This window comes from Rossellomorea pakistanensis (genome assembly GCF_016908495.1).
Taxonomy (GTDB): Bacteria; Bacillota; Bacilli; order Bacillales; family Bacillaceae_B; genus Rossellomorea; species Rossellomorea pakistanensis.
Genome location: NZ_JAFBDZ010000003.1, coordinates 461,370 through 576,712 on the forward strand (window position 1 = coordinate 461,370; position 115,343 = coordinate 576,712).

Consider the following 115,343-nt stretch of genomic DNA (forward strand, 5'->3'; position numbering starts at 1 on the left):
TAACACTATCTGAACACACAGGACATCAAATGGTTCTTAGTAAGGTAGTTGGTAGAAACTTTGTTGAAAAGCCAGGATTACATCGCTCCATTCTTGGAGATGGTGTTGCGACAACAATTGCTTCCTTTATTGGAGGGCCACCAAATACGACTTACGGGGAGAACATTGGAGTGCTCGCGATTACAAAAGTGTATAGTGTTTATGTGATCGGAGGAGCGGCGATTCTGGCCATTGCCTTTGGATTCATAGGGAAAATTACAGCACTTATTAGCTCAATTCCACCAGCTGTTATGGGGGGCGTATCACTTCTATTGTTCGGGATCATCGCCTCAAACGGTCTAAGAATGTTAATTGATAATAAGGTGGACCTTGGTAATAAACGTAACCTAATCATTTCATCTGTTATTCTCGTCATTGGTATTGGGGGAGCGTTTGTAGAAATTACTGACACAATATCCTTATCTGGAATGGCATTAGCATCGATTGTCGGGATATTTCTTAACCTTGTCCTTCCAGGAAGAGAAGAAAGTGAAGGTAAGCAAGAATTGTTTGAAGAAAATAAAGTTGCATAGAAACACCTTTTAAATGAAAGTCCAGAGAGGCTTGAAAGGGTGTGATTGAATAGTGAGAAGGCGTAATATGCCTTCCCCTATCCAAAAACACCCTGACAGCTAATAGGCAGGGTGTTTTTTTATAAAATAGTTTATTCCTATAAGAAAAGGATTGGTAAATGTGAAGCATTTATTAACGATGAACGAACTCACAACTGAAGAAATCGAAAGCATTTTAACACAAGCAGAAAAATTTAAGAACTGTGAGACGTGGGATGGAGCAAGAGAAAAGTATATTTCCAATCTTTTTTTTGAAGCTAGTACAAGAACAAGATGCAGCTTTGAAATGGCAGAAAGGAAGCTCGGTATATCTGTCATTCCATTTGAGGCTGCTACTTCATCTGTTCAAAAAGGTGAATCACTTTATGATACCGTCAAATTTATGGAATCGATTGGAGTAGATGCAGTTGTCATTAGACATGAAGAAGATCATTACTTTAGACAGCTTATGGAGGGAATAAACATTCCGATTATCAACGGGGGAGATGGTTGTGGAAACCATCCTACACAATGCCTGCTTGATTTACTTACCATTAAAGAAGAATTCGGGTCCTTTGAAGACTTAAAAATATCGATTATTGGTGATATCAAGCATAGTAGAGTAGCGAGGTCCAATGCAGAGGCATTAACAAAACTTGGAGCGACAGTTTGTTTTTCCGGACCGAAAGAATGGTTTTCCAATGCTCTTCTAGAGAATGGTGAATACTTAGAAATTGACGAAGCGATTGAAACCTCAGACGGAGTGATGCTGCTAAGAATTCAACATGAAAGGCATGCTAGCACATCGCAACTTACTAAGGAAGAGTACCACGATTCATTTGGACTAACGATCGAAAGAGAAAAAAGGATGAAAAGAAATAGTATCATTATGCATCCAGCACCCTTTAATAGAGGGGTAGAAATTGCTGATGAACTTGTGGAAAGTGCAAAATCTAGAATTTTTAAACAAATGGAGAATGGTGTATTCGTTCGAATGGCTGTTTTGAAGAAAGTATTGGAAAAATAAAGGAGGAAATAAGATGAGCTGGATTATTCGTAATGCTGAAACACTAAACAAAAACGGAAAGCTAAGCAAAGTAGATATTAAACTTGAGGGAAATAAAATTACTGATATTGGAACGGGGCTTAAAGGCGACGGCTTTCAAGAATTTGATGCGAAGGGGATGTTTGTCTCACCTGGATTTGTCGATCTTCATGTCCACTTAAGAGAGCCAGGTGGAGAACATAAAGAAACCATCGACACGGGTACAAGAGCAGCTGCAAAAGGTGGATTTACAACAATCGCAGCAATGCCTAACACAAGGCCTGTACCTGACAATGTTGAAAACCTTCAAGCATTGAACCAAAAAATTCAAGATACAGCTCATATCAGAGTTCTTCCTTATGCTGCAATTACTGAAAGACAAGTTGGAAAAGTGTTAAACGATTTTGATGGGTTAAAAGAAAACGGTGCCTTTGCTTTTACAGATGATGGAGTAGGGGTACAGTCTGCTGGAATGATGTACGAAGCGATGAAGAAAGCATCCCGAATTGGTTCCTCTATTGTGGCTCATTGTGAAGATAATACGCTCATTTATGGAGGAGCGGTTCACGACGGAACGTTCGCAAAAGAAAACAATATTGCAGGAATTCCATCGATCTGTGAAGCTGTACACATTTCAAGAGATGTTCTTCTCGCTGAAGCAGCAGGTGCCCATTATCACGTCTGCCATATCTCTACAAAGGAATCTGTCCGAGTAGTGAGAGATGCTAAGAAAGCAGGGATAAATGTAACAGCTGAAGTAACACCGCATCATCTGCTTCTCTGTGAGAATGACATACCTGGACAAGATACCAATTTTAAAATGAACCCGCCATTAAGAAGTAAAGAGGATCAACAGGCACTACTGGAGGGGCTTTTAGATGGAACGATCGATTTTATCGCCACAGATCATGCCCCACATACAGCAGAAGAAAAATCAGAAGGAATGGAGCTTGCTCCTTTCGGAATTGTCGGGCTAGAAACGGCCTTTCCGTTACTATATACAAATTTTGTTGAAAAAGGAGTCTTTACTTTAGAACAATTGGTCGATTGGATGACAAAAAAACCAAGTGAAGTCTTCCATCTTCCATTTGGTTCACTCGAAGTAGGGAAAGTTGCAGATCTCACTCTAATTGATCTTGAGGGAGAGAAAGCCATCAATCCAGAGGACTTTTTATCAAAAGGAAAAAATACCCCTTTTACAAACTGGAAATGCAAAGGTTGGCCTAAAGCAACGTTTTTTGAAGGTTCACTAGTATGGAATGAAGGAGGAAAACAAGCATGAAAAGACAACTCATATTAGACGATGGAACAGTATTTGTAGGTGAAGGATTTGGGGCAGAAGTAGATGCATTAGGAGAGGTTGTATTCAATACAGGGATGACAGGGTACCAAGAAATTCTTTCGGACCCTTCTTATTGTGGACAATTAGTAACCTTAACATATCCTTTAGTGGGTAACTACGGAATTAATCGTGATGATTTTGAAAGTATCAGCCCAGCAATAAAAGCTTTCATCGTAAGAGAAGTAGCCGACTTTGCCTCTAATTGGAGAAATGAAAATACATTAGATGAGCTATTAAAAATTAAAGGAATTCCAGGAATATCAGAAATAGACACTAGAAAACTAACAAGAATCATTCGGAAACATGGAGCAATGAAAGGAATCATTTGCTCTACTGAAGAGAATGTAGAAGAAATTCTTCATAAATTAAAAGCTTCGAAGCTTCCTAGAGATCAAGTGAAACAAGTATCTACTAAGACAGCTTATCCAAGTCCAGGAAGAGGATTTAGAGTGGTTCTCATTGATTTTGGAATGAAGCATGGAATTCTAAGAGAATTGAATAAACGGAATTGTGATGTGATTGTAGTTCCTTATAATACAACATCAGATGAAATTCGCCGGCTTCGTCCAGATGGAATCATGCTTTCTAATGGACCTGGGGATCCAAAGGATGTGCCGGAAGCGATTGAAACAATCAAAGAATTACTTGGAGAAATTCCGCTATTTGGAATTTGTCTTGGACACCAATTATTTGCTTTAGCGTGTGGTGGAGATACATTTAAAATGAAGTTTGGACACAGAGGATCGAATCACCCAGTGAAAGATTTAAAAACAGGTCAAATCGCTCTTACTTCTCAAAATCATGGATATGCAGTAGACGAAAATTCTCTAACAAATACTCGTTTAAAAGTAACCCATGTTGCGATCAATGATGGAACAAACGAAGGTTTAAGACATCTTGATTACCCTGCTTTTACGGTCCAATATCACCCAGAGGCATCCCCTGGACCTGAAGATGCCAATTATTTATTTGATGAATTTCTAGAACTTATGAAAAAGGAAAAGAGAGAGGAGCTTCAACATGCCTAAACGTACAGACATTCACTCAATCCTTGTGATCGGAAGCGGTCCAATTATTATCGGTCAAGCAGCTGAATTCGATTATGCCGGAACACAAGCTTGTATTGCCCTAAAAGAAGAAGGTTATCGTGTCATTCTTGTAAATTCAAATCCAGCTACAATCATGACTGACGCAGAGATGGCGGATAAAGTATATATTGAACCACTTACTTTAGAGTTTGTTAGTCGTATTATTAGAAAAGAAAGACCTGATGCCATTGTTCCAACGCTAGGCGGTCAAACAGGTTTAAACCTTGCTGTCGAACTTGCTCAATCAGGTGTATTAGAAGAATGTGGAGTCGAAATTTTAGGAACCAAGTTATCAGCGATTGAGAAGGCGGAAGATAGGGATCTTTTCCGTAACCTGATGCATGAATTAGGTGAACCAGTTCCAGAAAGTGAAATTATTCGTACTGTTGAAGAAGCCAGTAACTTCGTAAAACAAGTCGGATACCCCGTAATTGTACGTCCTGCTTATACTCTTGGAGGAACGGGTGGAGGGATTTGTCATAATGATGAAGAACTCGTTGAAATCGTAAGCTCCGGCTTAAAATACAGCCCAGTAACACAATGTTTACTCGAGAAAAGTATCGCAGGCTTTAAAGAAATAGAGTATGAAGTTATGAGGGACGCAGCAGATAATGCCATTGTCGTATGTAATATGGAGAATATTGACCCTGTAGGGATTCATACTGGCGACTCAATTGTTGTGGCACCAAGTCAAACCTTAAGTGACAGAGAATATCAAATGCTGCGAAATACGAGTTTGAAGATTATTCGTACTCTTGGGATTGAAGGTGGATGTAATGTCCAGCTTGCACTCGATCCTGACAGCTTTGATTACTATATAATTGAAGTAAACCCACGTGTAAGTCGTTCTTCTGCTCTAGCATCAAAAGCAACAGGTTATCCTATTGCAAAATTAGCGGCGAAGATCGCAGTAGGTTTAACTTTGGATGAGATGATGAACCCTGTTACAGGGAAAACTTACGCATCCTTTGAACCTGCATTGGACTATGTAGTCTCAAAAATTCCACGCTGGCCATTTGATAAATTTGAAGCAGCGAAACGAAATCTTGGAACTCAAATGAAAGCAACAGGAGAAGTAATGGCAATTGGAAGAACGTTAGAAGAATCTCTATTAAAAGCCGTACGTTCTTTAGAAAGCAATGTCTATCATTTAGAGCTACAAGATGCTAAAAATTCATCAGATGAATTGATTGAGAAAAGAATTCGAAAAGCGGGAGATGAACGTCTCTTCTATATTGGGGAAGCACTTAGAAGAGGAGTCACGATTGAAACCATCCATGAATGGAGTAAAATCGATCTGTTTTTCCTTCATAAAATGAGGAATATTGTAGAGTTTGAAAAAGTGTTAGAAAATCAAGCATTTCAACCAGAAAATGCAATGAAAGCTAAGAGAATAGGATTTGCTGATATTACTCTCGCAAAGCTCTGGAACACAACTGAACGAGAAGTTTACCAGTGGAGAAAAGAAAATAATATTACTCCTGTTTATAAAATGGTTGATACATGTGCAGCCGAGTTTGAATCTGAAACACCGTATTTCTATGGGAGCTACGAGGAAGAAAATGAATCAATGGTAACCGAGCGCGAGAGTGTAATGGTACTTGGTTCAGGACCAATTCGAATCGGTCAAGGGGTAGAATTTGACTATGCTACAGTTCACTCTGTTTGGGCAATTAAAGAAGCAGGATATGAAGCAATTATCGTTAACAACAATCCTGAAACGGTATCAACAGACTTCAGTATTTCTGACAAGCTTTACTTTGAACCGTTAACAATAGAAGATGTTATGCACATCATCGATCTTGAAAAACCAAAAGGGGTTGTTGTCCAATTTGGTGGCCAAACTGCTATTAATCTAGCATCTGAATTAGTGAATAGAGGCGTGAAAATCCTCGGGACTTCCTTAGAAGATTTAGACCGAGCAGAAAATCGAGATAAGTTCGAGTCGACTTTAAATGAACTAGATATCCCACAGCCAAAAGGAAAAACGGCCGTATCAGTGAATGGAGCTCTAGAGATTGCTTCTTCAATCGGATATCCGGTCCTTGTAAGACCATCCTATGTATTAGGTGGCCGGGCAATGGAAATTGTCTACAGAGAAGAAGAACTCCTTCATTACATGGAGAATGCTGTAAAAGTAAATCCAGAGCATCCAGTATTAATTGACCGCTACTTGACAGGAAGAGAAATTGAGGTTGATGCCATTTCTGACGGTATAGATGTGGTCATCCCAGGAATAATGGAACATATCGAACGGGCAGGGGTACACTCAGGAGACTCGATTGCCGTATACCCTCCTCAACAGTTAACAAAGGAACAGAAAGAAACGATTGTTGATTATACAACAAGGCTAGCGAAAGGGCTTAATATTAAAGGGCTTCTGAATATTCAATACGTTGTATCCAAAGGTGAAGTATTTGTCATAGAAGTTAATCCTCGTTCAAGTAGAACAGTACCGTTTATTAGTAAAATAACTGGTGTTGCAATGGCTAATATTGCGACAAAAGCGATCCTTGGAGTATCTCTCAAGGACCAAGGCTATCAATCTGGGCTAATTGAAGAAAAACAAGGAGTATATGTAAAAGTTCCAGTATTCTCCTTTGCAAAATTAAGAAGAGTTGACATTACCTTAGGACCTGAAATGAAATCTACTGGAGAAGTAATGGGGAAAGACGCAACACTTGAAAAAGCCTTATACAAAGGTATAGTGGCTGCAGGGATGCAAATGAAGGAATTCGGTAGTGTATTAATGACTGTGGCTAATAAGGATAAAGAAGAGACCGTTCAATTAGCGAAACGATTCATCAACATTGGTTATCAGATTTTAGCTACTAAAGGGACAGCAGAACACTTAATGAACAAAGGGATCCCGGTTAAAGAGGTAGATAAAATTGGTTCAGAGGGACCGACACTTTTAGACATTATTCAAAGTGGAGAAACACAACTGGTTATCAATACATTAACAAAAGGAAAACAGCCTGAACGGGATGGATTCAGAATCCGAAGAGAATCTGTAGAAAATGGAATTCCATGCCTAACCTCATTAGATACAGCAGAAGCGATCTTAAGAGTAATGGAATCTATGACTTTCTCTGCAGAAGCACTCCCATTAAGTTCGAATAAGGGTGAGGCGGTGCTGCTATGATAAAGAATGAAAGAATGGAAGTACTTTCTCATCAACACATTGCCAAAAATATTTATGAATTAACGGTAAAAGGACAGCTAGTTGATGAAATTCAAATGCCTGGCCAGTTTGTTCATATTAAGGTGGGAAAAGGGTTTGATCCTCTATTAAGAAGACCAATTTCAATTTCGTCCTATTCTAAAGAGGATCAAATAATGACACTCATCTATCGTGCAGAAGGGAAAGGGACAAGAATTCTTTCAGAAGTTTCAGTTGGACAAGATATTGATGTTTTAGGTCCATTAGGAAATGGATTTCCGATTCATGATCAAGATGAAAAAACAGCATTATTAGTAGGTGGAGGAATTGGGGTTCCTCCTCTCTACGAACTATCGAAGCAGTTAAAAAGCAGAGGCTGGAAAGTCATCCATGTTCTTGGATTTCAAAATAAAGATGTTGTTTTTTATGAAGATGAGTTTGGGGAGCTTGGAGAAACATTCGTAGCAACGGTAGATGGTTCACGTGGAACAAAAGGTTTTGTTACAGATGTTATCAATAAGTTGGATCATGATTTTGCCCTTTATTATACTTGTGGACCAACTCCGATGTTAAAGGCTTTGGAAAAAAACCTTACACATAAAAAAGGCTATATTTCATTAGAACAAAGAATGGGCTGTGGAATTGGGGCTTGTTTTGCCTGTGTATGTCATAAGTCTGAAGATCCAACAGGAAATCATTATGTAAAAGTTTGTAGTGATGGACCAGTATTTCCAGCTGGGGAGGTGGCATTATGAATAGATTAAATATAGAGCTGCCAGGTCTTTCTTTGAAAAATCCAATCATGCCTGCTTCAGGATGCTTTGGATTTGGAAAGGAATACAGTCAATTTTACGATTTAAGCAAGCTTGGGGCAATTATGATTAAAGCCACGACTGAGGAACCTAGATTTGGAAATCCTACTCCGCGTGTAGCGGAAACGAATGCAGGAATGCTTAATGCTATTGGTTTACAGAACCCAGGATTAAAAGGTGTTATGAGTAATGAATTACCTTGGTTGACTAAATATGATGTTCCAATCATAGCGAATGTAGCTGGGTCCCAGACAGAGGATTATGTACAGGTTGCAAAACAAATTTCAACAGCGGAAAATGTTAAAGCATTAGAGTTAAATATCTCCTGTCCTAATGTGAAAACGGGGGGAATTGCTTTTGGAACGATACCAGAAGTCGCAAAGGAACTTACGATGCGAGTGAAGGAAGTCTCATCAGTCCCTGTATATGTAAAGCTATCACCTAATGTATCTAGTATTGTAGATATGGCCAAAGCGGTTGAAGAAGGTGGGGCAGATGGGTTAACGATGATCAATACCTTACTTGGAATGAGATTAGATATGAGATCAGCTCAACCAATCTTAGCCAACAAGACGGGTGGTCTCTCTGGACCTGCTATTAAGCCAGTTGCAATCAGAATGATTTATGAAGTGAGTCAAGCTGTATCCATTCCAATCATCGGGATGGGGGGGATTGAATCCGCAGAGGATGTCATTGAATATTTATATGCTGGTGCTAGTGCAGTGGCTGTAGGGACAGCGAATTTTGTAGATCCTATGATCTGTCCAACTATTATCGATGACCTTCCACCATTACTTGATGAGTTAGGCTATGACCATATATCTGAATGTATCGGAAGGAGCTGGGGAAAACATGAATCAAAAGCCATTCATAGCTCTTGATTTTCCAACGTGGGAGCAAACAAAGAAATTCCTGGAGCCATTCAATGAACCTATAAATATTAAAGTTGGAATGGAACTTTATCTACAAAATGGTCCAAAGATATTGGAACAATTAATTGAAAAGGATTATCGTATCTTTCTAGATTTAAAGCTTCATGATATTCCGAATACTGTGTATGGTGCAATGAAGGGTCTTGCTCAATTTGATATCGAATTAATCAATGTACATGCAGCTGGCGGGAAAGAAATGATGGAAAAGGCGCTAGAGGGTTTATCTGCAGGAACCCCTTCTTCTAGAAATCGACCTAAACTTATCGGGGTTACACAACTGACTTCAACTTCTGAAGAGCAAATGCAAAGTGAACAGCTAATTGAGCGTTCTTTAAACGAATCTGTCATTCACTATGCAAAGCTTACCAAAGAAGCAGGACTTGATGGTGTTGTGTGTTCTCCGTTAGAGGCGGAAGCCATTCGTGAGGTGTGTGGTGACGAGTTTTTAAAAGTAACTCCGGGAATTCGTTTGGCTGAGAATCAATTACAGGATCAGAAGCGTATTGCTACACCAGCAAAAGCGCGCGAAATAGGCTCAACACATATTGTTGTTGGTAGAAGTATCACAAAAGCAGAAAATCCAGTAAAAGCCTACCAGACGGTTTTAAATGAGTGGGAGGGACTCAAGTGAAAAAAGAATTAGCAAAAAAATTATTAGAAATCAAAGCAGTATTTTTAAGTCCATCTGAACCTTTCACATGGTCTTCAGGTATTCAATCACCTATTTATTGTGATAATCGCTTAACAATGTCCTACCCTGAAGTAAGACGTGAAATTAGCAAAGGGCTTATGGAAATCATTCAACTTCAGTACCCAGATGTTGAAGTAATTGCCGGTACAGCAACTGCAGGGATTCCACACGCTGCATGGGTAAGTGAACGTCTAGATTTACCAATGTGCTATGTCCGCTCAAAGCCTAAAGGTCATGGAAAAGGGAAACAGATTGAAGGCTATGTTGAAAAAGGACAAAAAGTAGTAGTGGTTGAAGATTTAATTTCAACGGGTGGAAGCTGTATTACGGCAGTAAACGCATTAAGAGAAGCTGGATGTGAAGTATTAGGGGTTGCAGCTATTTTTACCTATGAACTAGATAAAGGTGCAGAACTCTTAAAGAAAGCAGAAGTTGAAGCGCATGCGATTTCAGATTATTCGAGCATGCTGGAAACGGCATTAGAAATAAATGTTATTAAAGAAGAAGAATTAGAATCGTTAAATGAGTGGAAAATGAACCCTGAGGTGTGGGGGAAATAAAACTATTGAGGGAAGTCCCGACATTCTTGCTTTCTGAAGAGCATTGGGACTTCCCTTTTTTTATTTTTTTAAAAATCGAACAAGATCGAGGCTAGGTGTTACATAAATGGTTTGCTGACCTTCATATATAACAAATCCAGGCTTCGCTCCTTTAGGTTTTTTCACTTGTTTAACGATTGTGTAATCTACAGGAACTGAGCTTGACTCCTTCGCTTTTGAAAAATAGGCTGCAATATTTGCCGCTTCTTTTATCGTTGTTTCAGACGGATTTTCACTTCTTATAACAACATGAGAACCAGGGATATCCTTTGTATGGAGCCAAATATCATGTCTATTTGCGATTCGGTTCGTTAGATAATCATTTTGCTTATTATTTTTTCCAACTAAAATCGTAGTTCCATCGGATGATACATATTTCTCTACTTCTGGTTTATGATTTGTTTTTTTCTTTTTATTTGTTTTCTTTACTCTAAGATATCCTTCTTCCTCTAGCTCCTCACGAATTTCCTCTATATCCTTTGGTGAAGCAGATTCTAATTGTTGTAATAACTGTTCAAAATATTCGATTTCTTTTTTAGCTTTTTCGATTTGCTCATGAACGATCACCGTAGCGTTCTTTGCTTTTTGATATTTTGAGAAGTAATTCTGAGCATTTTCAGATGGTGTTTTTTGAGGGTTTAGAGGAATTTTTATCATCGAGCCTTCCTCGTCATAATAATTGATCACCTCAATTTCTTCCATTCCTTTTTTTACAGCGTAAATATTGGAGGTTAATAGCTCCCCTAAAAGCTGGTATCTCTCTGCTTGCTTTGCATCATCCAAGGTTTGCTCTAACTTTACAATTTTATTCTGATTTTTATCCCGCTCATTTTTTATAAAGCGCTCAAGATCATTTCCTTGCTGTTTAACACGATCCCTTGAGGCTTTTTGATAGAAATAACGATCAAGCAATTGACTAAGGCTTGGGTAGGTTTGAACACTTCCTTCAAGATGTTCAAGATTCATTAAATAGAAGGTTTCTTTTGTTCCACTTTTAAATGTTGGTTCATATTGCTTGTTTTTCACTTTATCAACAAGGGATAGGAATGCACTAGGTAATGATCGTTGATTTGCTAAACCAGCTTTGAAAACGACTTCTTTTGCAAAAAGGGGAGATATGCCCGCAAAAGAATCAACAATCTGTTTGTCGATTTTTCCTGAATTAAAGTCGATGCTCCGCAGAATATCGTCATGGGTACTTTCAAAAGGGTTCTTTTTGTTCTGGTAAGGCGGCATTACGTATTCATGTCCTGGAAGAACGGTTCTGTGTGAATTTACGCTCGGTGAAATATGTTTAATGCTATCTAAAATCATGTTTCGCTCGGTATCTACTAAAATGATATTGCTATGTCTGCCCATGATCTCAACAATCAACTTTTTATATGAAGTATCACCGATTTCATTCCGGCCTTTAATATCAAATATGATGATACGGTCAAGTCCGACTTGTGAAATCGATTCAATAATGTACCCTTCTAAATGTTTTCGTAATAACATACAAAACATTGGTGGTACGGTTGGATTTTCATATGTTTCTTCAGTTAGCTGCACCCTTGAATAGCTAGGGTGTGCAGATAAAAGTAATTTATGATTTTTTCCATTTGCTCTTACGATGAAAATGATTTCATTTTTATATGGTTGATGAATTTTATTTATTCGTCCACTTTCTATTGAATCGGACAATTCCTGAGACATTGCCCTTGTAAATAAGCCATCAAAAGACATTATAAACATCCTCTACATAATAAATTCTTGATAAGTTTTCTCCTAACTATTAAATCATATCATTTTTTGGGACGAGTCTGAATAAGAATGCTATGAGAAGGACAACTTTTCGTGAATGTAGGGGGAGAGTGAAGTGATTGCATGAATTATCATGAGATGCGGGAGAGGGATATAGAAAATACATTGAACACAAGTTTTGAAAATGGCTTATCCAATGATGAAGTAAGGCAGAGAATTAACAAGTTTGGTTATAACCAGCTTGAGGAAGCTGAAAAACAATCGGCTCTCTTATTATTTGTCAGTCAGTTCAAAGATTTTATGGTGCTTGTACTATTAGCAGCTACCCTCATTTCTGGTTTGATGGGCGAATACATTGATGCCATTGCCATTATCGCCATCGTGTTAATTAATGGATTTCTTGGCTTTTTTCAAGAAAGGAAAGCAGAAAAATCTTTACATGCACTAAAGGAATTAGCTGCACCGCAAGTCTCTGTCCTTAGAGATAGTGAATGGGTAAAGATTCCTTCAAGAAAAATTGTCGTTGGAGATATCATTAAATTTGTCAGCGGTGATCGTGTAGGTGCTGATGTACGTATTCTCCAAAGTAATAATTTAGAAGTAGAAGAATCAGCATTAACAGGTGAATCCCTTCCAGTTCCGAAATCTACTTCTCCATTATCGGGAGAAAATATGAACCTCGGTGATTTAGAAAATATGGCGTTTATGGGTACATTAGTAACAAGAGGGAATGGAATCGGAGTAGTAACGGCAATCGGAATGAAAACGGCTATGGGGCAAATCGCGGATATGATTCAAACAGCAGAGACGATGATTACTCCTTTGCAAAGACGGTTAGAACAATTAGGAAAAATCCTCATTTCTGTTGCATTAGTTCTGACTGCACTCGTAGTATTTATTGGAGTAATCCAAGGGCATGATCTCTATACGATGTTTCTTGCAGGTGTTTCGTTAGCTGTTGCAGCGATTCCAGAAGGCCTTCCTGCAATTGTAACAGTTGCCTTATCACTTGGTGTCCAAAGGATGATTAGGAAAAAGGCGATTGTCCGAAAACTTCCAGCAGTTGAGACTCTTGGTTGTGCCTCAGTTATATGCTCAGATAAAACAGGAACATTAACACAAAACAAAATGACTGTAACACATTTATGGAGTGGGGGAACAACTTGGAATGTAACAGGCACTGGATATGACCCGAATGGACAATTTTATCATCGTGATCATAGGGTATATCCTAATCAAGAGAAAGCCTTACAGCAGCTTCTTACCTTTGGAATGCTTTGTAATCATGCTGAGCTAAAGTCGAAGGAAGGAGAATTCATAGTAGATGGAGATCCGACAGAAGGAGCATTACTAGTGGCTGGAATGAAAGCCGGTATGGAAAGGTCATCACTTCTTCAACAATTTACAATTGAAAAAGAATTTCCATTTGATTCTAGTCGGAAAATGATGACGATCATTGTAAGAGACAAAAACAGTCAATTATTTGCGATTACAAAAGGTGCTCCTGATGTTGTAGTACAAAGAAGTGAAGCGATCCTATGGGATGGGAAACGACAAATGAGATCGAGAGAATTATTTGATAAAGTGGATGAAACCATTAATGAACTTGCAACAAATGCACTTAGAAATATTGCCATTGCCTTTAAACCTATCCATTCTCTGGCAAACCTTACTGAGGAAGTAGTTGAAAAGAACCTTACATTTATTGGTCTTCAAGGTATGATTGATCCTCCACGTAATGAGGTTAAGCAAGCTGTAAAAGAATGCTTAGAAGCTGGCATTAAGACGGTAATGATAACTGGTGACCATGTAACTACAGCTAAAGCAATAGCAGTCCAGTTAGGTATTTTAAAATCAAATGATCGTGTTATGGATGGGAAGGCTCTTAACCAGATGGAGATTGCTGATCTTGAAGAAGTAGTAGAAGAGGTTTCCGTATTTGCTCGTGTTTCTCCACAGCATAAATTGAAAATAGTAAAAGCATTACAAAATAAAGGTCATATTGTGGCGATGACGGGAGATGGAGTAAATGATGCACCTGCCATAAAGACGGCAGATATTGGAGTAGCGATGGGAATAACCGGTACAGATGTTGCGAAGGAATCATCTTCTCTAGTATTATTAGATGATAATTTTGCCACAATTAAATCGGCCATTAATGAAGGTAGAAACATCTATGAAAATATTCGAAAGTTTGTAAGGTATTTATTAGCCTCGAATGTTGGAGAAATTCTCGTTATGCTATTTGCAATGATTCTTGCACTTCCACTTCCATTAGTACCCATTCAAATTTTATGGGTGAATCTTGTAACGGATGGATTACCTGCAATGGCATTAGGTTTAGATAAGCCGGAAGACGATGTCATGAAGAGAAATCCTAGGCATCCAAAGGAAGGGATTTTTGCAAGAGGATTAGGCTGGAAGGTCGTTTCAAGAGGGTTTTTAATCGGAATTGTAACTCTCTTTGCGTTTATGATTTCATACAAACAGCATCCTGATTATCTAGCTTACTCACAAACGGTTGCATTTGCAACGCTTGTTATGGCACAGCTCATACATGTGTTTGATTGTAGGAGTGAAAAATCAGTATTTTCTAGGAACCCTTTTGGCAATATGTATTTAGTTTGGGCCGTGCTTTCATCTTTGGTTTTAATGCTGCTGGTCATCTATTTACCAAGTCTTCAGCCGATTTTCCATACTGTACCTATTGATATGAATGAGTGGCTATTAATTATCGGATTAAGTGCATTACCAACGTTTTTACTAGGTGGTTCATTTTTAGCAGGAAAAAAACGTTAAGATATGATATAATCCAAAAGGTAGTAGAGTTCCATTCTATTACCTTTTTTCTTTTATTAGAAAACCTTTAAATAAATGCCTCGTGGTAAAGACAGATTGGATGTGATCGTAATGGTTGTTAGTATGACTGGCTTCGGAAGAGGGAAGATAGAGTCCAAGCAACATATAGTAACGGTCGAGATGAAATCGGTAAATCACCGATTTAGTGAATACTTTATCAGAATGCCTAAGCAATTAATGAAAATTGAGGATAAGCTTAAAAAAAAGCTTACTGAATACATAAAACGTGGGAAAGTGGATGTTTTTGTTACGATTTCTGGTGAGGGGCTTATTCATCGAAATTTACATATTGACTGGAATTTAGTAGAAGATTATTATCAATTAGTAACACAGTTAAAAAGCAAATATTCTTTTGAAGAGGAGATTAGCCTCCAAGAATTTCTTACCCGCCCTGAATTGATCACTTTAGAAGAAATGGAAGATGAGAATAATGAAATAGAAATTCTCGTCCTTGAAGCAGTAGTGATCGCTGCAAAGCAATTAAAGCATATGCGTGAAAGTGAAGGGACTGAACTTCTTAAAGACTTTCAATTCCAATTAGAACAATTTGAAGCTGCATTGACAAAATTGACATCACATGCACCAACGGTGGTCGAGCAGTATCGTGATCGATTAGTGAAGAGAATGAAAGAATTAGTGGATGTTACAGCGGACGAATCAAGAATTTTGACTGAAGTAGCCATATTTGCGGATAAATCTGATATAACGGAGGAGTTGACAAGGCTTAATAGTCATCTCGTTCAATTTCACCATACATTACAATCAGCAGAACCGATAGGGCGTAAACTTGATTTTATGATACAAGAGATGAATAGAGAAGTGAACACGATTGGATCAAAGGCTAATGACTCATCCATTTCCACATTGGTTGTAGAATTAAAAACGATCCTTGAAAAACTTCGTGAACAAATACAAAATGTAGAATGATTGGTTTATTTTTACTATCACAGGGTCAGAATAAAGACTATTGATTGGAGGAGCATTATGTCTATTAAGCTCATAAATATTGGATTTGGGAATATTGTTTCAGCGAATCGTATTATCTCGATTGTAAGTCCTGAATCTGCACCTATAAAAAGACTGATTCAAGATGCAAGAGATCGAGGAACTTTAATCGATGCTACATATGGAAGAAGAACTAGAGCAGTGATTATTACTGACAGTGACCACGTTATTTTATCCGCTGTCCAGCCAGAAACGGTTGCACATCGATTAACAGATAAAGATGATATAGGTGAAGAAGGGCAGGGTAAATAATGAAAGAAAAAGGATTGCTCATTGTTCTTTCCGGTCCTTCAGGTGTTGGAAAGGGTACAGTAAGAAAAGCAATTTTTTCGCAAGAAGATACAAGGTTTGAGTATTCTATATCGATGACGACACGGAACCCTCGTGAAGGGGAAGTAGATGGAGTGGACTATTTCTTCAAAACACGTGAAGAATTTGAGAACCTTATTGAGCAAGGTAAGCTGCTTGAATATGCAGAATTTGTTGGGAATTATTATGGTACTCCCGTAGATTACGTTAGAGAAACTCTTGATTCTGGGAAAGATGTTTTCTTAGAAATTGAAGTGAAAGGTGCCCGTCAGGTCCGTGAGAAGTTTCCAGAAGGACTTTTCATATTCTTGGCCCCACCTAGTCTATCAGAACTTCAAAATCGTCTTGTTACAAGAGGCACAGAATCTGATGAATTAATCAGAGGCCGAATGGAGACTGCCCGTAAAGAAATTGAAATGATGGACCTTTATGATTATATTGTCGAAAACGATCATGTTGACCATGCGTGTGAAAAAATTAATTCAATCGTTCAAGCTGAGCATTGCCGCAGAGAACGTGTGCAACTGCGTTATAAAAAAATGCTGGAGGTAGATTAAATGCTTTATCCGTCTATAGACTCATTAATGAAACAAATTGATTCTAAATATTCACTTGTAAGTATTGCTGCTAAAAGAGCTAGGAATCTTCAAGGTGAACAAAATTATCGACTTGATAAATATATTTCTGAGAAGTATGTAGGAAAAGCTCTTGAAGAAATTCATGCTGGCCAATTGATGATGAAAGAAAGAGAAAAAGATGCTGTATACTCAGATGAGTAATCAACTTTTTTAAGCGTTAGAAAATGAATAGTGGGACTGGTCCTTTCACTGGGAATTATCCCAAGGACCAGTCCTATTTTTAGTTAAATAGATAATAAAAAAATTTGTCATTATCCAGTTCCAGCGCTAAAGTTTTTTGTGTTGTAAGCCAATCGGCGAAGGAGGGAAAGCGCCTTTCTTTCATCATGGCTTAATCTACGCATGTCAGGGCTAACGGAGGTACTAACGCTTGATGATCATCAATCATCAAGATAGATTTTAACAAGAGAATCATTCATAATGGTATAAAAGATTACGTGTAAATGGGGGAAAGACAATGATTCAAGGTAAAAAGATTCTACTCTGTGTTTCGGGAGGAATTGCCGTTTATAAAGCAGCAGCCCTCACCAGTAAATTGACTCAAGCGGGTGCTGCTGTAAAGGTAATCATGAGTGAATCAGCGGCAAAGTTTGTTACACCATTAACATTTCAGGCTTTATCAAGAAATGATGTCTATACAGATACTTTTGATGAAAAGGATTCAAAAGTAATTGCTCATATTGATTTAGCTGATTGGGCGGACCTCGTATTAATTGCTCCAGCAACAGCCAATATGATCGGAAAACTTGCCAATGGAATTGCGGATGACATGATTTCAACAACGATGTTAGCTACAATTGCTCCTGTATGGATTGCACCAGCTATGAATGTTCATATGTATGATCACCCTGCAGTAAGAAAGAACATAGATACCTTATATTCGTATGGCTACCGCTATGTTGAGCCTAGTGAAGGTTACTTAGCGTGTGGATATGTCGGAAAAGGAAGACTTGAAGAACCTGAGAAAATTGTAGCTCTTTTAGAAAATTATTTTTACCAGCCCAAGCCTGTTTTAACTGGTAAAAAAATCTTAATTACGGCTGGTCCAACAAGGGAAATGATTGATCCTGTTAGATTTTTCAGCAATCGTTCATCTGGTAAAATGGGCTATGCTTTAGCTGAAATGGCATCTAAGCTTGGGGCTGATGTGACGCTTGTTACTGGTCCTGTGGATATAATACCTCCTCAAGGAGTTGATCTTGTCGAGGTAACAAGTGCTGAAGAAATGTTTGAGCAAGTCATAAACCGATTTGAGAAATATGATGTCATAATCAAAAGTGCAGCAGTCGCTGATTATCGACCAAGTCAAACATTTACTAAAAAAATGAAAAAGCATGAAGGTACCCTAATGCTGGAATTGGAAAGAACTCAGGATATTTTGAGAACTTTAGGAAAAAGAAAAAGTAATCAATATTTGGTAGGTTTTGCAGCAGAAACCAACAATATTGAGGAGTATGCAAGAGTTAAATTAGAAAGTAAAAATGCAGATATGATTGTAGCGAATAATGTAACGTCCGAAGGGGCTGGATTTGGTACAGATACGAATATCGTGACCTTATTCAAAAGAGGTGGATATAAACGTGAGCTTCCTTTGAATAGCAAAAAAGAAATAGCGAAGGAGATCCTTATTGAAGTTGCGAACAGTTTAAAAGAGGAAGGATATAAATGAGCATTGCCAGTGTAATTGTTGACGTACCAACGATGCAGACTGACAGAGAGTATGATTACAAGATTCCAGCTGAATGGGAAGGAATCATCGCAGTGGGAATGAGAGTGGTTGTCCCATTCGGTCCAAGAAAAATCCAAGGCTTTGTTGTCGGAACAAAGGAACACTCAAATGTCAAACGATTAAAATCGATTGTAGAACCAATGGATTTAGTTCCTGTTTTAAATCAAGAGTTATTAGAGATGGCAGAATGGCTGACGGAAAAAACATTATGCTTTAAAATCTCCGCACTCCAAGTTATGTTACCTGCAGCAATGAAAGCTAAATATGAAAAGAAAATCGTTTTAAGCAATGATAAAGATTCGGCTTTCTTGTCTGAAAATATCAATAAAATTTTCCAATCAAAAACAGAGATCTCTTGGAAAGAAGCCGACAAACAAAGAATCCTTCCAGAGCTTCAAAAGGAAGTAACAGGAGGAAGACTTGAGATTGTATATGAAGTGAAAGCAAAGGCGAAAAGCAAAACAAGACGTAAAATAACTTTAGCACAGCCTGAGGATAAAATAGAATCCTTATTGGGTGACCTGCCTGCGAATGCTAAAAAACAAAAAGAAATACTGCATTATCTTCTTAAGAATGCAAGAAAGCAAGGAGTTCCTACAAATGAGATATTAAATGCAACGGGCAGTTCTGATAGTACGATTAAAACGCTTGTAGAGAAGAAACTGATTATTGAAACGAGAGAAGAGGTTTACCGAGATCCATTTCAAGAACGGGACTTTCCACGTACAAAACCGTTTTCTTTAACTAAAGAACAAGAAAAGTCAATCCTTCCAATTTTAGATTCGATAGAAAACAAAATACATAAGACATTCCTTCTTTATGGTGTAACAGGTAGTGGGAAAACAGAGGTATATCTTCAATCTATCCAAAAAGTATTAGAGGATGGAAAAGAAGCAATTGTTCTTGTTCCTGAAATTGCCCTTACTCCGCAAATGGTCCAACGATTTAAAGGAAGATTTGGTGATGAGGTTGCCGTCCTTCATAGTGGATTGTCCGTTGGAGAAAAATACGACGAGTGGAGAAAGATTCAGAGAAAAGAAGTGAAGGTTGTAGTGGGGGCACGTTCAGCGATTTTCGCCCCGTTTGAAAATCTCGGAATAATTATTATCGATGAAGAGCATGAAACCAGCTACAAACAGGAGGAGAATCCAAGATATCATGCTAGAGATGTTGCTGTGTATAGAGGGAATCGTTATCATTGCCCAGTGGTTTTAGGAAGCGCGACTCCTTCACTTGAAAGTTTTGCCCGTGCCAAAAAAGATGTCTATCAATTGTTAACACTTCAAAAAAGAATGAATGAAGGGGAACTCCCTCAAGTATCCGTTGTAGACATGAGAGAAGAATTAAGAAGTGGTAATCGTTCCATGTTCTCTACAGAACTGTTTAATAAGTTAAAAGACCGTTTGGAAAAGAAACAACAAACGGTGTTATTTCTTAATCGAAGAGGCCACTCTTCATTTATAATGTGTCGAGATTGTGGGTTTGTGCAGCAATGTCCACAATGCGATATTTCACTTACCTATCATCGAGCTTCAAATCAAATGAAATGCCACTATTGTGGATATGAAACCATTGTCCCTACAAAATGTCCGGAATGTAATAGCGAGCATATTCGCTATTTTGGAACAGGCACACAGAAAGTAGAGGAAGAACTTACAAAGCTATTACCTGAAGCAAGAGTGATTCGTATGGATGTTGACACCACGAGTCGTAAAGGTTCTCATGAAAGGCTATTAAATCAATTTGGAGAAGGAAAAGCGGACATCTTACTTGGAACTCAAATGATTGCTAAAGGATTAGACTTTCCAAACATTACACTTGTTGGGGTTCTTAGTGCAGATACAATGCTTCATTTACCTGATTTTCGTTCGGCTGAAAAAACCTTCCAGCTCTTAACCCAGGTCAGTGGAAGAGCTGGTAGACATGATCTACCTGGTGAAGTCGTTATTCAAACGTATACCCCAGAGCATTATAGCATTGAGCATGCTTCACTGCAGGACTACGATTCATTCTATAAAAAAGAAATGATGATGCGTAAAATTGGAAGTTATCCTCCGTTCTATTATATTGCGCTTCTTACTATCACACATGAAGATTTATTAAAAGTAGTGTCTGTTTCAGAGAAAATCTCAAACTTTCTACGATCAAGATTATCAAAATCAAGTATCATATTAGGTCCTGTAGCATCTCCTATTCCGCGGATCAACAATAGATATCGCTATCAATGTTTGATAAAATACAAACGAGAACCAATGCTAACAGATACATTACAAAAAATTCTTACGCATTCACAACAACAATATGCATCTGAAGGATTAACAGTATCGATAGATGTCAATCCTTATATGATGATGTAATGACATTAGAGGAGGACAACAATTGGCAATATTACCAATCGTCATGCACCCGAACGCTATTTTAGAAAAAGAGTGTGATAGGGTTCTTGATTTTGATAAAAAGCTAAAAAAATTATTAGACAATATGTACGAAACGATGATTGCGGCAGATGGTGTCGGCTTAGCGGCACCACAAATAGGAGTTGATCTCCAAGTGGCAATTGTAGACATTGGAGATGACAACGGAACAATTGAATTAATTAATCCGGAGATTGTTGAAACAAAGGGTGAAGATACGGATGTTGAAGGGTGCTTAAGCTTCCCAGGTTTATACGGTGAAGTATCTAGACCAGACTATGTTAAGGTGAAAACCCAAGACCGTAAAGGTCGGATGCTAATGATTGAAGCAGAAGGCTTTATGGCTAGGGCGATTCAACATGAAATTGATCATCTCCATGGTGTCCTATTCACTACTAAGGTCCTCAGATATATAGAGGAAGACGAAATAGAAGGGGATGTATCCGAATGACAAAGATTATATTTATGGGAACACCAGATTTTTCTGTCCCAGTATTAAGAAATTTAGTAGATGCGGAATACGATATCATCGCGGTTGTTACCCAACCAGATCGTCCAGTTGGAAGAAAAAGAATCTTGACTCCTCCACCAGTTAAAGAGGAAGCAGTCAAACATGGGATTCCAGTTCTTCAGCCAGAAAAAGTCAGGCAAAAGGACGAATTGGCGAAAATCTTAGCTTTAAACCCTGATCTTATTATTACAGCTGCATATGGACAGATCCTTCCAAATGAATTGTTAGAATCGCCAAAGCATGGGTGTATAAATGTCCATGCATCACTGCTACCAGAACTAAGAGGAGGCGCGCCTATTCATTATTCGATTCTTCAAGGCAAGGATGAAACGGGCGTTACTATTATGTATATGGTGGAAAAACTTGATGCGGGCGACATCATATCCCAAGTGGCAGTCCCTATAGAAGAAAGCGATCATGTTGGAACTCTACATAATAAGCTAAGTAAAGCCGGGGCAAAACTTCTTCTTGATACACTGCCAGCATTACTGAGTGGAGAAATAAAGGCCGTAAAGCAAAATGGAGAAGAAGCTACTTTCGCATCCAATATTAAACGCGAACAAGAAAAAATAGATTGGACTCAAAGCGGCGAAACCATTTATAACCATATTCGTGGGTTACATCCATGGCCAGTTGCGTACACCTTACTTGATAGTTCTGTTATGAAAGTTTGGTGGGGGGAAAAAGTCGTAACTTTAAAAAAAGGTGTCCCCGGTGAAATCATTAAAATTGAAGAAGATGGCTTTGTCGTCGCTACTGGAAACGAAACGTGCATAAAAATTACAGACCTTCAGCCTTCTGGGAAAAAACGCATGTCTGCGACAGATTATTTGCGCGGTGCAGGAGCTCATTTAACAGAAGGAATGAAGCTGGGAGTAAAATCTAATGGGTAAAAAGAAATCAGTACGCGAGGCAGCCTTAGAAGTCATTGAGGCAGTCGAAAAAAATCAGTCCTATAGCAACCTTTTAGTAAATAATGTAATCGAAAAAAACAACCTTTCTGGTCCAGATGTCGGCCTTTTAACGGAATTAACATACGGCACAATTCAGAGAAAGATGACTCTCGATTTCTATCTGTCTCCATTTACTAAGGGGAAGCTTGAGTCATGGGTAAGAAACCTGTTAAGAATTTCATTATATCAAATGGTTTATCTCGATAAAATCCCTGATCGGGCTGTTTTCTATGAAGCAGTAGAATTGGCTAAGAAACGAGGACATAAAGGGATATCCGGACTAGTAAATGGGGTATTACGATCCGTCCAACGTAAAGGAATTCCATCATTAGAATCTATTGAAGATCCTCACGAGAGAATTTCAATTGAAACAAGTCACCCCCTGTGGCTTGTAAAAAGATGGTCTGAACAATTCGGAATCGAAAAAACAAAAGAAATGTGTGAGACTAATTTATTGGCTCCTCTACAAACTGCACGTGTAAACCAAACCATAACGAATCGGGAATCCCTTGTCACTCAATTACAAGAGGAAGGGTATTTAATAGAGGAAAGTCCAATTCTAAATGAAGCGATACGGTCTAAAAAAGGTAATTTGGGAAAAAGTGAATACTTTGAAAAGGGATCGATGACGATTCAGGATGAAAGCTCTATGCTTGTAGCCCATTCTTTGAAGGTAGAAGGGGATTCTAAGATCCTTGATGCTTGTGCTGCACCTGGAGGAAAAACAACCCATATTGCAGAACTAATGAATGGAAAAGGACTGGTTCACGCATTAGATTTACATCCGCATAAAGTAAAGCTCATAAAGCAAAATGCAGAAAGACTTAAATTATCTAACATCGTTACACAAGCAACTGACAGCAGAAAAGCGGGAGAACTTTTTGAAGAAAATTATTTCGACCGTATCTTAGTAGATGCTCCATGTTCCGGATTAGGAGTATTAAGAAGAAAGCCAGATATTAAATACAGCAAAAAAGAAGAGGATTTGAATCAGCTTCAAAGAATTCAACTTGAAATTCTAGATTCTGTTGCCCCATTGTTAAAGAAAGATGGTCTACTCGTTTATAGTACGTGTACAGTGGACAAAAATGAAAATGAGGGAACTAAAAACAAATTTTTAGAAGATCATCCAGAATTCGAACCATATTCATTAATGCATCTTCCAGAAACGGTCCACCCTTTCATTTCTGAATACAGTCTGCAGATCTTTCCCCAAGATTTTGGAGGGGATGGATTCTATATATCCTGTTTTAGAAAGAAGCTTTAATACGGACAACAAAATTACTTATAGTGAGCATTGAAATTCTTAATGTACACAAAGATGGCTATACTAGTGATGCAGATCTAATGTATTGAGTTTTTAATTTGTTTAATCAGTTTGATAGGCAATTCGTTTAGGTCTTTTTCTAATTAATTGACCTCGGAGGATAAAAGATAGTTTAAAAGCAGGAAAAATCGTTACTTTAGTCGTAAAAGTAAACATGCACTAGATGAAATCGGTATTATGTTTGTAATGATAGGGTTATGATTGATCATTTAGGTGCACTATTATTATTCCTTATTCAATTCGTGCTAAGGAGCGTAAAGAAGAAACGAGGTGACCAGTATGAAATCTATTTTTAATACGGACAAAGGGAAAATTCGTCAGCATAATGAAGATAACGGGGGAATCTTCTTAAATCAACATGGTGACTACCTTGCTGTCGTGGCTGATGGTATGGGTGGTCATAGAGCTGGCGATGTTGCGAGCGAAATGACAGTCAACTTTTTCAAAAGTGAGTGGGAGCTTTCAGACAAAATCGCTTCACCAGATGGAGCACAGCAATGGTTAAATACAAAAATAAATGAAATAAATCAAAAGGTTTTTGACCATTCCAAAGAGCATGAAGAATGTGAAGGAATGGGGACAACCCTAGTCGCTGCCGTATGTACTAATATCTTTGTTACCATTGCCAATATCGGTGATAGTAGAGGGTATATATTAAATGAATCTGGACTAGGGCAGCTTACAGAGGATCACTCACTAGTGAATGAACTCGTACGAAGTGGCCAAATTTCACGTGAAGATGCTGAGCATCATCCACGTAAAAATGTTCTCATAAGGGCATTAGGTACAGAAGAAAAAATTATTATGGATTTAAAAACCATTACGTTTGAAGAAGGAGATTATTTATTTCTTTGTTCAGATGGATTATCAAACAAAGTTTCAGAGAATGAAATGTTAACGATCCTTAGGGAGAATGAGTCATTAGAAACTAAAGGTGAGAAGCTAATCGCCTTAGCTAATGATCATGGCGGTGAGGATAATATTACTCTTGTCATAGTGGAATATGCCGCTGAAGGAGAAAGCGGGTGAAATGAATGCTAAAAGGTAAAAGATTGAGTGGGAGATATAAGATACTTGATATGGTTGGCGGCGGTGGTATGGCAAACGTATATCTTGCTCAAGATATGATCCTAGACCGTGAAGTAGCGATAAAAATGCTACGTTTAGATTTTGCTAATGAAGAAGAGTTCATTAAACGGTTTCAAAGGGAAGCACAATCCGCTACTAGTTTGGCTCATCCAAACATTGTCAGTATATTCGATGTAGGGGAAGAGGACGATCTTTATTATATCGTCATGGAATATGTGGATGGAATGACGTTAAAACAATACATACAACAGCATTCACCTGTATCTGTAGAAAAAGTTTTAGACATAATGACACAAATTACATCAGCCATCTCTCATGCACATCAAAATCATATTATCCATCGGGATATTAAACCCCAAAATATTTTAATTGATAATCATGGGAATGTGAAAATTACGGACTTCGGGATTGCAATGGCACTAAGTGCTACTTCAATTACACAAACAAATTCTGTTCTTGGTTCCGTTCACTATTTATCTCCGGAACAGGCTAGAGGTGGAATGGCAACGAAGAAATCTGATATTTATTCACTAGGGATTGTCATGTTTGAGCTACTTACTGGCAGGCTACCCTTTTCTGGAGAATCGGCTGTTTCTATTGCTTTAAAACATTTACAATCGGAAACCCCCTCTTTAAGGAGATGGAATCCAAACATTCCACAAAGTGTAGAAAACATTGTTTTAAAAGCAACGGCAAAGGATCCGTTCAGAAGGTATGATGCTGTAGAAGAGGTAGAGGAAGAACTCTTTACTGCACTAAACCCTGATAGAATCGATGAGCCTAAATTTTCAGTCCCAGAAGACGATGATGCCACAAAAGCAATTCCGGTCATTACAAATGACCGTCCCTATTCAAATATGGACAATACCATTGTTCATGACAAAAATACAAATGAAAAACAAACAGTTCCAAATCCAGATGCAAAAGAAGAAAAGAAGAAAAAGAAAAAAAGAAAATGGCCGGCTATCATCATTTCGGCTTTCTTCCTAATTGCCATTTTAGGTGTGTTAGCTGTAACAGTTCTACCAGAACTAATGGGTCCTAAAGAGGTAAATGTACCGGATGTTTCAGGAGAAGAATTAGAAGAAGCGGTTAGAGAACTTAAAGATGTAGGTTTTAAAATTGATAAAGAAATTGAACAACATAGTGACGAAGTCCCAGAAGGATACGTCATTAAAACAAATCCTAAAGCCGGATCAAAAATAAAAGAAGGAAAGTCCATTAATCTTTATATAAGTAGTGGAAAAGAACCTTTTAAGCTCGGAAACTATGAAGGGCGTCCAGTTGACGATGTTCAATCATTATTAGAAGAGAAAGGATTTAAAGAAATAAAGATTGAAAAGGTCTATAGCGATGCCACGCAAGACGAAGTCGTAAAACAAAATCCTGAAGCAGGGGAAGAAGTCATTCCAGAAGATACGGTATTAACGTTATCGGTAAGTCAAGGTCAGGAAACCTTCGAATTACGAGATTTAAAAGGGTATAATGAGAAAAACCTTGATGTTTATGGAGAGAGCACAGGCCTTGAAATCGTAAAAGTTGAGGAATTCTCTAACGAGGTTCCAGAAGGGGTTGTCATATCCCAATTGACAGACCCGGGAACACCAATGCTAGTTGGAGATAGTGTTACAGTGATAGTATCTAAAGGCAAGGAACCATCGCCACCGCAAACGGTAACAGAAGAAATTTCTGTACCTTATGAACCGAAAGAAGAGGGGAAACCTCAAACAGTAGAGATTTATGTAGAAGACAATGATAGTACCTATTCAGAGCCTGTTATCAGTGAGTCGATTACAGCAACAAAGAATTATAGTATTGATTTACTCATTGAACAAGGAAAAACAGGTAAATATAAAGTAGTAAGAGATGGAACGGTCTTTTTTGAAAACGAAGTTCCGTATCCAGGGGAAGAATGATGAAGTTGGAGGTACTTTATGCAAGAAGGAAAGATTATTAAGGCCCTCAGCGGTTTTTACTACGTTCTAAGCGCTGAGACTATCACTCAATGTAGAGGTCGAGGTAACTTTCGAAAAAACAAGATTACCCCCCTTGTAGGAGATCATGTTGAGTTTCAAGCTGACAACACACAAGAAGGGTATATTTTGAAGGTGTTAGATCGGAAAAATGAGTTAATAAGGCCCCCGATTGCTAATGTTGATCAAGCGATATTAGTTTTTTCTGCAGTAGAGCCTGATTTTAGTACAGCATTACTAGATCGTTTTCTAGTTTTGGTAGAGAGTAAAGAAATCATGCCTATCATTTGTATCACTAAAAAAGATTTAATAAGTGATACAAATCTTGAAAGCATTCATGCATATTTGGAAGAGTACCGTTCCTTAGGATATGAGGTATTAATGACTTCATCAAAGACAGAAGAGGGTTTAAAAGATCTGCTTCCGTATTTGAATGGTAAAATTTCAGTTTTTGCAGGTCAATCAGGAGTCGGTAAATCTTCGTTATTAAATGCAATTAGGCCAGAGCTGGATCTGAAAACAGATGATATCTCAACACATTTAGGTCGTGGAAAACATACGACGCGTCATGTGGAATTAATAGAAGTAGAAGAGGGGCTTGTTGCAGATACTCCGGGATTTAGTTCTTTAGAATTTAATGATTTAGAGCTATCCGAACTTCCATTCTGCTTTCCGGAAATGGTGAAAATTGGACAAGATTGCAAATTTAGAGGTTGCTTACACATTAATGAACCGAAGTGCGCTGTGAAAAATGCAGTGGATGAGGGGGTCATCCCTTCCTATCGGTATAACCATTATCAAACGTTTTATGAAGAAATTAAAGATAGAAAGCCGAGGTATTAACACTATGGTGAAAATTGCTCCCTCCATTTTATCAGCAGACTTTGCTCATTTAGCAAGAGATATACAAGAAGTAGTAGACGGTGGAGCAGACTACATTCATGTAGATATCATGGACGGTCATTTTGTTCCGAATATTACAATGGGTCCAATGATTGTCGAAGCTATTCGTCCAGTGACAGAATTACCTTTAGACGTTCATTTAATGATTAAAAATCCTGAGCAATATGTTGAAGTATTTGCAAAATCAGGTGCGGATATCATTACCGTGCACGTAGAAACATGCCCGCACTTACATCGTACAATTCAGCAAATTAAAGCTCTTGGAGTAAAAGCAGGCGTCGTTCTTAACCCTGCTACACCAGCTGAAATGGTAAGACCAATATTAGAAGAGCTTGATATGGTGTTGCTTATGACAGTTAACCCAGGCTTTGGCGGTCAATCCTTCATAGAAAATGTCCTGCCAAAGATTGAAACAATTAGGGAATGGGCGAATACGGTTAATCCCTCCTTGGAAATCGAAGTAGATGGAGGCATTAATCCAGAGAACGCTCAAAAATGTGCAAAATCAGGTGCAGATGTCTTTGTTGCAGGTTCGGCTATTTATAATCATAAAGATCGAAAACAAGCCATTCTAGAGATTAGAAATGCAGCACTAAATTCATAGCCCTATAGAGAGTTGATGAAAAGCAAGGATGTAATTTATATTCTTGATTTTGCATCAACTCTCTTCTGTTTTTCTCAGATGATGTACTTATAATGTTTAACTTTGATACACTTAAAGAAACTAACGAAAATTAAGGTGATAGCATGATTATACATATACTAGCAGGTGGACCTGAAAAAAATATCCCTTCATTAAGGCCTTACGATCAAAAAGATGTATCTTGGGTAGGGGTAGATCACGGAGTTTACAGACTTGTCAATCAGGGAATTATTCCAATTGCTGCCTTTGGCGATTTTGATTCAGTTACGAAAAAAGAATGGGAGGATATTCGAGGTCATGTTTTAGAAATTAATCAATTTAAACCTGAAAAAGATGAAACAGACATGGAGTTGGCCTTTAATTGGGCAGTTGCCCAAAATCCATCCACGATTCGGCTTTTCGGTGCAACAGGAGGAAGGCTTGATCATTTTATGGCAAATGTTCAATTACTTTTGCGAAAGGAAAGTTTGCACCCCTCTCTAAAAATTGAGATTATCGATACAAATAACATTATTCATATCGCTTCATATGGTGAATATACAGTGGAAAAATTAAATGATAAAAAGTTTATTTCATTTATTCCCCTCACAGCAGATGTTGAAAACTTAACATTAAAGGGATTTAAATATCCATTAACGAATAGGAATATTCCTCTCGGTTCTACACTATGTATTAGTAATGAACTTATTCAATCTCAAGGTACTTTTTCGTTCACGAATGGCATATTAATGGTGATAAGAAGTCAAGATTAGAATCTAAATTGAATTGAAAAGTAACGTACTTATTATATTCGTTTGAATAGACTGTTTATTATTCAGACGAAGGTTTCAGATCCATTGGGGAGGGACAATAAATGAGATTTTATACGATTAAGCTACCGAAATTCCTTGGAGGACTTGTAAGAGCAATGTTAGGAACGTTTAAAAAAGAATAGGGATTTACTGTTAGCACCCTTTAAGAAGAGGGTGCTTTTGTTTAGAGTTGAAAAAATAAAAAAGGAGCTGACCATTAAGGCCAGCTCTTTTTTATGGTAAATTAAACTCGTTCAACTTTACCAGATTTTAGTGCTCTTGCAGATACCCAAACACGTTTAGGTTTTCCATCTACTAGAATGCGAACTTTTTGTAGGTTAGCGCCCCAAGTACGCTTGTTAGCGTTCATTGCGTGGGAGCGAGAGTTACCTGAACGTGCTTTACGGCCAGTTACTACGCATTTCTTTGGCATATGGTATTCCCTCCTCACTAAAGAGACTGAAATTATTTTCAGTTTCACATTTCACATAGTCATAAAAGATACTTTAATAATTTATCACACAACCCTATATAATGCAATACTACAATTAAAACCTTTCAAGAAAAATTACTTGACATTCAAAAGAAACCATCTAGTCCTATGGAGAATTTTCATTGATGCTCTTTGAGATTTGGGAAATAGGGCAACTTCATTTATTCCGTACAATTAAATGAATTGGCTATAGAATTGTCTTTATGATCGAGAAATTGCGAAGATTCACTACTAGAGTATGAACCTAGTGCAAGTTTTATAAAGCTAGTTGGCAGATTTATGTATCGCTATCAAACCTCCCTAAGGAGATATGCACTAGAGCAAGTTATTTTAAATAATAAAATTCTAATAATAGTCACATATTATCCCAACCTCAGTCTCGACGTCTTTTTATACAAATTATGGCTATAATGTTAATGAGAATGCCCTAAAATTTCCGCTTATTATCAGTTCTATAAGCTTGTAAAACTCTGTTTAGCTTTTAATAGTAAACACTTTATAGTAAAATGTTTTTAGCCAAGCATGTATATGAAGGGGGAACAATCCATGTCCATTGAACTAAAAACGAAGTACGGGCAAATTGATATAACAAATGATGTTATTGCAACAATTGCAGGAGGAGCAGCTATAGACTGCTATGGAATTGTTGGGATGGCTTCAAAAAGTCAAATTAAAGACGGTTTAACCGATATTTTACGTAAAGAAAATTTTACTCGTGGTGTAATCGTACGCCAAGAGGAAGATTCCGTTCATATTGATATGTTCATTATTGTGAGTTATGGTACGAAGATCTCCGAGATTGCTCATAATGTTCAATCCAAAGTGAAATATACCCTTAATAAAACCGTCGGCTTGGCGGTCGATTCAGTAAATATTTTTGTGCAAGGAGTTCGTGTAACGAACCCGTAGTGAGGAGGAAGATTTGTGTCGATTACATCTTTGGAAGGAAAACGTTTTGCAGAAATGGTCATACAAGGTGCCAACAATTTATCAGCAAATGCGAAAATGGTTGACGCTTTAAACGTTTTTCCTGTTCCTGATGGTGATACTGGAACAAACATGAACCTATCGATGACTTCTGGTGCTAAGGAAGTTCAAAATAATGTCCAGGAACATATAGGAAAAGTGGCGAGTGCGTTATCTAAGGGATTATTAATGGGTGCCCGGGGCAACTCAGGTGTTATTTTGTCTCAGTTGTTTCGAGGTTTTGGTAAATATGTTGAGCATAAATCATCGTTATCATGTGAAGATTTCGCTTTGGGGTTAGAGCACGGTGTTGAAACTGCCTATAAAGCTGTAATGAAACCTGTTGAAGGTACAATATTGACAGTTGCAAAAGATTCAGCTCAAAAAGCTGTTACTGTCGCTAAGACAGAAAAAGACTTCATCCGTTTAATGGAGGAAGTCGTAAAAGAAGCAAGGGATTCTCTAAATCGCACTCCAGATCTACTTCCAGTTTTAAAAGAAGTAGGTGTTGTCGATAGTGGTGGTCAAGGTCTACTTCATGTATATGAAGGGTTCTTGGCAGAATTGAAGGGCGAGCAACTTACAGATCCTTCCACACTGCCTTCAATGAATGAACTAGTAAGTGCAGAGCATCATAAAAATGCTCAAAGCTTTATGAACACTGCTGATATCGTTTTTGGTTATTGTACTGAATTTATGGTGAAATTTGAAGAACAAAAACTATCAGAACATCCATTTTCAGAAGAACAGTTCCGTAACGACTTAAGCGAGTATGGTGACTCACTTCTTGTCATAAGTGACGATGAATTAGTAAAAGTACATATCCATTCAGAACAACCAGGCACTGTGCTTTCTTATGGTCAAAAGTATGGAAGCCTGATTAATATGAAAATAGAAAATATGCGTGAACAACATAGCAGTATTTTAGAAGGAACCCAGCATCAATTAACAGCAGATACACGTAAAACAAACCGTAAGGAAAAGCAAGAATTTGGTATTGTTACAGTGTCAATGGGGGAAGGGATTGCTGAACTCTTTAAGAGTATCGGTGCAACGGTCGTTATTGAAGGTGGACAAACCATGAACCCAAGTACAGAAGACATTGTAAAAGCTGTGGAAGAAGTGAATGCTGATAAAGTATTAATTCTTCCTAATAATAAAAATATTATAATGGCTGCAGAACAAGCAGCAGAAGTGATGGCAGGGGATGTGCAGGTTGTTCCAACGAAATCAGTCCCTCAAGGAATGGCGGCTCTACTAGCCTTTAATCCTACAGCATCTATTACAGAGAATAAACAAGGGATGTCAGAGGCATTAGGCTACGTGAAGACAGGTCAAATCACATATGCCGTTCGAGATACCATTATTGATGGTGTAACAATCGCAAAAGATGACTTTATGGGTATAGCTGATGGGAAAATTATCACTTCTCATCAACATCAAGTTGAAGCATCCAAGCAATTACTTGATGCAATGGTAGATAATGACACAGAAATTTTAACCATTCTATATGGAGAAGATGCAACAACTGAAGAGGTTGAGGCAATCACCTCATATGTTAACGATCAATTTGAGGACGTAGAAGTTGAGGTCCATAATGGGAAACAACCATTATATTCTTTTATTTTTTCAATAGAATAATTTACAATGAAATAGAAGGGGAATCCCTTCTATTTCGTCTGTAAAAGCAAATTGCTATCTAAGATAGAGGAAGAAAAGGGGAATCAGTAATGAAGTATAAAAGTGTATTTGACATTATAGGACCTGTCATGATCGGTCCCTCAAGTTCACATACAGCTGGTGCAGCTAGAATAGGAAGAGTTGCAAGAGATTTATTTCGTCGGGAACCAAAATGGGCGACGATATCCTTTTATGGTTCATTTGCGAAGACTTATAAAGGCCATGGAACAGATGTAGCGATTGTAGGCGGATTACTTGATTTTGATACGTATGATGAGAGAATTAAAGAGTCGCTCACTTTAGCCAAGAAAAATGGGATGAAAGTTCGCTTTATTGAAGAGGATGCGATTACTGATCACCCAAATACGGCAAAGGTAAAGATTGGTGATGATGAAGGAGAGCTTGAATTAGTTGGAATTTCTATTGGTGGGGGGAAAATTGAAATCATTGAACTAAATGGATTTCAATTAAAATTATCTGGTCATCATCCTGCATTATTAGTTGTTCATGACGATAAATTTGGAGCCATTGCGTCGGTATCAAATATATTGGCCAAGCATGCAATCAATATCGGACATATGGATGTTTCCAGAAAAGATGTTGGAAAAATGGCATTAATGACAATTGAAGTAGATCAAACTATTGATGAAAATGTAATTCAGGAACTAACTGCACTTCCAAATATTACTCAGGTTACGAGGATAGCAGAATAGAACTTATGTTATAAATGGTAACGTTTTCATTTTCATTGGAGGGATATAGATGTTTCGAAATGTAGCAGAACTTATTGAATTGGCTGAAAGTCAAAATAAAAAGATTTCAGATATTATGATTGAACAAGAAATGGAATTTACGAAAAAAACAAGAGAACAAGTCGTTTCACAAATGGAGAAAAACTTAGAAGTAATGGAAGAGGCAATCGAAAAAGGGATCCGAGGGGTGAAATCCCATTCAGGATTAACGGGTGGTGATGCCGTTCTATTGCAGAAGTACATTGAAAAAGGAAATTTCCTTTCTGGGCAAACGCTGTTAGATGCTGTAAGCAAAGCTGTTGCTACTAATGAGGTCAACGCTGCTATGGGAACGATTTGTGCAACTCCAACAGCTGGGTCTGCCGGAGTTGTGCCAGGTACATTATTTGCTGTAAAAGATAAGCTGAATCCAACAAGGGAAGAAATGGTTCGATACCTTTTCACTTCAGGAGCATTTGGGTTTGTCGTTGCAAATAATGCCTCGATTTCAGGTGCGGCAGGTGGCTGTCAAGCTGAAGTCGGTTCTGCAAGTGGAATGGCAGCTGCAGCGATTGTTGAAATGGCAGGCGGTACACCAAGTCAATGTGCAGAGGCAATGGCGATAACGCTTAAAAACATGCTAGGTCTTGTCTGTGATCCAGTAGCTGGCTTAGTGGAAGTACCATGTGTAAAACGTAACGCAATGGGTGCGGCAAATGCAATGGTAGCAGCAGATATGGCTCTTGCTGGGATTACGAGTAGAATTCCGTGTGATGAAGTAATTGATGCTATGTTCAAAATTGGTCAAACAATGCCGGTTGCATTAAGGGAAACGGCTCAAGGTGGATTAGCAGCAACTCCAACAGGAAGAGAACTAGAAGCAAAAATATTTGGAGTTTCTTTAGATAAACGTGACTAGCCTATTAAGAAATAATGTACAAGAATTGAAGGGGATTGGGGAAGAAACAGCGATTCAGTTAGGAGAAATGGGGATTTATACAATAAACGACTTAATGGAATATATCCCCTACCGTTATGATGATAACCGATTAAGAGATTTGGCAGAAGTTGAACACGATGAAAGAGTTACTGTTGAAGGGAAAGTCCATTCAGAACCCGCTCTCATGTATTATGGAAGAAAAAAATCACGTGTTACCTTTCGATTATTAGTAGGGAGGTACCTTGTTCAGGTCATTTTTTTTAATCAACCATATATAAAAAAGCAGATGAACTTACAAGATATCGTGACCATTACAGGGAAATGGGATAAAAATAGACAAACTATTACAGCACAAAAATTTTTAAAAGGTCCGCAGCAAATGAGCAGTGATTTTGATCCTGTTTATTCATTAAAAGGGTCGATCACCAATCATACGCTTAGGAAATTCATTCGTAATGCCTTTCAACTACACCAATCAAAAATTGTTGAGATTCTACCAAGTAACCTAAGGGAACAATACAAGCTGATAGATCGTGGACAAGCTCTATATCACTTGCATTTCCCTGACACAGTAGATGATATGAAGCAGGCTAGAAGAAGGTTTGTATACGAAGAGTTTTTATTATTTCAATTGAAAATGCAAGCTCTACGTAAATTTGAAAGAGAGCACTCAAAGGGAATATCACAGAAGTATGATTTAGAAAAAGTAAAGGCATTCATTTCAAAGCTTCCCTTTCCACTAACAGCTGCTCAAAAAAGAGTTGTTAATGAAATTTCAGCAGATATGCTATCACCTTATCGAATGAACAGGCTTCTTCAAGGTGATGTTGGTTCAGGAAAAACGGTTGTTGCTGCCATCAGTTTATTTTCATCTGTTACCGCTGGATATCAAGGTGCGCTGATGGTCCCTACTGAGATTCTTGCAGAGCAACATGCAGAATCCTTGAGTGAATTATTAGAACCAACTGGATTAAGGACAGCATTATTAACTAGTTCGGTAAAAGGAAAGAAAAGAAAAGCGATTCTTGAAAGGTTAGAAACAGGAGAAATCGATATTTTAATTGGCACTCATGCATTAATTCAAGAAGAAGTGAACTTTCTCAATCTAGGACTTGTCATTACAGATGAGCAGCATCGGTTCGGAGTTCAGCAGCGTAGGGTGTTGAGGGAAAAAGGGGAAAGCCCAGATGTTCTCTTCATGACAGCAACACCAATTCCTCGAACGCTTGCCATAACAGTCTTTGGTGAAATGGATGTCTCTATAATTGATGAGATGCCTGCTGGAAGAAAGTCGATTGAGACTTATTGGGCTAAGCAAGACATGCTTGAGCGTGTTCTTTCATTCATGGAAAAGGAATTAGCAAAAGGAAGACAAGCGTATATTATCTGCCCTCTGATCGAGGAATCTGATAAATTGGACGTACAAAATGCTATTGATGTTCATAGTCAATTCACCCACTTTTTTCAAGATCGGTATTCTGTCGGCTTGATGCATGGAAGGCTCCATCCTGATGAAAAAGAAACCGTGATGAAAGCATTTAGTCAAAATGAATTGCAGGTTTTGGTGTCCACGACTGTTGTCGAGGTTGGGGTAAATGTTCCAAATGCAACCTTAATGATTATTTATGATGCAGAAAGGTTTGGATTATCACAACTTCATCAATTGAGAGGGCGAGTCGGAAGAGGGAGTGAGCAATCTTATTGCATTTTACTAGCTGATCCTAAAACAGATGTGGGAAAAGAACGAATGAGTATTATGACAGAAACGAATGATGGATTTGTATTAAGTGAGAAAGATTTAGAATTACGTGGACCAGGTGATTTCTTTGGTAAGAAACAAAGTGGACTCCCAGACTTTAAGGTAGCAGATATGATTCATGATTACCGGGCACTTGAGGTTGCGAGAGACGATGCTGCACAGTTGATCAATAGTAAGGATTTTTGGAAAGATGCAGAATACCAAACCTTAAGAAACTATTTAGAATCAACTGGTGTAATGCAAGGTGAAAAACTAGATTAAAGCAGATTGTGAGAATCATCTTGCAATCTGCTTTTTTAAATTATATACTACTATTAGTACCTAGTACTAGTAGTGGAGGGTGTATAATTATATGAGACCTTCAAAGAAAGATAGGCAATTAAAACTATCAGATACAATAAAGGATAATCCATTTATTACTGATGAAGAACTAGCAGATCAATTCTCTGTTAGTGTTCAAACAATCCGCTTAGATCGAATGGAGCTTTCCATTCCAGAATTAAGAGAAAGAATTAAACATGTTGCCGAAAAAACTTTCGGAGATGAAGTAAAGTCCCTCCCAATAGAAGAAGTTATTGGTGAGATTATTGATATGGAATTAGATCAAAGTGCGATTTCCATTTTCGATGTGAAGCACGAGCATGTTTTTAAAAGAAACCGTATTGCAAGAGGACATCACCTGTTTGCACAAGCTAATTCGCTTGCTGTAGCAGTAATTAACGACGAATTGGCTCTAACCGCTAAATCTCAAATAGTCTTTACAAGACCTGTAAGAGAAGGGGAAAGAGTAATCGCAAAAGCAAAAGTGGTTGAAATACATAATGATCGAACAATTGTAGAAGTAAATAGTTTCGCCCTTGGAGAAATAGTTTTTACGGGTGAATTTGAAATGTATCGCAGCAAAAAATCCGCAAAGGATGAGACGAAATGAAAATTGCAATAGATGCGATGGGTGGCGATCATGCTCCTAAGGAAATCATCCTTGGCACTATGAAGGCAGTAGAGCTATATAAAGATATTGAAATTGTTTTATATGGTGATGAAAAGCGAATCCGTGAGTATTTAGTCGAACATGAACGTATTAGTATCGTTCATACGGAAGAGGTCATACTAGGAACAGATGAACCAGTTCGTGCTGTTAGAAGAAAAAAACAGGCTTCAATGGTCTTAATGGCACAAGCTGTAGCAAATGGTGAAGCTGACGGCTGTATTTCCGCAGGTAATACTGGTGCATTAATGACGGCAGGTTTATTTATTGTTGGCCGAATTGATGGAATCGATCGACCGGCGCTTGCACCAACCTTACCAACACTTGATGGAAAAGGGTTTTTAATGTTAGACCTCGGTGCGAATGTAGACGCAAAGCCTGAACATTTAGCACAATATGCAATTATGGGAAGTGTATACGCTGAAAAGGTGCGCGGGATTCAAAATCCTAAAGTCGGGCTATTGAATATTGGAACAGAAGATAAAAAAGGAAATGAGTTAACAAAGCACGCATTTCAACACATGGAAAAAATGAACCTGAACTTTGTTGGAAACGTAGAATCTAGAAGCATATTAGAAGGTCCTGCGGATGTAATCGTAACCGACGGCTTCACAGGAAATATGGTTCTGAAAACGATCGAGGGTACGGCTTCAAGTATTTTTTCGTTGTTAAAGACAACCTTTACATCATCCTTAAAATCAAAGCTTGCAGCAGGGTTGGTTAAAAATGACCTGAAAGATCTAAAAAATATGATGGATTATACAGAATATGGTGGTGCCGCTCTCTTTGGGTTAAAAGCACCTGTTGTGAAAGCTCATGGGTCATCAAATAGTAATGCACTTTTTAACGCTGTAAGACAAACTAGAGAAATGATAAAACATGATGTTGCACAAACGATTAAGGAAGCTGTTAATCAAAATAAATAATTAATGGACTACATATTGAAAGAGGGGATAAGTGTGGGGAAAATTGCTTTTATTTTTCCAGGTCAAGGATCGCAGAGTGTAGGAATGGGGAAAGATTTGCATGATCGTTATAATGAAGTAAAGAACTACTTCCAATTAGCGGATCAACGTTTAGGCTTTAGTCTTTCTAGCCTTATTTTCGAAGGGCCACAAGAAGAACTAACGCTAACAGAAAATACTCAACCCGCGCTTTTAACGACAAGTATTGCTCTTTTACAAAAACTTAAAGACGAAGGAATCTCACCTGATTATACTGCTGGACACAGCCTTGGAGAATATTCCGCTCTAGTGGCTTCAGAAGCAATCTCCTTTGAGGACGGAGTTTATGCCGTTCGAAAACGAGGGGAGTATATGGAAGAGGCAGTTCCTGCAGGAGAAGGAACAATGGCAGCGGTTCTTGGGTTAGAGCGTGAAAGCTTACAACAAATTACAGAAACTATTACTAAGAAGGGTAATAGTGTTCAACTCGCAAACATTAACTGTCCTGGGCAAATTGTTATTTCTGGTACAGTAAACGGGGTGGAAGAAGCCTCCTCTGCTGCGAAGGAAGCTGGGGCGAAGCGTGTCATTCCACTTCAAGTAAGTGGTCCGTTCCATTCTCAATTAATGAAGCCGGCAGCTGAAAAATTCTCTGGAGTTTTAAATGAAATCTCTATAGGTGAAGCCCGTGTACCTGTAATTGCAAATGTCTCAGGAGAACCAATGACAGATGCCGAAGAGATTAAAAGAAATTTAATTGAGCAGCTATACTCTCCTGTGCTTTGGGAAGATACCGTTAATAAACTTCTTGATTTAGAAGTTGACACATTTGTGGAGATTGGACCAGGAAAAGTATTGTCTGGACTTGTGAAAAAAGTAAACAGAAGAGTGAAAACTTACTCCGTTCAAGATGAGGAAACATTACAAGACACGATTACTAGACTAAGAGGAGGAGAATAGCACATGTCATTAGGTGGAAAGACTGCGCTGGTTACTGGTGGTTCCAGAGGGATAGGGAAAGAAATTGCCTTAGAGCTGGCACGATTAGGTGCAAATATAGCGGTTAATTTTGCGGGAAGTGAAGCAAAGGCAAACGAAGTTGTAGATGAAATCAAAGCTTTAGGAAGAGAGGCCATTGCCATTCAATGTAATGTCGCAGATGCTGACTCTGTTCAAACGATGGTTAAAGAAACAATTTCTCACTTTGGCTCCCTAGATATCCTCGTTAATAATGCTGGAATTACTAGGGATAATTTGTTGATGCGTATGAAAGAGACGGAATGGGATGACGTTATAAACATAAATCTTAAAGGTGTGTTCCTTTGTACAAAGGCAGCTACTCGTCAAATGATGAAACAGCGTAGCGGACGTATCATTAACATTTCTTCTATCGTTGGTGTAAGCGGGAATCCTGGACAAGCAAACTATGTCGCTGCCAAATCCGGAGTAATAGGTTTAACGAAAACAACAGCAAAAGAACTTGCTCCAAGAGGAATTACCGTGAATGCTGTGGCTCCGGGGTTCATTGCAACAGATATGACCGATGAATTAAGTGAAGAGGTTAAAACAGAAATGCAAAAGCAAATTCCATTAACACGTTTTGGCGAACCAAAGGATATTGCGAAGGTTGTTTCATTCTTAGCTTCAGATGATGCGAGCTATATGACAGGCCAAACACTGCATGTTGACGGTGGTATGGTGATGTAATAAGATTTTCATTAAGAGGATGGACCATTCCGATAGTGTAATTTCGTTTCGAGCGGAAATCCTATATAATGACCCTTGAGGGGAGGTGACAATAATGGCAGAAGTATTAGATCGCGTTACAAAAATCGTCGTAGATCGTCTTGGTGTAGATGAATCTCAAATTACTCTTGAAGCATCTTTTAAAGAGGATTTAGGTGCAGACTCTCTTGATGTAGTCGAATTAGTAATGGAACTAGAAGACGAGTTTGATATGGAAATTTCTGACGATGATGCTGAGAAAATTAGCACAGTAGGAGATGCTGTGAACTACATAAATAGCAAGGCGTAATCGTTAGAAATGGTTTTGGAGAGCAATTCTTCTACCCATTTAACGGGGATGACTCAGGAAAGTTAGCATTTTGGTTATGTTGAATCGATTGGAAGTCTATTTCTAATTGATTGATAAAAGTAACTAGCTACCTCTCCTGTGACATCCCCGTTTTTTGTATTAGTATTCTGAATTAGTCCAAAAAAAGGATTTGGCAAATCGATTCCTACTCTCCTTTTCACATCAAGCACAATAGCAAACATTATATTTACTTTAATGTTGTAGAAACAAAAAATACGAAATCAGCATTAATTCATGACAATTTGTCCAAAGGTCTAAGAAGTTTTTGCGATTTTATCAAATTTAGCATAAACTTGACTAATGGATATTAGAAATTTGAAGAGCAAGGTGGAGGACCTATGCGAAAGCAATATAAAAATAGAGAAAGAAAACTAACTTTACATAAATTTGAGGAGAAGTTTAAAGCCTTTCAAATGAAAATAAATATTGAGTTTCATAATGAAAAGCTATTGCGTCAAGCTTTTACCCATTCATCCTATGTGAATGAGCATCGAAAAAAGCCCTATGAAGATAATGAGCGTCTAGAATTTTTAGGAGATGCTGTTTTGGAATTAACCGTTTCTCAATTTCTATATAAGAAATACCCTACGATGAATGAAGGGGAATTAACGAAGCTGCGTGCAGCTATTGTTTGTGAGCCTTCCCTTGTTACATTCGCAAATGATCTAAATTTCGGTGAACTGGTACTTCTTGGTAAGGGAGAAGAAATGACAGGTGGACGAGAACGCCCTGCTCTTTTAGCAGATGTATTTGAAGCATTTATTGGAGCTCTTTATTTAGATCAAGGTTTAGATACGGTTTTAGACATTCTAGAAAGTATTGTCTTCCCAAAAATAAACGCCGGTGCTTTTTCTCATGTGATGGATTATAAGAGTCAATTACAAGAATTTGTTCAACGTGATAATGCAGGAGTCATCGAATACGAAATCGTCCAAGAAAAAGGTCCTGCCCATAATCGTGAATTTGTTTCAAGAGTTTGTCTAAATGGGCAAGAACTTGGAGTCGGTACGGGAAGATCAAAGAAAGAAGCAGAACAACATGCAGCCCAAATGGCTCTAGAAAAATTAAAGCAAAAGCTAGAAGAGAGGTAGGAGGAAGAATTATGTTCCTCAAACGATTAGAGTCAATAGGTTTTAAATCCTTTGCAGAACGAATTGCCATTGAGTTTGTACCAGGTGTTACTGCCGTTGTAGGTCCAAATGGCAGCGGAAAAAGCAATATAATTGATGCGGTTCGCTGGGTATTAGGGGAGCAATCCGCAAAGTCTCTTAGAGGGGCAAAAATGGAAGACGTTATTTTTGCGGGAAGTGATTCAAGAAAGTCGTTAAATTATGCGGAAGTGACTCTAACTTTGGATAATCAAGACGGGGCTCTTCCAATAGATTACAGTGAAGTAAGTGTCACTAGAAGAGTCTTTCGGTCAGGGGATAGTGAATACCTGTTAAATAAACAACCTTGTCGATTAAAAGATATCATTGAATTATTTATGGATTCCGGTTTGGGAAAGGAAGCTTTCTCTATCATAAGTCAGGGGAAGGTTGAAGAGATTTTAAATAGTAAACCTGAAGAAAGACGTACAATATTTGAAGAAGCAGCCGGGGTTTTAAAATACAAATCAAGAAAGAAAAAAGCAGAAAATAAATTATCAGAAACACAAGAAAATTTAAATCGTGTTCATGACATCATTCATGAACTTGAGGGACAAGTAGAGCCTCTTAAAATTCAAGCCTCAATGGCCAAAGATTATTTAGAGAAGAAAGAGGAATTAGAGAAATTTGAGGTTGCTTTAACGGTACATGAAGTCGAAGAATTACATGAGGAGTGGCAATCTTTAAGTAAGCAGTTCGAAAAACATGGAGAGCAAGAAATAGCTCTTTCTACCCTTGTTCAAGAAAAGGAAACTCACTTAGAGGAAACTAGGGATCAAATAGCTGCTTTAGATGAATCAATTACTCAATTACAAGATGCGCTATTAGTAACGAGTGAAGAACTTGAGAAGCTAGAAGGAAGAAAACAAGTTCTACATGAACGTAAGAGAAACGCATCAAATAATCGTGAACAACTTGAATTGAATTTAAAGGAGTCTAAAGAGAAACTACATAGATTGTCTAATGAATTAATCGAAGCAAAGAGTGAATATACTCATTGTCTAAATGAAGTCAAGGCATTAAAAGAAAAATTATCAAAAAAACAAACTCAATATAATCATTTCAGTGAAAATTTAGAAGATGTGATTGAATCGTTAAAGAGTGATTATATTGAACAGTTGAATCAACAAGCAAGTGCAAAAAATGAAATTCAATATTTATCACAACAAATCGAGCAGCAAAAACACCGCAATGAAAGACTGGATAATGAAAATGAAAAATATCTTTCACAAAGACAGGAAATTGTCCTTTCGCAGAAGAAAGTTTTGAAAGATTATTCTTTAATAAAGGAACAATTAGAAGATCAAGTTGTAATTTTTAGAGAAGAGCAAAAAAAATTAGAATCTTTCCGTACTCAATATCAAAAACAGGAAACAACTCTATATCAAGCCTATCAGTATGTTCAACAAACAAAATCTAGAATTGATATGCTTGAGGAAATGGAGGAAGATTTTTCAGGTTTCTTCCATGGAGTTAAAGAGATTTTAAAAGCTCGTGGAAAATCTCTAAAAGGCATTGAAGGGGCTGTCGCTGAACTTATTACAGTGCCCAAAAAATATGAAACTGCCATGGAAACTGCACTGGGTGCATCCATGCAGCATATTGTTGTCGGGAATGAAGAGGATGGACGAAACGCTATTACATTCCTAAAGAGGAACCAGTTTGGCAGGGCCACATTCTTGCCCTTGAACGTAATGAAATCAAGAAATATTCAAGAGAGTATCCTTTCAATGATTAAGGGGCATTCTTCTTTCATCGGAGTTGCCTCTGACCTTATTGAATATAACTCCAAGTTTACATCCGTCATTTCCAATTTATTAGGGAATGTGATTATGGCGAAAGACTTAAAAGGAGCAAATGAATTAGCCAAAATCTTACAATATCGGTTTAGAATCGTTACCTTAGAAGGAGATGTCGTAAATCCAGGCGGTTCGATGAGTGGTGGAGCAGCGAAACAAAAGAAATCTTCTCTTCTCTCTAGGAAAGGAGAGCTTGAAGAGTTGAAAGCTAAGTTAGCATCGATGGAGGAAAAAACAAGTAGTGTTGAGAGACATGTTAAATCACTAAAGACTGAAACGGCTATTCAAGAGAAAAAAATTGAAGAACTAAGGATTAAAGGAGAACAACTTCGCCTTCGTGAACAAGAACTTAAGTCGAAGCAGAGAGAGCTTGAGATTGCACAAACGAATATGGATGAGCGCCTTTCAATATACGATATGGAAAAATCCGATTTCTCAACTCAGGAACAGAATAACAAAGACCGACAAGAAGAGTTAGAAAAAGACCTTAAAATGATCGACAAAGAATTAAAAAATCTGAACAGTAAAATTGAGGAGTTAACATTACAAAAAAATAATAACAATACCTCAAAAGAAGCTTTATCTGCTGAGATTAGTGATTTGAAGGCTGTTTTAGCGGCAAAAAATGAACAGCTTAATTCTAGTAAAAATGGCCGATCTCGTATTAATAATGAAATTCAAGAGACTGAAAAGAAGAAGAAGCATTATGAAGAAGAATTAAATTGGCTATTAAATGAAATGGAAAATGATTTTTCTGGGGAAGAGAAAGTGGAAGAAGCCGCGAAAGTCCGTCTCCAGGAAAAGAAAGAGACAGCAGAACTAATTTCTATAAGGCGAGAGGAAAGAATTAAGAAAACAAAAACAGCAGAAGTTCAAGAGTTAGAATTAAAAGAATTAAAGCGTCAGCATAGAGGTTTAGTAGGGGCATTAAAAGATGAAGAAGTCAAAATTAACCGATTAGATGTAGAATTGGAAAATCGATTAACTCATTTACGGGAAGAATACCTACTATCATTTGAAGCAGCTAAAGAAGATTATCTATTAGAAATAGAGGTAGAAGATGCTCGTAAAAAAGTGAAATTAATAAAACTTGCCCTTGAAGAACTAGGAACTGTAAATTTAGGTGCCATTGATGAATATGAACGAGTATCTGAACGATTTGAATTTTTACTTGAGCAAAAGACGGATCTTCAGGAAGCGAAAGATACACTATTTCAAATCATTGCGGAGATGGATGAAGAAATGATCAAGAGATTTGATACTTCTTTTAAGGCCATCAAAGGAGAATTTGAAGATGTCTTTAAAGCGTTGTTCGGTGGTGGAAGAGCAGAACTAAAACTTACCAATCCCAAAGACTTATTGAATACAGGGGTGGATATCGTTGCACAGCCTCCGGGTAAAAAACTGCAAAATCTAGGTCTCCTCTCTGGTGGGGAGAGAGCATTAACGGCTATTGCCCTATTGTTCTCAATATTAAAAGTTCGTCCAATCCCATTTTGTATACTTGATGAAGTGGAGGCTGCCCTTGATGAGGCAAATGTCCATCGTTTTAGCAAGTATTTAAAACAATTTAGTGAGGAAACCCAATTTATTGTGATTACCCACCGTAAAGGCACAATGGAAGAAGCAGATGTATTGTACGGAGTAACAATGCAGGAGTCTGGGGTTTCTAAGTTAGTATCTGTTCGCTTAGAAGATTCCAAACAATTACTAGAGTCTAAGTAGAGGTGAATAGCTTTGAGTTTTTTTAAAAAGTTAAAAGACAAGTTTTCACAATCATCCGATGCTGTTACGGAAAAATTTAAGGACGGTTTGTCGAAAACACGTGACAATTTTACATCGAAAGTCAATGATCTTGTAGCACGTTATCGTAAAGTAGATGAGGATTTCTTCGAAGAATTAGAAGAGATTTTAATTGGGGCCGATGTTGGTTTTGAAACCGTCATGGAATTAATTGATGAACTTAAACTTGAAGTGAAACGAAAAAATATTCAAGAAACGAAAGAGTTACAAAGTGTTATATCTGAAAAGCTAGTGGAGATCTATCATGGTGACGAAGGTCATTCTAATAGTTTAAACATCCAAAGTGAAGGATTAACAGTCATTTTAATGGTTGGTGTTAATGGGGTAGGAAAAACAACGACAATTGGAAAAATGGCTCACATGTTCAATTCGGAGGGCAAAAAAGTTCTGTTGGCAGCGGGAGATACTTTTAGGGCTGGAGCGATTGAACAACTCGAGGTTTGGGGTGAACGAGTTGGAGTGGATGTTATCAAACAAGGTGCAGGTTCAGATCCGGCAGCAGTCATGTATGATGCCATTCAATCAGCTCGTGCTAGAAAAGCAGATGTCCTATTATGTGACACGGCTGGTAGACTTCAAAACAAAGTAAATCTGATGAATGAACTTGAAAAAGTGAAGAGAGTAATCGAAAGAGAAATTCCAGGAGCACCTCATGAAGTGCTTCTCGTATTAGATGCCACCACTGGACAAAATGCCATGATTCAAGCAAAAACCTTTAAAGAAGCAACAAATGTATCAGGAATTGTGTTAACAAAGTTGGATGGTACGGCTAAAGGTGGAATTGTACTTGCGATTCGAAACGAGCTGAAGATACCCGTAAAATATGTGGGTCTTGGAGAAGGAATGGACGATCTACAACCATTTGATGCAGAAAAATATGTGTATGGCCTCTTTTCTACACTGGTTGATGAAGAGAAATGATAGTATGAGAAAGCAGACTTCTTGTGTTTAGGAGTCTGCTTTTTTCAGGTGCTTATGAATCAAAAATGAACAGTACTATTCTTAAAATAAATGCAAGTTAATTCCGGCTAATCCTTGACATTTACCTAATAAGCCTGTATATTTTCTAATGTAAAGGTTTTTCACTTAACAAGGAGGGGAAGGCATGCTGGAGAAAACAACTCGTATGAATTATCTTTATGATTTTTATCAATCGTTGTTAACTCCTAAGCAGCGAAGTTATATGTCCCTCTATTATCTTGACGATTATTCGTTAGGAGAAATAGCCGAAGAATATAGTGTTAGTCGTCAAGCTGTATATGACAACATTAAACGTACAGAGGCAATGCTTGAAGAATATGAAGAAAAACTTTTATTATTTCAGAAGTTTCAAGAGCGTAAGGTCATCTTACAAAATATGAAAGAATCGTTAAATAACAATACTTCTAAAAGTGGGATCCTAAATCTTTTAGACTCACTAGAGAAATTGGATTAGGAGGCGGCATAGATGGCATTTGAAGGATTAGCCGACCGACTGCAGGGTACGATTCAGAAAATCCGTGGAAAAGGGAAAGTTTCAGAAGCGGATGTAAAAGAAATGATGAGGGAAGTACGTTTAGCTCTATTAGAGGCTGACGTCAACTTTAAAGTTGTTAAAACTTTTGTTAAAAAAGTTAGTGAACGTGCTGTCGGCCAGGAAGTCATGCAAAGCCTGACTCCAGGACAGCAAGTGATCAAAGTAGTAAAAGAAGAGCTTACTGAACTCATGGGTGGAGAGCAGAGTCAAATAGCGACAGCTAAACGTCCACCAACTGTTATCATGATGGTTGGTTTGCAGGGTGCTGGTAAAACAACGACCACTGGGAAATTAGCTAACCTATTAAGAAAAAAGTACAATCGTAAACCGCTATTAGTTGCAGCAGATATTTATCGACCTGCAGCTATTAAACAGCTTGAAACACTTGGGAAACAGTTAAATATGCCTGTGTTTTCCATGGGCGACCAAGTAAGTCCAGTAGAAATTGCAGATAAAGCTATTGAAAAAGCAAAAGAAGAACATCATGATTATGTTTTAATTGATACCGCTGGTCGTCTTCATATTGATGAAGAACTGATGGGTGAATTAAAGAACATAAAAGAGTTGTCTAAGCCTGATGAAATTTTCTTAGTGGTAGATGCAATGACAGGACAAGATGCTGTAAATGTAGCACAAAGCTTTAATGAGTCTCTTGGAATAACTGGTGTTGTTTTAACAAAGCTTGACGGGGACACCCGTGGTGGAGCGGCTCTTTCTATCCGTTCTGTTACAGAGAAACCTATCAAATTTGTTGGAATGGGCGAGAAATTAGATGCTCTAGAGGCATTTCACCCTGAGAGAATGGCTTCTCGTATTCTTGGGATGGGAGACGTTTTATCCCTTATTGAAAAAGCTCAAGCAAACGTTGATGAAGAAAAAGCAAAAGAGCTTGAGCAGAAAATGCGGACGATGTCCTTTACATTTGATGATTTTCTGGATCAATTAGGTCAAGTAAAGCAAATGGGACCATTGGATGAACTAATTAAAATGTTACCCGGCGCTAACAAGATGAAAGGCTTGGATAAAATTTCAGTTGATGATAAACAACTTGTTCATGTTGAAGCCATCATTCAATCTATGACAAAAGAAGAAAAACAACATCCTGAAGTGATTAATGCAGGTCGAAGAAAAAGAATTGCAAGAGGCAGTGGCACTTCTATTCAAGAAGTAAACCGCCTGCTTAAGCAATTTGAGGAAATGAAGAAAATGATGAAACAAATGAGCGGCATGCAAGGGAAGGGCAAGATGAAAAAAGGCATGAAATTCCCATTTATGTAGCTCTTGGTAAGTCTTAATAGCAAAGAATTTAATGCTGTTAAGAAAAAACACTTTACAAACAAAACATACATTTGATATTATACTATCTTGTGTGAAACTATTCGGAGGTGCTTTAAAAATGGCAGTAAAAATTCGTTTAAAACGTATGGGAGCTAAAAAATCTCCTTTTTATCGTATTGTAGTAGCAGATTCTCGTTCACCACGTGATGGACGGTTCATCGAAACAGTAGGAACTTACAACCCAGTTGCACAACCAGCTGAAGTTAAAATCGATGAAAGCCTAGCTCTACAATGGTTACAAAATGGTGCTAAACCATCTGACACAGTTCGTAACCTTTTCTCTAAAGAAGGCATTATGGAAAAATTCCACAATGCTAAGAATAGCAAGTAAGCTATTAGCCTATGGAAGAACTAATTTTAACGATTGTAAAGCCCTTGGTTGATCACCCTGATGAGGTTAAAATTAACTTAGAAGAAAGTGATCGATCCATTACTTATAAACTATCCGTGCATCCTGAGGATATGGGTAAAGTAATAGGCAAGCAAGGGCGCGTAGCGAAAGCCATTCGAACTGTGGTCTATGCTGCATCAGGATCTAAACAACAGAAGAAGGTCTTTTTAGAGATCGTTGAATAGAGGGAGGATTATCCTCCCTTTTTACATACCCTTTTTTAATCGATTATGTTAAAATTTTGAAATTGTTCATTTTCATCTCTGAAGAAAAAGCCTGAAGAATAGGATTATTAGTAGGGGGCGTTAAGGTGAAAATCCTTCAGAAGATTACAATTAAACAAGTATTAACAGAGGAAAGTAAGCGCACTTTAATCAATAAGTATGAAGGGAGAAAGCATCAACTCCAAAAAGAGTGTGATCAATTACGATTTGAGCTGAAAAAATTAGAAAAGTCTAAGAGATTTTCTTCTCAAAGTCTAAAAGACAATTTTGAAAAAGAGATGTCGGTGAGGCAAGAGAAGATAAAGCTGGTTGATTTTCAATTAGAGCAATTACATATCCTTCCACTTGAAAGTGAATTGAAAGAAAAAGAAGTTCAAGGTATTGTAGACATAGATATTGGTGACAATTGGGATGAACAAACCTTAGAGAAAACGATCGTAGTGAAAAATGGAATTGTGACGGAAATACGTTAGAGGTGAATGAAATGGATAAATGGTTTAATGTTGGAAAAATCGTAAATACTCATGGTGTTAGAGGAGAAGTAAGAGTCATTTCTAGAACCGATTTCCCTGAAGAGAGGTATGAACTAGGAAATACACTCTATCTTTTTTCTTCTCTACAAGAAGAGCCGCTTCCTCTAGTAGTAAAGAGCCATCGAAGACATAAGAATTTCGACCTTTTAACATTTGAAGGCTTTGACAATATTAGTCAAGTTGAACCATTTAAAGGAAGTCTATTAAAAGTACCTGAAGAACAGCTAAGTGAGCTTGAAGAAGGAGAATTTTATTTTCATGAAATTATTGGTTGTCATGTGATAACGATTGATGGACAGGAAATAGGTATCGTTAAAGAGATTTTATCAACAGGCGCTAATGATGTATGGGTTGTAAAAGGTAACGGTAATAAAGAGCACCTTATTCCGTTTATTGATGATGTTGTTAAAGAAGTGAATATTGACGATAAACAGATCATTATAGAGCCGATGGAAGGGCTATTACAATGAAAATAGATGTCCTTTCCCTTTTTCCTAAAATGTTTGAAGGTGTCCTTGGAGAATCGATATTAAAAAAAGCTAAGGAAAAAAATGCGGTTGAATATAACGTTATTAATTTCAGAGAGTTTGCTGACAACAAACATGGACAGGTGGATGACTATCCATACGGTGGAGGTGCAGGTATGGTGTTAAAGCCTCAGCCAATATTTGATGCTGTTGATCACTTAACAAATCAAACAGAAGACAACCAGAAACCACGTGTGGTCCTTCTTTGTCCTCAGGGTGAACGCTATACACAATCAAAAGCAGAAGAATTGTCTAAAGAGGACCATTTAATCTTTATTTGTGGGCATTATGAAGGCTATGATGAAAGAATACGAGAGCATGTTATTACAGACGAAATTTCCATTGGAGATTTTGTCTTAACGGGAGGAGAGTTAGGAGCGATGGTGATTATTGATAGCGTCGTTCGTCTCTTACCAGGGGTTTTAGGGAATGAAGACTCCCCGGTTCTTGACTCTTTTTCATCTGGACTGCTCGAACATCCTCATTATACAAGGCCAGCAGACTTTAGGGGTCTAAAAGTGCCTCCTGAATTAATTTCTGGAAATCATAAGGTTATTGAAGAATGGAGACAAAAAGAATCTATTAGACGGACTTATGAAAGAAGGCCAGATCTATTAGAAAATTATCCATTAAATGATCAACAAAAGAGCTGGATAGAAAAATGGAGAAATTCTTGAGTGACCATTGCAACATGAATGTGGGTGTGATATTATAGTCTTTGTGACTTGAGCTCAATTGCACTTGTCATTCGATCTGGATGTTCCGCTACAATCATCGCTTTTGTAAGAGCATCTGTTGGAAGGAGTTGAAAAAGATGCACAAATTAATCGAAGAAATTACTAAAGAACAACTTCGCAGTGATTTACCATCTTTCCGTCCTGGTGATACAGTTCGTGTACACGTTAACATCGTTGAGGGTACTCGTGAACGTATTCAGGTATACGAAGGAGTAGTAATCAAACGCCGCGGTGGTGGTGTAAGCGAAACGTTTACAGTTCGTAAAATTTCTTATGGTGTTGGTGTTGAACGTACATTCCCTGTACACACACCAAAAATCGCGAAGCTTGAAGTGATTCGTCGTGGTAAAGTCCGTCGTGCGAAACTTTACTACCTACGTAACCTACGTGGTAAAAAAGCTCGTATTAAAGAAATTCGATAGTTTTTTGAAAAAAGGAGCTTGGTTACAAGCTCCTTTTTCTTCTTTAATAAAGGCTATTTTCGTCAAGATTATTCCTTTTCGAACAAGGTAGAAACCCGAAATGATTAAGGTTTCAGAGCATTTTTTCGTCAAAGCAAAAATTGTTTCATTAGGTATTGATTGATATCAGATATTTATAATTGATACAAAAGCAACGAATTTAAGAAAAGAGCCTTAATAAAGAAAACTCTAACTTAAATGATCAATATTCAAGATAACTAATGTAAAATTACTCCGTTTTTTGTAAAATGAATAAGAGGGCTTCCTTAGAGATATTTATAATCTTTTCAATTTCTTAAGGAAGTTCGTCAAATGCTAGCGCAAGCAGCTAGCCTCTATAGAGAGAGGTATATACATAATGCTATCAAAGACTTGTGCCGTTTGATACTACATACTAGGTGGTGTACGATTTTGGCTAGAGAGAAAAATGAATTATGGGAGTGGACCAAAGCATTACTTATTGCAGTGGGCCTAGCAGCAATTATTCGCTATTTTTTATTTGCACCAATTGTTGTTGACGGCTTATCGATGAGCCCTACATTAGATAATGGCGACCGTATGATTGTCAATAAGTTAAACTATAATGTGGGGAACCCTGATCGGTTTGATATTGTGGTATTCCATGCACCGGAGAAAAAGGATTATATTAAACGAGTAATCGGGCTTCCAGGTGATAAAATTGAATATAAAGATGATACTTTATATATAAATGGTAAACCCTATAAAGAACCATATTTAGATAAAAAAAAGCAAAAATTAACTAACGGGAAACAATTAACAGAAGATTTTACTTTAGTAGAGAAAACGGGAAAAGAAACCGTACCAGAAGGACATCTTTTTGTAATGGGTGACAACCGTCAATTTAGTAAAGACAGCCGGCATATTGGTACGATTCCAATTGAAGAAGTAATCGGAGATACAAATCTGGTTTATTGGCCAATCGAGGAAATTCGATGGGTGGAATAGTTGTACATTAAGCATTAATAGGAATGAATAACGAGAAGAACAGAGAATAAGAAAGAGGTGGTCGTATGACCATTCAATGGTTTCCGGGCCATATGGCTAAAGCTCGTAGACAAGTAACGGAAAAGTTAAAGCTTGTCGATATTGTTATAGAACTTGTAGATGCGAGAATCCCCCTATCATCTAGAAATCCAATGGTAGATGAAATAGTTCAACAAAAGCCCCGCTTAGTGCTTTTAAATAAAGCAGATATGGCAGATCCAGAAATGACAAAGAAGTGGATCGAATATTTTAAGGAAAAAGGTTTCACAGCACTTGCTGTTAATGCTCAAGGTGGTACAGGGCTTCAAGAAATTGTGAAATCGTCAAAAATCATTCTAAGTGCGAAGTTTGAGAGAATGAAAGCGAAGGGGATGAATCCTCGAGCTATACGTGCGATGATTGTAGGAATCCCGAACGTAGGAAAATCAACCATTATTAATAGACTTGCGAAAAAGAACATTGCTAAAACTGGAAATACTCCTGGAGTAACGAAAGCTCAGCAGTGGATTAAGGTCGGTAAAGAACTTGAGTTATTAGATACACCTGGTATTCTTTGGCCGAAATTTGAGGATCAAGAAATAGGATATAAACTAGCATTAACAGGTGCCATCAAAGATACCATCCTAAATCTACAAGATATCTCCGTATATGGACTTAGGTTCTTAGAAAAGCATTATCCAGAACGATTAAAGAATCGATACAATATGGATGAAATTCCAGAAGAGATTGTCGATCTCTTTGATATAATCGGAAAACAAAGAGGGTGCTTAATGGCAGGTGGAGAAATCAATTACGATAAAACCTCCGAGTTGATCATTAGAGATATTCGCGATGAACGGTTAGGAAAGCTCACATTCGATTTACCTGAAAATCTATCGAAATATGACAGAGACTGAGACTATTTATGTTCAGTCTCTTTACTTTTACGATATCATTGTCGATACATATAGGAGAGGAAATATGTCTAAATTACCAAGTATTAAAGAAATAGAAACCATATTAAAAGAAATAGAAGATCCAAAAGATGATAGACTACAAAAGTACGGGAAGGATTCACGAATAGGAGTTCAACGATTAATAAAAAGATGGATGAAACAAAAGCGTGAAGAAGAAATGCAGTCCCTAGAGTTTCAACAACTTTGTATATTTGAAAAAGAATTAAGGGACGAAGGGTACCAATACATAACAGGGATTGATGAAGTTGGACGGGGACCAATAGCTGGACCAGTTGTTGCTGCGGCAGTAATTCTTCCATCGACCTTTTTTTTACCTGGGATAAACGATTCGAAAAAATTAAGTGAGAAAAAAAGAGAGCTTTGTGCAAAATATATAACGAAACATGCCATTTCTGTAGGAATAGGGATTGTATCTTCTAATGAAATTGATCAAATTAATATCTACCAAGCGACTAAAAAAGCGATGATTTCAGCGATTCATCAACTGAATGTAAAACCAGAATATTTATTGATAGATGCAATGCAACTAGAAGTCCCCTATCCTCAAAAGTCAATCATTAAAGGGGATTCTAAAAGTGTTTCGATTGCGGCAGCATCTATCATGGCAAAGGTAACAAGAGATCGAATGATGAAGGAATATGCTGAAGAGTACAAGGACTATGGTTTTGAAAAGAATATGGGTTATGGGACAAGAGAACATCTCAATGGGCTGAAATTGTATGGTGCAACACCGATCCATAGAAAGTCCTTCGCTCCAGTTAAGGATCTATCAAGAATGAAAGAGCTTAGTGACTCATAGATCTATATAGTTAAGGGAGATTGGAAAATGCTTCAGTATAGTATTCCTGAAAGTAAACCAAACGGATATACGTATCAACAAGAAAAGAACTACCTATTAAAAGAAGATCAAGTGATCTATGCTAGAGTTAATAAAATCCTTCCAGAAGGATTTGCTGAGGTCCAAATCGGAAATCGCAGACTAGTAGCCCAATTAGAAGCGCCACTTCTAGCAGGTGGGAAATATTGGTTTAGGGTAGTTTTTAACGATAAAGCCCTTTCCTTGATCGTCTTACCATCCCCTAACCAGCAGGTGAATGTAACTGCTCAAATTAATTCAATACTTGAGAGTTTAAAAATCGAACCGATAAAGGAGCACCAATTGCTCTTATCGACATTTCTTTCTGAAAAAATCTCATTTTCAAAAGAAATGGTTTCTTTAACAGGGGGATGGTTATCCGAGATCGAAAACAAGCATGCTGGACTACAAGCCGTCCTTAAGATGTTGAAACAAAATTTCCCAATGACGAAAAATATTTTTGATAGTCTCGTAAGTATGAAAGATGTGAAGCCTATAGTCAATTTAATTGAAGAGCTATCACAGCTTTTAAAAATAGAAAGTCAAATTAATGGGGCATCCCGAAGGCTTTTAACTGTATTGGAGAGTATTAAAAAACCATTTGAAACTAGGGTTTTTCATCAAGTGGTTGGAGAAGCAATGAGTATTCTTCTAGATAGGAAGCAACCATTTTCAACTCGTTATTCTAGTTTTCAATTGCTCCAAAAAGTAAATGTATTGAAGGCAAATGTTCATTTTTCTTCATGGGAAACACAGCATTTCGAACAATACCAATCCTTTATGGGAGAAATGGCTCGAGTTGAGTCTTCTTATCCAAAAGGAACGACACCCTTAGGGGACAATGCCATATATCAAAATCTCATAAATAACGCAAATGAACTTACAAAAGCAGAACAAATAAAGGTATTTAATAAAGGATTAGCAAATCTTTGTTTACAAGACAATCAATCCAATCTATTGCGCATTCTAGGTTCACCTGTATTGAACTCTAGGGATCTTTTTCAGCCTATGAGGCAATTACTCTTATTATCAACAGAAGAGCCCTATATCCAGCTATTGCGTGAACTTATTGTCCGTGCTGAGGCTGACGGGAATCTATCAAGTCTTACTATAAAGGATGCAATAAAAGAAGCTTTAGGAAAATTAGGATTAGATTTTGAAGCGAGCTTACATCGACAAGAATCATTCTTAAATAAAGACCTTGAAACGTTAAAACCTATACTTCTTGATGTCCTTGCTTCTGCAAAGGCAGCCAGGGAAGTAAAAGAACTGGCTGAAAGGTTAATATTAAGAATGAACGGACAGTTATTATTATCACAAGAAAATGGCCCATTACTTCAAATTATTCAATCCTTCCCTTTTTATTGGCTAGGTCAACAAACAGATGTACATATTCAATGGGTAGGCCAAAAGAATGAGAACAATGAACTGAATACGGATCATTGTCGGATTTTATTTTACTTGAAGCTTGAATATATTAACGAGGTTATAGTAGATATGCTAGTGCAAAATAGAGTCGTCCTTTTATCCATCGTAAATGAGAATCCTAATCTTAAGGAACTTTTAGCAAAATTCATACCTCCATTAAAAAAAGGACTGGAGAAATTAAATTATCAACTTTCACATGTTCAATTTAAAATACCAGAAATAAATGATTCCTTAATCGAATCTTTTTATACTCATACTCAGGATAACGATTTAAAAAAAGGAGTAGATATGAAAATATGAAGGGAAATGTCTTTAATAGAAAAGAAGCAATTGCCCTAAGTTATAACGAGAAGGCTTTATATGCCCCCAAAGTCGTTGCGAAAGGAAAAGGAATGATTGCTGACAGAATTGTTGAAACGGCAAAAGCCCATAACGTCCCCATTCAAGAGGACAACAGTCTAGTAGAGTTACTCGGTCAACTAGATCTTAATGAATCTGTCCCTGAAGAGTTATACAACGCAGTAGCAGAAGTATTCGCATTTTTATATCGTATGGATCAGTTTGCAAAAAAATAGTAAGTGATTGAGTTAAATTTACCTGCCAGGATAAGACATTGATTCCTGTTTTTGTTTTTGTAAAATAGTATTTTTTATGAATTTTTTGTAAGCGAATACATTTTTTTGGCTTTATACAATTTTGAAAATTTAAATTAATATAATATATTTGTTATAATGGTAGACAGATATACTGTCATTTTATACAATGAAAGCGCAGTCTATATTTTGAAGAGATTGATAGGAGGATGGGAAATGAATATCCATGAATATCAAGGGAAAGAGCTCCTAAGAAATAATGGGGTTTCTGTACCAAATGGAAAAGTTGCCTTTTCTGCAGAAGAAGCTGTAGAAGCAGCGAAAAGCTTAGACTCTAGTGTCTATGTTGTAAAAGCTCAAATTCATGCAGGTGGTCGTGGAAAAGCTGGCGGAGTTAAAATCGCTAAAAGCTTAGACGAAGTTCGTACATATGCAGAAGAGTTATTAGGAAAAACATTAGTAACACATCAGACTGGCCCTGAAGGTAAAGAAGTAAAACGTTTACTTATCGAAGAGGGTTGCGATATTCAAAAAGAATACTATGTTGGTTTAGTATTGGATCGTGCTACTTCCCAAGTGGTTCTGATGGCTTCTGAAGAAGGCGGAACGGAGATCGAAGAGGTTGCTGAAGAAACACCAGAGAAAATTTTCAAAGAGTATATCGATCCTGTTGTTGGATTAACAGGTTTCCAAGCTCGTCGTATTGCATTTAACATTAACATTCCAGCTAAGTTAGTTGGAAAAGCGGCTAAGTTTATGCTTGGTCTTTACAATGTATTCATTGAAAAAGACTGTTCAATTGCTGAAATTAACCCGCTTGTCGTAACTGGTGACGGAAATGTTATGGCACTTGATGCCAAATTAAACTTCGATGACAATGCTTTATACCGTCATAAAGATATCATGGAATATCGCGATTTAGATGAAGAAGATGCAAAAGAAATTGAAGCATCTAAATATGATTTAAGCTATATTTCTTTAGATGGAAATATCGGTTGTATGGTTAACGGTGCTGGATTGGCTATGGCGACAATGGATATTATTAAGCATTATGGCGGGGACCCTGCTAACTTCCTGGATGTTGGGGGCGGTGCTACAGCAGAAAAGGTAACCGAAGCTTTCAAAATCATTCTATCAGACCAAAATGTTAAAGGGATTTTCGTTAACATTTTCGGTGGAATCATGAAATGTGACATTATAGCTACTGGTGTTGTAGAGGCCGCTAAGCAAGTGGACTTAACAGTACCTCTAGTTGTTCGTTTAGAAGGAACGAATGTTGACCTAGGGAAAGATATCCTTAAAAAGTCAGGTTTAAATATTATTGCAGCTGAGTCTATGGCAGACGGCGCACAAAAAATTGTTGAGCAAGTAGGCTAAGAAAGGCAGGGGAACGTAATGAGCGTATTTATTAATAAAGATACGAAGGTCGTTGTACAAGGAATTACAGGTTCAACAGCGCTTTTCCATACGAAACAAATGCTTGAATACGGAACACAAATCGTAGCTGGTGTAACCCCAGGAAAAGGCGGAACGGAAGTTGAGGGTGTTCCGGTATTCAATACAGTTGAAGAAGCAAAGCAAGCTACAGGTGCTAACGTATCTGTCATTTATGTTCCGGCTCCATTTGCGGCGGATGCCATTATGGAAGCTGTTGATTCTGAGTTGGATATAGCAATATGTATCACAGAGCATATTCCTGTTATGGATATGGTAAAAGTAAAACGTTATATGAGTGGCAAGAAGACTCGCTTAGTGGGTCCTAACTGCCCAGGAGTGATCACTCCTGAAGAATGTAAAATCGGAATAATGCCAGGGTACATCCATACGAAAGGGCATGTCGGAGTAGTTTCCCGTTCTGGAACTTTAACATATGAAGCTGTTCATCAGCTTTCACAAGCAGGCATCGGTCAATCAACTGCAGTAGGTATCGGTGGAGATCCGGTTAATGGAACAGACTTTATTGATGTATTAAAAGCATTCAATGAAGATCCTGATACAAAAGCGGTTATTATGATTGGCGAAATTGGCGGAACGGCAGAAGAAGAAGCAGCTGAATGGGTAAAAGCCAATATGACTAAGCCTGTTGTAGGATTCATTGGCGGTCGTACTGCTCCTCCGGGGAAACGTATGGGACATGCAGGTGCGATTATTTCCGGTGGTAAAGGGACTGCTGACGAAAAAATCCGTGTTATGAATGAATGCGGTATTGAGGTTGCAGATACTCCATCTGTAATGGGAGAAACCTTAATTAAAGTTTTAAAAGAAAAAGACCTTTACGAGCAATGTAAAACACATTAATTTAATATAGAATGACCTCTTTTATGACACACCATTTTTACCATTATTAAATAGACAAAGGTTTATTTAGAATATACTAGTGTGTACTTCTTAAAAGGGGTCATTCTTTTTAATATAATAGGTATAAGGAGGTATTTATGGGTTGTTCACGTAACACTCTTATCCATCTATGCCACTGTCGAGGTATAGGGTGGAAGACCATTTATAAACTTTCTAAACATGTTCGACCATTGAATCAAATTTATATTCTTAACCAAGCAGAAATACACTCAATCACAGGTTTATCACTCCAAAATTTATCTGCTTTTTTTAAAGATTTACATTCGATAGATATTTCCTCACTACTATTCTTCTACCAAACCAAAGAAATTCAACTTCTCACCATATTAGATAACCAATACCCACCGCTCTTAAAACAAATCTATGATCCTCCATGGGTACTCTTTCTCAAAGGTAATCAAAACTTACTAGAAAAGGAAAATAAAATAGCTATTGTTGGTTCTAGGAAAGCGGACAATTATACTGATCACGCTCTTCACATACTGGTGCCGAAACTAGTTCAGAAGGGCTATGTGATTGTAAGTGGACTTGCCCTAGGTGCTGATGAGAAAGCCCATCGCAAGACAATCGAATATAATGGTTCAACAATTGGTGTATTGGGAGGAGGATTTTTTCATCTCTATCCCGAAAGAAATAGTAAACTCGCACAAATGATGATGAGGGATCAGTTAGTCATTTCAGAATTCCCACCAGATACAAAACCACAGAAATGGTGTTTTCCCCTACGCAATAGGATAATTAGTGGATTATCTAAAGGGATTATTGTTACTCAAGCTGCCGAACGTAGTGGAACACTCATTACGGCAGAATACGGATTGAACGAGGGGAGAGAAGTATTTGCACTACCTGGCTCTATTCATCATCCACTATCAAAAGGAACAAACCAACTTATTCAACAGGGAGCGAAATTAATTACAAGTTCTGAAGATGTTTTTTCTGAACTAGAGTATAAATTTTATTAAAATCATATACAATTTTATAAATAGAGTCGCAAGTCATTTTTTAGCAAAAAACTAAAATATCCAATCTTTTCATACAAAAAGGTTGCAATTATGCTCAATCTGTTATACATTTTGCAACAGACACATTACGCGTATTACCGGATATGAATAAATATTCTTTTGGCAGTTCACTGGATCCTTTAACTTAATGTATAGTAAAGATTCAAATATTTGTTCCTGTCTGCTCAAAGTGCCTTTTAATAGGTGCATTTGCTTTTCTAATAAAAAATACTTGTAAACGTTTCCTTTAAGGAACGTCAATATTGACAATAGAGAATGAAAGAGATAATAATAAAACTTGATTATTTACCTCTTTAAGGAGGCTTTTGAATGTCGGACTACTTAGTTATTGTGGAATCGCCGGCAAAGGCGAAAACGATAGAACGCTACTTAGGAAAAAAATATAAAGTGAGAGCATCTATGGGGCATGTTCGCGATTTGCCGAAAAGTCAAATGGGTGTAGATGTAGAAAATCGCTTTGAACCAAAATATATAACAATAAGAGGGAAAGGCCCAGTATTAAAAGAATTAAAAACAGCGGCAAAAAAAGCAAAGAAGATTTACCTTGCAGCCGACCCCGATCGTGAAGGAGAAGCCATTGCATGGCATTTGGCTCATAGCTTAGATCTTGATGTTAAGTCTGACTGCCGGGTTGTCTTTAATGAAATTACAAAGGATGCCATAAAAGATTCATTTAAACACCCTCGTCCAATCAATATGGATTTAGTTGATTCACAGCAAGCCCGTCGTATATTAGACAGATTAGTAGGGTATAACATTAGCCCATTACTTTGGAAGAAAGTAAAAAAAGGATTGAGTGCTGGACGAGTCCAATCGGTGGCAGTTCGGATGATCATTGACCGCGAAAATGAAATAAATCATTTCATTCCAGAAGAATACTGGACAATTGAAGCAGCTTTTGAAAAAGGAAAAGAATCTTTTCAAGCTCATTTTCACGGTGTGAATGGCAAGAAAGTGGAGCTGAAATCAGAAGCAGACGTACAAGACATAATGAAAAAATTAAAAGGCGATATTTTCGAAATATCCAATGTGACAAAAAAAGAAAGAAAGCGTAACCCAGCTCCGCCGTTTACCACATCTTCCCTTCAGCAGGAAGCTGCTAGAAAGTTAAACTTTAGAGCAAAGAAAACGATGATGTTAGCACAACAGCTATATGAAGGAATTGATATTGGTAAAGAGGGCACAGTAGGTTTAATTACGTATATGAGAACCGATTCTACTCGAGTATCAGAGGTTGCACAAAAAGAGGCAAATGAATATATCCTCGATAAATACGGGAATGATTTTGCTCGTACAGCTGAAAGAAAAGATAAGAAACAACAAAATACTCAAGATGCTCATGAAGCGATTCGTCCTACTAGTACACTGAGAGACCCTGCATCTGTGAAGGAATATTTATCAAGAGATCAATTAAGATTGTATAGGCTAATTTGGGAAAGGTTTACTGCAAGTCAAATGTCTCCTGCTATTATGGATACAATGAGTGTGGATTTAATAAATGGAGACGTCATGTTTAGAGCCACTGGATCAAAGGTGAAATTCAAAGGATTTATGAAAGTTTACATCGAGGGTTCTGATGATGGCAAAGAAGAAAAAGATAACATTTTGCCAGCTTTAGAAAAGGGAGATCAAGCAAAGACAAAAACAATTGATCCGAAACAGCATTTTACACAACCACCTCCTAGATATACGGAGGCAAGACTTGTCAAAACCCTTGAAGAGTTAGGCATCGGCAGACCTTCAACATATGCACCAACATTAGACACCATTCAACGTAGAGGCTATGTAACACTTGATAATAAACGTTTTGTACCTACAGAACTTGGTGAGATAGTATTAGAACTTATCATGGAATTTTTTCCAGATATCATCAACCTTGAATTTACAGCCAATATGGAAAAAAGTCTTGATGATGTTGAAGAAGGAAAAGAACAATGGGTCAACATTATCGACGATTTTTATAAGGATTTTGAAAAACATCTTGAAAAAGCAGAAGAAGAGATGGAAAAAGTTGAAATTAAACCAGAGTTTGCTGGTGAAGATTGTGAAAACTGTGGAAGTCCAATGGTTTATAAGATGGGAAGGTACGGGAAGTTTATGGCCTGTAGCAATTTCCCTGATTGCCGTAATACAAAGCCAATTGTTAAAGAAATTGGCGTTAAATGTCCTAAGTGTGAAAAAGGAAATATTATCGAAAGAAAAAGTAAAAAACGACGGATTTTCTATGGCTGTGATCAATATCCTGACTGTGACTTCCTATCATGGGATAAGCCAATAGAAAGAAAATGTCCGAAGTGTGAAGGATTGTTAGCAGAGAAGAAGCTGAAAAAAGGTATTCAAGTGCAGTGTGCAAATTGTGACTACAAAGAGGAACCTCAGAATTAGTAGGTAAGGGTGAGCTTGAAGGCTCACTCTTTCCTTTTGTCTGTTGTATTCCCATAAACAAACCATGTTGGAACAAACCACCGACTAATGAAAAGTGTCATTTTATAAACTTTTTCCTTTTGTCTATTAAGGTAGTATTGTACAATGCAATAGGGATACGAGAAAGTGATATAAATAGTTTAGCTAGGAGGCTTTATATAAATGGAAAAGGTAGTAAATGTGGTAGGAGCCGGGTTAGCAGGTAGTGAAGCAGCATGGCAGATTGCCAAAAGAGGAATTAACGTAAATCTATATGAAATGAGACCTGTTCGCCAAACTCCAGCACACCACACAGATAAATTTGCAGAACTTGTATGCAGTAATTCACTTCGTGCCAATACATTAACGAATGCAGTTGGAGTATTAAAGGAAGAAATGAGAAAGTTAGATTCTGTGATTATTTCTGCTGCTGATTCTAGTTCTGTTCCAGCAGGTGGAGCTCTTGCGGTAGATCGACATGAATTTGCTGCAAATGTTACCGAAAGGGTAAAAAATCATCCGAATGTAACGGTATATAATGAAGAAATAACCGATATACCAGAAGGAACCACAATTATTGCTACAGGACCTTTGACAAGTGAAATATTTGCTCAAAAACTTAGAGACTTAACAGGTGAAGATTATTTATATTTTTATGATGCCGCCGCACCAATCCTTGAAAAAGATAGCATTAATATGGATAAAGTGTATCTTAAATCCCGTTATGATAAAGGGGAAGCAGCGTATTTAAATTGCCCAATGACAGAAGACGAGTTTAACCGCTTCTATGATGCACTGATTTCTGCTGAAACAGTTCCACTTAAAGAATTTGAAAAAGAGATTTTCTTTGAAGGGTGTATGCCAATTGAAGTAATGGGGCAACGGGGAAAGAAAACGATGTTGTTCGGTCCATTGAAGCCTGTAGGATTAGAGGATCCGAAAACGGGTAAACGCCCTTATGCGGTTGTGCAATTAAGACAAGATGATGCTGCAGGAACATTATATAATATTGTTGGATTTCAAACTCATCTAAAATGGGGACCTCAAAAAGAAGTGATTCGTATGATTCCAGGACTAGAAAATGCAGAGATTGTTCGTTATGGAGTAATGCATAGAAACACTTTTATTAACTCGCCAAAAGTATTAAAAGCTACCTATCAATTTAAAAACAGAGAGAATTTGTTCTTCGCAGGGCAAATGACTGGTGTTGAAGGGTATGTTGAATCTGCAGCGAGTGGGTTGATTGCTGGAATCAATGCTGCTAAATTAGTAATGGATGAGGAATTAGTGGAGTTACCATATGAAACAGCAATGGGAAGTATGGCACGATATATTACGACAGCCAATCAAAAAAACTTTCAGCCAATGAATGCAAATTTTGGTTTATTGCCTGAACTTCCTAAGAAAATAAAAAACAAAAAAGAGCGAAATGAAGAACATGCAAAACGAGCATTAGAAACAATTCAAAATTTTGTGAAAAGATTGTAAAATTAATTGCAAGGGCTACTAAACTGTGTTACTATTTAGTAGCCCTTGTGAGGTGTTAAACAATGGAGAAAAAATTGAATCTTTTTTTACAGTTATTCGTAGAATATTTACAAATAGAAAAAAACTATTCAAAATATACTATTGAGTACTATCAAGATGATATTCAGGAGTTTTATTTATTTTTAACACAACAAAGTATAAATAAGTTAGATGACGTCGAGTATTTGGATGCAAGACTTTTTCTCACGTCTTTACATGAAAGAAATTTATCAAGAGCTACGATTGCAAGGAAGATATCAAGTCTTCGGAGTTTCTATCGATTTTTAAATCGAGATAGGAAAACGAGTGAAAATCCTTTCGCATTAGTGAGTCAGCCTAAATCAGAGAAAAGGCTCCCGAAGTTCTTCTATGAAGAAGAACTTGAAAGCCTTTTAAATGTATGTGAAGGAGATGAGCCTTTACAAGTTAGAAACCGAGCGATATTTGAACTACTTTATGCTACGGGTATCCGAGTAAGCGAATGTGAGAGATTAACCTTAACAGATATTGATTTCTCATTATCGACGATTCTTGTAAAAGGAAAAGGGAATAAAGAAAGGTATGTGCCATTTGGAGGCTATGCTCATGATGCTCTAGAGCTATACATAAAACAGTCGCGTAATATACTACTCAAAGATCAAGAGCATAGTACAGTCTTTGTTAATTTTAGAGGTGCCCCTATAACATCTAGAGGGATTCGCCATATATTAACGGAGCTGATAAATAAAGCTTCATTAAATGGAAAAATCCATCCGCATATGTTAAGGCATACTTTTGCCACGCATTTATTAAATAACGGAGCTGATTTAAGAACGGTTCAAGAACTATTAGGTCATTCCAATCTTTCTTCAACCCAGGTTTATACACATGTTACTAAGGAGCATTTACGGAAAACGTATTTAAATCACCACCCGAGAGCATAACTTATTTTGGAGGGTCAGAAAATGGGGAATTTCCATGCGACAACAATATTTGCTGTGCATCATAAAGGACAATGTGCAATGTCTGGGGATGGGCAGGTTACATTTGGAAATGCGGTAGTCATGAAACATACAGCCAAGAAAGTTCGGAAGCTCTTTAATGGTAAAGTGGTAGCTGGTTTCGCAGGTTCTGTTGCTGACGCCTTCACCTTATTTGAAATGTTTGAGGGAAGGCTACAGGAATTTAATGGCAATTTACCTCGTGCAGCTGTTGAACTTGCCAAAGAGTGGAGAAGTGACAAAGTTTTAAGGAAGCTAGAAGCTATGCTCATTGTCATGGATCGAGAAAACATTCTTCTCATTTCTGGAACTGGTGAAGTAATCGAACCAGATGATGGAATTTTAGCTATCGGATCCGGTGGCAATTATGCTTTATCAGCAGGAAGAGCACTTAAGCAGCATGCAGGGGAACATTTATCAGCTAAAGAAATTGCGGAAGCTGCGTTAAATATAGCAGCGGACATTTGTGTGTATACGAACAGCCAAATAATTGTAGAAGAGCTGTAAAAAGGAGTGTACATCTTGAAAAAATCAAAAAATCAATTAACCCCAAGACAAATTGTTGAACGTTTAGATCAATATATTGTAGGTCAAAATGAAGCAAAGAAAGCCGTTGCGGTCGCACTACGAAATCGTTATCGCCGTAACTTATTAGCAGATCAGCTTCGAGATGAGGTAATCCCTAAAAACATCTTAATGATGGGGCCGACTGGTGTGGGGAAAACAGAGATTGCGAGAAGAATGGCAAAACTAGTAGGGGCTCCATTTATAAAGGTAGAAGCGACAAAGTTTACAGAAGTAGGCTATGTTGGCCGTGATGTTGAGTCAATGGTTAGAGATTTGGCCGAAACCTCTGTAAGGCTTGTCAAGGAAGAAAGAATGCAGGAAGTTAAAGAACCAGCTGAAATAAATGCCAATAAACGACTTGTTGAACTATTAGTTCCATCTAAGAAAAAGGGAACCAGCTATAAAAATCCATTTGAAATGATTTTTGGCGGAAATCAAGCCGAAGGTGAGCAAGAAACCAACGACGTGAAAGAAGAAAACACGCTCCATGACCGTAGAAGGATGATTGCAGATAAACTTGCAAATGGAGAACTTGAAGACGAAATGGTCACAATAGAGGTAGAAGAGCAATCACCATCCATGTTTGATATGCTCCAAGGTTCTGGAATGGAACAAATGGGAATGAATATGCAGGACGCCTTAGGAAATCTAATGCCGAAAAAGAAGAAAAAGCGTAAGCTCAAAGTAAAAGAAGCACGTAAAGCATTAACGAACGAAGAGGCTTCAAAGCTTATCGATATGGATGAAGTAACATCTGAAGGGGTCCATAGAGCAGAACAGACTGGGATCATTTTTATCGATGAAATTGATAAGATTGCAAGTAAGGGTTCTAATCAATCATCAGCAGATGTTTCTAGAGAAGGGGTTCAAAGAGATATCCTTCCTGTTGTGGAAGGGTCTACAGTAGTAACAAAGCATGGTACGGTTAAAACAGACCATATCCTCTTTATTGCTGCAGGTGCCTTCCATATGGCGAAGCCTTCTGATTTGATACCTGAGCTACAAGGACGGTTTCCAATCCGTGTTGAATTACAAAAACTTTCTGTTGAAGATTTTGTAAGAATATTAGTTGAGCCGGATAATGCAATTGTTAAACAATATATTGCATTATTGGAAACAGAAGGTATACAAATTGAATTTTCTGACGAAGCTATTCGTAAGATTGCAGAAATCGCTTTCTCAGTAAACCAGAATACTGATAATATTGGTGCAAGAAGACTTCATACTATCATGGAAAAACTTCTTGAAGATTTATCATTTGAAGCACCAGACATTAATTTAGAAAGTGTGAACATTACACCAAATTATGTTGAAGAAAAACTTGGTGCGATTTCAAAAGATAAGGACCTAAGTCAGTTTATTCTCTAAGTTTGCACCCATAGAGAATAGGGTAATGAATTTATATTATTTAACATTTATATTTTCGATAACATTTAATTGTACTAGGAGGAAGAACTATGAATTTATTAAGTAAAACAAGAACGATTAACGCAATGCTTCAAAAGGCAGCAGGGAAACCTGTTAATTTTAAAGAGATGGCTGAAACATTAAGTGGTGTGATTGAGTCTAACGTATTCGTTGTTAGCCGTCGTGGGAAACTGTTAGGGTTTGCTATTAATCAACAAATCGAAAATGAACGTATGAAACAAATGCTCGAAGATCGTCAATTTCCTGAAGAGTATACTAAGAACTTATTCAATATTCAAGAAACATCATCTAACTTAGATGTGAATAGTGAATATACTGCTTTCCCTGTAGAGAATAGAGAGTTATTTGAAAAGGGATTGACAACAATTGTTCCAATTATTGGAGGAGGAGAGCGTTTAGGAACATTAATTTTAGCTCGTCTACAAGCTAGCTTTGATGATGATGATTTAATTCTGGGGGAATACGGTGCTACCGTAGTAGGTATGGAAATCCTTCGTGAAAAAGCAGAAGAGATAGAAGAGGAAGCAAGAAGTAAAGCGGTAGTTCAAATGGCCATTAGCTCCCTTTCTTATAGTGAATTAGAAGCGATTGAACATATATTCGAAGAACTTAATGGAAATGAAGGACTACTTGTGGCATCTAAAATTGCCGACCGAGTCGGAATTACACGTTCAGTAATCGTAAATGCTCTGCGTAAACTTGAAAGTGCAGGTGTAATCGAATCTCGGTCATTAGGAATGAAAGGAACTTATATCAAAGTTCTGAACGACAAATTCTTATTTGAGCTTGAAAAGTTAAAAACAAATTAATAAATTATTAATCGAAAATCTCGAGGATACCTAAATAAGGGTATCCTTTTTTTTGTAGTTAAAGACAACCCAATAAACTATAAACAAATTTTTTAGAAATTACTTTAACATTGTTAAACTTTTTTTCAAAAATTTCAGCTTAAGATCTATAAGTTTTAGGTAATTCTGCTTTGAAGTTTAAAGTTGACTGAAAATATAAATTTATATATACAAATTATGACTGTTTTACTTAATTAAATAATATACAATATGGATTTATGCAGAAAGACATATAGATTTATATCGATATATCGTAATGAAAATAGTCAAAAAGGTATAAAATGATATAAAAGTCCTAGGAAATATTTAAATAATTATATTGTTTTTTACTCTAATGGTAGTAAAATGTAATTATGACGAAATTCGACAATATTCATTATGATGAAATGGCAAACTCATTCGAAAGAGGGGGACGCAAAGCCACGGGCCGAAAAGAGAAATCATTGGTAGCCGGGTTACCAGAAAAGGTGTACATTGAAATCGACTTTTTCTTTGATTTGCCTCCTCTTTTGGGAGGTTTTTTATTTTACTAAATGAAATATATTTTAATGAAATGACAAAGGGATAAAATTCCATTCGCAGGATGGAGAATTGCTTGATGTAACGTTATGTAATATATGTAAACAGTTTGAATTATTAAATAAATGAAGGAATGGTAATTCTGTGAAAATTAGTAGAATAGTCATGGTTTTTGTGGTTATTTGAATATTAATGAAGAATTAACAAATTATTCATAGACAGTAAAATTCATAAATATTACAATAATAAGGGCTTATGAAGTATTTTGTCGAATAATTGTAACGATATTGAAATATAAGGTTGAGGTGTCGAAATGAAGCTATTCTCTAATACATTTAATGTTTTAGAAGCTGGACTAAATTATTCTTCTTTAAAGCAAAATATCACTTCTCAAAATATAGCAAATATAGATACTCCAAATTATAAAGCGAAAGAAGTTAGTTTCAATCATTATTTTCAAAATTCATTAAATGATTTTGAAGCGAAACGAACGGATCCGCGTCATTTCTCCTTTACTAGCGGGAGCAACCATTCGTCGGTCATTCAGAAGAAGAATTTTCAATATAACCACAATGGAAATGGAGTGGACCTTGATAGAGAAATGACAGAGCTTGCAAAGAATCAAATCTATTTTAATGCTTTAAGTGATCGAATGAGTGGTAAATTCAATTCCCTTCAATCTGTCATTAGAGGAGGAAAATAATATTGTCAATTTTCCATAGTATGAACACAACGTCTTCGGCTTTAACTTCACAACGATTAAGGATGGATGTTATATCATCGAATATGGCAAATGTAGATACAACCAGAGGGAAATTTATAAATGGTGAGTGGGAGCCATATAGACGAAAAACAGTTACATTACAAGCGAAAGATAACGCATTCTCTGGATTTCTCAACCAAGCAAGGGCTTCTTTGGATTCTAACAGTTACGGGAATGGTGTGAAAGTAACTAGAATAAATGAAGATAACGAGACACCTTTTAAAACAGTTTATGATCCAAAACACCCAGATGCGAATGAAGATGGTTATGTACAGCTACCAAACGTCGATCCATTAAGGGAGATGGTGGATTTGATCTCTGCGACGAGATCATATGAAGCAAATGTAACTGTCCTAAATGCAACTAAAGGAATGTTGATGAAATCATTGGAAATCGGTAAATAAGGAGAGTACTAGATGGCAATCCATAATATTCATTCGATTGAGGCTAGTCAATTTAGTCCGTCGATTAAAAAAAATTTAGTAAAACCTTCAGAGGCTCAAATCTCGTTCTCGAACTTTTTAAAGAAATCGATTGAAGAAGTTAATAACGCTCAGATTCAATCCGATGTAATGACAAAAAAACTTGTTAATGGAGAAGATATTGATTTACATCAAGTAATGATTACTTCACAAAAAGCAGGTATAACTCTTCAAGCAACAATGGAAGTTCGAAATAAAGTAGTCGAAGCATATCAAGAAGTCATGAGAATGCAAGTCTAATATAATTTTATGACCCGATAGACTAGACAGAAATACCGGGGGATTGTGATGAATGAAAAAGTGAAAATGTACCGTGAGAAAATTAGAACCTTTTGGACTTCTCGAACAGGGAAACAAAAAGGGTTTATGGGAATTTCTATCTTAGTGGCCATTCTGGCTATCGTCTTAATTAGTTATTTCACAACGAGAACGACACTCGTTCCACTATACAGTAACCTCAAACCATCTGAGACAGGATCTATTAAAGAAAATCTTGATGGTAGAGGGATTCCTTCTGAAATAACAGATGGAGGTTCAACAATTAAAGTCCCTGTAGAACAAGTAGACACTCTCAAGGTTGAGTTAGCAGCTGAAGGCATCCCTAACTCTGGTAATATTGATTATTCCTTCTTTAGTCAAAACGCCGGGTTTGGTATGACAGATAATGAATTTAAAGTATTAAAATTAGATGCCATGCAAACCGAGCTTTCAAATCTGATACAGGAAATCGAAGGAGTTAAGGACGCAAAGGTGATGATTAACCTCCCTGAAAAAGGAATATTTGTTAATGATCAAGCACAAGATGCATCCGCATCGATAGTATTAAACACTGAGCCAGGTCATCAGTTTGATCAGAAACAAATTACTTCTTTATATCATTTGGTTTCGAAGAGTGTCCCTAATCTTCCTACTGAAAATATCGTCATAATGAATCAATTTTTTGAGTATTACGACTTAGAAAAAAATAATCATTCATTTGGAACAGGGAATGTCGTTCAGCAAATGGATATAAAAAATCAAATAGAACGAGATATTAGAAGACAAGTTCAGAATATGCTTGGAACATTGATTGGATTTAATAAAGTCGTTGTCTCTGTTACAACTGACATCGATTTTACCAAGGAGAATAGGGAAGAAAATTTAGTGACTCCTGTTGACGAAGAGAATATGGAAGGAATCGCTGTAAGCGCACAGAGAATAACAGAGACATTTACAGGAAATGGAGGGGCGGCAAGCGGTCAACCATTAGCAGAGGAACAAAATGATGCTGGTTCCTACCTGGAAGGAACGGAAGGAAACGGTGACTATGAAAGAATAGAAGAAAAGATTAATAATGAAGTAAATAGAGTCAGAAAAGAAATAGTTGAAAGTCCGTATAAAATTCGGGATCTAGGAATTCAAGTGATGGTAGAACCACCAGATCCTAAAGATCCTGGCTCATTGCCACAAAACCGAATAGATGATATTCAGCAAATTCTTAGTACGATTGTGAGAACATCCATTAATAAAGATGTTGGAACTGAATTAACAGAAGAAGCAATTGAAGATAAAATTGTTGTCTCTGTTCAACCTTTTGCAGAGAAATTCGAGGCTGATAGTAAAGAACAGCCGTTTTTACCGTGGTGGGCATATGCGATTGGTGGATTATTACTTGCTGTCATTGCATTATTAATCTTTATTATGATTCGTTCTCGAAAGAAAGAGGATTTAGAAGAAGAAATATTTGTCGAGGGACCGAAGGAACCGATCAATATTCCGGATGTGAACACTGAAAATGAAACAGAGGGTTCTATGAAACGCAAACAGCTCGAAAAGATGGCAAGAGAAAAACCAGAAGAATTCGCTAAATTACTTCGTACATGGTTATCTGAGGATTAGGAGGAAGAACAATGGCCAAGAGAGAGAAAGCATTATCAGGAAAACAAAAAGCTGCCATACTCCTTATATCTTTAGGACCTGATGTTGCATCATCGGTGTATAAACACCTAACTGAAGAAGAGATTGAACGATTGACGTTAGAGATTTCTGGTGTAAAAAAAGTAGATTCAGAAGCAAAGGAAGATATTTTAGAAGAATTCCACCATATTGCTTTAGCACAGGATTATATTTCTCAGGGAGGAATTGGCTACGCAAAAACTGTGTTGGAAAAGGCTTTAGGTAATGAACAGGCAACGGCAATCATAAACCGGTTAACATCATCCCTACAAGTAAAACCTTTTGATTTTGCGAGGAAAGCCGAACCTGCTCAAATTTTAAACTTTATTCAAAATGAGCATCCGCAAACAATCGCATTGATTTTATCTTATCTTGACCCCCAGCAGGCAGGACAGATCCTATCAGAACTACCTCAAGAAGTACAAGCGGATATTGCAAGGAGAATTGCCGTAATGGATAGTACATCACCTGAGATCATTAGTGAGGTAGAGGCAATTCTAGAGAGGAAATTATCAGCGACTGTTACCCAGGATTATACTCAAACGGGTGGAGTTGAAGCTGTTGTCGAGGTATTAAATGGTGTAGACAGATCAACAGAAAAAACAATTTTAGACGCACTAGAGATTCAAGATCCAGAGTTAGCTGAGGAAATTAAGAAGCGGATGTTTGTCTTTGAAGATATCGTTACACTTGATAATCGTTCAATCCAACGAGTTATCCGTGATGTGGATAATGAGGATCTACTTCTATCCTTGAAAGTTTCAAGTGATGAGGTAAAGGAAATAGTATTCCGTAATATGTCAACAAGAATGGTCGAAACGTTTAAAGAAGAAATGGAATTTATGGGACCCGTTCGTTTGCGCGATGTTGAAGAGGCACAGTCACGTATTGTAGCCATCATCAGAAGATTAGAAGAAGCTGGTGAAATTATCATAGCCCGTGGTGGAGGGGATGATATTATTGTCTAGAATTATCAAAGCGGACAGTGAAGCGTATCCTACCAAGGGTACCAGGAGAATTTCACTTAGAAGTATTGCTTTAAATGATAACGAATTTTGTGAAGATTCATCTTCAGCAATGGAGAATATTGAACAATTGAAATCTGAACTCATTCTTCAAGCAAGGAAAGAGGCTGATATGCTTATTAAAGAAGCTACAGCTTTGAAAGAAAGTATGATGAATGAAATAGTTTGTGAACGGCAGCAAATGGAAAAGGAAAATGAAAGATTAGCTCATCTAGCAAAAGAAGACGGCTATTTTCAAGGCTTTCGTGAAGGGCAACAAAAAGGCTATCAAGAAATGAAGGAAATGCTCTCACAAGCGAAAGAAATTGTTGATTCTACTCAAACAGAATTCCACCAACATCTTGAGAAATCAGAGAAAACCATTGTAGAGATTGGTATTAAGGTGGCAGAGAAGATTATCGGCGGTATTTTGGATGAACAACCTGAAGTGTTTCTAAATATTGTCAAGAGAGGCTTGAAAGAAGTAAGAGAGTTACCGCATGTTCAAATTCATATACACCCTACCAAATATTCTTTACTTGATTCACATAGAGAAGAACTGGAAGCAGTATTCCCAAGTACTATTCAAATGTATCTTTATCCAAATGAAGAATTACAGGAAATGGACTGTTTTATTGAATCAAATAATGGGAGGGTTATGGTAAGTATTAATGATCAATTGACGGAAATAAAGAATAAATTAATCGAACTCCTTGAAGGTGAAGACTCATGAAAGCAATCGATTTAATTGAAAAAATCCCTTCGATAAATACATTTAAAAAGTATGGAAAAGTAAAAAAAGTAGTGGGGTTAATGATTGAGTCAAAAGGACCCGAGAGTTCAATAGGTGATGTATGCTTTATTCACCTTGCACAAACTGGACAGAGAATCAAAGCAGAGGTTGTTGGTTTTAGGGAAGAAACGGTGATTTTAATGCCTTTCTCTACTATTCATGCAATTTCTCCAGGTTGTTTGGTAGAAGCTACATCACAATCACTTCAAGTTAAAGTAGGTCCGTCATTAATTGGTCGAGTGGTAGATTCAATGGGAAATCCTTTAACAGACGAAGAACTTCCGCAAGGGCTGACTCCTGTTAATACAGAACAATCTCCTCCTAACCCACTTAAGAGACCCCCTATTTCAGAGAAAATGGAAGTAGGGGTGCGAGCGATTGATAGCATGCTAACAGTGGGAAAAGGTCAACGTGTAGGTATTTTTGCAGGTAGTGGTGTAGGGAAGAGTACCTTGCTAGGGATGATTGCAAGAAATACAAAAGCGGATATTAATATTATCGCGTTGATTGGTGAACGTGGAAGGGAAGTTAGAGAGTTCATAGAAAGGGATCTTGGAGAAGAAGGTCTTAAACGTTCGATAGTTGTTGCAGCTACTTCTGATCAGCCGGCATTAATGCGAATCAAAGGAGCCTTTACCGCAACAGCGATAGCTGAGTATTTCCGTGATAGGGGATATAACGTCATGCTGATGATGGATTCTGTCACACGTGTAGCGATGGCGCAAAGAGAAATAGGTTTAGCTGTGGGTGAACCACCAGCGACCAAAGGGTATACTCCTTCTGTTTTCGCCACTTTACCGAAGCTGTTAGAACGTACGGGTACAAATCAATTTGGAACGATAACAGCTTTTTACACCGTTCTAGTTGATGGTGATGATTTAAACGAGCCGATATCTGACACGGTAAGGGGAATTTTAGATGGTCATATTGTTTTAGATAGAAATATTGCGAACAAAGGGCAGTATCCTGCTATAAATATTTTGAAAAGTGTTAGTAGATTAATGAATCATCTTGTTTCTAAAAATCATCTCCACGCAGCTGGAAAAATAAGAGATTTACTTAGCACTTATACCAATTCAGAAGACCTTATTAATATCGGTGCTTATAAAAAAGGAACTTCGAGAGAGATTGACGATTCGATTGAATTCTATCCGAAAATTACCTCATATTTAAAACAAAGTACGGACGAAATATCAAGTTTAGAGGAAAGTGTTAAAAAACTTTTGGACCTTGCTAATAAAGGAGAATGGAGATAATGGCTTACCGTTTTAAATTTGAAAAGATTCTTAATCTAAAGGAACAAGAAAAAGAAGAAGCTCAGAATTATTACCAGGAATCGATTTCAAAATTTGAGCTGGTAGCTGAAAAACTCTATGATCTTCTGAAAAAGAAGGAAAATCTTGAAATATTTCAATCAAATAAGCTTGTCAGTGGGTTTCCAATCCATGAAATTAGGCACTATCAGCAATTTATCTCAAATATCGAAAAAACAATTGAGTATTACCAAGAGCTAGTCATTCAAGCGAGAAATAGAATGAATTGGTACGAGCAGAAATTATCTGAGATGAGTGTTGAAGTGAAGAAATATGAAAAGATGAAAGAAAAAGACTTTTGTCAATTTAAAGATTCAATGAGATTATCGGAAGAAAAATTTCTAGATGAACTTACAGTCATGCAATTTATGAACAGAGGAAATTAGGTGAAACGTATGGTGAAAACAGTAGAGAAAGAAAGGGATGAGAAAACTTTTTCAAGATTACAATGGATTTTCTTTGCAGGAATCATTCCGCTTTTATTTGCTGTCATCGTTACATTAATTGTTATGACATTTATGGGAGTAAATATTTTTGAAAAAGTTAACGAAATACCGATCCTTTCAAAAGTCCTGCCATCAGAAGAAAAGAAAAATATTGAAAAGTTTGATGAGAAGATTGTAAATCTACAAGGTCAGCTTAAGGATAAAGAAGCAAAAATAACACAGCTTCAAAGTAAGATAAACAATCAGGAACAAGAAAAGGAACAACTTCTACGAAAAGAACAAGATTTAAAGAATCAAATCGATGAGTTAAAACAAATTCAAGAAGAGAATAAACGTGCGTTTAAAGAAGTGGTTTCAACATTTGAAGCAATGTCAGCCAAAAGTGCTGCCCCAGTATTAATAGCAATGGAAGACGCTGAGGCATTAAAGATTCTATCTAGTATAAAGTCTGACTCATTAGCGAAAATTTTAGAAAAAATGCCTCCTGAAGAAGCGGCTTCCTTTACTGAATCAATATCAATTGAATCAGAATCAAATGAACAAGCAAACGATTAAAAGGGGGGTGAAACCTTGAATATAGGTTTGATCAATACAGGAGGCCAAGGAACTATTCCTTCTGAAAAGCTAGGCATCTTTAAGCAAAAGTATAATGGAAGCTTTTCAGCCATAATGGGGAATATGAGAACCCCGCTAATAGGTTTATCAGAGAATGAAGCTAGTAATATTCAAAATATCCTTAATCTCTTGTCAGGAAAACTGGAATTAGATGGATGGGAAGTGGAAGGCTCAAAATCATTTACTTTAATGGATGCCTTAAAGGCTTTAGGGGTTGATTTGAAAGAATTCAAGCAATTAGTGGCTAAAATAAAAGAATCAATCCAGCAAATTAAGCCGGAACTTCAACAAACAATTAAGTCTCTTGAATCTTTTGATGAAGAAGAAATGCTATTTGATACCCTTCAGCTCATTCAATATTTACCTGTTGTTGATTTTAAGAAATTACCAAAGGTAGAAATGAATCATTTATTTTCTATAGCTAAAGTATTCCAAACATTACAAGGACAAGCAGATACATTAAAGCAAGCTGAAAAAAGGTTTTTACTAAATAGTTTCCTCCATGATATGACTGAGAAGCTAGAAGTAATCATGGCTAACCAGAATTCTAAGTCATCCCATTTACATGATGTCCTTAAAAAAGCCTATATTTCTATAGAAACAGCATCAGCTGAAAACTCGATTGAGATTAAACCAAAAAATACAGGGATTCTTTTGAATACTGGGCAGCCCATGCCAAAGGTTGAACAATTAACGTTATTTTTGACAAAATCGGATAACGCAAACATAAATTATGAGCAGTTCGTGAAAGAGTTTTCCAATATGCTTTCAAAATCGCAATTGATGAAAAATCCAAATATGAACAAGCTGTTAGTAAAACTTTATCCTGAACACCTGGGTACGTTAAGAATTGAATTAGTGCAAAAAGATGGGATGATGACAGCGAAGATCCTTACAAGTACAGCCGGCGTTAAAGAAATACTAGATTCGCAGATTCATGCATTAAAACAAGCTTTAACTAGCCAAAACCTTCAAGTAGATAAGATTGAAATCTCTCAATCTATGCATGACAGTCCGAAACAATCTGATAGAAGCAGCACAGGTCAGCATGGAAATCAGCAACAATCCAAGCATTCACAACAGGAGCATGCATCGGAAAAAGACGAAGATATAGATAAAAGCTTTAAAGAATTGTTGATGAAAATGGAAGAATAAGGTGAATTAGATGTCTACCAAAATTGATCCAAACTTAATGTATTCCTCACTACAAAGTAAAGTGAGAGAAGGCGGAAACAACATCCTTGGAAAAGATGATTTCCTTAAAATCCTAATGACACAATTACAAAATCAAGATCCGTTGAACCCGATGGAAGACAAAGATTTTATCGCACAAATGGCAACATTCTCTTCATTAGAACAAATGACAAACCTAACGAAAACGATGGAAAGCTTTGTAGAATCTAATAGCCAAAGTCAAATGATTGCATATAATCAATTTGTTGGAAAACAGGTAACTTGGCATAAAATCGAAGAAAGCGAAGATCCAGAAAACTCTCCTGAAATAATCGAAGGGCAGGGAGTAATAAAAGGAGTCCGCTTTAATGGTAACTCTGTCGAATTTATTATGGACGACGGAACAATATTAACACCAGCCAATATTTCTCAAGTGAATGCTCACACAAATGAAAACTCTTCCCTTGTAGCCGCATCATTATTAATTGGTAAGAAGGTTACATGGGGGGCTGAAGGGCAAGAAAAATCAAATATCGTAAAATCAATCTCGCGAAAAGATGGATCGATTTGGGTGCACTTTGAAGATGGAAACAAAGTGGAAGCGGAGGAATTAACTAAAATAGAATCATAACCGGGGAGGTTGTATAGATATTTGCATAGGGTCCCATCGCAACCATTTACGTCTAGTTTCCCATTACGTAAATAAAGATTAAACAATCAGACTCAAACTTCCTTTTCGCCCCATTTTACCAATGCTCTAAATGCAAAACTATTAATTAGTAAGCAGCATTGGAGAGGATGGAACAAAGGAATATTAGGATTTCTTCTGATGTTTGGAAATTAATTGATACGAATATAGTCGAAGCAAAAGGCAAAGGTGTAAATGAATCTCGAGTTTTATTAAAGGGTGCAGCATTGATTATTAGTGCTAAAAATTCATTACTGCCATGGATTCAAAAGAAGCACACTCACCCATTTTTATAACTATTAACGGAACTATTTTAATAGACCAGTTGGCTGGACTTATAAGGAAGCCTTGTACTGCTAATTGAATGACGCAGTGCAACAAGAGAGGGGATAAAAATATGCTACGTTCAATGTATTCTGGAATTAGTGGAATGAAAAATTTTCAAACGAAGCTTGACGTAATAGGTAATAATATCGCAAATGTGAATACATACGGATTTAAGAAAGGCCGTGTAACCTTTCAGGATTTAATGAATCAAACGGTATCGGGAGCGAGTCGTGCAACAGATAATCGTGGTGGACAAAATGCTAAACAAATTGGCTTAGGTTCAACAGTGGCGACTATAGATGTAATCAGCACACAAGGAAGTATGCAAACAACGGGAAGAGCATTAGATGTTGGTATTTCTGGAGATGGTTATTTTGTTGTTAGACAAGGAAATAACGAAATGTTTACAAGGGCAGGTAATTTTTATTTGGATTCTGAAGGTCGTCTAGTTACAGGACAAGGACAGCTAGTCCAAGGATATGGAATGAATGATGATGGAACAATTAATCAATCTGCATTAAATGATATTGTTATTGATACGGATACTACGATGGCTCCGCAGGCTACGTCAAATATTTCATTTAATGGGAACTTGAAGAATAGTCAAGTAAAGGATGAACCAGTGGTCATTGATTTTAAAGTGAAAGATTCATTAGGACAAGATCTTGATCTCCAAATGACACTGACAAATAAAGGAGATAACACTTGGGATTATGAAGTCACATCCACTTCGAATGGGGTAAATATTAATGGAGGTACAGGGGAATTAAAGTTTGATTCTGAAGGAGCATTTGAAAGTGGAAGTGGCAATATCACCCTTGATCTAACTAATAATGCTAAAACAGGACAGGCCATTAACCTTGATCTTTCCAAGCTTACCCAATTTGATAGTTCAACTTCTGCCAATATTGACACAGTTGACGGAAACTCAGAAGGATATTTAGAAAGCTTCAACGTCGGGTCTTCTGGTGAAGTAAATGGAGTATTCAGTAATGGTGAAGTAAGGGTACTAAGCCAATTAGTATTAGCGACCTTTTCCAACAGTGGAGGATTAACGAAAGCAGGAAGTAATCTGTTTCAACAATCTAATAACTCAGGTCAACCAAATTATGGAGTTGCTTCTGAGGGGCGTGGAAGTCTTATATCCGGAGCACTTGAAATGTCAAATGTTGATTTATCAGAAGAATTCACTGAAATGATTACCGCTCAACGTGGTTTCCAAGCAAACACGAGAATTATAACAACATCGGATGAAATCCTCCAAGAGCTCATAAATTTGAAACGATAATAGATAGTAAGGGAGGGATGGGATGACATTACAATTGAACCCTAGCTAATCATTTGTGTTATCCCAGCTATCATTATGATTAATCTAACAAGATTAAACGGAAAAAAATTCACCATCAATGCCTTATACATAGAAACGATTGAAACCTTTCCTGATACGACCATAACGCTGACAAATGGTCGAAAGTTTGTTGTAAAAGAAAGAGAAGATGAAGTGCAACAATTAGCGAATATTTTCTATAGAAACATTCAAATTCTGGGTGCGAACTTCACAGGGAGGTCAAAAGATGAAGAATAAGCTTCTTACAGTGACACTTATTTTGATCGGAACTATTCTTCTTGTAGGTGTTATTGCACTCATTGTCATTCTAAAGATGGATAAAGATGATAACACTAAACCTACTATTGACGAAGTGTTAGAAGCTTCTGTTGACATTCCTGAAATTACTACAAATTTAAGAAATAATGATTTTATTAAAATTTCATTTAAAATGCAAACAGAAAGCAAGGATGCCAAAGAAGAATTACAAAAAAGGGATTTTCAAGTTCAAAATATTATTATAAATGAGTTATCGGAGTTAACCCCTGAAAAGCTTGAAGGAAAAGATGGTAAGCTTCAGTTTCAGGAGCAAATTGAGGAAAAAGTTAATTCTCTCATGCAAGAAGGAAAAGTAGAGAAGGTCTATATCACCTCTTACATTATTCAATAACAAGAAACAGGGGGTGGGGAAATGTCGAGTGATGTTTTATCTCAAAATGAAATTGATGCCTTACTATCTGCATTATCTACAGGAGAAATGAGTGCAGATGAATTAAAAAAAGAAGAAGAAGAAAAGAAAGTTAAGCTTTATGATTTCAAACGTGCATTAAGGTTCTCAAAAGATCAAGTGAGAAGTTTAACAAGGATTCATGAAAATTTTGCTAGAATTTTAACCACTTATTTTTCGGCTCAACTACGAACATATGTGCAGATTTCTGTTGTTTCTGCTGATCAGGTTCCGTATGAGGAATTCATTCGGTCCATCCCAAACATGACAATCCTAAATGTATTTGAGGTTCCACCTTTAAATGGTAGGATTTTAATGGAAGTGAATCCGAATATTGCTTATTCAATGATGGATAGAGTGATGGGAGGAAAAGGGACAGGTATTAATAAGGTAGAAAATCTAACTGAAATTGAGACGAAAATTATGTCTAATCTCTTTGAAAGAGCATTTGAAAACTTACGAGATGCATGGAGCAATATTGCTGATATCGATCCGTTTCTTGCGGAATTTGAAGTAAATCCCCAATTCCTCCAAATGGTATCACCTAATGAAACAGTTGTAGTGATTTCAATGAATACCACCATTGGGGAAACGAGTGGGATGATTAATATCTGCATTCCTCACGTTGTTCTTGAACCAATCATACCTAAGTTATCTGTAAGCTATTGGATGCAAACGAAGAAAACGGAACGTTTACCAGAAGAGATTACAAATATAGAAAAACGAGTAAAAAAAGCTGACTTGCCTATAACTGCTGAGTTAGGAACATCCAGCATCAGTATTGAAGATTTTTTATCTCTATCTATTGGAGATGTTATTGAGCTAGAAACGTGCATCGCCGATCCATTAGTAGTCAAGATAGGTGAAATACCAAAATTCACGGGTCAGCCAGGAAAAGTAAACAAGAAGTTAGCTGTACAAATCATAGACACAATGAAAGGGGGAGATGAGGATGATGAGTGATGATATGCTATCTCAAGATGAAATTGATGCACTTCTCCGGGGAACTTCTGATGAAGAGAATGATATCAAATTAACCTCAATCCATACAGAGGAATATCTCAATTCCTTTGAACAAGATGCTTTAGGTGAGATAGGAAATATCTCTTTTGGTAGTTCTGCGACTGCTCTCTCAACTCTATTAAATCAGAAGGTAGAAATTACAACACCTAAGGTTTCTATCATCGATAAAGGGAACTTGCAGGATGAATTTCCTCATCCATATGTAGCGATACAGGTTCAATATACAGAAGGATTTTCTGGGGCGAATCTATTAGTGATCAGACAATCGGATGCAGCAGTGATTGCCGATCTTATGTTAGGAGGGGATGGTATTGACCCTTCTGATTCACTAGGCGAGATCCAGTTAAGTGCTGTACAAGAAGCAATGAATCAAATGATGGGGTCAGCTGCAACAAGTATGTCAACGGTTTTTGGTAAGAAAGTGGATATATCCCCACCATCGATAGATCTTATGTACATACCAGAAGGTGAAGGAACTGAAAACATACCTGAACAGGATTTGCTGGTTCGTGTTTCATTTTCATTAAGAATTGGTAATCTAATTGATTCTAGTATTATGCAGTTACTTCCACTTCAATTCGCAAAAAGCTTAGTGAAAGAATTAACCAGTAAAAATGAACCGGCTGTACAGGAATCCGTGAATAATGTTGAATCGAATTACATTGAGAACTCTTCACATCATGAGCTTTCAAATCATCCAACAAGTGAAGCCACTTCTAATACTAATGGTGGTGTTGCAGTAGCTGCACAGCAAAAGGTTAATGTACAACCTGCATCTTTCTCTGAATTTGAACAAACAAGTAGTCTAAATCATGAATCTAGAAATCTTGATATGTTACTTGATATCCCATTAAATGTATCTGTTGAGTTAGGAAGAACAAAGCGTTCAGTGAAAGATATCCTAGAGCTATCATCTGGCTCTATCATTGAACTAGATAAACTAGCAGGTGAGCCGGTAGATATACTTGTAAATAGTAGACTTATTGCACAAGGTGAAGTGGTCGTTATAGACGAAAACTTTGGTGTTAGAATTACCGATATTGTTAGTCAATCAGATAGATTAAAAAGATTAAAATAAGCTTAGCGGAGGTTTATTAAATGGCAAACAAAATTCTAATCGTAGATGATGCAGCGTTTATGCGAATGATGATTAAAGATATTTTAGTTAAGAATGGTTACGAGGTAATCGGAGAAGCAGCAGACGGGGTACAAGCCGTTGAAAAATATAAAGAATTAAGTCCAGACCTTGTTACGATGGACATTACAATGCCAGAAAAAGATGGGATTGCTGCGTTAAAGGAAATCAAAGGATTTGACAATAGCGCAAAAGTTATTATGTGCTCTGCCATGGGTCAGCAAGCAATGGTAATTGATGCCATTCAGGCAGGGGCTAAGGATTTCATAGTCAAGCCATTTCAAGCAGACCGTGTATGTGAAGCGATTCAAAAAGCTTTAAACTAACCAATCAACACAAGAAGGTGCTCTAGTTTTGTTTAAATTACTAAACGTTACTATTACTCTTGTAATTCTGCTTACCATCTCCTCTATTATTAGCTATCCCGTTCAAGCGGAGTTCGAGGGTAATGTAAAAGAATGTGTGGAGAATCCAGGGAAATGTAATGAGGATTCTCTGCAAATAGAAAGTGAACCTAAATCAAGTCCCAAATCAACTAGTACAACGGGTGTCAGCTTTCTTGATTATGTCAAAATGCTCTTTGCCCTAGTGTTTGTTATAGCACTAATATATGGATTGTTAAAGCTTATCAACCAAAAAAGTCGCTCGTTTCAACAATCAAAACTCATTCATAACTTAGGAGGAACACCATTAGGGGGGAGTCGTTCCGTTCAAGTCATAAAAGTGGGAACTCGTATCCTAGTACTAGGAGTAGGTGAAGACATTCAATTATTAAAGGAAATAGAAAATGAGAATGAAAAAGATGAGATTCTTAGCTTTTATAATGAAAAAAACAATCAGCTTTTAAATCAAAAAGATCTTTTCACAAAATGGTTAGGGCCAAAAAAACAAAATAGCAGCCATCAGTCCTTTAACTCTTTATTATCGAAACAAATCAATGAGCTTCGCAATGGACGGAAACAGTTGATGAAAGAGTTTGAGGAGAAGGAGAATCGTTCAAATGAATGAATTTATGGAATTCTTTAACGGATCTTCACCTGATACGGTTTCTACTTCTGTTAAATTATTTTTGCTGCTTACTGTTTTGTCATTAGCGCCCAGCATACTTATATTGATGACTTCTTTTACAAGAATTATCATCGTGTTGTCGTTTGTACGAACGTCACTTGCAACACAATCGATGCCACCCAATCAAGTATTAATTGGTCTTGCACTATTTTTAACGTTTTTCATCATGGCGCCTACTTTTCAAGAAGTGAACGATCAGGCATTAACCCCATTATTTAATGAAGAAATTAATCTCGAACAAGCATACGAGAAGGCAGCTGTACCATTTAAAGATTTTATGAGTGAGCATACGAGACAAAAAGATTTAGAACTCTTTTTAAATTATTCAGGCGCAAAAGCACCAGAAAGTGTGGAAGATATTCCTTTGACAGCCCTGGTCCCCGCATTTGCGCTAAGTGAAATCAAAACCGCATTTCAAATTGGGTTTATGATATTTATTCCATTCCTAGTGATTGATATGGTTGTAGCGAGCGTATTAATGTCGATGGGAATGATGATGTTACCACCGGTAATGATTTCTTTACCTTTTAAGATTTTGCTATTTGTCCTTGTAGATGGTTGGTATTTAGTAATGAAATCTCTTTTACAAAGTTTTTAAGTAGGTGAAACGTATGAGTGCTGAATCGGTGATCGCTTTGGCAGAAAGAGGAGTTTATACAACATTGATTATATGCGGTCCCTTGTTATTGCTTGCACTTGTAGTCGGACTTGTTGTGAGTATTTTCCAAGCGACAACACAAATTCAGGAGCAAACTCTAGCATTTATTCCAAAAATAGTGGCTGTTTTAATTGGTATCGTGTTTTTTGGGCCATGGATGCTGACGAAACTGGTTACGTATGCTTCTGAAATATTTTCAAATCTTACAAGGTTCGTAGGTTAAGGAATGAATGAGATTATACCGAATTTATCTGTATTTTTATTAATACTTGTAAGGGTAACAAGTTTTTTTGTAACGATGCCGTTATTTTCATACCGTACGATACCTGCTAGACATCGAATTGGGCTTTCCATCGTTCTTTCATGGATTATGTTTTATTCCATTGAAGCAGCTCCATTTGAATTCGATGGAATATATCTATTGTTAGTTATTAAGGAAGCACTGGTGGGTCTTCTAATTGGATTTGCCGCATATATGATTATTTCTGCCATTCAAATTGCCGGAAGCTTTATAGATTTCCAAATGGGGTTTGCGATTGCAAACGTTATTGACCCTCAAACTGGAGCACATAGTCCGCTCATCGGTCAATACTTATATACTTTTGCTTTATTATTGTTACTAGCGCTTAATGGTCATTATTTAATATTGGATGGAATCTTCTACAGTTATGAATACATCCCTATGGAACAATTATGGATCCCTCTAGGAGACGAAGATGTTGTGGAATTTATCATCAACACCTTTAATTCTGTCTATATTATGGCCTTTCAAATGTCGATTCCTGTCGTTGCCACCCTGTTTCTTGTAGATGTTGCTCTCGGTATTCTTGCGAGAACGGTGCCGCAATTAAATATATTTGTTGTCGGTTTTCCAATAAAAATTGCTGTTAGTTTCATAGTACTATTTATCGTAATGGCGATATTAATGGCTGTAATGCAGGAATTATTCGAAATGATGTTCGTTACTATGAGGGATTTAATGAGATTACTTGGAGGCACATAAGGTGAATCTATTATCACTTGATCTTCAATATTTTAGTGGTGAAAAAACGGAAAAGGCGACACCTAAGAAACGCCAGGATTCTAGAAAAAAAGGGCAAACGGCTAAGAGCCAGGATCTAAATACGGCTATTATTTTGTTTGCCGTTTTCTTATTTTTTCTTTTTTCAGGTTCTTTTATAGGAGATACGGCCTTTGATCTTTTCCGTCATTCCTTTCAAGAGTATATATTGATGGACCTAACAGAAGGAACGGTTAACATTATAATGGTCGATCTTCTGAAGGAAATTGCGCTATTAATTGGACCTATCATGATTGTGGCGATGATAGCTGGAATTGTATCAAATTATATACAAGTTGGAGTATTATTCACTAGTGAACCTCTTCAGCCTAAACTTGAGAAAATCGATCCCATTAAGGGTGCAAAAAGAATCTTCTCTATGAGGGCAATCGTAGAGTTATTAAAATCGATTTTGAAAATATCATTTGTTGGTGTCATTACCTTCTTTGTTCTTTGGTTGAGAATTGATGAAGTTTTGGGGCTGGCCTTTAAATCTACCTATGATTCACTAACAACGATGCTCAGTTTAACAATTCAAATGGGGATTGCTGCTTCCCTTTCCCTACTTTTTTTATCAATATTCGACTATCTTTATCAAAAATATGATTATGAAAAAAATATTCGAATGTCTAAGCAGGATGTAAAGGATGAGCACAAAAATATTGAAGGTGATCCGTTAATAAAATCAAAAATCAAGCAGCAGCAGAGAGAAATGGCTATGAGAAGAATGATGCAAGAAGTTCCAGATGCAGATGTGGTGATTACGAATCCAACTCACTATGCAGTAGTTTTGAGATATGATGAAGATAAAATGGAGGCTCCATTCGTTGTGGCAAAAGGAGTCGATTATATGGCCCAAAAGATTAAATTCATTGCCAAAGAAAACGATGTAATAATGATAGAAAATCGTCCACTCGCGCGTTCCTTATATGATGGAACTGAAATTGGAGATGGGATTCCTGAAGAATTCTTTAAAACGGTAGCTGAAATATTGGCCTATGTTTATAGGTTGAAAAATAAGTTGTAACGTTTAGTTAGGAGAGAAAAACTGATGTCAGCAAGAGATTTATCTGTACTCGCCAGTGTCATACTCATTGTGGCGATGCTCGTGATTCCTTTTCCACCATGGCTGCTTAGTGTTCTGATTATAATAAATATTGCTCTTGCACTACTTGTGCTTCTAACATCTATGAATATGAACGAACCATTACAGTTTTCAATATTTCCATCCTTGTTATTATTATTAACTCTTTTTCGATTGGGACTAAATGTTTCCACAACGAGGTCAATCCTTAGTATTGGTGATGCAGGCGACGTTGTGGAAACCTTTGGAACATTCGTAGTAGGAGGAAATGTTCTTGTTGGGATGGTTGTTTTTATAATTCTAATTGTCATTCAGTTCGTCGTCATAACAAAAGGTTCTGAAAGGGTCTCTGAGGTTGCGGCACGCTTTACTCTCGATGCAATGCCGGGAAAACAAATGAGCATTGATGCAGACTTAAATGCTGGAATGATTTCAGAGCATGATGCAAGGGAACGAAGAGAAAAAGTCAGTCGTGAGGCAGATTTTTATGGAGCAATGGATGGTGCTTCTAAATTTGTTAAAGGGGATGCAATAGCTGGAATTATTATCGTAATGATCAATTTAATCTTTGGAATCATTATTGGAATGATGCAGCAAGGTCTAAGTTTGACTGAATCTGCATCCAAATTCTCCCTATTGACAGTAGGAGATGGAATTGTTAGTCAGATTCCTGCATTATTAATTTCTACTGCTACAGGAATAGTCGTAACAAGAGCTGCATCGGAAGGTAATCTAGGTCAAGATATTATGAAACAGTTGCTTGCTTACCCAATGATGCTATATGTTTCAGGAGGGACGATTCTTTTGCTGGGATTATTCACACCGATCAATGATATTTTAACGATTCCTATTGCAGCAGGACTTATTATAGGTGGCTATATGCTGTCTAAAACCCCAGAACCAGATGAAATGGATCTAATGGAAATGGAAGAAGAGACTGAACAAGATGAAATGAAGAGCCCTGAAAGTGTAGTGAATTTGCTAAATGTGGATCCCATTGAGTTTGAGTTCGGTTATGGTTTAATTCCGTTGGCAGATACAAGTCAGGGAGGAGATCTTCTTGATCGTATCGTTATGATAAGAAGGCAGCTTGCAATCGAGCTTGGTCTTGTGATTCCTGTAGTTAGAATTCGCGATAATATCCAGCTGCAGCCGAATGAGTATCGTTTAAAAATTAAAGGAAATGAAATGGCAAGGGGAGAATTACTCCTCGATCATTATTTAGCCATGAGTCCAGGTGTTGATGAGGATGCTATCGAAGGGATTGATACAATAGAACCTTCATTTGGGCTACCGGCAAAGTGGATTGGGGAAGAAGTGAAAGAACAAGCTGAAATATTCGGATATACTGTTGTCGATCCGCCATCCGTTGTTTCTACCCATATTACAGAAGTTATTAAAAACAATGCGAATGAATTACTGGGGCGTCAAGAGACAAAACAGCTTATAGATCACTTGCAAGAATCTTACCCAATATTAGTAGAAGAAGTAACGCCTACCCCATTATCAGTAGGAGAAGTACAAAAAGTATTATCAAAACTCCTTAAAGAAAATGTGTCAATAAGAAATTTACCCATTATATTTGAAACCCTTGCTGATTACGCGAAAATGAGTTCTGATACAGATTTGTTAGTGGAATATGTTCGTCAAGCGTTAGCAAGACAAATTACTAATCGATATCTTGACCAAGGTAATTCCTTGAAGGTTGTTACGATGTCTGGAAAGATCGAAAAAATGGTTGCAGATGCCGTTCAACAAACAGAACATGGTAATTATTTATCTCTAGACCCAAATGATTCACAACGTATTTTAGAAAGCATTGCATCTCAAATCGAACAATTGTCTCTTATGGAAGAATCACCTATCATTCTATGCTCGCCTGCTATCAGAATGTACTTGCGTCAACTGACTGAAAGGTATTTCCCACAAGTGCCTATCCTTTCATACAATGAGCTTGAAGCGAATGTAGAAGTTCAAAGCCTAGGGGTGGTGAATGTAGATTGAAGGTCAAAAAATATGTAGCTTCTACAATGTCAGAAGCGATGAGAACGATCAGAAAAGATCTTGGAGAACAAGCCGTGATATTAAATTCTAAAATTAGAACCAATGGTGGTTTTCTTGGATTTTTTAAGAAGAAGAATATAGAAGTCATTGCTGCAATTGACCCAATACCAAATCAAAAACTAGAAACAAAGGTTCCAATAGCTAGCCGAATTTCAGATAACAATATTCCACAAGAATCAACACAACAGGAAATCTATAATGTGTTAGCAAAAGAAGTTAAACAGTTAAAAAAACAATTAGATTCTTTTTCTAACCCTTATGAATCAATAAATTTAAAAGATTATCCTCAAAGGATTCAGGAAGAATTATTACATTTGAAAGAACAAGATCTAGATGATGAATGGATCATCAAAGTGGCAAAAAGTTTGAACGAAAAATGGAGACAGTCAGATGCCAATGTGAGTAAACAACAATTAATGGATTGGCAAAAAGAATGGTTTCTTCAAATGCTTGATCACTTGTCATTTGGCTGTATTGATTACGATAAAAAATACATTCATTTAGTCGGACCAACTGGGGTAGGGAAAACTACTACTCTAGCAAAATTAGCGGCAGAAGCAGTCTTGGTTCATAAGAAAAAAATTGCTTTCATTACAACCGACACTTATCGAATCGCAGCCATTGAACAATTAAAGACTTATGCAAATCTGCTAAGTGTTCCAGTGGAAGTGGCGTACAAACGAGAAGATTTTCAAAAAGCTATAGATCAATTTAGTGCTTTTGATTTAATTTTTATTGACACTGCCGGAAGAAATTACCGTGACATTCAATTTGTGATGGATTTAGATCATCTAATCCAGCTAGAAGATCAGAAGTTTTTAAGTGAAACTTTACTAGTTCTTTCACTAACATCAAAACAAAAAGATATGGAAGAAGTAATTAATCGATTTCAAAATTATGGAGTGGATAAGTTTATTTTTACAAAAATGGATGAAACCACTACGATTGGTGGAATGATGAATCTAATTTTAAGGTATCAAAAAGGTGCTGCCTATATTACAAATGGACAGAGTGTGCCAGAGGATATTCATGAAGCAAGTAAACAATTTGTTATTAATCAATTCCTTGAGGATAAAAGTAAATGAAGGATCAAGCTGAAACATTAAGATTAAAGCTTAGTGAATCTAAATCAATCGCAAAAACCATTGGAATTGTTAGTGGAAAGGGAGGAGTAGGAAAGTCAAATGTTTCCGTTAATTTTTCCCTATCACTTTCCCAAAAAGGGAATAAAGTATTATTGTTTGATTTGGATATTGGGATGGGAAATGTACACCTTCTCCTTGGTGGGCAAGCAAAAAAGTCGATGGCAACATTTATGAATGATCACGACAAAAATCTCAACGATATTATTTATCATTCAAAATACGGCATCTCCTATATTAGTGGTGGCTCAGGATTAAATGAGATGACCGAATGGAATAAGGCACATATAGAAGTATTCCTTTGTTCAATGCAACAGCTACAAGCCCGTTATGATTTTATTATTTTTGATATGGGTGCAGGGGCATCAATCAATACATTGAATCTGTTAATGTCGGTAGACGATTTATTTATTGTCACAACTCCAGAAACAACTTCTATGACTGATGCCTATTCAATGATTAAATTTATGCATTTAAAAGACCCTCAGAAAAATTATTTCCTTATTTGCAATCGGGCCTTCAACATAAAGGAAGGGAATGAAATCGTTCATCGATTACAAACAGTGGGGAAGAAATTTTTAAATAAGGATTTAACAATATTAGGAGTATTGCCTGAAGATTCTAGTGTTAGAAAAGCAGTAAACAGTCAAATTCCTTTTCTATTAATAAATCCGCGTTCTAAAGTATCAACTGCACTTCAAAATCTAACAAATCGATATTTATTACATCAAGACGGAATAAATGTAGACGTTTCTCTTAAAGAGTCCCGATTCTTTGAGGAAATAAGAAAGCTATTTTTTATGAGGTAGTGGAAGATGAGGAAAAAGAAAGTATTAATCGTAGATGATTCGGCTTTTATGAGAAAGCTAATTAAGAGTTTTTTATCTAGCTCACCATGTTTAGAAGTAATTGGATTAGCAAGAAACGGTAAGGATGCTATTGAAAAAATAAAGGTTTTTCATCCAGATGTTATGACATTAGATGTAGAAATGCCAAGAATGAACGGACTTGAAGCTCTGAAGATTATTATGGAAGAATGCCCTATCCCCACTATCATGCTGTCGAGCACCACAGATGAAGGAACGGAAAATACAATGAAAGCATTTGAGCTTGGAGCCATAGACTTTGTTGCTAAGCCTTCTGGCACCATCTCATTAGATCTCGAAAAAGTTAAAAATGATCTAATCGAAAAAGTGGAAAATGCCTCAAAAGTACAAGTTTCGAAGATTAAAAGGAAGTATCGCCAACAGGAAATCCAATTTGTGAATACAGCAAGCATGCAACCCAGATTTGAGAAAGGGGATAAGGAAAGAGCTAAATTAATTTGTATCGGGACATCAACTGGTGGACCAAGGGCTTTAGAAGAGGTTTTAACTGCACTTCCATCTTCCATCAATGCTCCGATCTTAATTGTCCAACACATGCCAGCAGGCTTTACAAAATCTCTTGCTCAAAGACTTAATACGATTAGTTCAATTGAAGTAAAAGAAGCTGAAGCAGGTGAAATCATTAAAAAAGGAATAGCCTATTTAGCACCTGGCGGATATCATCTTACTGTTGAAGAAACGTTGGAAGGGTTAAAAGTAGTATTAGATATAAAACCATCACGAAACGGTCATCGTCCTTCTGTGGATATCTTGTTTGAATCTGTAAGCAGACTACTTAATATTCAAAAAGTTGCGGTTATTATGACAGGAATGGGTTCGGACGGGACTAAAGGTCTGGTAAAATTGAAGCAGAAAGGTGATTCGAAGGTAATCGCAGAATCACAGGAAACCTGCATTGTATTTGGAATGCCAAAGGCAGCTATTGAAGCGAATGTTGTCGATCATGTAGAAAAATTAGATAATATCGCTCGCTCGGTTATGAAGTATTTGCCCTAGAGAGGTGTGGAGCTAATGGATATGAACCAATATTTAGATGTATTTATTGAAGAAAGTAAAGAACATCTACAAACATGTAATGAGCAATTATTAGAGCTTGAAAGAAGTCCAGAAAATATAACAATCGTTAATGAGATTTTTCGGTCTGCTCATACGTTAAAAGGAATGTCCGCAACAATGGGATATGAAGACCTCGCAAACCTTACACATAACATGGAAAACGTTTTAGATGGAATCCGAAATCAGAAAATTTCTGTTTCTTCAAATTTATTAGATGTTGTTTTTCAAGCAGTTGATGATTTGGAAGAAATGGTCTTTTCTATTGCTGATGGAGGGGATGGTAAAAAAGATGTATCGGAAATCGTACAAAGGTTAGAGGCAATTGAAAAAGGGGAATCATATGAATCCCTGCAAGCCTTAAACGAAACTGCTGCTACAACGATATTAGAGGGATCTTCAAAATTAAGAAATACATATGATCAGTTTAACCAAACGGTAATAGAACAATCTCGTGAATTAGGGTTTTCTTGCTATGAAATCGCAATTTCATTAAGAGAAGATTGTTTACTAAAGGCAGCACGAGTGTTTATGGTGTTTGAAGTTCTTGAAAAATGCGGAGAAGTAATTAAGTCGACTCCAACAGTAGATCAATTGGAGGAAGAGCAATTTGATCAAGAGTTTGTGGTAACCCTCGTGACAAAAGAAGAAAAAATGGATATTGAAAAGAAAATAGTCAAAGTTTCAGAGGTGGAGAAAGTAATCATTTCACAAATTACGATCGAAATGATTAGGGAGATGGATAATGAAACTGGAAATAGTACTTCGCCAGGGACTGTACGCAATGAAAACATATTAGAAGGATCAAAAGGAGCTCAAAGCGTCAAAACAGAACCCAATAGCCAAACTAATGAAATCTCAAAGCCACAATCAAAATTATCTAATCATACTAATAAGACGATTAGAGTAAATATCGAACGCCTTGATATATTAATGAACTTATTTGAAGAACTGGTGATTGATCGTGGAAGGTTAGAGCAAATTTCAAAAGAACTAAAGCATTCAGAATTAAATGACACGGTTGAACGAATGTCTAGAATTTCTGGAGACTTACAAAATATTATTTTAAATATGAGAATGGTCCCGATCGAAACCGTGTTTAACCGCTTCCCTAAAATGGTTCGGCAACTTGCTAAAGATTTAAATAAAAAAATCGAATTGAAAATTATCGGTGCCGAAACCGAACTTGATCGAACAGTCATCGATGAAATCGGTGATCCCCTTGTACATCTTATTAGAAATGCATTAGATCATGGAATTGAAACCATTGAAACTCGTATAAAAGCAGGTAAACCTGAAACGGGTACAGTACAGTTAAAAGCGTTTCATAGTGGAAATCACGTATTCATTGAAATAGAAGATGATGGTGGTGGGATTTCCCGAGATAGAGTCATTAGGAAAGCAGTGTCAAGAGGGATTATAACCGAAGAAACGGCTTCAACGTTATCTAATAGACAAGTTAATGAATTAATTATGGCTTCTGGATTTTCTACTGCTGAAACGATTTCAGATATATCAGGAAGAGGGGTGGGACTTGATGTAGTCAAATCTACAATAGAATCTCTTGGAGGTTCTATCACCATTGATTCTGAAGAAGGAAAAGGCAGTATTTTCTCTATTCAATTACCTTTAACTCTTTCAATAATTGCCGTTATGTTAGTAGAAGTTCAAAAGGAGAAATATGCTATCCCTCTTTCTTCGATTATAGAAACGGCCATTGTAAGAAAAACCGAGATTATGAATGCACATAATCAAAAAGTCATTGATTATAGAGGTAAAGTAGTACCGCTTGTTCGTTTAGAGGATGTCTTTCAAGTCCCTGTTGAAAAGCAGGAAAATGCCGAATTTTTCTCTGTTGTTATTGTGAGAAAAGGCGAAAAGATGGCCGCTCTAGTAGTGGAATCATTTATGGGACAACAGGAAGTTGTATTAAAGTCACTAGGAAATTACTTGAAAGATGTTTTTGCCATCTCCGGGGCTACAATTCTAGGTGATGGTCAAGTAGCATTGATTATTGATTGCAATGCTTTAATTAAGTAGGGGGAATTCAAAATGAGCAAAGTGGCGACAGGGAAAGAAATCAAAGTAATCGTTTTTCAACTTTTAGATAAAGAATATGCAATACCAGTTAATCAAGTACAATCAATTGAAAAAATACAGCATATTACCCGTGTCCCCAAAGTAGAAGAGTATGTAAAAGGTGTCATAAATTTGCGTGGAGTCGTAATTCCGATTATAGATTTAAGTAGTAGATTCGACTTAACACCACAAGAACAAACAGATCATACAAGGGTGATTATTGCAAATATTGATGGGATGGAAGTCGGTCTTGTTGTTGACTCTGCCAATGATGTATTAGATATCCCTTTAGAAGCCATTGAACAACAGCCTGAAGTTGTTGGGGGAATAGAAGCAGAATATATAAGTGGAGTAGCAAAGATCGAAAAAAGATTATTAATTCTCCTACATTTAGATAAAGTCTTAATTTCAAATAGAATAGGATAATGGATATGAGCTATGAGGAAAAGATCTCACCTATTCACTTAGATCTATTAAAAGAAATTGGTAATATAGGTGCAGGTAATGCTGCAACTGCACTTTCAAAACTTATGAATCAAAAGGTTGACATGAAAGTACCAAGTGTAAGAATCGTTTCTTTTAATGAAATGATGGATTTAGCAGGTGGGACAGAAAATGTTGTATTAAGCATCTTTTTAAGAGTGGATGGTGATGCCCCTGGCAGTATGTTTTTTGTCCTTCCTCTAGAACAGGCATCATTTTTTGCACAAAGAATGATTGGAGACAAAACCATTACTTTTGAAGAACCGCCATATTCTGAAATTGGTCTTTCTGCAATGCAGGAGCTTGGAAATATTTTATCGGGATCTTATTTATCTGCATTATCGGATTTTACAAACATTCATTTATATCCATCAGTTCCTGAATTAAGTATTGATATGGTGGGTGCCATTATTAGTTATGGTCTTGTAAAAGTTTCACAAGTTAGTGATTATGTGATTGTCATTGATACTGCATTGAGAGAAGAGAATTTACCCAACTCAGAAAGTGTAAACGGGCACTTTTTCTTACTTCCTGACCCCGATTCATTTCAAACCATTTTTAAAACACTAGGAGTCATTTGATGGTTGCAACATCAGAAATAATTAAAATTGGTATTGCAGATTTGAATATTGCCAATGAACATCAATCATTAAGAACATCTGGTCTCGGATCTTGTGTTGGTGTAGTGATTTATGATGCCGAAGCGGGCCTGGCGGGAATGGTGCATATAATGCTTCCAAGCTCAAACCTATTCAAAGGTAGCACCATCAACAAGGCTAAATTTGCAGATACAGGGATTCGGGAGTTAGTAGAGCGGTTAATAGGAAATGGGGCACATGTCTCACGATTAAAGGCCAAAATATCAGGTGGTGCCCAAATGTTTCAGCATACAACAAAAAGTGATCTAATGAGGATTGGTCCTAGAAATGTTGATGCTGTAAAAGAAGAATTAAGGTTATTAAATATCCCACTACTAGCAGAAGATATTGGCGGAAAGAATGGACGAACCGTTGAGTTTACCCTTGAAACTTGCATGCTTCGTATCAGAACAGTAAATCACGGTGTTAAAGAAATATGAGAGTTACTATATGATTGACCCATATGATTTTTTAACCGTAGTTAAAGTCAGTAATGTTAATAATTTAATAGGTATATAACTAATAAAGATTCGTAGTACCTAATCCCCGGAATTAGTCAATTTGTTATAATAGATTGATAGGGATAGGACAGCAGCGAGGAGGTTAAAAATGTCACAGTCCTCAACAGTGGATGAACAACAATATTGGAAATTATGGACAAAGTCCCGTGATTCGCATGCAGGAGATATGCTTGTAAAGCGGTATTTGCCCCTTGTATCCTATCATGTCCAGCGCATTGCTGTCAGTTTACCAAAAAATGTTTCCCGTGATGACTTAAAAAGTTTAGGATTAATGGGATTATTGGATGCACTCCAAAAATTTGACCCAACTAGAGATCTGAAATTTGATACCTATGCATCCTTTCGTGTACGTGGTGCGATCATTGATGGTTTAAGGAAAGAGGATTGGCTTCCACGATCAACACGAGAACGTGCAAAAAAAATTGAAGCAAAAATAGAGCAATTGGAACAAAGATTGCTAAGGCATGTAACCTCTGAAGAAATCGCAGTAGAATTAAATCTTACTTCTGAAGATGTATGTCAAACAATGAATGAACACTTTTTTGCAAATGTACTCTCAATTGACGAGCATCTCCAAGACGAAGAAAATGATCATTCCTTTACAATCCGAGATGATAAACAAATACTACCTGAAGAACGTTTGTTAAAAGTTGAAGCATTGAATGATCTTGAAAGAGTTATTGAGAAGCTTTCTGAAAAAGAGCAACTTGTCCTTAGTTTGTTTTACCATGAAGAATTAACTCTTACCGAAATTGGCGAAGTCATGAGTTTATCAACCTCTAGAATCTCACAAATTCATTCCAAAGCCATTTTTAAATTAAGAAACTTTCTTAGTTCATAGTGGTTAAAGAGAGAGGGATTTTAAATGAGTCTAAAAGCGATTGAATTACAAATTGCCCTACCCAAAACTTTTGAAGCTGGGAAAATCGCTGATCAACAGCAGCAACAAAGTCAATTAGCACAAAATTATGCCGCCGAAGAGTCGGTAAAAGAATTAACAAAGAAAAGAATACGAGTCAGTAGCAATGAGGCTAAACAGGACGTAACGACAATGAAAGAACCAAGCCAAAGAAATTCTGTCGATAAAAGTATAAAACAAGAAAACTCCCTTCATCCTTACAAGGGAATACTAATTGATTATAACGGGTAATCACAAACTTTGAAGACAATACGAGAGATAAAGGTGAGAAAATGACGACAGTTTTTTTTATGATCATTAGTTTTATTCTTAATGCGGTTGCTCTTTTAGCAATCGTTATTTTATATACAAGACAAAATCGCCTTATGAATGTTGAGAAACAACAAAAAAAAATGGTAAAAGAAATGGAAGAAGTAATATCAACCTATCTTATAGAAATGAAGGATGAGAATGAACAATTTATTAGGAGGTTTGACAAACTTCACAGGTCAGAAGCAAATCATAATACATCTCCATTAAGTTTTCCTGAAATGACCTCTACAATAGAGAAGTCCGATGAGAGTAAATCCGAGTTTTCAAAAGAGTCGCCACTTACTTATAAGAAAGCAGCTGCCATAAAAGCATATACAAATAAAAAGGAAGATACACCTTTTGATGATCATCAACCCTCTCATGAATTAATTCAAAAAGAAGAAGAGAAATCAGAGTATGCTCAAATTGTCTTGCTTAAAAAACAGGGATACGATCTCAATCAGATTGCTCAAAAATTACATAAAGGAATGACAGAAGTTGAGCTAATAATAAAATTCAATCAAAATCAATAATATTTTCTTGATTGGTCATTAGTGTTATGCTATATTAATTCATGGTGTTATTACACACGCTTCTGGATTTAAATAGAGGGTGCTATTTTCAATAGTCTTTATTTAAAAATGAATGAAGCGGAGGAAAACAAAAAACCATTTAGGAGGAAACACACATGTCAGTAATTTCAATGAAACAATTACTTGAAGCTGGTGTACATTTCGGACACCAAACACGCCGTTGGAACCCAAAAATGAAGAAGTACATCTTCACTGAGCGTAACGGCATCTACATTATCGACCTTCAAAAAACGGTTAAGAAGGTTGAAGAAGCATACAACTTCGTGAAAGAATTAGCTGGAAATGGCGGTAAAATTCTTTTCGTTGGTACGAAAAAACAAGCACAAGAATCTGTGAAAGAAGAAGCAGAACGTGCTGGAATGTATTTCATCAACCAACGCTGGTTAGGTGGAACGCTTACAAACTTTGAAACAATCCAAAAGCGTATTAATCGTCTTAAAAAGATTGAAAAAATGGAAGAGGATGGAACGTTCGAAGTTCTTCCTAAAAAAGAAGTAGTACAACTTAAAAAAGAGCATGAGCGTTTAGTTAAATTCCTAGGCGGAATTAAAGATATGCAATCTCTACCAGATGCTCTATTCATTATCGACCCGCGTAAAGAGCGTATTGCTGTAGCTGAAGCTCGTAAATTAAACATCCCTATTGTAGGAATTGTTGATACAAACTGCGATCCAGATGAAATTGACGTAGTAATTCCTGCAAATGATGATGCGATTCGTGCAGTTAAGCTTCTTACTGGTAAAATGGCTGATGCTATCCTTGAAGCTAAGCAAGGTGAGGAAGTAGCTGTAACGGCTGAGTAATGATGTTAAAAAGGTGATAATAGGGACCTACCCTTATCACCTTTTTTTAAAGAATACTTGAAATTTGGTATGAAAAAGTCAATAAATGGATTTACTAATTTTACATAGTGAATATAAGGAGGAAGAGAATTATGGCAATTACTGCGCAAATGGTTAAAGAACTACGTGAAAAAACTGGCGCTGGAATGATGGACTGTAAAAAAGCGTTAACAGAAACTGATGGGGATATGGATAAAGCAATTGATTTCCTTCGTGAAAAAGGAATTGCTAAAGCTGCTAAAAAAGCAGACCGTATTGCTGCAGAAGGTACTACCTACATTCAAAGTAATGGTAATGAAGCAATTATTCTTGAAGTAAATGCTGAGACTGACTTCGTTGCTAAAAATGAAAACTTCCAAAATCTTGTTAAGGAGCTTGGAACTCATTTACTTAACAACAAACCAGCATCAGTTGAAGATGCTCAAGATTCAAAAATGGATAATGGTTCAACAGTTAGCGAATTCATTAACGCTGCAATCGCTAAAATTGGAGAGAAAATCACACTTCGCCGTTTTGAAATCCGTACAAAAGGTGATAATGCAGCATTCGGAGAGTACTTACACATGGGTGGCCGTATCGCCGTTCTAACTGTTGTTGAAGGGACTACAGATGCAGAAGTAGCAAAAGATGTAGCTATGCATGCTGCTGCTTTAAACCCTAAATATGTATCACGTGATCAAGTATCTGCCGAAGAAGTAGAACGTGAGCGTGAGGTTCTTACACAACAAGCACTTAATGAAGGTAAACCAGAAAATATCGTTGCTAAAATGGTAGAGGGTCGCCTTGGTAAATATTTTGAAGATATCTGTATTCTTGACCAAGCTTTCGTTAAAAATCCAGATCAAAAAGTACGTCAATTCTTAGAATCTAAGGGGGCTACTTTAACTGACTTCATTCGTTATGAAGTAGGAGAAGGATTAGAGAAGCGTCAAGAAAACTTCGCTGATGAAGTTATGAGCCAAGTGAAAAAATAATGTAGCAGGTAAAATACATTACTTATGCTAGGGAACACATAGTGTGTTCCCTATTTTTCAAGAAAATAATTACATAATGGAGGTTCACATGAGCGTTCCAAAATACAAACGTGTCGTATTGAAATTAAGTGGTGAAGCTCTAGCAGGTGCTGAAGGCTTCGGAATTAATCCAAGTGTTATCAAAAATGTAGCAGAAGAAGTTAAAGAAATTTCAAATTTAGGTGTTGAAGTAGCAGTTGTAGTTGGTGGAGGTAACATCTGGCGTGGTAAAATAGGTAGTGAGATGGGAATGGATCGAGCTTCAGCTGATTATATGGGGATGTTAGCAACCGTTATGAACTCACTTGCTCTTCAAGATAGCCTTGAGAACATTGGGATTGAAACGAGAGTTCAAACATCCATTGATATGAGGCAGGTAGCAGAACCTTATATTAGAAGAAGAGCTATTCGACATCTTGAGAAAAAACGAGTCGTCATTTTTGCAGCGGGAACAGGAAATCCTTATTTCTCTACAGATACAACAGCTGCTTTAAGGGCTGCAGAAATTGAAGCGGAAGTAATTCTTATGGCTAAGAACAACGTAGACGGAGTTTATTCTGCTGATCCGAAACTTGACGAAAATGCGGTAAAATATGATGAGCTTTCATACTTGGATGTACTTAAGGAAGGTCTTGCTGTTATGGATTCAACCGCATCTTCTTTATGTATGGACAACAACATTCCGCTCATAGTATTCTCTATTATGGAAGAAGGAAACATTAAGCGAGTATTACAAGGTGAAACGATTGGTACTATTGTTAGGGGGAAAGTATAATGCCAAAACAAGTTATGACAAATGCAAATGACAAAATGTCTAAAGCGATTCAAACATTTACACGTGAACTTGCATCGATTCGTGCAGGACGAGCTAATGCATCGCTTTTAGACAAAATTACAGTTGATTATTATGGTGCACCAACTCCAGTAAATCAATTAGCAGGTATTTCAATTCCGGAGGCTCGTATGCTTGTCATTCAACCATATGATAAATCAGCTTTGGGAGATATTGAAAAAGCGATTTTAAAATCTGATTTAGGTATTACGCCTACAAGTGATGGAAATATTTTGAGAATCGTCATTCCTGCTTTAACGGAAGAGCGTCGTAAAGAACTTGTGAAACTTGTGAAGAAAGAAGCAGAAGATGCAAAAGTAGCGATTCGAAACGTTCGACGCGATGCTAACGATGATCTTAAAAAGCTTGAAAAGAACGGTGAAATTACAGAGGATGATTTAAGAGGTTACTCTGATGACGTTCAGAAGCTTACAGATGATAATATCGCTAAAATTGATAGTATTACGAAGGATAAAGAGAAAGAAATTTTAGAAGTATGATTAGAAACCCTCTATATTAGGGGGTTTTTTTATCATTTAAAGTAAATTACATAGGTTATACGATAAAATTATTACATACTATAAGGGTTTTAAAATTTATTTTTAAAATTTTCCTATAAATGTGGGATTCGATAAGCTGGAATGCTAATTTTTTTACAGATATCCTGATTGTTTTTTGTTATGATAGTAAGGGTAAAAACTTTCTTTGATAGTGTAGTGGAGGATTTATTTATGTTAAATAAAATGAAGTTATGGAAAAGTCAAAAAAAAGATATAGATTTTGATGACCGTTTCCAAGAAGTATTGCAGCATTCTATTCCCCATCATATCGCCATTATTATGGATGGAAATGGAAGATGGGCGAAAAAGAGAGCTCTTCCACGCGTTGCAGGCCATCATGAAGGAATGAAGGTTGTTCGTAAAATCACTAGATTAGCGAATAAACTGGGTGTTAAAACCCTTACTTTGTATGCATTCTCTACAGAGAATTGGAAACGACCCAAAATGGAAGTTGATTATTTAATGAAGCTACCTGAAGAGTTTCTTGGTAAATTTCTTCCTGAATTAATAGAAGAAAACGTTAGAGTAACAATGATGGGCTATGATAAGCATTTGCCTGAACATACAGCAAATGCGGTAATGAATGCTATGGATGCAACAAAAGATAATGACGGACTTGTATTAAATTTTGCTCTTAATTACGGGTCACGCGCTGAAATCCTTGATGCAGTGAAAAATGTCTTAAAAGATGTAAATAATGGTATAATAAATGAAGGTCAGATAGATGAAGACACTTTCTCAAACTATCTGATGACTAAAGAATTACCAGATCCGGACTTGTTAATTCGCACAAGTGGAGAGATTCGTTTAAGTAACTTTATGCTTTGGCAATTAGCTTATACAGAGTTTTGGTTTACACCTGTATTGTGGCCAGATTTTGACGAAAAGCATTTAATTGAAGCGATTGAGGCTTTTCAAGGCCGCTCTAGACGGTTTGGTGGTTTGCAAAGTGAGGAATTAAAATGAAGCAAAGAATTATTACCGCTATTGTAGCGGCAGCAGTATTTTTACCTATCGTTTTATACGGGAATATGCCGTTTATCATTTTAACGTATTTACTAGCAACAATTGCTTTATTTGAAACGTTAAAAATGAGAAATCAAACAATCCTGTCTATACCTGGAATGATATCGATCGCACTTTTATGGATTTTTTTGTTGCCGAGCCAATATAATAAAGTATTAGAAGATATGGGGCTTTCCAAAATTGAATTAGCCTTGTTAGCGGTTCTATTATTTTTGACCTATACTGTGGTAACAAAAAATCGTTTTACATTTGATGATGTTGCATTTTCGACACTTGCCACCTTATATGTAGGAATCGGTTTCTACTACTTTATTGAAACTCGTAATCATGATCAGGGATTGGCCTTTGTATTTTATGCATTATTTATCATTTGGACTACAGACTCAGGAGCTTATTTTATTGGACGGGCAATGGGAAAGAAGAAGCTATGGCCTGATATAAGCCCTAATAAAACAATCGAGGGTGCTCTTGGCGGTGTTGTGTGTGCGTTAATTGTCGCTGTGATATTCATTTTCTTTGTTGATTTGGGAGGAATATCTATTCCAAAACTCCTGATTGTAACAGCGATATTATCTGCCTTCGGACAAATTGGGGATTTAGTGGAATCAGCTCTTAAGCGTCACTATGCAGTGAAGGATTCTGGTCAACTATTGCCAGGTCATGGAGGAATTCTAGATCGATTCGATAGTTTATTATTTGTCCTTCCTTTGTTGCATTTTCTTGTTTTTGTTTAAACGGTTGGCAGAGATTGAGGAGTGAAAAGATTGAAGAAGATTAGTTTAATGGGGGCAACAGGGTCGATTGGAATGCAAACCCTTGACATTATTAGGGAACACCCTGATAAGTTTCAATTGGTCGCAATGTCTGCAGGTAGAAACATTGAAGACACAAGAAAAATCATAAATGAATTTCGACCTAAATTGGTTTCTGTACAAAGTGAAGAGGATGCTATTAAAATTAAATCAGAAAACACATCTTCCATGATCGTTCTTTTCGGAGAAGAGGGACTTGTGGAAGTTGCATGTCAACACGACGCAGACATAATTGTAAATGCTGTCTTAGGAAGTGTTGGACTATATCCGACACTTCAAGCAATTGAGGCTGGAAAGGATATTGCAATTGCAAATAAAGAAACACTTGTCATAGCAGGTCATTTAGTAATGAAGGCTGCTAGAGAAAAAGGTGTATCTATACTTCCAGTAGATAGTGAGCATTCTGCCATTTTCCAATGCTTACAAGGTGAAAGTGAGAAGAATATTGAGAAATTGATCATCACTGCGTCAGGAGGTAGTTTTCGAGATAGAACAAGAGAGGATCTTTTAGGAGTAACGGTTGAAGAAGCATTAAACCATCCAAATTGGTCAATGGGTGCAAAAATCACCATAGATTCGGCGACAATGATGAATAAGGGTCTTGAAGTACTTGAAGCACATTGGCTGTTTGATATCCCGTTTGATAAAATAAATGTTCTCTTACATAGAGAGAGTATTATTCACTCAATGGTGGAATTTCATGATAGCTCTGTTATGGCACAACTTGGAACACCCGATATGAGAGTTCCAATACAATATGCTCTTACATTTCCAGATAGATTCCCTAGAAAGCAGATGAGTAAGTTAAACCTAGCAGATATTGGCACATTACATTTTGAGAAGATGGATTACGAACGATTCCGCTGTTTAGCATTTGCATTTGAATCGGGGAAAATTGGTGGATCAATGCCAACGGTTTTAAATGCAGCAAATGAAGCGGCTGTTGACCTTTTCCTTAAAGGGAAAATCACTTTCTTAGAAATCGAGGATATAATTGAAAAATCAATATCAAAGCATAATACTATCAAGAATCCAAGTCTTGATACAATTAGACAGCTTGATCATGAGACTAGAAGCTCTATTTATTCCCTTTAAAATATAAACGGAAAGTGAAATCGAAAAGTACTCTGCACGATAAGAAATGAATTTGAAAAGGTGGTTTTTCATTTGCAAACAGTGATAGCCTTTATCGTCATTTTTGGCGCACTTGTTTTCTTTCATGAACTCGGACACTTCATATTTGCGAAACGAGCAGGGATTCTTTGCCGTGAATTTGCAATAGGGTTTGGCCCGAAAGTGTTCTCCTATAAAAAAAGTGAAACAACTTATACGATACGTTTATTACCTTTAGGTGGATTTGTTCGTATGGCAGGGGAAGATCCCGAGATGGTTGAATTGAAACCAGGCTATCGGGTAGGACTCTTGTTAAATCGTGATGAAACCATTAAGAAAATTGTGGTTAACAATAAGGATCGTTTTCAAAACTTACGTGTAATTGAAGTAGAAGAAGCAGATCTCGAACACAAATTATTTATTCGAGGCTACGAAGAAGAGGATGAAGAAGCGACAACTTTTACAATTGACAGAGAAGCTGTGATAGTAGAGGATGGTGTAGAAACACAAATTGCCCCTTGGGATCGACAATTTGCTTCAAAAACTTTAGGGCAAAGAGCGATGGCTATTTTTGCAGGTCCATTATTTAACTTTATCTTAGCTTTCTTTATATTCTTACTTGTAGGTTTATTGCAGGGAGTACCAACGAATGATCCTGTTCTAGGAAATTTAACAGATGATGGAGCTGCTAAAGAGGCAGGTCTTCAAACTGGTGATATCGTTCAAAGTATTGATAATAGTGAAATTTCAACATGGGAAGATATCGTAAAAGTGATTCAGAAGCATCCTGGGGATGAATTAGTATTCACTGTGGATAGAAATGGAGAGTCACAAGACATTTCCGTTACCCCTAAGCCTCAAGAGATTGAAGGGGAGGAAATTGGGATTATAGGTGTTCATAGCCCAGTTGAAAAGTCGCCACTCCGCGTCATAGGTAATGGATTTGAGCAAACCTACGAATGGACTAAGATGATATTTGTTATGTTAGGAAAATTGGTCACAGGTCAATTTTCGATTGATGCCTTATCTGGTCCAGTAGGAATTTACCATTCCACAGATGTGGTTGCCAAATCCGGCATCTTCTATTTGATGAAGTGGGGAGCAATATTAAGTATTAACCTTGGTATTATGAACTTGCTGCCTGTTCCGGCACTTGACGGTGGAAGATTAATGTTTTTCGCGGTAGAAGCAGTACGAGGTAAGCCTGTCGACCGCCAAAAAGAGGGAATGGTTCACTTTATAGGTTTTGCCCTTTTAATGGTCCTGATGTTAGTTGTAACATGGAATGATATCCAGAGATTCTTCCTCTAGGAGATTCAATTTAAAGAGTGGTTGACTTACAAACATGTAATGAATCACCATTACAATATATAGAAGTGGATCCTGAATTGTTTCTATCTATGTAAAGTGATTTCATAACAATGTAAGTCAACCTTTTTAACTACGAACGAAGTTGAGAGGTGCTAGATAATGAAGCAAAGTATGACATTGATCCCTACCTTAAGAGAGGTTCCTGCTGATGCTGATGTAAAAAGCCATCAGCTTTTATTGAGAGCAGGTTTTATTCGTCAAAATGCAAGTGGTATATATAGTTTTTTACCTTTAGGTAAAATAGTATTGCAAAAAGTTGAAGAGATTATCCGTGAAGAAATGATGAATGCAGGTGCAGTAGAATTATTAATGCCAGCCTTACAACAGGCTGAGCTTTGGAAGGAATCTGGAAGGTGGAATACATATGGTCCTGAATTAATGCGATTAAAGGACCGCCACGAACGTGAATTTGCTTTAGGAGCAACTCACGAAGAGGTTATTACAAGCTTAGTTCGTGATGAAATTAAATCATATAAAAAACTACCGCTTGCCCTTTACCAAATTCAGACAAAGTATCGTGATGAGAAAAGGCCAAGATTTGGTTTGCTGCGTGGTAGAGAATTCATTATGAAGGATGCCTATTCTTTTCATTCTAGCTTCGAAAGTCTAGATGAACAGTATGAAAAAATGTTTACTGCCTATTCGAATATTTTTAAACGTTGTGGGTTAAATTTTAGAGCCGTTATTGCCGATTCTGGTGCTATGGGAGGGAAAGATACTCATGAATTTATGGTGTTATCAGATGTTGGTGAAGATACAATCGCCTATTCTGATACATCCCAGTATGCTGCAAATATTGAGATGGCCCCAGTCATAACAGAATATGTACAATCAACAGAAAACCAACAAGAGCTTGAAAAGGTATCCACTCCAGGACAGAAATCCATTGATGATGTATCTAGATTTTTACAAGTGAATCCTGATAACTGTGTTAAAACCAAGCTGTTTAAAGCTGATGATGAATATGTGATTATCTTATCACGTGGTGACCATGAGATTAATGACATTAAGGTGAAAAATTTACTTGAAGCCGATCTTGTTGAATTAGCTTCAGCAGAAGAGACGAAAAATGTTTTTCAGTGCAGTGTCGGATCACTAGGGCCAATTGGGATTAGTAACGTTCGAATCATTGCTGATAATGCTGTTAAGAGTATGAAAGATTTTGTTTGTGGTGCAAATGAAGAAGGATATCATTATATAAATACAAATTTAGAACGGGATTTTCAGGTCGCAGAGTTTGCTGATTTACGATTTATACAAGAAGGGGATCCTTCGCCAGATGGAAAAGGTATCATTAAATTTGCAAAAGGCATCGAAGTTGGTCATGTGTTTAAATTAGGAACTCGATATAGTGAAGCCATGAATGGAACCTTTCTGGATGAAAATGGACGAGCTAAAGAAATGATTATGGGGTGTTATGGTATTGGTGTTTCGAGAACACTTGCAGCGGTTGCTGAACAATACAATGACGAAAATGGGCTGTTGTGGCCTTCCGTACTTACGCCATACGATCTTCATTTAATTCCTATCAATTTAAAAGATGAAGCACAGTCGTCTCTTGCCTTTGAGTTATATGGTTTATTAAGAGAAAACCGTTTTGATGTTTTAATGGATGACCGAATGGAAAGACCTGGTGTTAAGTTTGCAGATTCGGATCTCATAGGACTGCCTATTCGAATTACTGTTGGAAAAAAAGCAGCTGAAGGAATTGTCGAAGTAAAGGTTCGGAAAACGGGTGAAATGCATGAAGTGAAGAAAGAAGATTTGATGGAAAAACTCCAGGATCTATACCGTTCTCTTCCTTAATGAATCCATGATATGATAATACAAGTAAGAAGGGGCTGACCCTAGTAAGCAGATAATTAGGTCGGAATGAATAGAATGATTCAATCTACTATTCTTCGTGTTCTATTGTCGAAAAGGGTCACCCCTTTAGTCTGTTTATAATGAATTGGAGTTTACTATACAAATAGGTAGATGAGAGGGGGAGAGAAATCATGCAACTAGATGGGAAGAAGGAACGTTTTCAATTATTATTACAGCAGTTAGATTTAACTGACGACGCTTATGTGTCGTATTTTCAAAATGCCGAAATTGAAAAATTGGTAGTCGATCGAGTAGAAAAGAAATGGCATTTTTACTTTAATTTTGAGAAACTGCTGCCTTGCACAATTTGGACTCGATTTTCTAATTCATTACAAAAAGCATTTCAACATATTGCTAAAGTCCAATTTAGCTTAAGAGTAGCTGACTCAAATTTTACTCATGAGCTTGTACTTGATTATTGGAATGAATGTATAAAAGAAATTGACGGAATTTCTCCTCCATTATTGGCACTATTAAATAATAATGTTCCAAAAATTCAGGGGAATAAAATTCTAGTAGAAACTTCTAGTGAAATGGAAGCAATGGCGATAAAAAATAAGTATGGTCCTGTTATTTCTAATATTTTTCAAAACTTTGGATTTCCTACACTTCAAGTGGAAGCAACGAAAATCGAATCAGCTAATAATCAAGATGATTACCAGAAATTCTTAGAAGAAAAAAGAAAAGAAGATGAAGAACGTGGAAAACAAGCTGTAATAGAAATGCAGAAAAAAGAAAATGAAAAGTCGAATGGTGATGACGCTCCAACCGGTCCACTAATGATAGGCTTAACCATTAAAGATGACGCTGATTTCAGAAAGATGGAGGACATCGTCGATGAAGAACGCAGGATCGCATTAGAAGGATACATTTTTGATGCTGAAACTAAAGAGCTGCGAAGCGGAAGAACGTTGCTAACGTTTAAAGTTACTGATTATACAAGTTCATTCCTAGTGAAAATGTTCTCTCGTGACAAAGAAGATGCAGCCATGATGGAACATGTTAAAAAAGGGATGTGGGTTCGGTGTCGTGGAAGTATACAAAATGATACCTTTGTACGCGACCTTGTCATGATTGCGAATGACATTAATGAAATTAAACCTGTACTTCGATTAGATACTGCACCACAAGACGAGCGTAGAGTAGAATTACATTTGCATACCCCGATGAGTCAAATGGATGCGGTTTCGTCTGTAAGTGATTTGGTTAGTCAAGCGAAAAGATGGGGGCATAAAGCCATTGCGATTACTGATCATGCAGTTGCTCAATCTTTTCCAGAGGCATATAGTGCTAGTAAAAAAAATGATATTAAGATGATTTATGGATTAGAAGCTAATCTTGTAGATGATGGAGTACCGATTGCCTATAACGACACTCATATCCCACTAGATGATGACACGACATATGTGGTATTTGACGTAGAAACAACAGGTCTTTCAGCGGTGTATGATACGATTATTGAGCTTGCTGCTGTAAAGATTCGCAATGGAGAAATCATTGACCGTTTCGAATCTTTTGCTAATCCGCATCATCGTCTTTCAGCAACAACGATTGATTTAACAGGGATTACAGATGATATGGTAGAAAATGCACCTGAGATAGGTGATGTATTAAAGGATTATTTTAATTGGGTAGAGGATGGGATTCTCGTTGCCCATAATGCATCATTTGATATGGGATTTCTGAATGTTGGATATAAACAATGCGGACTTGGAAAAGCAGAAAATCCAGTTATTGATACATTAGAGCTTGCGAGATTACTATATCCTGAAATGAAAAATCATCGACTCAATACGCTTGCCAAGAAATTTGATGTAGAGCTCACACAGCATCATCGTGCCATCTACGATGCTGAAGCAACGGGATACCTTTTAATTAAAATGTTGAAGGATGCCCTTGAAAAAGGGATCCACTATCATGACCAGTTCAATGACTTTATGGGGAAAGGTGATGCATACAAACGTTCACGCCCTTATCATTGCACACTTCTTGCTCAAACAGAAGAAGGTTTAAAGAATTTGTACAAGCTTGTTTCCATTTCGCACATGAATTATTTTTATCGAGTTCCAAGAATCCCAAGATCTCAATTACAGAAGTACCGATCTGGAATTTTAGTTGGATCTGGATGTGCAAAAGGAGAAGTTTTTGAAGGAATGATGCAAAAAGCTCCTGAAGAGGTTGAAGATACGGCAAGATTCTATGATTATATTGAGGTCCAACCGAAGGAAGTTTATCAGCACCTTATAGAGCTTGAGCTTGTTCAAAACCAGAAGAATTTAGAGGACATAATTAAAAAACTAATCGCATTGGGCGTTAAATTAGAAATTCCTGTAGTAGCGACTGGAAACGTCCATTATTTGAACCCGAATGATAAGATATACCGAAAGATATTAGTATCATCTCAAGGGGGCGCCAATCCCTTAAATCGTCATACATTACCAGACGTTCATTTTAGAACAACGAACGAAATGCTAGATTCTTTCCGCTTTTTAGGCGAAGAAAAAGCAAAAGAGATTGTCGTGACCAATTCTAATAAGATAGCTGATCTAATTGAAGAGATTAAACCAATTAAAGATGATCTATATACACCTAAAATTGAAGGTGCAGATGAAGAGATGCGTAGAATGAGCTATGATATGGCTAAAAGTATCTACGGCGATCAGCTTCCAGAAATAGTAGAAGCAAGACTTGAAAAGGAATTAAAAAGTATAATTGGACATGGATTTGCGGTTATTTATCTCATTTCACATAAATTGGTTAAGAAATCTCTAGATGATGGCTACCTAGTAGGGTCACGTGGATCTGTCGGGTCGTCTTTTGTTGCGACAATGACAGAGATTACAGAGGTAAATCCGCTTCCGCCACATTATGTATGTCCTAGTTGCCGTCACTCAGAATTTTTTAATGATGGGTCTGTTGGTTCAGGTTTTGATTTACCAGACAAATACTGCCCTGAATGTGGAACAACATACCGTAAAGATGGACATGATATTCCTTTTGAAACGTTTCTTGGTTTTAAAGGAGATAAAGTTCCTGATATCGATCTGAACTTCTCAGGAGAATATCAACCAATCGCACATAACTATACAAAGATCCTCTTTGGGGAAGAATATGTTTACCGTGCAGGAACAATTGGAACTGTCGCTGAAAAAACAGCATTCGGTTATGTAAAAGGATATGCATCAGATAACAATATCCAAATCAGAGGTGCTGAGATCGATCGGTTAGTAAAAGGGTGTACAGGGGTAAAACGTACGACTGGACAACATCCAGGAGGAATCATCGTAGTCCCTGATTATATGGATATCTTTGATTTTTCACCGATTCAATTCCCTGCAGATGATACGAAATCAGAATGGAAAACCACGCATTTTGATTTCCATTCCATACATGATAATCTATTGAAACTCGATATTCTTGGACACGATGATCCAACAGTTATTCGTATGTTACAGGATTTATCAGGGATAGATCCAAAAACGATCCCTACCGATGATCCGGAAGTCATGAAAATTTTTAGCGGAACAGAATCATTGGGTGTAACAGAAGAGCAAATTATGTGTAAGACAGGTACATTGGGAATTCCTGAGTTCGGTACAAGATTCGTTCGGCAAATGCTTGAGGATACAAAGCCAACGACATTTTCAGAGCTTGTTCAAATTTCGGGATTATCGCATGGTACAGATGTTTGGTTAGGGAACGCCCAGGAACTCATTCACAATAACACTTGCACATTAAGTGAAGTGATAGGTTGTCGAGATGATATAATGGTTTACTTGATTTATCAAGGCTTAGAACCATCACTTGCCTTTAAGATAATGGAATTTGTTCGTAAAGGTAAAGGTCTAAACGATGAGTGGGAAGAGGATATGAAGAACAACGGTGTTCCTGATTGGTATATAGATTCATGTAAAAAAATTAAATATATGTTCCCTAAAGCCCACGCAGCAGCTTATGTATTGATGGCCGTTAGAATTGCTTATTTCAAGGTGCACCATGCATTACTTTATTATGCAGCCTATTTTACCGTACGTGCGGAAGATTTTGATATTGAAGCAATGGTAAGGGGATCACAAGCTGTTCGAGCGAAAATAGAAGAGATTAATGCCAAAGGTCTAGATGCATCACCTAAAGAGAAAAATACTTTAACAGTTCTAGAACTCGCTTTAGAGATGTGTGAAAGGGGCTATAAGTTCCAAAAGGTAGATTTGTATCGTTCTTCAGCAACGGATTTTATTATTGACGGTAATTCACTGATTCCACCATTTAATTCGATTCCTGGATTAGGCACAAACGCCGCTATAAATATTGTAAAAGCAAGAGAAGATGGGGAGTTTCTTTCAAAAGAGGATCTTCAACAGCGTGGTAGAGTGTCAAAGACGATTATCGAATATTTAACTAATCATGGATGTTTAGATTCATTACCGGACCAAAATCAATTATCATTGTTCTAAACTCTATACTGGCAGGCGGTTTTGTTTGCATAAAAATGTTGATTATGGTATATTTTTATTGGAAATACTAAAGATAACTCTGAAGAAAAGAGTGGGGCCACCCCACTCTTTCGTTTTTGCTTAGGGTAATTATTGAACTGGAGCATCCATTTCTTGGTTCATATTCTTCTTAACCAGGAGGTCTGTATGAGTAAGATAACTGAACTTGTTGATGAACTAATCACACCTATATTAGATGAGATGTCACTAGAGTTAGTCGACACAGAATACGTCAAAGAAGGTTCCAGCTGGTTTCTTCGTGTATTTATTGACAAGGATACAGGTGTAGATATTGAGGAATGTGGAATCGTAAGCGAACGTTTAGGAGAAAAACTAGATGAATTAGACCCAATTCCACATAATTATTTCCTAGAGGTTTCTTCGCCTGGCGCTGAACGTCCACTAAAAAAGGATAAAGACTTTGAAAGAGCCATTGGAAAAAATGTTTATGTAAAAACCTATGAGCCCATTCAAGGTGAAAAAGCGTTTGAAGGCAAGCTAATTTCTTATGATAGTGAGTCTTTAACAATAGAAGTAAAGATTAAAACTAGAAAAAAACAGGTTGATATTCCAACAGAGAAAGTTGCAAAAGCTAGACTTGCCGTCACTTTTTCTTAAAAAGGAAACACCTTAAGTAGAAGGGGGATGACATATTCCATGAGCTCTCAATTATTAGATGCTCTTATTATTTTAGAGAAAGAAAAAGGAATCTCACGTGATGTGATTATTGAAGCTATTGAAGCTGCTTTAGTCTCGGCATATAAGAGAAATTTCAACCAAGCCCAAAATGTTCGGGTGGATCTAAATTTAGAATCTGGGACAATGCGTGTCTTTGCAAGAAAAGAAGTAGTAGATGAGGTATTCGATTCACGTCTAGAGATATCCCTAGAGGATGCGAAGGATATAAATCCAAGTTATGAAGTGGGTGACATTGTTGAACTAGAAGTTACTCCGAAGGATTTTGGTAGAATTGCTGCCCAAACGGCTAAGCAAGTTGTGACCCAACGTGTTCGTGAAGCTGAAAGAGGAATTATTTATTCAGAGTTTGTTGATCGTGAAGAAGATATAATGACAGGAATTGTTCAACGTCAGGATGGTCGCTTTATTTATGTAGCTCTAGGAAAAATTGAAGCTCTTCTTCCACTGAATGAACAAATGCCTAATGAATCTTACAAGCCACATGATCGTATTAAAGTATTTATTACAAAAGTTGAAAAAACAACTAAAGGTCCACAAATATTCGTTTCGAGAACACATCCAGGTCTTTTAAAAAGACTTTTTGAAATTGAAGTTCCTGAAATTTTTGATGGAACTGTTGAAATCAAGTCCGTTGCAAGAGAAGCAGGAGATCGTTCTAAAATTTCTGTTCATGCGGAGAATTCAGAAGTTGACCCAGTCGGAGCGTGTGTAGGAACTAAAGGTGCTCGCGTTCAAGCAATCGTTAACGAATTAAAAGGCGAAAAAATCGATATCGTCCAATGGTCAGAAGATCCTGTAACTTTTGTAGCGAATGCACTAAGTCCATCAAAAGTATTAGATGTTCAAGTTGATGAGGAAGATAAAGCGACTAAAGTTATTGTTCCGGATTATCAATTATCACTTGCGATAGGGAAAAGAGGCCAAAACGCGAGGCTGGCTGCCAAGCTCACGAATTGGAAAATAGACATTAAGAGTGAAACGGATGCTCGCGAACTAGGAATCTATCCTCGTGATGACATAGATTTTTCTTCACTAACCGATGATGAAGAAGACTTTATGGATAACGATCATGATCTTGACTAAGGGGGGAGGAAAAGATGAGTACTCGAAAAAAAATCCCTTTAAGAAAATGTGTTTCAACTGGTGAAATGAAGCCTAAAAAAGAAATGATTCGAATCGTTCGATCTAAAGAAGGTGAAGTATCCATCGACCCGACTGGTAAAAAGTCTGGAAGAGGAGCATACCTCTCCAAGGATAAAGATGCGATTTTAAATGCAAAAAAGAAGAATACTTTAGCCAATCACCTGCAAGCCAAAATTGATGACTCTTTATATGAGGAATTATTGCAGCTTGTAGGAAAAGAGTAGCTGTCCTATGAATCAAAATCGATGGGTGTCGCTACTTGGGTTGGCCAATCGAGCACGCAAGGTCATTTCCGGAGAAGAACTTGTGTTAAAAGAAGTCCGAAACGGACGAGCGAAATTGGTGTTATTATCCAGAGATGCTTCAAACAATACCATGAAAAAAGTAAGAGACAAATGCAACTACTATAAAACGCCCATACTGATGATTGATAATAGAGAAATTTTGGGTCAAGCAATTGGAAAAGATGCAAGAGTAGTAGTCACCCTTACCGATGATGGTTTTGCCAAAAAGCTCTCCATGCTGCTCGATGAATCTCAATGGGGGTGAACATATGAGCAAGATGCGTGTATATGAATATGCGAAGAAAGTCAATGTTTCAAGTAAGGATATTATTTCAAAACTAAAAGACATGAATATTGAGGTATCAAACCATATGGCAACAATTGAAGAGGAGACAGTCAACAAGTTAGATCATACGTATAATAAGTCAACAGACACAAAAGAAAACATGGGTACTAAATCGAGAGGGAATTCACCACAAAATAGTACGAATTCAGTGAATGAGAATGACAACTCCCCTTCTAAAGAAAAGGTTAAATCCGCTCCTAAAAATCGTGAGGGCAAAAAGCATTCCCAAGAGACTCAATCTAAGGAGAAAAAGGTCTTCAATAACAATAATAATACCAATAAAAAAGGCCGAAACAACCGAAACAATAAAAAACAGAATCGTAATGTGAAGTCTACCTTTGTTCCAACTCCACCAAAGAAAAAAGAATTACCTGAAAAGATTACCTTTACAGAATCCTTGACGGTTGCTGAACTTGCGAAAAAGCTGCACAGAGAGCCATCGGAAGTAATCAAAAAGTTATTCATGCTTGGAGTCATGGCAACGATCAATCAAGATCTTGAAAAAGAAGCGATTGAACTAATAGCAACTGATTATGGTGTAGAAGTAGAAGAAGAAATTTTAGTAGATAATACAGACTTAGACACATACTTCACAGAGGATGACGAAGGCAGTGTAGAAGAAAGACCTTCTGTTGTAACGATTATGGGTCACGTTGACCACGGGAAAACAACACTTCTTGACTCAATCCGTAACACGAAAGTGACAGAAGGAGAAGCTGGCGGAATCACACAACATATCGGTGCCTATCAAGTTACAGTAGATGGAAAGAAAATAACATTCCTAGATACACCTGGACATGCTGCATTTACAACAATGCGCGCTAGAGGAGCTCAGGTAACAGATATTGCGATTATTGTTGTGGCTGCTGATGATGGTGTTATGCCGCAAACAGTAGAAGCCATCAACCATGCAAAAGCTGCTGAGGTTCCAATCATTATTGCTGTAAATAAAATGGATAAAGAAGCTGCGAACCCTGATCGTGTCATGCAGGAGTTAACAGAATATGAATTAGTTCCTGAAGCTTGGGGCGGGGACACGATTTTCGTTCCACTTTCTGCATTAAGCGGAGATGGAATAGATGACTTATTAGAAATGATTGTTCTTGTAAGTGAGGTTGAAGAGCTTAAAGCGAATCCAAACAGAAATGCCATTGGAACTGTAATTGAAGCGCAATTAGATAAAGGCCGTGGATCAGTGGCTACGCTACTTGTCCAAAACGGGACGCTGCGTGTTGGAGATCCTATCGTTGTAGGAAATACATTTGGTCGCGTTCGTGCAATGGTGAATGATTTAGGTCGTCGTGTTAAAGATGCTGGACCATCCACACCAGTTGAAATCACTGGATTAAATGATGTACCACAAGCTGGAGATCGTTTTGCTGTACTTGATGATGAAAAAACAGCACGAGCAGTAGGGGAATCGCGTGCACAACAAGCTCTGCAGGCACAACGAAGCGAAAAATCTAGAGTAAGCCTAGACAACTTGTTTGAACAAATGAAACAAGGGGAAATGAAAGAACTAAACCTTGTATTGAAAGCAGATGTTCAAGGTTCAGTTGAGGCTCTCGCAGCATCTCTTCAAAAAATTGAAGTAGAAGGTGTAAACGTTAAGATCATTCATACTGGCGCAGGTGCGATCAACGAATCTGATATTTCACTCGCAGCTGCTTCCAACGCAATTGTGATAGGATTTAACGTTCGTCCTGATGTTAATGCTAAACGTGCGGCTGAAGCTGAAGATGTTGAAATCCGTCTTCACCGCATAATTTATAATGTGATTGAAGAAATCGAATCAGCGATGAAAGGTATGCTTGATCCTGAATTTGAAGAAAAAATTATTGGTCAAGCTGAAGTTCGTCAAACATTTAAAGTGTCTAAAGTTGGGACAATTGCGGGAAGCTATGTAGTAGAGGGGAAAATCTCTCGTGATAGTGGCGTTCGTTTGATTCGAGACGGGATTGTTATTTTTGAAGGGGAGCTGGATGCTCTTAAACGCTTTAAAGATGATGCCAAAGAAGTGGCAAAAGGGTATGAATGTGGAATCACAATTAAGAATTTTAATGATATAAAAGAAGGCGATGTAATAGAAGCCTTTATTATGGAAGAGATTAAAAGATAATGATTCATTATGTAGAGTGTGAATGTATAATCCATGATTCTCATTCTCTTAAGGAAAAGAGAGCCGTGCTTCAGCGAGTGCTGACACGGCTCAAACAAAAATTAAATGTGTCCGTTTCAGAAATTGATCACCAGGATGTATGGCAACGGACTAGGATTGGGATTGTAGCAGTTGCATCTTCTTTGAAAGCGGCTGAAAAAGAAATAGACAATGCTCTTAAAGTGATTGACTCTTTTCCAGAGTGGGAAAGAGGAGAAACGGTGCATGAAACACGTTAAAATGAATTTGAGGTGATATTGATGAGCCATCGTGCAAATCGTGTTGGTGAACAAATGAAAAAAGAGCTCAGCGATATTATCGGACGCAAAATAAAAGATCCTCGTATTGGTTTTGTCACAGTTACTGATGTTCAAGTCTCTGGCGATCTTCAACAAGCAAAAGTTTATATTACAGTCCTTGGTGATGAAGAACAACGAGAAAATACATTAAAGGGTCTTGCAAAAGCGAAAGGTTTTATTCGTTCAGAAATTGGTGGGCGCGTACGTTTGCGCAAAACACCAGAGATTATCTTTGAATTTGATGAATCCATTAATTATGGCAATCGAATCGAATCAATTATTAAAAAAATTCAAGACGAAGATGAATACGAAGATCAAGACTGATTCATCTAATAATGTGGCTGTCTAATAAGGTGAATGGTGAATAAACCCTTATAAGGCAGCCATTTTTGTATGTAGAAAATGGTTTAAGTAAGGAGTGAAAGGCATGGATGGAATTCTGCCTTTATGGAAGCCAAAAGGTCTAACATCGCATGATTGTGTGTTCAAAGTAAGAAAGCTACTTAAAATGAAAAAGGTGGGTCATACTGGAACCCTAGACCCAGATGTAACAGGTGTTCTACCTATTTGTTTAGGAAGGGGCACTAAAATCGCTCAATACATTACCGATAGCGGTAAGTCCTACGAAGGAGAAGTAACTCTAGGTTTTTCAACCACTACAGAAGACGCTTCTGGTGAATTAGTGGAAGAAAAAAAAGTGAATCGCACGATAATGAGAGAAGAGATTATGTCGATATTCAATCGTTTGGAAGGAGAAATCACCCAAGTACCTCCTATGTTTTCTGCCGTAAAGGTAAATGGTAAGAGATTATATGAATATGCAAGGCAGGGGATAGAGGTTGAACGTCCATCAAGAGTAGTCCAAATCAAGTCCCTTACATTATTAGATGAAAGGCAGGAATTTAAGGGGGATCTCATTTCTTTTAAGTTTAGAGTTTCTTGTAGTAAAGGGACATACATACGTACGTTAGCCGTTACAATAGGCGAAAAGCTTGGCATTCCCGCTCATATGTCAGGGCTTACAAGAGTTCAATCTGCGTCATTTACTGAGGCAGACTGCGTGACACTTGAAGAAATTCAGACACTTATCGAATGTAATGAAATTTCAAAAGCAATCTTTCCGATTGAGGATGGTCTCTCTCATTTGCCGAAATGGGAAATTAGTGATACATTAGCAGAGAAAGTTAAGAATGGTGCAAGGCTAGAATTACCAGAGGATTGGCCAATAGATGAAGAAGTCGTAATGATGGAAAATGGAAAAGCGATTGCAATTTATCATGTTCATCCAGAAAAAGAAGGAACGATTAAACCGGTAAAAGTACTGTATAACGACTAGTGAAACAGGTGAGGAAAAGTGAAAATCATAACCATTCATCATCCCCATAGCTTCCATAAAGATGATTTTCCTCCGCTATCAATGGCATTAGGCTATTTTGATGGCGTCCATAGAGGGCATCAAAACGTGATGGGGAAAGCAAAGCAA

Annotated in this window: 115 protein-coding genes and 1 riboswitch (2 of these 116 cut by a window edge); of the genes, 113 read left to right on the plus strand and 2 right to left on the minus strand. The window is 37.1% G+C overall.

The genetic code is table 11. From position 1 onward, the window contains the following. The 9 genes from JOC86_RS16185 to pyrE form a co-directional block, all read left to right on the plus strand. Positions 1–572: the end of a uracil-xanthine permease family protein gene (locus JOC86_RS16185; RefSeq protein ID WP_205173944.1), read on the plus strand. Its footprint begins 745 nt before the window's first position; only the last 572 of its 1,317 coding nucleotides appear in the window; the start codon falls outside the window, past its left edge; the stop codon is at positions 570–572. Positions 573–732: 160 nt separating this feature from the next. Then, positions 733–1,617: an aspartate carbamoyltransferase catalytic subunit gene (locus JOC86_RS16190; RefSeq protein ID WP_205173945.1), complete on the plus strand. Its 885-nt coding sequence runs from the start codon at positions 733–735 to the stop codon at positions 1,615–1,617. 13 nt (positions 1,618–1,630) lie between these two features. Next, a complete protein-coding gene (locus JOC86_RS16195; RefSeq protein WP_205173946.1) occupies positions 1,631–2,917 on the plus strand; it encodes a dihydroorotase in 1,287 nt (428 codons plus the stop codon). Continuing rightward, the gene (locus tag JOC86_RS16200) at positions 2,914–4,005 is read left to right on the plus strand and encodes a carbamoyl phosphate synthase small subunit (protein ID WP_205173947.1); all 1,092 of its coding nucleotides are present in this window, start codon (positions 2,914–2,916) and stop codon (positions 4,003–4,005) included. Before JOC86_RS16195 ends, JOC86_RS16200 begins: the two co-directional genes overlap by 4 nt. Further along, on the plus strand, positions 3,998–7,210 hold the full coding sequence (carB, locus tag JOC86_RS16205; RefSeq protein WP_205173948.1) for a carbamoyl-phosphate synthase large subunit: 3,213 nt from the start codon (positions 3,998–4,000) through the stop codon (positions 7,208–7,210). Before JOC86_RS16200 ends, carB begins: the two co-directional genes overlap by 8 nt. Beyond that, positions 7,210–7,983 carry a dihydroorotate dehydrogenase electron transfer subunit gene (locus tag JOC86_RS16210; protein WP_338021776.1) on the plus strand — a complete coding sequence of 258 codons (774 nt, stop codon included), beginning with the start codon at positions 7,210–7,212 and terminating at the stop codon, positions 7,981–7,983. Before carB ends, JOC86_RS16210 begins: the two co-directional genes overlap by 1 nt. Then, on the plus strand, positions 7,980–8,921 hold the full coding sequence (locus JOC86_RS16215; protein WP_205173950.1) for a dihydroorotate dehydrogenase: 942 nt from the start codon (positions 7,980–7,982) through the stop codon (positions 8,919–8,921). Before JOC86_RS16210 ends, JOC86_RS16215 begins: the two co-directional genes overlap by 4 nt. Next, positions 8,893–9,603, plus strand: coding sequence for an orotidine-5'-phosphate decarboxylase (gene pyrF, locus JOC86_RS16220; protein WP_205173951.1), 711 nt, complete (start codon positions 8,893–8,895; stop codon positions 9,601–9,603). Before JOC86_RS16215 ends, pyrF begins: the two co-directional genes overlap by 29 nt. Further along, complete coding sequence (pyrE, locus tag JOC86_RS16225) at positions 9,600–10,223, plus strand: orotate phosphoribosyltransferase (protein WP_205173952.1); 624 nt, start codon at positions 9,600–9,602, stop codon at positions 10,221–10,223. Before pyrF ends, pyrE begins: the two co-directional genes overlap by 4 nt. Positions 10,224–10,283: 60 nt before the next feature. Here the strand turns inward: pyrE and JOC86_RS16230 are convergent, their stop codons facing one another. Beyond that, a complete protein-coding gene (locus JOC86_RS16230) occupies positions 10,284–11,987 on the minus strand; it encodes an Rqc2 family fibronectin-binding protein (protein WP_205173953.1) in 1,704 nt (567 codons plus the stop codon). A gap of 141 nt (positions 11,988–12,128) precedes the next feature. Between JOC86_RS16230 and JOC86_RS16235 the strand changes: the two genes are divergently transcribed. The 16 genes from JOC86_RS16235 to spoVM all read left to right on the plus strand — a co-directional run bounded on the left by JOC86_RS16235 (position 12,129) and on the right by spoVM (position 29,292). Continuing rightward, complete coding sequence (locus JOC86_RS16235; RefSeq protein ID WP_205173954.1) at positions 12,129–14,804, plus strand: cation-translocating P-type ATPase; 2,676 nt, start codon at positions 12,129–12,131, stop codon at positions 14,802–14,804. A 111-nt stretch (positions 14,805–14,915) separates the two neighbouring features. Then, the gene (locus tag JOC86_RS16240) at positions 14,916–15,791 is read left to right on the plus strand and encodes a YicC/YloC family endoribonuclease (RefSeq protein WP_205174259.1); all 876 of its coding nucleotides are present in this window, start codon (positions 14,916–14,918) and stop codon (positions 15,789–15,791) included. A gap of 57 nt (positions 15,792–15,848) precedes the next feature. After that, a complete protein-coding gene (gene remA, locus JOC86_RS16245; RefSeq protein ID WP_205173955.1) occupies positions 15,849–16,121 on the plus strand; it encodes an extracellular matrix/biofilm regulator RemA in 273 nt (90 codons plus the stop codon). Beyond that, positions 16,121–16,735 carry a guanylate kinase gene (gmk, locus tag JOC86_RS16250; protein WP_205173956.1) on the plus strand — a complete coding sequence of 205 codons (615 nt, stop codon included), beginning with the start codon at positions 16,121–16,123 and terminating at the stop codon, positions 16,733–16,735. The genes remA and gmk overlap by 1 nt, the downstream gene beginning before the upstream one ends. After that, positions 16,736–16,957 (plus strand): DNA-directed RNA polymerase subunit omega, encoded by a 222-nt coding sequence (rpoZ, locus tag JOC86_RS16255; protein WP_205173957.1) that lies wholly within the window; start codon positions 16,736–16,738, stop codon positions 16,955–16,957. Between the two features lie 316 nt (positions 16,958–17,273). Then, complete coding sequence (gene coaBC, locus JOC86_RS16260) at positions 17,274–18,485, plus strand: bifunctional phosphopantothenoylcysteine decarboxylase/phosphopantothenate--cysteine ligase CoaBC (protein ID WP_205173958.1); 1,212 nt, start codon at positions 17,274–17,276, stop codon at positions 18,483–18,485. Next, positions 18,482–20,902, plus strand: a complete 2,421-nt coding sequence (priA, locus tag JOC86_RS16265; RefSeq protein ID WP_205173959.1) for a primosomal protein N' — start codon at positions 18,482–18,484, stop codon at positions 20,900–20,902. The genes coaBC and priA overlap by 4 nt, the downstream gene beginning before the upstream one ends. A 22-nt stretch (positions 20,903–20,924) precedes the next feature. Then, the gene (def, locus tag JOC86_RS16270; RefSeq protein WP_205173960.1) at positions 20,925–21,410 is read left to right on the plus strand and encodes a peptide deformylase; all 486 of its coding nucleotides are present in this window, start codon (positions 20,925–20,927) and stop codon (positions 21,408–21,410) included. Continuing rightward, on the plus strand, positions 21,407–22,363 hold the full coding sequence (gene fmt, locus JOC86_RS16275; RefSeq protein ID WP_205173961.1) for a methionyl-tRNA formyltransferase: 957 nt from the start codon (positions 21,407–21,409) through the stop codon (positions 22,361–22,363). The genes def and fmt overlap by 4 nt, the downstream gene beginning before the upstream one ends. After that, entirely contained in the window at positions 22,356–23,690 is a 1,335-nt protein-coding gene (gene rsmB / locus JOC86_RS16280; RefSeq protein ID WP_205173962.1) for a 16S rRNA (cytosine(967)-C(5))-methyltransferase RsmB, read from the plus strand. Before fmt ends, rsmB begins: the two co-directional genes overlap by 8 nt. Before the next feature lie 339 nt (positions 23,691–24,029). Then, entirely contained in the window at positions 24,030–24,779 is a 750-nt protein-coding gene (locus tag JOC86_RS16285; RefSeq protein ID WP_205173963.1) for a Stp1/IreP family PP2C-type Ser/Thr phosphatase, read from the plus strand. A 5-nt stretch (positions 24,780–24,784) separates the two neighbouring features. Next, a complete protein-coding gene (pknB, locus tag JOC86_RS16290) occupies positions 24,785–26,755 on the plus strand; it encodes a Stk1 family PASTA domain-containing Ser/Thr kinase (RefSeq protein WP_205173964.1) in 1,971 nt (656 codons plus the stop codon). 18 nt (positions 26,756–26,773) lie between these two features. Next, the gene (gene rsgA / locus JOC86_RS16295) at positions 26,774–27,655 is read left to right on the plus strand and encodes a ribosome small subunit-dependent GTPase A (protein ID WP_205173965.1); all 882 of its coding nucleotides are present in this window, start codon (positions 26,774–26,776) and stop codon (positions 27,653–27,655) included. Between the two features lie 4 nt (positions 27,656–27,659). Further along, positions 27,660–28,319, plus strand: a complete 660-nt coding sequence (gene rpe, locus JOC86_RS16300; RefSeq protein WP_205174260.1) for a ribulose-phosphate 3-epimerase — start codon at positions 27,660–27,662, stop codon at positions 28,317–28,319. 143 nt (positions 28,320–28,462) lie between these two features. Beyond that, positions 28,463–29,110, plus strand: coding sequence for a thiamine diphosphokinase (locus tag JOC86_RS16305; protein ID WP_205173966.1), 648 nt, complete (start codon positions 28,463–28,465; stop codon positions 29,108–29,110). Between the two features lie 101 nt (positions 29,111–29,211). Beyond that, entirely contained in the window at positions 29,212–29,292 is an 81-nt protein-coding gene (gene spoVM, locus JOC86_RS16310) for a stage V sporulation protein SpoVM (RefSeq protein WP_032088878.1), read from the plus strand. Positions 29,293–29,393: 101 nt separating this feature from the next. Here the strand turns inward: spoVM and rpmB are convergent, their stop codons facing one another. Next, positions 29,394–29,582 (minus strand): 50S ribosomal protein L28, encoded by a 189-nt coding sequence (gene rpmB, locus JOC86_RS16315; protein ID WP_039232075.1) that lies wholly within the window; start codon positions 29,580–29,582, stop codon positions 29,394–29,396. 606 nt (positions 29,583–30,188) lie between these two features. On the opposite strand from rpmB, the gene JOC86_RS16320 reads away from it, so the two are divergent. The 88 genes from JOC86_RS16320 to ribF form a co-directional block, all read left to right on the plus strand. Continuing rightward, positions 30,189–30,551: an Asp23/Gls24 family envelope stress response protein gene (locus JOC86_RS16320; protein ID WP_205173967.1), complete on the plus strand. Its 363-nt coding sequence runs from the start codon at positions 30,189–30,191 to the stop codon at positions 30,549–30,551. A 15-nt stretch (positions 30,552–30,566) separates the two neighbouring features. Beyond that, entirely contained in the window at positions 30,567–32,249 is a 1,683-nt protein-coding gene (locus tag JOC86_RS16325) for a DAK2 domain-containing protein (RefSeq protein WP_205173968.1), read from the plus strand. An 89-nt stretch (positions 32,250–32,338) separates the two neighbouring features. Further along, the gene (gene sdaAB / locus JOC86_RS16330) at positions 32,339–33,001 is read left to right on the plus strand and encodes an L-serine ammonia-lyase, iron-sulfur-dependent subunit beta (RefSeq protein WP_205173969.1); all 663 of its coding nucleotides are present in this window, start codon (positions 32,339–32,341) and stop codon (positions 32,999–33,001) included. A 49-nt stretch (positions 33,002–33,050) separates the two neighbouring features. Then, positions 33,051–33,938 (plus strand): L-serine ammonia-lyase, iron-sulfur-dependent, subunit alpha, encoded by an 888-nt coding sequence (gene sdaAA / locus JOC86_RS16335; protein WP_205173970.1) that lies wholly within the window; start codon positions 33,051–33,053, stop codon positions 33,936–33,938. Then, positions 33,931–35,979 carry an ATP-dependent DNA helicase RecG gene (gene recG, locus JOC86_RS16340; RefSeq protein ID WP_205173971.1) on the plus strand — a complete coding sequence of 683 codons (2,049 nt, stop codon included), beginning with the start codon at positions 33,931–33,933 and terminating at the stop codon, positions 35,977–35,979. Before sdaAA ends, recG begins: the two co-directional genes overlap by 8 nt. A 91-nt stretch (positions 35,980–36,070) precedes the next feature. Continuing rightward, positions 36,071–36,649 (plus strand): transcription factor FapR, encoded by a 579-nt coding sequence (gene fapR, locus JOC86_RS16345; RefSeq protein WP_205173972.1) that lies wholly within the window; start codon positions 36,071–36,073, stop codon positions 36,647–36,649. Continuing rightward, positions 36,646–37,632: a phosphate acyltransferase PlsX gene (gene plsX, locus JOC86_RS16350; protein WP_205173973.1), complete on the plus strand. Its 987-nt coding sequence runs from the start codon at positions 36,646–36,648 to the stop codon at positions 37,630–37,632. The genes fapR and plsX overlap by 4 nt, the downstream gene beginning before the upstream one ends. A 33-nt stretch (positions 37,633–37,665) precedes the next feature. Continuing rightward, positions 37,666–38,610 carry an ACP S-malonyltransferase gene (gene fabD, locus JOC86_RS16355; RefSeq protein ID WP_205174261.1) on the plus strand — a complete coding sequence of 315 codons (945 nt, stop codon included), beginning with the start codon at positions 37,666–37,668 and terminating at the stop codon, positions 38,608–38,610. 3 nt (positions 38,611–38,613) lie between these two features. Then, a complete protein-coding gene (gene fabG, locus JOC86_RS16360; protein WP_205173974.1) occupies positions 38,614–39,357 on the plus strand; it encodes a 3-oxoacyl-[acyl-carrier-protein] reductase in 744 nt (247 codons plus the stop codon). Positions 39,358–39,451: 94 nt separating this feature from the next. Continuing rightward, entirely contained in the window at positions 39,452–39,685 is a 234-nt protein-coding gene (gene acpP / locus JOC86_RS16365; RefSeq protein WP_205173975.1) for an acyl carrier protein, read from the plus strand. Between the two features lie 398 nt (positions 39,686–40,083). Further along, positions 40,084–40,836 carry a ribonuclease III gene (rnc, locus tag JOC86_RS16370; protein ID WP_205173976.1) on the plus strand — a complete coding sequence of 251 codons (753 nt, stop codon included), beginning with the start codon at positions 40,084–40,086 and terminating at the stop codon, positions 40,834–40,836. Between the two features lie 11 nt (positions 40,837–40,847). Next, the gene (smc, locus tag JOC86_RS16375; protein WP_205173977.1) at positions 40,848–44,417 is read left to right on the plus strand and encodes a chromosome segregation protein SMC; all 3,570 of its coding nucleotides are present in this window, start codon (positions 40,848–40,850) and stop codon (positions 44,415–44,417) included. A 12-nt stretch (positions 44,418–44,429) separates the two neighbouring features. After that, positions 44,430–45,416 carry a signal recognition particle-docking protein FtsY gene (gene ftsY / locus JOC86_RS16380; protein WP_205173978.1) on the plus strand — a complete coding sequence of 329 codons (987 nt, stop codon included), beginning with the start codon at positions 44,430–44,432 and terminating at the stop codon, positions 45,414–45,416. Positions 45,417–45,600: 184 nt separating this feature from the next. Further along, positions 45,601–45,930, plus strand: a complete 330-nt coding sequence (locus JOC86_RS16385) for a putative DNA-binding protein (RefSeq protein ID WP_205173979.1) — start codon at positions 45,601–45,603, stop codon at positions 45,928–45,930. A 12-nt stretch (positions 45,931–45,942) separates the two neighbouring features. After that, complete coding sequence (gene ffh, locus JOC86_RS16390) at positions 45,943–47,289, plus strand: signal recognition particle protein (protein WP_205173980.1); 1,347 nt, start codon at positions 45,943–45,945, stop codon at positions 47,287–47,289. Between the two features lie 118 nt (positions 47,290–47,407). After that, a complete protein-coding gene (rpsP, locus tag JOC86_RS16395; RefSeq protein ID WP_205174262.1) occupies positions 47,408–47,680 on the plus strand; it encodes a 30S ribosomal protein S16 in 273 nt (90 codons plus the stop codon). A gap of 11 nt (positions 47,681–47,691) precedes the next feature. Next, positions 47,692–47,925, plus strand: coding sequence for a KH domain-containing protein (locus JOC86_RS16400; RefSeq protein ID WP_205173981.1), 234 nt, complete (start codon positions 47,692–47,694; stop codon positions 47,923–47,925). A 125-nt stretch (positions 47,926–48,050) separates the two neighbouring features. Then, the gene (locus JOC86_RS16405) at positions 48,051–48,437 is read left to right on the plus strand and encodes a YlqD family protein (RefSeq protein WP_205173982.1); all 387 of its coding nucleotides are present in this window, start codon (positions 48,051–48,053) and stop codon (positions 48,435–48,437) included. An 11-nt stretch (positions 48,438–48,448) separates the two neighbouring features. After that, complete coding sequence (gene rimM, locus JOC86_RS16410) at positions 48,449–48,967, plus strand: ribosome maturation factor RimM (RefSeq protein WP_205173983.1); 519 nt, start codon at positions 48,449–48,451, stop codon at positions 48,965–48,967. Then, positions 48,964–49,701: a tRNA (guanosine(37)-N1)-methyltransferase TrmD gene (trmD, locus tag JOC86_RS16415; protein ID WP_205173984.1), complete on the plus strand. Its 738-nt coding sequence runs from the start codon at positions 48,964–48,966 to the stop codon at positions 49,699–49,701. Before rimM ends, trmD begins: the two co-directional genes overlap by 4 nt. 137 nt (positions 49,702–49,838) lie before the next feature. Then, the gene (gene rplS, locus JOC86_RS16420; protein ID WP_205173985.1) at positions 49,839–50,183 is read left to right on the plus strand and encodes a 50S ribosomal protein L19; all 345 of its coding nucleotides are present in this window, start codon (positions 49,839–49,841) and stop codon (positions 50,181–50,183) included. A 450-nt stretch (positions 50,184–50,633) separates the two neighbouring features. Next, positions 50,634–51,188, plus strand: a complete 555-nt coding sequence (gene lepB / locus JOC86_RS16425; RefSeq protein ID WP_239587645.1) for a signal peptidase I — start codon at positions 50,634–50,636, stop codon at positions 51,186–51,188. 65 nt (positions 51,189–51,253) lie between these two features. Next, the gene (gene ylqF / locus JOC86_RS16430) at positions 51,254–52,123 is read left to right on the plus strand and encodes a ribosome biogenesis GTPase YlqF (protein WP_205173987.1); all 870 of its coding nucleotides are present in this window, start codon (positions 51,254–51,256) and stop codon (positions 52,121–52,123) included. Positions 52,124–52,187: 64 nt separating this feature from the next. Next, complete coding sequence (locus JOC86_RS16435) at positions 52,188–52,982, plus strand: ribonuclease HII (RefSeq protein ID WP_205173988.1); 795 nt, start codon at positions 52,188–52,190, stop codon at positions 52,980–52,982. A gap of 27 nt (positions 52,983–53,009) precedes the next feature. Beyond that, the gene (locus tag JOC86_RS16440; protein ID WP_205173989.1) at positions 53,010–54,767 is read left to right on the plus strand and encodes a hypothetical protein; all 1,758 of its coding nucleotides are present in this window, start codon (positions 53,010–53,012) and stop codon (positions 54,765–54,767) included. Further along, a complete protein-coding gene (locus JOC86_RS16445) occupies positions 54,764–55,042 on the plus strand; it encodes an EscU/YscU/HrcU family type III secretion system export apparatus switch protein (protein WP_205173990.1) in 279 nt (92 codons plus the stop codon). Before JOC86_RS16440 ends, JOC86_RS16445 begins: the two co-directional genes overlap by 4 nt. Before the next feature lie 234 nt (positions 55,043–55,276). Then, complete coding sequence (sucC, locus tag JOC86_RS16450; protein ID WP_205173991.1) at positions 55,277–56,437, plus strand: ADP-forming succinate--CoA ligase subunit beta; 1,161 nt, start codon at positions 55,277–55,279, stop codon at positions 56,435–56,437. A gap of 18 nt (positions 56,438–56,455) precedes the next feature. After that, the gene (gene sucD / locus JOC86_RS16455; protein ID WP_205173992.1) at positions 56,456–57,358 is read left to right on the plus strand and encodes a succinate--CoA ligase subunit alpha; all 903 of its coding nucleotides are present in this window, start codon (positions 56,456–56,458) and stop codon (positions 57,356–57,358) included. Between the two features lie 230 nt (positions 57,359–57,588). Beyond that, positions 57,589–58,380 (plus strand): DNA-processing protein DprA, encoded by a 792-nt coding sequence (gene dprA / locus JOC86_RS16460; RefSeq protein ID WP_419096083.1) that lies wholly within the window; start codon positions 57,589–57,591, stop codon positions 58,378–58,380. A gap of 369 nt (positions 58,381–58,749) precedes the next feature. Further along, a complete protein-coding gene (gene topA / locus JOC86_RS16465) occupies positions 58,750–60,825 on the plus strand; it encodes a type I DNA topoisomerase (RefSeq protein ID WP_205173994.1) in 2,076 nt (691 codons plus the stop codon). Between the two features lie 201 nt (positions 60,826–61,026). Further along, the gene (gene trmFO, locus JOC86_RS16470; RefSeq protein WP_205173995.1) at positions 61,027–62,331 is read left to right on the plus strand and encodes an FADH(2)-oxidizing methylenetetrahydrofolate--tRNA-(uracil(54)-C(5))-methyltransferase TrmFO; all 1,305 of its coding nucleotides are present in this window, start codon (positions 61,027–61,029) and stop codon (positions 62,329–62,331) included. Positions 62,332–62,393: 62 nt separating this feature from the next. After that, on the plus strand, positions 62,394–63,293 hold the full coding sequence (gene xerC / locus JOC86_RS16475) for a tyrosine recombinase XerC (RefSeq protein WP_205173996.1): 900 nt from the start codon (positions 62,394–62,396) through the stop codon (positions 63,291–63,293). A gap of 21 nt (positions 63,294–63,314) precedes the next feature. After that, the gene (gene hslV, locus JOC86_RS16480) at positions 63,315–63,857 is read left to right on the plus strand and encodes an ATP-dependent protease subunit HslV (protein WP_205173997.1); all 543 of its coding nucleotides are present in this window, start codon (positions 63,315–63,317) and stop codon (positions 63,855–63,857) included. Between the two features lie 12 nt (positions 63,858–63,869). Beyond that, a complete protein-coding gene (gene hslU / locus JOC86_RS16485) occupies positions 63,870–65,285 on the plus strand; it encodes an HslU--HslV peptidase ATPase subunit (protein ID WP_472925694.1) in 1,416 nt (471 codons plus the stop codon). Between the two features lie 89 nt (positions 65,286–65,374). After that, positions 65,375–66,154 (plus strand): GTP-sensing pleiotropic transcriptional regulator CodY, encoded by a 780-nt coding sequence (gene codY / locus JOC86_RS16490; RefSeq protein WP_205173999.1) that lies wholly within the window; start codon positions 65,375–65,377, stop codon positions 66,152–66,154. Between the two features lie 417 nt (positions 66,155–66,571). Continuing rightward, a riboswitch (cyclic di-GMP riboswitch) is annotated at positions 66,572–66,656 on the plus strand. 369 nt (positions 66,657–67,025) lie between these two features. Next, the gene (flgB, locus tag JOC86_RS16495; RefSeq protein WP_205174000.1) at positions 67,026–67,415 is read left to right on the plus strand and encodes a flagellar basal body rod protein FlgB; all 390 of its coding nucleotides are present in this window, start codon (positions 67,026–67,028) and stop codon (positions 67,413–67,415) included. 2 nt (positions 67,416–67,417) lie between these two features. Beyond that, positions 67,418–67,879 (plus strand): flagellar basal body rod protein FlgC, encoded by a 462-nt coding sequence (gene flgC, locus JOC86_RS16500; protein ID WP_205174001.1) that lies wholly within the window; start codon positions 67,418–67,420, stop codon positions 67,877–67,879. Positions 67,880–67,891: 12 nt separating this feature from the next. Then, positions 67,892–68,197, plus strand: a complete 306-nt coding sequence (fliE, locus tag JOC86_RS16505; RefSeq protein ID WP_205174002.1) for a flagellar hook-basal body complex protein FliE — start codon at positions 67,892–67,894, stop codon at positions 68,195–68,197. Between the two features lie 48 nt (positions 68,198–68,245). Continuing rightward, positions 68,246–69,835, plus strand: a complete 1,590-nt coding sequence (gene fliF, locus JOC86_RS16510) for a flagellar basal-body MS-ring/collar protein FliF (protein WP_205174003.1) — start codon at positions 68,246–68,248, stop codon at positions 69,833–69,835. A gap of 11 nt (positions 69,836–69,846) precedes the next feature. Next, positions 69,847–70,860 carry a flagellar motor switch protein FliG gene (gene fliG / locus JOC86_RS16515; RefSeq protein WP_205174004.1) on the plus strand — a complete coding sequence of 338 codons (1,014 nt, stop codon included), beginning with the start codon at positions 69,847–69,849 and terminating at the stop codon, positions 70,858–70,860. Next, on the plus strand, positions 70,853–71,629 hold the full coding sequence (gene fliH / locus JOC86_RS16520; protein WP_205174005.1) for a flagellar assembly protein FliH: 777 nt from the start codon (positions 70,853–70,855) through the stop codon (positions 71,627–71,629). The genes fliG and fliH overlap by 8 nt, the downstream gene beginning before the upstream one ends. Next, on the plus strand, positions 71,626–72,945 hold the full coding sequence (gene fliI / locus JOC86_RS16525; protein ID WP_205174006.1) for a flagellar protein export ATPase FliI: 1,320 nt from the start codon (positions 71,626–71,628) through the stop codon (positions 72,943–72,945). Before fliH ends, fliI begins: the two co-directional genes overlap by 4 nt. Further along, positions 72,945–73,388 carry a flagellar export protein FliJ gene (gene fliJ / locus JOC86_RS16530; protein WP_205174007.1) on the plus strand — a complete coding sequence of 148 codons (444 nt, stop codon included), beginning with the start codon at positions 72,945–72,947 and terminating at the stop codon, positions 73,386–73,388. The genes fliI and fliJ overlap by 1 nt, the downstream gene beginning before the upstream one ends. Positions 73,389–73,397: 9 nt before the next feature. Beyond that, on the plus strand, positions 73,398–74,003 hold the full coding sequence (locus tag JOC86_RS16535; RefSeq protein ID WP_205174008.1) for a MotE family protein: 606 nt from the start codon (positions 73,398–73,400) through the stop codon (positions 74,001–74,003). Between the two features lie 15 nt (positions 74,004–74,018). Then, positions 74,019–75,218: a flagellar hook-length control protein FliK gene (locus tag JOC86_RS16540; RefSeq protein WP_205174009.1), complete on the plus strand. Its 1,200-nt coding sequence runs from the start codon at positions 74,019–74,021 to the stop codon at positions 75,216–75,218. 10 nt (positions 75,219–75,228) lie between these two features. After that, positions 75,229–75,867 (plus strand): flagellar hook assembly protein FlgD, encoded by a 639-nt coding sequence (gene flgD, locus JOC86_RS16545; RefSeq protein WP_205174010.1) that lies wholly within the window; start codon positions 75,229–75,231, stop codon positions 75,865–75,867. A 167-nt stretch (positions 75,868–76,034) separates the two neighbouring features. Beyond that, positions 76,035–76,220 carry a hypothetical protein gene (locus tag JOC86_RS16550; protein ID WP_239587646.1) on the plus strand — a complete coding sequence of 62 codons (186 nt, stop codon included), beginning with the start codon at positions 76,035–76,037 and terminating at the stop codon, positions 76,218–76,220. Positions 76,221–76,321: 101 nt separating this feature from the next. Beyond that, on the plus strand, positions 76,322–77,539 hold the full coding sequence (locus tag JOC86_RS16555) for a flagellar hook protein FlgE (RefSeq protein WP_205174011.1): 1,218 nt from the start codon (positions 76,322–76,324) through the stop codon (positions 77,537–77,539). Positions 77,540–77,614: 75 nt separating this feature from the next. Continuing rightward, the gene (locus tag JOC86_RS16560) at positions 77,615–77,836 is read left to right on the plus strand and encodes a flagellar FlbD family protein (protein ID WP_205174012.1); all 222 of its coding nucleotides are present in this window, start codon (positions 77,615–77,617) and stop codon (positions 77,834–77,836) included. Continuing rightward, positions 77,826–78,248 carry a flagellar basal body-associated protein FliL gene (fliL, locus tag JOC86_RS16565; RefSeq protein WP_205174013.1) on the plus strand — a complete coding sequence of 141 codons (423 nt, stop codon included), beginning with the start codon at positions 77,826–77,828 and terminating at the stop codon, positions 78,246–78,248. Before JOC86_RS16560 ends, fliL begins: the two co-directional genes overlap by 11 nt. A gap of 21 nt (positions 78,249–78,269) precedes the next feature. Beyond that, on the plus strand, positions 78,270–79,268 hold the full coding sequence (fliM, locus tag JOC86_RS16570) for a flagellar motor switch protein FliM (RefSeq protein WP_205174014.1): 999 nt from the start codon (positions 78,270–78,272) through the stop codon (positions 79,266–79,268). Further along, positions 79,258–80,406 carry a flagellar motor switch phosphatase FliY gene (fliY, locus tag JOC86_RS16575; protein ID WP_205174015.1) on the plus strand — a complete coding sequence of 383 codons (1,149 nt, stop codon included), beginning with the start codon at positions 79,258–79,260 and terminating at the stop codon, positions 80,404–80,406. The genes fliM and fliY overlap by 11 nt, the downstream gene beginning before the upstream one ends. 20 nt (positions 80,407–80,426) lie before the next feature. Next, a complete protein-coding gene (locus JOC86_RS16580) occupies positions 80,427–80,789 on the plus strand; it encodes a response regulator (protein ID WP_205174016.1) in 363 nt (120 codons plus the stop codon). Positions 80,790–80,817: 28 nt separating this feature from the next. After that, positions 80,818–81,471, plus strand: a complete 654-nt coding sequence (locus tag JOC86_RS16585; protein ID WP_205174017.1) for a flagellar biosynthetic protein FliO — start codon at positions 80,818–80,820, stop codon at positions 81,469–81,471. Next, the gene (gene fliP / locus JOC86_RS16590; RefSeq protein WP_205174018.1) at positions 81,464–82,129 is read left to right on the plus strand and encodes a flagellar type III secretion system pore protein FliP; all 666 of its coding nucleotides are present in this window, start codon (positions 81,464–81,466) and stop codon (positions 82,127–82,129) included. Before JOC86_RS16585 ends, fliP begins: the two co-directional genes overlap by 8 nt. Positions 82,130–82,142: 13 nt before the next feature. After that, the gene (gene fliQ, locus JOC86_RS16595) at positions 82,143–82,412 is read left to right on the plus strand and encodes a flagellar biosynthesis protein FliQ (RefSeq protein WP_205174019.1); all 270 of its coding nucleotides are present in this window, start codon (positions 82,143–82,145) and stop codon (positions 82,410–82,412) included. 3 nt (positions 82,413–82,415) lie between these two features. After that, positions 82,416–83,192 (plus strand): flagellar biosynthetic protein FliR, encoded by a 777-nt coding sequence (gene fliR, locus JOC86_RS16600; protein ID WP_205174020.1) that lies wholly within the window; start codon positions 82,416–82,418, stop codon positions 83,190–83,192. 1 nt (position 83,193) lies between these two features. After that, complete coding sequence (gene flhB, locus JOC86_RS16605) at positions 83,194–84,276, plus strand: flagellar biosynthesis protein FlhB (protein WP_205174021.1); 1,083 nt, start codon at positions 83,194–83,196, stop codon at positions 84,274–84,276. A gap of 24 nt (positions 84,277–84,300) precedes the next feature. Further along, positions 84,301–86,337 (plus strand): flagellar biosynthesis protein FlhA, encoded by a 2,037-nt coding sequence (gene flhA / locus JOC86_RS16610; protein ID WP_205174022.1) that lies wholly within the window; start codon positions 84,301–84,303, stop codon positions 86,335–86,337. Further along, the gene (gene flhF / locus JOC86_RS16615) at positions 86,334–87,482 is read left to right on the plus strand and encodes a flagellar biosynthesis GTPase FlhF (RefSeq protein ID WP_205174023.1); all 1,149 of its coding nucleotides are present in this window, start codon (positions 86,334–86,336) and stop codon (positions 87,480–87,482) included. The genes flhA and flhF overlap by 4 nt, the downstream gene beginning before the upstream one ends. Then, the gene (locus JOC86_RS16620; protein ID WP_205174024.1) at positions 87,479–88,348 is read left to right on the plus strand and encodes a MinD/ParA family protein; all 870 of its coding nucleotides are present in this window, start codon (positions 87,479–87,481) and stop codon (positions 88,346–88,348) included. Before flhF ends, JOC86_RS16620 begins: the two co-directional genes overlap by 4 nt. 6 nt (positions 88,349–88,354) lie before the next feature. After that, positions 88,355–89,422: a protein-glutamate methylesterase/protein-glutamine glutaminase gene (locus JOC86_RS16625; protein WP_205174025.1), complete on the plus strand. Its 1,068-nt coding sequence runs from the start codon at positions 88,355–88,357 to the stop codon at positions 89,420–89,422. Between the two features lie 15 nt (positions 89,423–89,437). Then, entirely contained in the window at positions 89,438–91,519 is a 2,082-nt protein-coding gene (locus JOC86_RS16630) for a chemotaxis protein CheA (protein WP_205174026.1), read from the plus strand. 12 nt (positions 91,520–91,531) lie between these two features. Continuing rightward, positions 91,532–91,984, plus strand: a complete 453-nt coding sequence (locus JOC86_RS16635) for a chemotaxis protein CheW (protein ID WP_205174027.1) — start codon at positions 91,532–91,534, stop codon at positions 91,982–91,984. 5 nt (positions 91,985–91,989) lie between these two features. Beyond that, on the plus strand, positions 91,990–92,622 hold the full coding sequence (locus tag JOC86_RS16640) for a chemotaxis protein CheC (RefSeq protein WP_205174028.1): 633 nt from the start codon (positions 91,990–91,992) through the stop codon (positions 92,620–92,622). Then, entirely contained in the window at positions 92,622–93,119 is a 498-nt protein-coding gene (locus JOC86_RS16645) for a chemotaxis protein CheD (RefSeq protein ID WP_205174029.1), read from the plus strand. The genes JOC86_RS16640 and JOC86_RS16645 overlap by 1 nt, the downstream gene beginning before the upstream one ends. A gap of 169 nt (positions 93,120–93,288) precedes the next feature. Continuing rightward, positions 93,289–94,041, plus strand: a complete 753-nt coding sequence (locus JOC86_RS16650; protein WP_205174030.1) for a FliA/WhiG family RNA polymerase sigma factor — start codon at positions 93,289–93,291, stop codon at positions 94,039–94,041. A gap of 24 nt (positions 94,042–94,065) precedes the next feature. After that, complete coding sequence (locus JOC86_RS16655) at positions 94,066–94,350, plus strand: RNA polymerase subunit sigma (RefSeq protein ID WP_205174031.1); 285 nt, start codon at positions 94,066–94,068, stop codon at positions 94,348–94,350. Positions 94,351–94,391: 41 nt separating this feature from the next. Next, positions 94,392–94,943, plus strand: coding sequence for a hypothetical protein (locus JOC86_RS16660; protein ID WP_205174032.1), 552 nt, complete (start codon positions 94,392–94,394; stop codon positions 94,941–94,943). A 155-nt stretch (positions 94,944–95,098) separates the two neighbouring features. Further along, on the plus strand, positions 95,099–95,806 hold the full coding sequence (rpsB, locus tag JOC86_RS16665; RefSeq protein ID WP_205174033.1) for a 30S ribosomal protein S2: 708 nt from the start codon (positions 95,099–95,101) through the stop codon (positions 95,804–95,806). A 131-nt stretch (positions 95,807–95,937) separates the two neighbouring features. Continuing rightward, positions 95,938–96,819, plus strand: coding sequence for a translation elongation factor Ts (tsf, locus tag JOC86_RS16670; RefSeq protein ID WP_205174034.1), 882 nt, complete (start codon positions 95,938–95,940; stop codon positions 96,817–96,819). A gap of 88 nt (positions 96,820–96,907) precedes the next feature. Then, positions 96,908–97,633, plus strand: coding sequence for a UMP kinase (gene pyrH, locus JOC86_RS16675; protein WP_205174035.1), 726 nt, complete (start codon positions 96,908–96,910; stop codon positions 97,631–97,633). After that, the gene (gene frr / locus JOC86_RS16680) at positions 97,633–98,190 is read left to right on the plus strand and encodes a ribosome recycling factor (RefSeq protein WP_205174036.1); all 558 of its coding nucleotides are present in this window, start codon (positions 97,633–97,635) and stop codon (positions 98,188–98,190) included. The genes pyrH and frr overlap by 1 nt, the downstream gene beginning before the upstream one ends. Before the next feature lie 231 nt (positions 98,191–98,421). Continuing rightward, entirely contained in the window at positions 98,422–99,216 is a 795-nt protein-coding gene (locus tag JOC86_RS16685; protein ID WP_205174037.1) for an isoprenyl transferase, read from the plus strand. After that, positions 99,213–100,010, plus strand: coding sequence for a phosphatidate cytidylyltransferase (locus JOC86_RS16690; RefSeq protein ID WP_205174038.1), 798 nt, complete (start codon positions 99,213–99,215; stop codon positions 100,008–100,010). Before JOC86_RS16685 ends, JOC86_RS16690 begins: the two co-directional genes overlap by 4 nt. 30 nt (positions 100,011–100,040) lie before the next feature. Continuing rightward, entirely contained in the window at positions 100,041–101,183 is a 1,143-nt protein-coding gene (locus tag JOC86_RS16695) for a 1-deoxy-D-xylulose-5-phosphate reductoisomerase (RefSeq protein ID WP_205174039.1), read from the plus strand. Between the two features lie 72 nt (positions 101,184–101,255). After that, positions 101,256–102,512: an RIP metalloprotease RseP gene (gene rseP / locus JOC86_RS16700; RefSeq protein WP_205174040.1), complete on the plus strand. Its 1,257-nt coding sequence runs from the start codon at positions 101,256–101,258 to the stop codon at positions 102,510–102,512. A 159-nt stretch (positions 102,513–102,671) separates the two neighbouring features. Beyond that, positions 102,672–104,378 (plus strand): proline--tRNA ligase, encoded by a 1,707-nt coding sequence (locus JOC86_RS16705; RefSeq protein ID WP_205174041.1) that lies wholly within the window; start codon positions 102,672–102,674, stop codon positions 104,376–104,378. A 191-nt stretch (positions 104,379–104,569) separates the two neighbouring features. After that, positions 104,570–108,892 carry a PolC-type DNA polymerase III gene (locus tag JOC86_RS16710; RefSeq protein ID WP_205174042.1) on the plus strand — a complete coding sequence of 1,441 codons (4,323 nt, stop codon included), beginning with the start codon at positions 104,570–104,572 and terminating at the stop codon, positions 108,890–108,892. Positions 108,893–109,078: 186 nt separating this feature from the next. Then, positions 109,079–109,549, plus strand: a complete 471-nt coding sequence (rimP, locus tag JOC86_RS16715) for a ribosome maturation factor RimP (protein WP_205174043.1) — start codon at positions 109,079–109,081, stop codon at positions 109,547–109,549. Positions 109,550–109,588: 39 nt separating this feature from the next. After that, complete coding sequence (gene nusA / locus JOC86_RS16720; protein WP_205174044.1) at positions 109,589–110,713, plus strand: transcription termination factor NusA; 1,125 nt, start codon at positions 109,589–109,591, stop codon at positions 110,711–110,713. A gap of 14 nt (positions 110,714–110,727) precedes the next feature. Beyond that, positions 110,728–110,997 (plus strand): RNase P modulator RnpM, encoded by a 270-nt coding sequence (gene rnpM, locus JOC86_RS16725; RefSeq protein ID WP_205174045.1) that lies wholly within the window; start codon positions 110,728–110,730, stop codon positions 110,995–110,997. 7 nt (positions 110,998–111,004) lie between these two features. Continuing rightward, complete coding sequence (locus JOC86_RS16730; RefSeq protein ID WP_205174046.1) at positions 111,005–111,322, plus strand: YlxQ family RNA-binding protein; 318 nt, start codon at positions 111,005–111,007, stop codon at positions 111,320–111,322. 4 nt (positions 111,323–111,326) lie between these two features. Continuing rightward, a complete protein-coding gene (gene infB, locus JOC86_RS16735) occupies positions 111,327–113,522 on the plus strand; it encodes a translation initiation factor IF-2 (protein WP_205174047.1) in 2,196 nt (731 codons plus the stop codon). Continuing rightward, a complete protein-coding gene (locus JOC86_RS16740) occupies positions 113,522–113,800 on the plus strand; it encodes a DUF503 domain-containing protein (protein WP_205174048.1) in 279 nt (92 codons plus the stop codon). The genes infB and JOC86_RS16740 overlap by 1 nt, the downstream gene beginning before the upstream one ends. 21 nt (positions 113,801–113,821) lie before the next feature. After that, entirely contained in the window at positions 113,822–114,184 is a 363-nt protein-coding gene (rbfA, locus tag JOC86_RS16745; protein WP_205174049.1) for a 30S ribosome-binding factor RbfA, read from the plus strand. 103 nt (positions 114,185–114,287) lie between these two features. Further along, on the plus strand, positions 114,288–115,196 hold the full coding sequence (gene truB / locus JOC86_RS16750) for a tRNA pseudouridine(55) synthase TruB (protein WP_205174050.1): 909 nt from the start codon (positions 114,288–114,290) through the stop codon (positions 115,194–115,196). 18 nt (positions 115,197–115,214) lie between these two features. Continuing rightward, positions 115,215–115,343, plus strand: the start of a protein-coding gene (gene ribF, locus JOC86_RS16755) for a bifunctional riboflavin kinase/FAD synthetase (protein ID WP_205174051.1). It continues 828 nt past the right edge of the window; 129 of the gene's 957 nt are visible here — the first part of the coding sequence; the start codon lies at positions 115,215–115,217; its stop codon lies off the right edge, out of view.

Bases quoted from the DNA above. Each gene is read 5' to 3' on its own strand.
- fliR (WP_205174020.1), top strand. From the start codon at position 82,416: ATGAATGAGATTATACCGAATTTATCTGTATTTTTATTAATACTTGTA.
- fliP (WP_205174018.1), top strand. From the start codon at position 81,464: ATGAATGAATTTATGGAATTCTTTAACGGATCTTCACCTGATACGGTT.
- pyrF (WP_205173951.1), top strand. From the start codon at position 8,893: ATGAATCAAAAGCCATTCATAGCTCTTGATTTTCCAACGTGGGAGCAA.
- JOC86_RS16445 (WP_205173990.1), top strand. From the start codon at position 54,764: ATGAAGGGAAATGTCTTTAATAGAAAAGAAGCAATTGCCCTAAGTTAT.
- carB (WP_205173948.1), top strand. From the start codon at position 3,998: ATGCCTAAACGTACAGACATTCACTCAATCCTTGTGATCGGAAGCGGT.
- rpsP (WP_205174262.1), top strand. From the start codon at position 47,408: ATGGCAGTAAAAATTCGTTTAAAACGTATGGGAGCTAAAAAATCTCCT.
- JOC86_RS16655 (WP_205174031.1), top strand. From the start codon at position 94,066: ATGAGTCTAAAAGCGATTGAATTACAAATTGCCCTACCCAAAACTTTT.
- JOC86_RS16635 (WP_205174027.1), top strand. From the start codon at position 91,532: ATGAGCAAAGTGGCGACAGGGAAAGAAATCAAAGTAATCGTTTTTCAA.
- infB (WP_205174047.1), top strand. From the start codon at position 111,327: ATGAGCAAGATGCGTGTATATGAATATGCGAAGAAAGTCAATGTTTCA.
- JOC86_RS16305 (WP_205173966.1), top strand. From the start codon at position 28,463: ATGATTATACATATACTAGCAGGTGGACCTGAAAAAAATATCCCTTCA.
- smc (WP_205173977.1), top strand. From the start codon at position 40,848: ATGTTCCTCAAACGATTAGAGTCAATAGGTTTTAAATCCTTTGCAGAA.
- JOC86_RS16710 (WP_205174042.1), top strand. From the start codon at position 104,570: ATGCAACTAGATGGGAAGAAGGAACGTTTTCAATTATTATTACAGCAG.
- hslV (WP_205173997.1), top strand. From the start codon at position 63,315: ATGGGGAATTTCCATGCGACAACAATATTTGCTGTGCATCATAAAGGA.
- fapR (WP_205173972.1), top strand. From the start codon at position 36,071: ATGAGACCTTCAAAGAAAGATAGGCAATTAAAACTATCAGATACAATA.
- rbfA (WP_205174049.1), top strand. From the start codon at position 113,822: ATGAGCCATCGTGCAAATCGTGTTGGTGAACAAATGAAAAAAGAGCTC.
- JOC86_RS16320 (WP_205173967.1), top strand. From the start codon at position 30,189: ATGTCCATTGAACTAAAAACGAAGTACGGGCAAATTGATATAACAAAT.
- JOC86_RS16200 (WP_205173947.1), top strand. From the start codon at position 2,914: ATGAAAAGACAACTCATATTAGACGATGGAACAGTATTTGTAGGTGAA.
- spoVM (WP_032088878.1), top strand. From the start codon at position 29,212: ATGAGATTTTATACGATTAAGCTACCGAAATTCCTTGGAGGACTTGTA.
- JOC86_RS16435 (WP_205173988.1), top strand. From the start codon at position 52,188: ATGTCTAAATTACCAAGTATTAAAGAAATAGAAACCATATTAAAAGAA.
- rimM (WP_205173983.1), top strand. From the start codon at position 48,449: ATGGATAAATGGTTTAATGTTGGAAAAATCGTAAATACTCATGGTGTT.
- JOC86_RS16625 (WP_205174025.1), top strand. From the start codon at position 88,355: ATGAGGAAAAAGAAAGTATTAATCGTAGATGATTCGGCTTTTATGAGA.
- fliG (WP_205174004.1), top strand. From the start codon at position 69,847: ATGGCCAAGAGAGAGAAAGCATTATCAGGAAAACAAAAAGCTGCCATA.
- JOC86_RS16285 (WP_205173963.1), top strand. From the start codon at position 24,030: ATGAAATCTATTTTTAATACGGACAAAGGGAAAATTCGTCAGCATAAT.
- rpsB (WP_205174033.1), top strand. From the start codon at position 95,099: ATGTCAGTAATTTCAATGAAACAATTACTTGAAGCTGGTGTACATTTC.
- rpoZ (WP_205173957.1), top strand. From the start codon at position 16,736: ATGCTTTATCCGTCTATAGACTCATTAATGAAACAAATTGATTCTAAA.
- ylqF (WP_205173987.1), top strand. From the start codon at position 51,254: ATGACCATTCAATGGTTTCCGGGCCATATGGCTAAAGCTCGTAGACAA.
- JOC86_RS16230 (WP_205173953.1), bottom strand. From the start codon at position 11,987: ATGTCTTTTGATGGCTTATTTACAAGGGCAATGTCTCAGGAATTGTCC.
- pyrH (WP_205174035.1), top strand. From the start codon at position 96,908: ATGAGCGTTCCAAAATACAAACGTGTCGTATTGAAATTAAGTGGTGAA.
- fliE (WP_205174002.1), top strand. From the start codon at position 67,892: ATGGCAATCCATAATATTCATTCGATTGAGGCTAGTCAATTTAGTCCG.
- sdaAA (WP_205173970.1), top strand. From the start codon at position 33,051: ATGTTTCGAAATGTAGCAGAACTTATTGAATTGGCTGAAAGTCAAAAT.
- fliQ (WP_205174019.1), top strand. From the start codon at position 82,143: ATGAGTGCTGAATCGGTGATCGCTTTGGCAGAAAGAGGAGTTTATACA.
- JOC86_RS16645 (WP_205174029.1), top strand. From the start codon at position 92,622: ATGGTTGCAACATCAGAAATAATTAAAATTGGTATTGCAGATTTGAAT.
- JOC86_RS16215 (WP_205173950.1), top strand. From the start codon at position 7,980: ATGAATAGATTAAATATAGAGCTGCCAGGTCTTTCTTTGAAAAATCCA.
- frr (WP_205174036.1), top strand. From the start codon at position 97,633: ATGCCAAAACAAGTTATGACAAATGCAAATGACAAAATGTCTAAAGCG.
- rsgA (WP_205173965.1), top strand. From the start codon at position 26,774: ATGCAAGAAGGAAAGATTATTAAGGCCCTCAGCGGTTTTTACTACGTT.
- JOC86_RS16560 (WP_205174012.1), top strand. From the start codon at position 77,615: ATGATTAATCTAACAAGATTAAACGGAAAAAAATTCACCATCAATGCC.
- JOC86_RS16640 (WP_205174028.1), top strand. From the start codon at position 91,990: ATGAGCTATGAGGAAAAGATCTCACCTATTCACTTAGATCTATTAAAA.
- sucD (WP_205173992.1), top strand. From the start codon at position 56,456: ATGAGCGTATTTATTAATAAAGATACGAAGGTCGTTGTACAAGGAATT.
- JOC86_RS16740 (WP_205174048.1), top strand. From the start codon at position 113,522: ATGATTCATTATGTAGAGTGTGAATGTATAATCCATGATTCTCATTCT.
- JOC86_RS16400 (WP_205173981.1), top strand. From the start codon at position 47,692: ATGGAAGAACTAATTTTAACGATTGTAAAGCCCTTGGTTGATCACCCT.
- JOC86_RS16685 (WP_205174037.1), top strand. From the start codon at position 98,422: ATGTTAAATAAAATGAAGTTATGGAAAAGTCAAAAAAAAGATATAGAT.
- JOC86_RS16705 (WP_205174041.1), top strand. From the start codon at position 102,672: ATGAAGCAAAGTATGACATTGATCCCTACCTTAAGAGAGGTTCCTGCT.
- JOC86_RS16440 (WP_205173989.1), top strand. From the start codon at position 53,010: ATGCTTCAGTATAGTATTCCTGAAAGTAAACCAAACGGATATACGTAT.
- nusA (WP_205174044.1), top strand. From the start codon at position 109,589: ATGAGCTCTCAATTATTAGATGCTCTTATTATTTTAGAGAAAGAAAAA.
- rsmB (WP_205173962.1), top strand. From the start codon at position 22,356: ATGGGTAAAAAGAAATCAGTACGCGAGGCAGCCTTAGAAGTCATTGAG.
- topA (WP_205173994.1), top strand. From the start codon at position 58,750: ATGTCGGACTACTTAGTTATTGTGGAATCGCCGGCAAAGGCGAAAACG.
- flgD (WP_205174010.1), top strand. From the start codon at position 75,229: ATGTCTACCAAAATTGATCCAAACTTAATGTATTCCTCACTACAAAGT.
- sdaAB (WP_205173969.1), top strand. From the start codon at position 32,339: ATGAAGTATAAAAGTGTATTTGACATTATAGGACCTGTCATGATCGGT.
- flhA (WP_205174022.1), top strand. From the start codon at position 84,301: ATGTCAGCAAGAGATTTATCTGTACTCGCCAGTGTCATACTCATTGTG.
- fliY (WP_205174015.1), top strand. From the start codon at position 79,258: ATGATGAGTGATGATATGCTATCTCAAGATGAAATTGATGCACTTCTC.
- codY (WP_205173999.1), top strand. From the start codon at position 65,375: ATGAATTTATTAAGTAAAACAAGAACGATTAACGCAATGCTTCAAAAG.
- JOC86_RS16620 (WP_205174024.1), top strand. From the start codon at position 87,479: ATGAAGGATCAAGCTGAAACATTAAGATTAAAGCTTAGTGAATCTAAA.
- rplS (WP_205173985.1), top strand. From the start codon at position 49,839: ATGCACAAATTAATCGAAGAAATTACTAAAGAACAACTTCGCAGTGAT.
- JOC86_RS16550 (WP_239587646.1), top strand. From the start codon at position 76,035: ATGGAACAAAGGAATATTAGGATTTCTTCTGATGTTTGGAAATTAATT.
- coaBC (WP_205173958.1), top strand. From the start codon at position 17,274: ATGATTCAAGGTAAAAAGATTCTACTCTGTGTTTCGGGAGGAATTGCC.
- rnpM (WP_205174045.1), top strand. From the start codon at position 110,728: ATGAGTACTCGAAAAAAAATCCCTTTAAGAAAATGTGTTTCAACTGGT.
- plsX (WP_205173973.1), top strand. From the start codon at position 36,646: ATGAAAATTGCAATAGATGCGATGGGTGGCGATCATGCTCCTAAGGAA.
- xerC (WP_205173996.1), top strand. From the start codon at position 62,394: ATGGAGAAAAAATTGAATCTTTTTTTACAGTTATTCGTAGAATATTTA.
- ffh (WP_205173980.1), top strand. From the start codon at position 45,943: ATGGCATTTGAAGGATTAGCCGACCGACTGCAGGGTACGATTCAGAAA.
- JOC86_RS16630 (WP_205174026.1), top strand. From the start codon at position 89,438: ATGGATATGAACCAATATTTAGATGTATTTATTGAAGAAAGTAAAGAA.
- flgB (WP_205174000.1), top strand. From the start codon at position 67,026: ATGAAGCTATTCTCTAATACATTTAATGTTTTAGAAGCTGGACTAAAT.
- fliJ (WP_205174007.1), top strand. From the start codon at position 72,945: ATGGCTTACCGTTTTAAATTTGAAAAGATTCTTAATCTAAAGGAACAA.
- fliL (WP_205174013.1), top strand. From the start codon at position 77,826: ATGAAGAATAAGCTTCTTACAGTGACACTTATTTTGATCGGAACTATT.
- JOC86_RS16690 (WP_205174038.1), top strand. From the start codon at position 99,213: ATGAAGCAAAGAATTATTACCGCTATTGTAGCGGCAGCAGTATTTTTA.
- pknB (WP_205173964.1), top strand. From the start codon at position 24,785: ATGCTAAAAGGTAAAAGATTGAGTGGGAGATATAAGATACTTGATATG.
- fabG (WP_205173974.1), top strand. From the start codon at position 38,614: ATGTCATTAGGTGGAAAGACTGCGCTGGTTACTGGTGGTTCCAGAGGG.
- gmk (WP_205173956.1), top strand. From the start codon at position 16,121: ATGAAAGAAAAAGGATTGCTCATTGTTCTTTCCGGTCCTTCAGGTGTT.
- acpP (WP_205173975.1), top strand. From the start codon at position 39,452: ATGGCAGAAGTATTAGATCGCGTTACAAAAATCGTCGTAGATCGTCTT.
- fliF (WP_205174003.1), top strand. From the start codon at position 68,246: ATGAATGAAAAAGTGAAAATGTACCGTGAGAAAATTAGAACCTTTTGG.
- rnc (WP_205173976.1), top strand. From the start codon at position 40,084: ATGCGAAAGCAATATAAAAATAGAGAAAGAAAACTAACTTTACATAAA.
- trmFO (WP_205173995.1), top strand. From the start codon at position 61,027: ATGGAAAAGGTAGTAAATGTGGTAGGAGCCGGGTTAGCAGGTAGTGAA.
- JOC86_RS16580 (WP_205174016.1), top strand. From the start codon at position 80,427: ATGGCAAACAAAATTCTAATCGTAGATGATGCAGCGTTTATGCGAATG.
- JOC86_RS16235 (WP_205173954.1), top strand. From the start codon at position 12,129: ATGAATTATCATGAGATGCGGGAGAGGGATATAGAAAATACATTGAAC.
- fliM (WP_205174014.1), top strand. From the start codon at position 78,270: ATGTCGAGTGATGTTTTATCTCAAAATGAAATTGATGCCTTACTATCT.
- JOC86_RS16385 (WP_205173979.1), top strand. From the start codon at position 45,601: ATGCTGGAGAAAACAACTCGTATGAATTATCTTTATGATTTTTATCAA.
- JOC86_RS16240 (WP_205174259.1), top strand. From the start codon at position 14,916: ATGGTTGTTAGTATGACTGGCTTCGGAAGAGGGAAGATAGAGTCCAAG.
- JOC86_RS16195 (WP_205173946.1), top strand. From the start codon at position 1,631: ATGAGCTGGATTATTCGTAATGCTGAAACACTAAACAAAAACGGAAAG.
- JOC86_RS16650 (WP_205174030.1), top strand. From the start codon at position 93,289: ATGTCACAGTCCTCAACAGTGGATGAACAACAATATTGGAAATTATGG.
- priA (WP_205173959.1), top strand. From the start codon at position 18,482: ATGAGCATTGCCAGTGTAATTGTTGACGTACCAACGATGCAGACTGAC.
- remA (WP_205173955.1), top strand. From the start codon at position 15,849: ATGTCTATTAAGCTCATAAATATTGGATTTGGGAATATTGTTTCAGCG.
- fmt (WP_205173961.1), top strand. From the start codon at position 21,407: ATGACAAAGATTATATTTATGGGAACACCAGATTTTTCTGTCCCAGTA.
- rpe (WP_205174260.1), top strand. From the start codon at position 27,660: ATGGTGAAAATTGCTCCCTCCATTTTATCAGCAGACTTTGCTCATTTA.
- JOC86_RS16555 (WP_205174011.1), top strand. From the start codon at position 76,322: ATGCTACGTTCAATGTATTCTGGAATTAGTGGAATGAAAAATTTTCAA.
- truB (WP_205174050.1), top strand. From the start codon at position 114,288: ATGGATGGAATTCTGCCTTTATGGAAGCCAAAAGGTCTAACATCGCAT.
- fliI (WP_205174006.1), top strand. From the start codon at position 71,626: ATGAAAGCAATCGATTTAATTGAAAAAATCCCTTCGATAAATACATTT.
- JOC86_RS16730 (WP_205174046.1), top strand. From the start codon at position 111,005: ATGAATCAAAATCGATGGGTGTCGCTACTTGGGTTGGCCAATCGAGCA.
- sucC (WP_205173991.1), top strand. From the start codon at position 55,277: ATGAATATCCATGAATATCAAGGGAAAGAGCTCCTAAGAAATAATGGG.
- rpmB (WP_039232075.1), bottom strand. From the start codon at position 29,582: ATGCCAAAGAAATGCGTAGTAACTGGCCGTAAAGCACGTTCAGGTAAC.
- rimP (WP_205174043.1), top strand. From the start codon at position 109,079: ATGAGTAAGATAACTGAACTTGTTGATGAACTAATCACACCTATATTA.
- trmD (WP_205173984.1), top strand. From the start codon at position 48,964: ATGAAAATAGATGTCCTTTCCCTTTTTCCTAAAATGTTTGAAGGTGTC.
- JOC86_RS16660 (WP_205174032.1), top strand. From the start codon at position 94,392: ATGACGACAGTTTTTTTTATGATCATTAGTTTTATTCTTAATGCGGTT.
- tsf (WP_205174034.1), top strand. From the start codon at position 95,938: ATGGCAATTACTGCGCAAATGGTTAAAGAACTACGTGAAAAAACTGGC.
- JOC86_RS16535 (WP_205174008.1), top strand. From the start codon at position 73,398: ATGGTGAAAACAGTAGAGAAAGAAAGGGATGAGAAAACTTTTTCAAGA.